Source organism: Streptomyces sp. JLBG701 (assembly GCF_058544905.1).
The window spans coordinates 1,583,071-1,696,828 of record NZ_CM178588.1 but is presented as its reverse complement, the minus strand read 5'-3'; the positions used below and the strand labels follow the sequence as shown (position 1 = coordinate 1,696,828).

Genomic DNA, 113,758 nt, shown 5'->3' with positions numbered 1-113,758 from the left:
CGGGCCGGTTGGGCCCCGGATCCACGCCCATGATCGGCCAGAAGAACACCATGCCGACGGCGAAGAAGTGCACCATCATCGCGATGTGCCCGGTCTTGGAGCCCATCAGGAAGTCGAAGATCGGCGTGAAGTACAGCGCGTACAGGCTCGCGATGAACAGCGGAATGGTGAACGCCGGATGCGTGACGATCTTCATGTACCGGCTGTGCAGGAACATCAACAGCAGCTCGCGCGGCCCCTTGCGCCCCTTGCCGGCGACCGGCAACGCGCGCAACGCCAGCGTGACCGGCGCCCCGAGCAGGATGAGAATCGGCGACAACATGCTGATCACCATGTGCTGCACCATGTGCACGCTGAACATGGCCATGCCGTAGTCGTTCAGCTTGGTGCACATCACCAGCGCGACGGTCAGCACACCGATCACGAACGCGATCGTCCGCCCCACGGACCACGAGTCCCCCCGCCGCCGCAGCCGCACGACCCCCCACCCATACAGGGCGAGCCCAAGCAGGCAGGCAACGAGAAAGAACGGGTCAGCCGACCACTCCAGCCCCCGCCCCAACGTGAACGGCGGCAGATCCATGGTCATGCCGTGCCCGCCGTGATCCATCGGACGGCTCCTGATTCGTGGGGGGTTGTGCAGTCTGTCCGCACCAGACTAGAACTGCCCCCGGTCACGACTACGACCGGGGGCGGCTGCAGCCCACCTAGGGGCGCGGGGAACTGCGCGACCAGCCACATCCGGCCCGCAGCCGACGAGCTACGTCAGAGCACGCACTCGGCCTCGGCGTAACGATCCGACGGCACAGTCTTGAGCGTCTCGACCGCTTCAGCCAACGACACCATCACGATGTCGGTCCCCTGAAGCGCGGTCATCTTCCCGAACTCCCCGCGATGCACAGCCTCCACCGCATGCCACCCGAACCGCGTGGCAAGAACCCGGTCGTACGCGGTAGGCGTCCCACCCCGCTGCACATGCCCGAGAATGACCGGCCGGGCTTCCTTGCCGAGCCGAGCCTCCAGCTCGATGGACAGCTGCCGGGCGATCCCCGCGAACCGCTCGTGACCGTAGACGTCCTTGCTGCCCTCGTCGTAGGCCATGGTGCCCTCGTGCGGCTTCGCACCCTCCGCCGCCACGACGATGGCGAACCTCTTGCCCGCGGAGAACCGCTCGCCGACCCGCGCCGCCAACTCCTCGATGTCGAAGGGTCGTTCCGGTACGACGATGGCGTGGGCGCCCGCCGCCATGCCGGAGTGCAGCGCGATCCAGCCGGTGTGGCGACCCATGACCTCCACGACCAGCACACGCTGGTGGGACTCGGCGGTGGTCTTCAGCCGGTCAAGCGCCTCGGTCGCGACGCCGACGGCCGTGTCGAAGCCGAAGGTCACGTCCGTGACGGCGATGTCGTTGTCGATGGTCTTGGGCACGCCCACGACGGGCAGTCCGCTGTCGGACATCAGCCGGGCCGCCTTCAGCGTGCCCTCGCCGCCGATCGGGATGATCGCGTCCAGGCCGAGCTCCTCGACATGGCCCCTGGCCCGCTCGACACCGTCCCGCAGATGGGAGGGCTGGACGCGCGAGGAGCCGAGGATGGTGCCGCCGCGAGCCAGGATGCCGCTCACCGCGTCGAGGTCGAGCTTGAGGTAGTCGCACTCCAGGAGGCCCTTCCAGCCGTCCCGGAAACCGATGACCTCGTCGCCGTGGTCGACGACGGCACGGTGCACGACGGACCGGATGACGGCGTTCAGGCCGGGGCAGTCGCCGCCGGACGTGAGGACACCAATGCGCATAGCCCGAAATACCTTCTCAACGTGGGCCGGGAACCGGACCACGCTGTCCGGCTGGACCCCGCCACCCTAACGGCAGGAGGGGGCGGGGCAGCACTGTGCGTCCGCCTGCTGGACGACCCCGCTCACCTGTGCGGATGGGCCGTCAGACGGGCTGGTTACAGCAGGTGGGACAAGAGGTGTACGACGGCTAGGCGGGCTGCTGCGCAGCCGCGATGCGCTCGTTGCGGAGCGCCTCGTACCACCTGTCGTCGATGGGCGGCAGCGCGTTCACGTCGAGGGCCAGCTTCAGCAGCAGGTCGGCGATCTGCGGGTTACGGGCCAGCACCGGCCCGTGCATGTACGTACCGAAGACGGTGTCGTTGTACGCGCCTTCGGTGCCGTCGCCCGTGCCGTTGCCCTTGCCGAGCCGTACGTTCGCGAACGGGCGGGCGGTGGGGCCGAGGTGGGTGACGCCCTGGTGGTTCTCGAAGCCGGTCAGCGGGGGCAGGCCGAGGCGCGGGTCGATGTCCGCGAGGACGTCACCGACGCACCGCTCGCCCTCGCCGCGCACCGATACCACGTCGAGCAGGCCGAGGCCGGGCTCGCGCTGGCCGAGGTCGTTGATGAACTCGTGGCCGAGGATCTGGTAGCCGGCGCACACCGAGAACACGATCGCGCCGTTGCCGACCGCACGATGCAGTCCGCCGTCACGGCGCAGCCGCTCGGCCGCGAGCCGCTGCGGCCGGTCCTCGCCGCCGCCGATGAGGTAGATGTCGCCGGACGTCGGGATCGGCTGGTCGCTGCGTACGTCGAGACGGGCCACGTCGAGACCGCGCTGCCGGGCCCGGCGCTCCACGACGAGCGCGTTGCCCTGGTCGCCGTAGGTGCTCAGCAGGTCAGGGTAGATCCACACCAGACGCAGGCTGTTGTCACTCATGGATGATCGTCGTCCTCTGCGGTCAGTTGCCGACACGGCGGCGCAGGTCCTGGAAGGCGGTGTAGTTGGCGATGACCTCGATACGGCCCGGCGGGGCCATCTGCACGGCCTGGTCGACGCTCTCGCAGACCTGGAAGTGCTGGTTCGCGACTTCGAGACGCACCGCGAGGTCCAGCTTGCGGTCGCCGATCACGAAGATCGGGTGGCCGGTCAGCCGCGTGTAGTCGACGTCCCACAGCCAGGAGGTGTCGGTGCCGTCGGCGCCGCGCGCGTTCACGGAGAGGATCACCGGAGTCGGCGGCGGATCGATCAGGCTGAACGTTTCGAGCCAGCCCGCCGGGTTCTTCGCGAGCAGCAGCCGCAGATCACGCTGCATGAACTGCACGACGTCATAACGCCCGGCCACGGCCTGCACCTGGTACATCCGCTCCAGGGCGACCTGCGGCGGCACCCCGAAGACGGCGGCGACGGCGGCGGAGGAGGCGGCGTTGGCCTTGTTGGCACGGCCCGGCAGCTGGAGGTGGATCGGCCAGGCGGACCCGTGCGGGTCGAGCACATGATCCCCGGACAGCGCCCAGCTCGGCGTAGGCCGACGGAACCCGCACTCACCGCAGAACCAGTCGTCACCGGGCCGCTGCATCACACCACCGCAGGACGGGCAGGACCAGGCGTCGTCCTTCCACATCTGCCCGGCGGCGACCCAGATGACGTTGGGGGAGGAGGAGGCGGCCCACACGACGAGCGGGTCGTCGGCGTTGGCGACGACGACGGCCTTGCTGCCTGCCAGCCCCTCGCGCCAGTTCTCGGCGAGCATGCGGGTCTCGGCGGCGCGGTCGAGCTGGTCGCGGGAGAGGTTGAGCAGCGCGATGCACTTCGGGTCGGTGTCCCGGGCGACGCCGGCGAGGTACTTCTCGTCGACCTCGATGACCCCGAACTTGGAGTCCGAACCGCCCGCGAGCGCCGAGGTGATGCCGGCGGGCATGTTGGCGCCGAGCGCGTTCGAGACGACGGGCCCTGCGGCCCCCAGCGCTTCCGCAATGAGCCGGGTGGTGGTCGTCTTCCCGTTGGTCGCGGAGACGAGGATCACGTCCAGGCTCTGCGCGAGCCGGGCGAGGAGGTCGGGGTCGAGTTTGAGTGCCACCCGGCCACCGATCACAGATCCGCTGCCGCGCCCAGCGGCACGCGATGCCGCCGCGACCGCCTTCCCCGCGGTCACGGCCAGCTTGGCCCGCGGCGTGAGCGGGTCCGAGTTGCCTGCCATCAGTTCTCGATCCTCCTTGCGTACGCGCCGCGCCTGAGCCATCCGGCAACGTGGTGTGGGCCTCAGCCTATCGAGATCCATTCACACTCCCGAACCGCGGCATGGTCCCGGCGCCCGTCCGCTCTTCACATATCTGCAAGGACCGTACCCTTGCCGCCATGCGAAACGCCCCGATCCCGGGCGCCCACGGGCGCGTCCGGCCCCTCACCCTGCTCGGCGACCCCCTCCTCCACACCCCCTGCGAGGAGATCACCGACTTCGGCCCCGAACTGGCCCGCCTGGTCGAGGACTTGTTCGCGACGATGTACGCCGCACAGGGAGTCGGCCTGGCCGCGAACCAGATCGGCAAGCCGCTCAGGGTCTTCGTCTACGACTGCCCCGACGACGAGGAACTCCGCCACGTAGGCCACGTGGTGAACCCCCGCCTGGTCGAGGCCGACGGGTTGGTGATGCGGGGCCCCGAGGGCTGCCTGTCCCTGCCGGGCCTGGAAGCGGGGACGGAGCGCTACGACCATGCGGTCGTCGAGGGTTTCACGGTGACGGGAGACCCGATCACCGTGCAGGGAACGGGTTTCTTCGCGAGGTGCCTGCAGCACGAGTGCGACCACGTGGAGGGCAGGGTCTACGCGGACCGGGTTCAGGGTTGGCGCCACAGCAGACTGATGCGACAGGCAAGGCGAGCGAATTGGCACAGGGCGACTGGTCCCACTTAGGGGCGCGGGGAACTGCGCGACCAGCCACAACGCACCCGCAGCCGCCCCACAACCTCAGAACCCAGGTCCGCCGACCTTGTCCCCCGCGGCAGCGAGCCGCCCCCACAAAAGGTCGGCGAGGCTACGCACCAACTCAGCCCGAGAACAGGGCCGTTCACCCAGCCACCAGTCCCCAGCGGCGTGCATCATCCCGACGATCCCATGCCCCCACACCCGAGCCAACTGCTGACTCCCGGGCCCGAGATCCAGCCGCTCCTCGATGACCTGAGCGAGCTCCTCACCCATCCGCCGAAGCAGCGGAGCAGAGTGCTTCCCGACATCGAAGCCCTCGCCGGCCTGACTCCCGTCCGCCGGATGCATCAGAAACCGATACACCTGAGGCCGAGCCTCAATCGCCGCGAGGTAGGTGTCCAGAGTGGCCTCAACCCGCTCCCGCCGCTCCGCAGGGGCGTCCAACGCGGCCCGCAGCGAAGCGAGCAACGCGTCCGTATGCCGCGTCGCAAGCGCCGCGTACAGTCCACTCTTGTCGCCGAAGTGGCGGTACAGAATCGGCTTGGTAATGCCCGCCTCGGCGGCGATCGCGTTCATCGACGCCTGCGGACCGTCCCGCAGCACCACTCTGTCCGCGGCCTCCAGCAATTCGCGCCGTCGGCGGTCGGCGGACCGCTGCTGCTCGGTCCGCTGCGTGGTGTCCATGAGCTCTCCCCACCCGTGCTGATTCGGTGACGCCTGCGCAAACTAACACCTGACAGCCCCCTGACATCGAACGGGCTGCCGAGGGGTCATCGGGAGTTGACTTTTCTTACCAGCGGGTAACAGACTGCGGTTACCGCTAGTAACATACAATTCCCGCCGCTGGAGGGGACATGGCCGAGTTCACCATGGAGCTCAACGACGAACAGAAGGAGGTCCGGGACTGGCTGCACGGCTTCGCCGCCGATGTGATCCGTCCCGCGGCCGCCGAATGGGACGAGCGTGAGGAGACTCCCTGGCCGGTCATCCAGGAGGCCGCCAAGGTCGGCATCTACTCCCTGGACTTCTATGCCCAGCAGTACTTCGACCCCACCGGCCTCGGCATACCCATGGCCATGGAGGAACTGTTCTGGGGCGACGCGGGCATAGCCCTCTCCATCGTCGGCACCGGCCTCGCCGCCGTGGGCGTCCTCGCCAACGGCACCGAGGAGCAGATCGGCACCTGGATCCCCCAGATGTACGGCGACGCCAATGACGTCAAGGTCGCGGCTTTCTGCTCGTCCGAGCCCGACGCCGGCTCCGACGTCGCCTCCATGCGCACGCGTGCCGTGTACGACGAGGCCAAGGACGAGTGGGTGATCAACGGTACGAAGACCTGGGCGACCAACGGCGGCATCGCCAACGTCCATGTCGTGGTCGCCGTGATCGACTCGGAGCTGGGCTCCAAGGGCCACGCGTCCTTCATCATCCCGCCGAACACGCCCGGCCTGTCCCAGGGCCAGAAGTTCAAGAAGCACGGCATCCGCGCCTCGCACACCGCCGAGGTCGTCCTGGAGAACGTGCGCGTTCCCGGCTCGTGCCTCCTCGGCGGCAAGGAGAAGCTCGACCAGCGTCTGGCGCGTGCGCGTGAGGCCTCCGGCGAGCGGGTCAGGAACGCGGCGATGGCGACGTTCGAGGCGAGCCGCCCCGCGGTGGGAGCCATGGCGGTGGGTACCGCTCGGGCCGCTTACGAGGTTGCCCTCGACTATGCGATGACGCGTGAGCAGTTCGGTCGGCCGATCATCGACAACCAGGGTGTGGCTTTCCAGCTCGCGGACATGCGTACGTCGATTGACGCGGCGCGGCTGCTGGTGTGGCGGGCGTCCTGGATGGCGGTCAACGGGAAGCCGTTCACTGCGGCCGAGGGGTCGATGTCGAAGCTGTTCGCCAGTGAGACGGCGAAGAAGGTCACCGGGCAGGCGATTCAGATACTCGGTGGGAATGGGTACACGCGGGAGTATCCGGTGGAGCGGATGCATCGGGATGCCGCGATTTACACGATCTTCGAGGGCACGAGTGAGATTCAGCGGTTGGTGATTGCTCGGACGCTGTCTGGGATGTCCATTCGGTAGTAGTCGGGCTGCGGGTTGTGGGGGCTGGTCGCGCAGTTCCCCGCGCCCCTAGGTGGGTGCAGTCACCGGTGTGCGAGAGGTGTGAGTTGGTCGATGTGGGAGCTCGCCTGGAAGAACGTCTTTGCACCCTGGCGGTACGACGATGACGGTGCCCGGGGTCGCGCGTACCACCCCGCGGGTGCTCACCACGTCACGGGCAGGGCCTCGGGCCCGCGGATCAACGCGCCCTTCCTGAAGGGGACTTCCTCCGGCGGTACGGCGAGCTTCAGTCCCGGCACCCCGTCCAGGAGCGCGTCGACCAGCAGCTGTGACTCCAGTCTGGCCAGCATCGCGCCCGGGCAGAAGTGCGAGCCGAAGCCGAAGGAGACGTGCGGGTTCGGGGTGCGGGAGAAGTCGATCGTCTCCGGGTACGGGAAGACGTCCGGGTCGCGGTTCGCGGCGAGGTACGACACGTAGATCGCATCGCCCTTCCGGATCCGTACGCCCTTGACGCCCACGTCCTCCATGGCGATCCGGGACAGGCCCACGGCGCTGCGGTGCGGGATGTAGCGCAGCAGCTCGTCGATGGCCTGGGGGCGGATCTCCGGCTCGGCGCGCAGGCGTTCGGTGAGGTCGGGGCGGGTCAGCAGCAGGTAGAACATCTGGCCGCTGTTGTTGGTGACCGCCTCGCCGCCGATCTGCAGGAGGACCGCGAGTCCGACGGCCTCCTCCAGCGTCACCTCGCCCCGGCCCACGGCCGCGCCGAGCAGTGATGTGACGTCCTCGCCCGTGCTGCCCTCGCGCATGCCGATGAGGTCGGCGAAGTACGCGCCCATCTCGTTCTTGGCCTTCTCGCTGACCTTGGCGCCGTGCGAGGAGGACAGGATCAGCTGGGTCCAGGTGTGCATGCCGTGCCGGTCGGCGGCCGGGACGCCCATCAGCTCGCAGATCACGGCGATGGGGAAGGGGCTCAGGACGGTCGCGGTGAGGTCGGCGGGCGGGCCGTCCTGGAGCATCTCGTCGACGAGTTCGGCGAGCATCAGCCGGGACCTCTCGCGGATCCGCTCCACACCGCGCGCCGTGAAGGCGGCGGCAACGGAACTCCGTAGCCGCGTGTGGTCGGGCGGGTCCAGGAAGCCGACCGCGCCTCGGGCCGGGATGAAGTGCGGGGCGAGCCGGGTGACCTGCCGGTCCATGACGGCCTCGCGGCTGAAACGGGGGTCGTTGGTCACCATGCGCACGTCGTCGTAGCGTGTGACCAGCCAGGCCCAGCCTTCGCCGTTGGGCAGCTGGATGCGGGTGACCGGGCCCTCGCGCATCAGCTCGGTCAGGACCGGGTCGAAGTCGACGCCCGTCAGGTCGAGCACCGGCCAGTGCCGGATCGGGGGCAGTATCTCGATGATCGTCTCTTCGGTCATGTCACGCCGTCTCGTCGTCCGTATGGTGCCAGCGGCCCAGGGCCATCTCGGCGGTGATGCCGGGCCCGAAGCCGGCGTCGAGTATTCGGGGGTCACCGGCGTGGACGATGTAGAAGTCCAGGTCCGTACATGATCCACTCTTCGGTCTTGGGGATCAGGTACGAGCCGTTGCGCTCCAGCTTGATGCCCTCGCCGCCCTTTCCTCGGACCACCGCGGCCGCGATCCCGTCGCCGAACAGTCCGTTGGACAGCAGGGAGCCGATGCCCAGGTCGGTGGGCTGGTAGCACAGCGAGCAGAACTCGCAGGCCACGATGAGCGCGTTGGCCTCCGGGTAGGCCGAGCCGTGCACGACACGTGGGTGATCAGGCGGGAGCGCGCCGGCTCCAGCGTCTCCTCCATCGCGATCACGTGCTCTGGAACGGACACCGAAGGTCTGCACAAAGTCGCCATGAACCGTGCCTGCTTTCGCCTCCCGGAAGGCGCGAGCCCCCCGGACAGAAGGTGGTTCACCCACGATCACCCGTGGGAGCGACGATCTCGCGCCGGACTACTCCAGATTGGGGACAGGGGGCGACTTTCAGGCGCGGGGCGAGGGCACCCACCCAAGGGGCGCGGGGAACTGCGCGACCAGCCACATCCGGCCCGCAGACGGCACAGAAACCGAACCCCTATCCGGTCTGCCCGCTACTGTGCGCAATGCACGCGACATCAATACGATCGGCCAGCTTCGCCAGCTCGATCGTCAACGCGGCCACGGTGTCCTCGTCCAGCCCGTCCTCCCCGGCCTCCACAAGGTGCAGCCACCGCCCACCCACCGTGCGCAACAGCTTGCTAACGTCCGCCGCAGCCACCTGCAAGGTCCCGCGGTCGTCGACGATCAGAGGCAGAGTCACTTCGCGGTTCACAGAGGGATCGTAGCCGCGGAAACCTCACGCTCCGTGCCATACGGTGGTGATGTTGCAGAACTCGCGGATTCCGTGCCCCGACAGTTCACGCCCGTACCCGGACCGCTTCACCCCACCGAACGGGAACGCCGGATGCGAGGCCGTCATCCCGTTGACGAACACCCCGCCCGCCTCCAAATCCCGTACGAAGCGGTCGACCTCGGCCCCGTCCCGCGTCCAGACGTTGGAACTCAGCCCGAACGGCGTGTCGTTGGCGATGAGCAGGGCCTCGTCCAGGTCGCCCGCGCGATACAGCGTGGCGACCGGCCCGAACGCCTCCTCGCGGTGGATGCGCATCTCGCGGGTGATGTCGGCGAGGACGGTCGGCGGGTAGTACCAGCCGGGCCCGTCTGGGCGGTCACCGCCGCACAGGACGCTCGCGCCGCTTTCCACCGCGTCGTCCACCAGCTCCTCCAGATCGGCGCGGCCCTGCTCGCTGGCCAGCGGTCCGACCTCGGTGTCCTCCGCCATGGGGTCGCCGATCTGCAGCGCCTTCATGCCCTCGGTGAACCGCTCGGCGAACGCGTCGAAGACGGCCTCGTGCACGATGAACCGCTTGGCGGCGATGCACGACTGCCCGTTGTTCTGCACACGCGCGGTCACCGCGATCTTCGCGGCGCGGTCGAGGTCGGCGGAGGGCATGACGATGTACGGGTCGCTGCCGCCGAGCTCCAGCACCGTCTTCTTGACCATCTCCCCGGCGACGGACGCGACCGCGCGCCCCGCGGGCTCACTCCCCGTGAGCGTGGCCGCCCTGACCCGCTCGTCGCGAAGGATCTCCTCCACCGCCCCGGAGCCGATGAGCAGCGTCTGGAAGCAGCCCTCCGGGAAGCCCGCCCGGTGGAACAGGTCCTCCAGGTAGAGGGCGGTCTGGGGGACGTTCGAGGCGTGCTTGAGCAGGCCCACGTTGCCCGCCATCAGCGCGGGCGCGGCGAAGCGGATCACCTGCCAGAGCGGGAAGTTCCACGGCATCACCGCGAGCACCGGACCCAGCGGCCGGTAGCGGACCAGCACGCGGGAGGCGCCGGAGTCCTTGACGTCGGACTCGGCGGGCTCCTCGTCGGCGAGCAGCTCCTCGGCGTGGTCGGCGTACCAGCGCATCGCCTTGGCGCACTTGGCGGCCTCCGCGCGGGCCTGCTTCACCGGCTTGCCCATCTCGGTGGTCATGACCCGGCCGATGTCCTGCTGATCCTCGTCGAGGAGGTCGGCGGCCCGGTGCAGCAGCCGGGCGCGCTCGACGAAGGCGCTCGTGCGGTACGTGCGGAACGTGGCCTCGGCGAGCTGGAGCCTGCGCTCGATCTCCTCCTCGCCCATCGCCTCGTACGTCTTCAACGTCTCGCCGTTCGCCGGGTTCACCGTCGCGATGGGCATGACCGACCTCCCTCAGAGCGGGCTGTGCTTCGACCTTCCCGCGCGCGGCAGGGGACCGCAACGTGTGGGCGGCCGTTCAGTCCGAGTGCTCCGCCAGCCGGTCGAGAAACGCGGCCTGTGCCTTGACGATCACGGTTCGTGCCCGGTCGAGGCCGAACCACTCGACGCGGTCCAGCTCGGGGAAGTCCTGGAGGTGTCCGGACTTCGGCGGCCACTCCATGCGGAAGGTGCCGGGGACGATCGTCGCCGGGTCGAGGTCGGCCTCGATCGCCCACGCCGTGACGATCTTTCCGTTCGACTGCCGGACCTCGCCCAGCGGGATCGCCTCGCCGTCCGGTGGCGCGAGCCCCAGCTCCTCCCGGAACTCGCGGCGGGCCGCGTCCCAGGCGGGTTCGTCGGGCTCGTACTCGCCCTTGGGCAGGCCCCACGCCCCGGCGTCGCGGTGGGCGAAGAACGGGCCGCCCATATGGCCGAGCAACACCTCCAGGCCATGGTCGGTGTGCCGGAACAACAGCAGGCCCGCGCTGCGCTTCTGCTCGGTCACGGCCTGACCTCCGGGTGCGCGGCCAGCAGCGTCTCGACGGTGTCCGCCTCCTCGGGGCGTTTGTCCTCGCGGTAGCGCACGACCCGGGCGAAGCGGAGGGTGACGCCGGCCGGGTATCGGGTGGACTTCTGGAGGCCGTCGTAGGCGATCTCGACGACGAGTTCGGGGCGTACGGCCACCACCCAGCCGTCGTCCTCGACGGCCAGCTCCTGGAGCCGTTCGGTCTGCCAGGTCAGCATCGCGTCGGTCATGCCCTTGAAGGTCTTGCCGAGCATGGCGAAGGATCCGTCCGCGTTGCGGGCCCCGAGGTGCAGGTTGGAGAGCTTGCCGGTGCGGCGTCCGTGGCCCCACTCGGCGGCCAGGACCACCAGGTCGAGCGTGTGCACGGGCTTGACCTTCAGCCAGGACGCGCCGCGTCTGCCCGCGCTGTAGGGGGCGTCCAGGGCCTTGAGTACGACGCCTTCGTGGCCGCGCCTCAGGGTCTCGGCCAGGAACGCCTCCGCCTCGGGGAGGTCGGCGGGGCCCTCGACGACGGTGCGGCGGACCCGCATCGGCTCGGGGACCAGCCGGGCCAGCTCGGCGTGCCGCTCGGCGAACGGCAGGTCGAGGAGGTCACGGTCGTCGACGGACAGCACGTCGAAGAAGACGGGGGAGACGGGGACCTGCTCGGCGGCCGTGGTCACGTCCGCCCGTGAGCCGACGCGGCCGGCCGTTTCCTGGAAGGAGCGGGGCCGGCCGTCCGCGTCGAACGCGATGACCTCGCCGTCCAGGATGAAGCGCTCACCCGCCAACTCCAGGGCGGCAGAGGTGAGTTCGGGCAGGCGGTCGGTGATGTCGTCGAGAGTGCGGGTGTAGAGGCGTACCTCGTCGCCGTCGCGGTGGACCTGGACGCGGATGCCGTCCAGCTTCTCCTCGACCGCGCAGACGCCCAGCTTCTCGACCCCCTCGGCCACCGAGGACGCGGTGTGCGCCAGCATCGGCAGGACCGGGCGGCCGACCGTGAGCCGGAAGCGGTCCAGCGACTCCGGCCCGTCCGCCAGCAGCGCCCGCGCCACCGGCTGCAGGGAGCCCGCGAGCATCACGGCCCGCCGTACGTCCGCCCCGGGCGCCCCGGTCGCCGCCGCCAGGCCCTCCACCGCGACCGCGTCCAGAGCGCCCTGCCGCACCTCACCGGTGATCAGCCCGAACAGGAACCGCTGCTCGTCCTGCGTGGCCGCGCCCATCAACTCGCCCACCAGACGGGCGCGTTCGGCCTGGGAGCCGGCGCCGGACACCTTGCCGAGCTCGGTGAGGCGGGCGTCCACCTCGCGCACGGTCAGGGTCGGCTCGGCGGCCGGTTCGACCGGGCGGCTCAGCACCTTCCAGCCGATACCGAGCCGCCCCTGCGGGAGCCTGCCCGCCAGATAGGGGATGACGATCGGCACGTCGTCCGCCTCCGTCTCCCGGAACAGCTCCGCGAGCAGAGCCGTCTTCCGGGACCGCGCCGAGGTGGCGGCGACCTCCTGGGACACACGGGCGAGCCGGGTCAGCAGCATGCAGCCATGTTGCAACGGAGGTGGCCGCTTTACACCCGGGCGGCGGCATCCAGGTCGGTCATCAGCAGCTCCCCGTTGATCGTGGCGCCGGCCCGGTAACCGCCCGCCGCCGCGTTCACGACCTGCTCGGCGAAGCCCATCGCGTTGCCCGCCGCCCAGACGCCGGGCACGGTCGTCAGACCCGTCTCGTCGACGACCGGATACGCGCCGAACGGGGTCTCGCGCAGCTCGGCGCCCAGCTTTTCCAGGAGGCCGGTCTGCGGGACCGCGCGGGGTGCGACGAACAGTGCCTCACGGGGGTGCGCGGTGCCGTCAGCTAGGCGGACACCGGTGAGCCGGTCGTCCTCGATCGCCAGCTCCGCGACTTCGCCGGGCACCACGGCCACCCCGGCGGCGGCCAGCCTGCGCAGGTCGTCGTCCGTCAGCTCGGTCTCGGTGACTGTGTGCAGGAACAGGGTCACGTCCTTCGACCACTGGGACACGATCAGCGCCTGGTGGACGCTCATCGGCGTCGTGGCGAGCACGCCGAAGGCCTGGTCGCGGACCTCCCAGCCGTGGCAGTACGGGCAGTGCAGCACATCCCGGCCGAAGCGCTCGGCGACTCCGGGCACCGCCGGCAGCTCGTCCTTCAGACCGGTGGCGATCACGAGCCGCCGTGCGTGCACGGTCTCCCCGCCTGCCAGGGCCACGGCGAAGTCCTCGCCCCTGGTGACGTCCACCGCCCGGTCCCGGACCAGCTCGACGCCGTAGCGCGCGATCTCCTCGCGGCCGGCGGCGAGGAACTCGGCGGGCGGCATGCCGTCCCGCGTCAGATAGCCGTGCATGTGCGCGGCGGGCGCGTTGCGCGGCTCGCCCGCGTCGACGACCAGGGTGCGGCGCCGGGCCCGGCCCAGGACGAGGGCGGCGGACAGGCCCGCCGCGCCACCACCGATCACGATCACTTCGTATGTCTCGGGTGTCTCGGTCATGCCGCCACGGTCGCCGGAGGGCGCGGGATTGACAAACATCTTTGCCGAAACTGCAATACGGCCATGAGCACCGAAGACGTTCTCGCCGATGTGGGCCCCCGGCTGCGGAGAATCCGCAAGGAGCGGGAGGTGACCCTCTCCGCGCTGTCCGAGGCGACCGGCATCTCCGTCAGCACCTTGTCGCGGCTGGAGTCCGGCCTGCGCAAGCCCAGCCTCGAACTGCTGCTGCCGATCGCCCAGGCCCACCAGGTGCCACTGGACGAGCTGGTCGGGACGCCGCCGGTGGGGGACCCGCGGGTACGGGCCAAGCCCTTGGTCCGGCACGGGCGCACCTACTGGCCGCTCACCCGCCAGCCCGGCGGTCTCCAGGCCTTCAAGGTGCTGGTTCCGCAGCGCCAGGAGGAGCCCGAACTGCGCACCCATGAGGGCTACGAGTGGTTGTACGTGCTGGCGGGGCGGCTGAGGGTCGTGCTGGGCGAGCACGACGTGGTGATGGCGGCCGGGGAGGCGGCCGAGTTCGACACCCGGGTGCCGCACTGGTTCGGGTCGACGGGGGAGGGTCCGGCGGAGTTCCTGAGCCTGTTCGGGCCGCAGGGGGAGCGGATGCACGTACGGGCGCGGCCCCTGCGGTCGTGACGCACGCTACTGTTCCCTGACCGGCAAGCGACCGCTTAGTATGCGGATGACCCCGGTCGGACGACGAAGTCGCGTGGAGGCACCGCATGCAGGCATGGCAAGTGCACGAGAACGGCGAACCGGGCGAGGTGATGCGCCTGGCGGACGTGGCGCGGCCCACGCCCGGTGACGGCCAGGTCCTGCTGAAGGTGCGTGCCGCGAACATCAACTTCCCGGACGTGCTGATGTGCCGGGGCCACTACCAGGTCCGCCCGCCGCTGCCGTTCACCCCCGGTGTCGAGATCTGCGGCGAGACCGAGGACGGGCGGCGCGTGATCGCCAACCCCGCGCTGCCGTACGGCGGTTTCGCCGAGTACGCCGTCGCGGACGCCGCCGCTCTCCTGCCCGCGCCCGACTCGCTGGACGACGCCGAGACCGCCGCCCTGCACATCGGCTACCAGACCGGCTGGTTCGGCCTGCACCGGCGGGCCCGGCTCGAAGCCGGCGAGACGCTGCTCGTGCACGCCGCCGCGGGAGGCGTCGGCAGTGCGGCCGTACAGCTCGGGAAGGCGGCCGGAGCCACCGTCATCGGTGTCGTCGGAGGCGCCGAAAAGGTCGCCGTCGCACGGGAGTTGGGCTGCGACGTGGTCATCGACCGGCGCGCCGAGGACGTCGTCGCCGCCGTGAAGGAGGCCACCGGCGGGCGAGGCGCCGACGTGATCTACGACCCGGTCGGCGGCGAGGCCTACACGCAGTCCACCAAGGTCGTCGCCTTCGAGGGCCGGATCGTGGTCGTCGGCTTCGCCAGCGGGGGCATCCCCAGCCCCGGGCTCAACCACGCCCTCGTGAAGAACTACGCGATCCTCGGCCTGCACTGGGGCCTGTACGCCACCAAGAACCCGAAGCTGATCCAGCACTGCCACGAGCAGCTCACCGAGATGGCCGCGCGCGGCGTCATCAAGCCGCTGGTGAGCGAGCGCGTTCCGCTGAGCGGCGCCGCGGCCGCCGTGCAGCGGGTCGCCGACGGTGTCACCACGGGCCGGGTCACCATCCTGCCCGCGCTGGAGAACGGAGCCGCCGCATGACCGACGCAGCCGAACTCACCCGCCTCACCCGGGAGTTGCTGGCCGTGCATCCGCCCGCCAGTACGGACCGCCTGGACTTCCTGAAGGCCCGCTTCGACGCCGGCCTCGCCTGGGTGCACTACCCCGAGGGTCTCGGCGGACTGGGCGCCCCGCGCTCCCTCCAGGCCGTCGTGGACGCCGAGTTGGCGGCCGCGGGTGCCCCCGACAACGACCCGCGGCGCATCGGCATCGGCCTCGGCATGGCCGCGCCGACGATCCTGAAGTACGGCACCGAGGAGCAGAAGCGGCGCTTCCTGCGGCCTCTGTGGGTGGGGGAGGAGGTCTGGTGCCAGCTCTTCAGCGAGCCGGGTGCCGGGTCCGACCTGGCCGCGCTCGGCACGCGCGCCGTCCGAGAAGGCGACGAGTGGGTCGTCAACGGGCAGAAGGTGTGGACGTCCAGCGCCCACCTCGCCCGCTGGGCCATCCTCATCGCCCGCACCGACCCGGACGTGCCCAAGCACGCGGGCATCACGTACTTCCTCTGCGACATGACCGACCCCGGCGTCGAGGTGCGGCCGCTGCGCCAGATCACCGGCGAGGCCGAGTTCAACGAGGTCTTCCTGACCGACGTCCGCATCCCCGACTCCCGCCGCCTGGGCGAGATCGGCGACGGCTGGCGGGTCGCGCAGACCACGCTGAACAACGAACGCGTCGCCATCGGCGGCATGCGACTGCCCCGCGAGGGCGGCATGATCGGACCGATCTCCAAGACCTGGCGCGAGCGCCCCGAACTGCGCACCCACGACCTGCACCAACGCCTGCTGAAGCTGTGGGTGGAGGCCGAGGTCGCCCGGCTCGCCGGCGAGCGTCTGCGCCAGCAGCTCGTCGCGGGCCAGCCCGGCCCCGAAGGCGCCGGCATGAAGCTCGCCTTCGCCCGCCTCAATCAGGAGATCAGCGGCCTGGAGGTCGAACTCCGCGGTGAGGAGGGCCTGTTGTACGACGACTGGACCGTGCGCCGGCCCGAACTGGTGGACTTCACCGGCCGGGACGCCGGCTACCGCTACCTCCGCTCCAAGGGCAACAGCATCGAGGGCGGGACCAGCGAGGTCCTGCTGAACATCGTCGCCGAACGCGTCCTGGGCCTCCCGTCCGAGCCGCGCACCGACAAGGACGTCGCATGGAAGGACCTCGCCCGATGAGCACTCAGCCCGATCTGCTGTACTCGGAGGAGGAAGAGGCCCTGCGGGCCGCCGTCCGCGACCTGCTCGCCGATCACTGCGACGCACCCGGTGTCATCGCGCGCACCGAGTCCGGCGCCCCGCACGACCTCGCGGCCTGGAAGGCCCTCACGGACGGCATGGGCCTCGCGGGCCTGCTGGTCCCCGAGGACCGGGGCGGCCAGGGCGCCACGCACCGCGAAGTCGCCGTCGTCCTGGAGGAGTTGGGGCGCGCGGTCGCCCCGGTGCCGTACCTCACCAGCGCCGTCGTCGCCACCGAGGCGCTGCTGGCCTGCGACACCGAGGACCTGCTCGCCGAGCTGGCGTCGGGGCGGAAGATCGGCGCCCTCGCCGTCGCGCTGAACGTCGCCGCGGGCGGCGCCTACAAGGTCGTACGCCATGAAGACGGTTCCCTGCACGGGGAGTTGACCGGCATCGCGGACGCGGCGGTCGCGGACGTGCTGCTGGTCCCCGTGGACGACGGCGGGCTGTACGCGGTGGACGCGGCTGCGGCGACCGTCACTCCGCAGGTTTCCCTGGACCTGACCCGGCCCCTGGCGACCGTGACCCTGAACGGCGCGCCCGGCCGTCTCCTGGGCGACGCCGAACCCGCCGTACGACGGGCCCTGCGGGCCGGCGCCGGGCTGCTCGCCTCCGAGCAACTCGGCGCCGCCGACTGGACGTTGACCGAGACGGTGCGCTACCTCAAGGAGCGCAAGCAGTTCAACCGGCCTGTCGGCGGGTTCCAGGCCCTCAAGCACCGGCTCGCGCAGTTGTGGCTGGAGGTCGTCAGCCTGCGGGCCGCGGCCCGTGCCGCGGCGGACGCGCTCGCCACCGGGAGCGACGACGCCGACGTGTCCGTCGCCGTGGCCCAGGCCTACGCGGGGCCCGTCGCCGTCCACGCCGCCGAGGAGGCGCTCCAACTGCACGCCGGTATCGGCATGACGTGGGAGCACCCGGTGCATCTGTATCTGAAGCGGGCCAAGGCCGACTCGATCGCGTACGGCACGGCGGGCGCGCACCGCACCCGGCTGGCCGAACTCGTCGACCTGCAAGCCCCCTGAGGTTCACCCGGTGAAGCCCGCCCCACCTGGGGCGGGCTTTTCGGTGCGCCCGCGCGGAAGGAGTGAACGGGCGGCGGCAGTCCAGCCAACTCCTGGCATGTACAGGTTCATTGGGGGTCGTACAGCCTCATACTCCCTGTGGTTCCAAACCGGTCCACAGGGAGGCAGAGCATGGCCCTCATCACTCGTCGCAGAGCCCTCACCACCGTCGGCGCCGCGGTCGCCGCGGTGCTCGCGCCGCCCGCCGGCAGCGCGTTCGCAGGCGGGGACAAGCATCGCCCCCGCCCGTTGTGGCGCGCCCACGCGCACAACGACTACGAGCACCCGCGCCCCCTCCTCGACGCCCTCGACCACCGTTTCGGCAGCGTCGAGGCCGACATCTACCTCGTCGGCGACCAACTCCTCGTCGCCCACGACGTGGTGGACCTCGACCCCACCCGCACCCTCGAATCCCTCTACCTCGACGCCCTCGCGGCCCGTGTGAAGGCCAACCACGGCTCCGTGTACCGGGGTTACCGCGGCTCCCTCCAGCTCCTGATCGACATCAAGACCGAGGGCTCCTCGACGTACCTCGAACTCGACCGCCATCTGCGGCGCTACAAGCACCTGTTCACGACGTACGCCCACGGCAAGGTCATCCCCGGCCCGGTCACCGCCGTGATCTCGGGCGACCGCGCGGCCCGCACGCCGATGGAGGCCCAGACCGTACGACGGGCCTTCTACGACGGTCGGCTCGCCGACCTCGGCACCTCGGCGCCCGCCTCCTTCGTCCCGCTGATCAGCGACAACTGGACGCTCAACTTCACCTGGCTGGGCGAGGGCGCCTTCCCGGACGCCGAACGGCAGAAGCTGCGCGGCATCATCCAGGAGGCGCACGCGCGCGGGCAGAAGGTGCGGTTCTGGGCCACCCCGGACCTGGCGGGCCCCGCCCGGGACGCGCTGTGGACCGAACTCCTCGCCGCCGACGTCGACTACTTCAACACCGACGACCTCGCCGGCCTGGAGTTGTTCCTGGACACGCACCAGTAGTCACAGGACAGACCTGACACCACTCGTTCGGAGGACAGGTCAGCCGCCCGGACGAACCCTCCGTTACGCCACACTTACGGCCGAACGCCGTGAACCAGACATGGCGGCGTGGCGGAGGAGGTTGACGATGGCCATTTCCATCTCAGTGGTGGTGCTGCTCCTGATCCTGGCGGTGATCTTCCTGCGCAACGGAGGCCTCAAGGTCTCCCACGCACTGGTCTGCGCGCTGCTCGGCTTCTACCTGGCGAGCACGAGCATCGCGCCGACCATTCACAGCGGTCTGACGGCGACGGCGGACATCGTCGGCAGTCTGCGGCCCTGACCGGCCTCATGCCGTCCAGAACACCCCGATGCCGTTCGGGACGGCACGCTCGGTGCCGCCGCTCGGGTGGTTGCGGACCGAGACGGTACTCGCGCCCGACGCCCGGGCGACCAGCGTCGTCGAACCGCCGCCGTCCAGGCTGAATGCGTCGACCGCGCCCAACGACCGCATGGTGTCGGCCAGTTCGGCGACGGTCATTCCGGTGTTGTACGCGGCGGCCCCGTCCAGGGCGAACAGCAGCAGGTTCCGTCCGCCGTTCGAGAGGCCCACGGCGGTGCGCACGGCCGACGCCGAGTCGTTGAGGCCCGCCAGCGGCACCCCGCCCTTGAGCACCGGGTAGCCGCCGAGGGCGAAGCGGTACGGGATCCAGGACTTGGACGCCACCAGCCGGTGCCGTACCGTCACCTGCTCGCCCGTGTAGAACTTCCGCAACTGCTGCGCACCGGCCTCCCGGCCGACCAGCACCGTGGTCCCCGCGGCGATGGCACCGCTGCCGGGGGTGTCGGACGCGGACACGACCTGACCGTTCTTGATGGTCACCTCATAGGTGTCCGCGCTACAGGCAGCGCCCCGGTTGGTGTCCGTCCCACATGTGGCCCGCACCCGGGAGACGCTGCCCCACTGTGTGGTGAACGCACCGATGGAGCCCACCGGCAGCGCGTACTGGTTGAGCCCGCCGAGCGCCAGCTGCCCTTCGGGCGTGGTGATCGACCCGTCGAGGGCAAGGCTGTCCAGCCGGGCCCGCCGGTCGACGCCCACGCCGATGACGTCCTTGGTGCTGGTGCCGGGCGGCAGCGAGGGGCCGAAGCGCTGGCCGTTCGGCACCGCCGCCTTGAGTGTCCGGCCGCTCGCGATCGCCGGTCCCACGCTCGCGCCAGTCGCGGTGACGCCCGGGTGCTGGGTCTCGGTGATGTTGAAGAAGTCCCCGTTGACGCCGGCGATGGCGCCCTGGGAGTTGGCCAGCTTGGACACGGTGGCACGGGCGGCCACCGACCCCGGATACAGCAGATCCAGACGTACGTGCGGATTGCGCAGGTTCACGCTCAGCACATGTGCGTGGGTCACACCGGCGGCCGCCTGGATGTCGAACTGTTTGTAGGTGACACCCGAGGCTATGGCGGTGACTCTCGCAGCGGCGCCGGCCGGTGCCGCCCCCGTCAGGGCTGCACCGGCCAGCGCACTGAGTGCCGTAAGAACCGTCAGTGCCGTTCTGCCCGTCCCGAACCGCTTTTGACGCAGTGTCACATTCTCCCCTGAGGTCTCGTCAACTGTCCCAGTTCTCAGAGGGATTGCACCAGACGGCGGTGATCCGCAGGACGGCTAGCCGTCGACCAGGCGGGAACGGATGAGGAAACGCACTCCTTCGGGTGCTTCGAGTGAGAAGCCGCTGCCCCGGCCCGCCACCACGTCCACGATCAGCCGGGTGTGGCTCCATGCCTCGTACTGGCTCCGCGACATCCAGAACGAAACCGGCTCGTCCACCCCCTCGACGTGCAGCTCCGCAAGGAGCACATCCGAGCCGCCGGTCCGGAACTCGCCGTCCGGATAACACATGGGCGCACTGCCGTCACAGCAGCCACCCGACTGATGGAACATCAGCGGACCGTGCGCGGCGCGCAGTTGGCGCAACAGATCGGCGGCCGCCGGGGTGAGCTCGACGCGCGGGGTCTCCTCATACATGCCGGGCAGCACAGCACACGCGAGGTTGCGAGAGGGTTGCAGCGGCTGTCGGTTAGCGTTGCCGTGAAGATCCGAAGGGTTCGCGGCGGGGAGGCGGCTGGTGGGTACGACGGTTGACAGTGGAGCGTGGATACGGTGCTACCACCCGGCCTCGCCCGGTGCGCCCCGTCTGGTGTGCTTCCCGCATGCCGGAGGCTCGGCCACTTTCTACTTCCCGCTGGCCAAGGGACTGAGCCCCGACGTCGAGGTGCTGGCCGTGCAGTACCCGGGCCGGCAGGAACGTCTGCACGAACCGGCGATCCCCGACATCGGGGAGCTCGCCGACCGCGTGGTGGAAGCCCTGGCGCCCTGGCGCGACGAGCCCCTTCATCTGTTCGGGCACAGCATGGGCGCGACTGTCGCCCATGAGGTGGCCCTCCGCCTCAAGGAATCGGCCGGCCCTCCTCCCGCGGCGCTGTTCGTGTCCGGCCGCAGGGCCCCGTCGACCCACCGCATCGAGTCGGCGCACCTGCTGGACGACGAGGACCTCGTCAGGGAGCTCAGGACGCTGAACGGAACGGACGCGTCCCTGCTCGCGCAGGAGGAGTTCCTCAGCCTGATCCTTCCGGCCCTGCGCGCCGACTACCGGGCGATCGGAACCTACGCACCCGGCGACCTCCCCGCACTCTCCTGCCCCGTGACCGTCCTGGTCGGCGACACCGACCCGAGGGTGACCCTCGCCGAAGCCGAGGCCTGGGAGCCGTACACCACCGGAGACTTCGACCTGCGGACGTATCAGGGCGGCCACTTCTACCTGACCGCCCACCAGGCCGAGATCCTGGCCCTGTTGCGCGAACGGCTCCGGGGCTGAAGCCACGTCACCGGGCGGTCCAGCCCCCGTCCACGGTGAGGGTGGTGCCGGTGACGAAGCGGGAGGCGTCCGAGGCGAGGAACACCGCGGCGCCGCCGAGCTCCTCGACGCTGCCCACCCGGCCCAGGGGGGTGCCCTGTACGATCCGCTCACCCCAGCGGCTGGCCAGCAGGCCCGAGCTGAGGTCCGTATGGAAGTAGCCGGGCGCGAGGGCGTTGACGCGCACCCCGCGGTCGGCCCATTCGACGGCGAGGGACTTGGTGAGGGCTTCGACGCCGCCCTTGCTGGCGGCGTACGCGGCGATCCGTTCGAAGCCGGTGCGGGCGTGCACCGACGAGACGTTGACGATCGAGCCGGTGCGCTGCTCCAGCATGACCTTGCCGGCCTCACGGCAGCAGTAGAAGGTGCCTTGGAGGTTGACGTCGAGGACCTGCTGCCAGTCGGCGTCGGTGACCTTCTCGCTGCGGGTGAAGTGGGGGCTCGTACCGGCGCAGTTGACCGCCACGTCCAGCCGGCCCGTCCACCGGGTGATCCGCTCGACCATGGTGCCCACGGCGTCCGAGTCGGCCACGGACCCGGGCAGCACCAGCACCTTGCCGCCGTGCCCGGCGAGTTCGGCTTCGAGGCTCTCCAGGTCCGAGTCCGTGCGCGCCGTCACCGCCACACTCGCACCGGCCTGCGAGAGGGCCACCGCGATCGCACGGCCGAGGCCCTTGCCGGCCCCCGTCACCCACGCGGTCTTCTCGTCCAGGCGCAGGTCGCTGTTCACGTCGGTCATGACCGGCTCTCCGTGGGGACGTCGCGCAGGGTCCGCTTGAGGACCTTTCCCGAAGGCGTACGGGGCAGCTCGTCGACGATGTCGAAGCGGGCCGGCACCTTGAACTTGGCCAGGCGTGCCTGGCAGAACTCCCGCAGCTCGTCCGCCCCGGCGCTGATGCCCGGCCTGAACACCACGAAGGCGCGCGGGACTTCGCCCCAGCGCGGATGCGTCAGGCCGACCACGGCGGCCTCCAGCACGGCGGGGTGCTCGTACAGAACCCGTTCGACCTCGGGGGTGGCGATGTTCTCGCCGCCGGAGACGATCATGTCCTTCTTGCGGTCGTCGATGTACAGGAAGCCGTCCTCGTCGACGTGCCCGATGTCGCCGGTGTGGAACCAGCCGTCCCTGAGGGCCGCGGCCGTGGCCTTCTCGTCGCGCCAGTAGCCGGCGAACACCTTCGGGCCGCGCAGCGTGATCTCGCCGAGCTCGCCGGCCGGCACCTCCTTGCCCGTGTCGTCGACGATCCTGACCCGGGTGTGCGGCACGGGGCGGCCGACCGAGCCCAGTTTGGACAGCGCGTGCTCGCGGTCGAGGAACGTGTCGCCCGAGACCGTCTCGGTGAGTCCGTAGGCGTCGGCGAACCAGGCGTTCGGGAACGCGGCCATGATGCGCCGCAGCACCGGCTCGGGAGTCTTCTCGCCGCCGCCGAGGATGAAACGCACCGAACTGGTGTCGTACTCCTCGCGGTCGGGCACCTCCAGGACCGCGTTGACCATGGCGGGCGCCAGCCACACGTTGGTGACGCGCTGCTTCTCGATCGCCCGCAGCACGCCGGGCGCGTCGAACTTGCGCTGGAGGACCACGCCGCCGCCCGCGTACAGGGTCGCCAGCGCCGGCATGTCCAGGCCGCCCACGTGGTAGAGGGGGCCGCAGACCAGCGTGGTGTCCGCCGAGGTCAGGCCGAAGTGGACGATGTGGGCCGTGTTCTTGGCCTGCAGGTTTCCATAGGTGATGCGCACGCCCTTGGGGCGTGAGGTAGTGCCGGAGGTGTACATCAGCCGCTGGAGGTCGTCGAGGGCGACCTCCACGGGCTCGATGCGGGCTCCCTCGTGGCGGGCCAGCAGCTCCTCATAGCCGGTCCACGGGTCCGAGGGGGTGTCGTCGCCGACGAGGATCCGGTGCTCCAGGTCGGGCAGCCCCTTGGCCAGCCGGTCCACCGCCGGCTCGAACTCCGATTCGGTGACGACTGCCTTGGCCCGGGCGTGGCCCAGGATGTACTGCCATTCCTCCTCGGACAGGCGGTAGTTCAGCGGCAGGAAGACCGCGCCCAGCCGGTTCGCCGCGTAGACCAGCTCCAGGAATTCGGGCTGGTTGTAGAGCAGCAGACCGACCACGTCGCCGCGCCCGATGCCCAGTTCGGACAGGCCGGCGGCCAGCTTGTTCACCCGGTCGTGCAGTTCACGCACCGTCAGGTGCCGCCCCTCCTGAGTGACGGCCACCGCGTCGGGCCGCTGGGTCAGGTGGTAATCGAGGATGCTCGCGAAATTGTGCAAGGCGACTCTTCCGGCTCGGCGGTCGGGAATGTCCCGACCGGTCGGTTGCCCACTCACAAGATTTAGTGTACCCATTGGTCTATAAAACCTAGCGGCACTTTACGACGGAGCGAGGTCATCGACAATCCTTCGCGCACCACGATGTCGCTTTTCCCGACGAGGAGGGCCCCTGTGCCACGCATCCGTGTCGACACCGACGGACCCGTCGTCACGATCCGCCTCGACCACCCGCCGATGAACGCCTTCGACACCGAGCTGCGCAGAGACCTCAGCACGTGCGCGCGCGAGCTGGCCGACGCCCGCGACATACGTGCCGTGGTGCTCTACGGCGGCGAGCGGCTCTTCGCCGCCGGAGCCGACATCGAGGCCCTCTCCGTGATGGGCCCCGAGGAGGTACGGGCCTGGAACCGCGCTCTGCAGCGGACCTTCGACGAGGTGGCCCGGCTGCCCATGCCGGTCGTCGCGGCGGTCACGGGATACGCGCTGGGCGGGGGACTGGAGCTAGCTCTGTGCGCCGACTACCGGGTGGCGGCCTCCGACGCGCTCCTGGGCCAGCCGGAGGTGCAGCTGGGCATCATGCCGGGCTCCGGCGGCACCCAGCGACTCACCCGCCTGATCGGCCCGTCACGGGCGAAGAACCTGCTGATGACGGGTCGACGGGTGGGCGCCGAGGAAGCGCTGCGACTAGGGCTTGTGGACGAGGTGGCCTCCCCGGACGAGACCTACAAGGCCGCCCTGCGCTACGCCCGTCTCCTCGCCGAGGGCCCGCCGGCGGCCTTGGAGGCGATCAAGGAAGCCGTGGACCACGGAGCCGACATCGGCTTGCCCGCCGGCCTGGCCCTGGAGCGGTCCCTGTTCACGGGCGTGTTCGGCACGACGGACGCGGAGAAGGGCATCACCTCTTTCTTGGAGAAGGGCCCGGGCAAAGCAAGGTTCAGCGACCCCACCTAAGGGGCGCGGGGCTGTATCGATTTGCGGCTCCGCCGCGTGGGCGCGACCAGCCCCCACGAACCCGCGGACGAAACACGACATGAAAGGGGCGGAAGAGCATGGAGGCACTCGTCTGGCACGGTGCACAGGATCTGCGTTTCGAAGAGGTGGCCGAGCCCCCTGACCCGAGCCCGCACGAGGCAGTCGTAGAAGTGGCGTGGTGCGGAGTCTGCGGAACGGACCTGCACGAGTTCCTGGAAGGCCCCCACATGATCCGCGAGGGCCCGCACCCACTCACCGGCACCAAGCCCCCACTCGCCCTCGGCCACGAACTAAGCGGCACAGTCGTGGCGTTGGGTGCGGACGCGCCCGGCATCACCGTCGGCGACCGCGTCACCGCGGACCCCGTCTGGCGCTGCGGCGTCTGCTTCTGGTGCACGCGAGGCGAGTACCACATCTGCCCCAAGAGCGGTTCCGTAGGCCTCGCTTCACCCGGCGGCTTCGCGGAACGCGTCACCGTACCGCTGGCCGGCCTGACCCGCCTCCCGGACAACGTCAGCGATGAAATGGCCGCCGTGGCCGAGCCGTTGGCGGTCGGGCTGCACGCCGTGACCCGGGCCGGAGTGAAACCGGGCGACAACGTCCTCGTCGTCGGCGGCGGCCCGATCGGCGTCGCCGTGGTCCTCGCAGCGCGAATCGCGGGCGCCGCAGGCCTGTTCGTGAGCGAACCCCTCGCCGGACGCCGCGAGATGCTGCTCGGCATCGGCGTCACAGAGGCCTTCGACCCGCGCGAAACAGACGTACGGCGAGAGGTGTTCATTCGAACCGGCCGCATCGGCCCGGACGTCGTCATCGACGCGACCGGCGTGCCGGCCCTCGCCGGGCAGGCCGTCTCGACCGTCCGGCGCGGCGGACGCGTCGTGCTCGCCGGCGTCGGGCACGGCAGCGTCGAGTTCGACATGGGCCAACTCGTCTTCTACGAGCGGTCGGTGGTCGGCACGCTCGGCTACAACTTCGACATCCCGCGCGTGATCGATCTGATGAGCACCGGACGCCTGGACGCCTCCGCCCTGATAACCGGCCGTTTTCCGCTCTCGGGAGGAGCCGGTGTCTTCGAGGACCTGGCCGCCGACCGGGCCCGGCACCTCAAGGTGCTGTTGACCCCGAAGGGACTGTGACATGGACTTCGACCTGCCCGAGGAGACCCTCGCGCTCCAGGACATGGTCCGCGAGTTCGCGGCCAACGAGATCACGCCCCACGCGGCCCAGTGGTCCGAGAACGAGATCTTCCCCACCAAGATCTTCACCAAGCTGGGCGAACTCGGCCTGATGGGCATGCTCGTGCCGGAGGAGTACGGCGGCGCCGGCTCCGACACCGTCACCTATGTCGCGGTCATGGAAGAACTCGGCGCCGCCGACCAGTCGGTGGCCTCCTCCTGGAACGCCCACTCGACCATCGCCACGCTGCCGCTGCTCGCCTACGGCACCGAGGAGCAGAAGCACCGCTGGCTGACCCCGCTGGCCAAGGGCGAGGCGATCGGCGCGTTCGGGCTGACCGAGCCGGACGCCGGCTCCGACGCGGCCGGCATCGCCACCACCGCACGCCGGGCGGACGGCGGCTGGGTGATCAACGGCACGAAGATGTTCATCACCAACGCCGGCACCGACATCAGCCAGGGCGTCACCCTGCTGGCCACGACCGGCAAGAGCGACAACGGACGCAAGCGGTACGCCACCTTCTACGTCCCGACGGGCACCCCCGGCTACACCGTCGGCGCCAAGCTGAAGAAGCTCGGCTGGCACGCCATGGACACCCGGGAACTGGTCTTCACCGACTGCTGGATCCCCGACGACCATTTGATCGGCGAGGAGGGCAACGGTCTGCGGCAGTTCCTGTCCGTTCTCGACGGAGGCCGGATCAGCGTGGCGGCCCTGGGCCTTTCGCTGGCCAAGGCGGCATTGACGCTCGCCGTCAAACACGCCAAGGAGCGGCACCAGTTCGGGCGTCCGCTGTCGGACTTCCAGGCGATCGCCCACAAGATCGCCGACATGGGCACGGAGTATCAGGCCGCCCGCTGGATGGTCTACCGCGCCGCGTGGCTCGCCGACCAGGGCCGCCCGCACAGCACGGAGGCCGCCATGGCCAAGCTCTACGCCTCCGAGGTCGCCAACCGCGCGGCCTCCCAGGCGGTGCAGATCCACGGCGGCTACGGCTATGTACGGGAGTCGGAGATCTCCCGTTTCTACGCCGACGCCAAGATCCTCGAAATCGGCGAGGGCACGAACGAGATCCAGCGCAATGTCATCGCCAGGGCGCTGGTCCAGCAGGCCTGAGCCGGATTCCGCGGTGCGCCCTGGGCCGACAGGGCCTGGCGCACCGCGGAACCGATCAGTCCGATCAGCCGGCCACGGTGACCGGCTGCCACTCGGCCTCGGGGTCGAGCGGCAGCTCGGGCCGGTCGCGTTTGAACGCCGCGGCCTGTTCCTCGACCTCCGGCAGGGCGCTCTCGGCCGCACCGAAGCCGCGGAAGAGGGTCGCGCAGTACTCGCGGGACAGGAACGCCGCGTCCCACTGCCCCTCCGGGCGCACCCATTGATAGGTGTGGTTGTGCAGGTTGAGGAACTGCAGGGTCGCCAGGCGCGGTTGGAACGCGCGGAAGACGCCCTGGTCGACGGCCTCGGTGAGCAGGCCGGTGACCAGGTGCTCGAAGTCCGCGCGCTGCCGCAGCAGGGTCTGGAGCTCGTCGCCGCTGAGGCTGCGGTAGTCGTGCTCGTAGACCCAGATGTGGTCGAGCCTGCGGAAGATGATCGTCAGCAGCGACTCCGACAGCAGCCGGAGCCGCAGCAGCGGATCGAGGTCGAGCTCCGCGATCTGCCGGGCGCGCGACAGCAGCGGGCGCATCACCCGGCCCTGGATCTCGATGAGCAGGTTCTCCTTGGAGCCGATGTAGTAGTACAGCGCTCCCTTGGCGAGCCCGACCGCGCGGCCCAAGTCGTTGACGGAGGTGGCCGCGTAGCCCTGGCGGGCGAACAACTCGGCGGCCGTGTCGATGATCTTCTGGCGTCTGACCTCGAAATCCGGTCCATGGCCCGGTGGTCGTGGCATCCGTTTCTCTCCCCTGGTGCGACGACGGGGTCGTGTGGACCCGGTCCCGGCTCTGCTCAAGGCCGCCGTTTCGGTGCGCCTGGGGGAAAAGCGGACTCCGGGACATCGTCGCGTTGTTGTCTCTCCAGTTTGCTAGACCAAACGGTACATTAAAAGATGGCCGCAGGTGGCGCGCGGGTGCGCCGCCCGCGCGAGCATAGCGAGGACGCGCATGACTCAGGCATCGCAGCACATCGGCACCGGCTCCGCGCACGCGGACCAGCTCCTGGAGATGTACCGCAGGATGCGCCGCATCCGGCGGTTCGAGGAGCGGGCGTCCGAGCTGTACAAGGCGACCGAGATACCCGGATTCCTCCATCTGTCGATCGGCCAGGAGGCGAGCGCCGTCGGCGCCTGCTGGCCCCTCGCCGAACGGGACGGCATCACCTCCACCCACCGCGGCCACGGCCATGTCCTGGCCAAGGGCCTCGACTCCGCGTCGATGATGGCCGAGCTGATGGGCAAGGAGGCCGGGACCTGCCACGGCCGCGGCGGCTCCATGCACATCGCCGACCCGGGCCTGGGCATCTACGGCGCCAACGGCATCGTCGGCGCCGGACTGCCCATCGCCGCCGGGGTCGCGACCGCGGCCAAGCTGCGCGACGCGGGCGACGTGGTGGTGGCGTTCTTCGGTGACGGCGCGGTCGCGCAGGGCATGTTCCACGAGGCCGTCAACCTGGCCGCCGTATGGGATCTGCCCGTCGTCTTCCTCTGCGAGAACAACCACTACTCCGAGTTCTCGCCCGAGGCCGACCAGCACCGCGCCCCGCTCTCCGCCCGCGCCGCCGGATACGGCATCGACTACGCGCACGTCGACGGCAACGACGTCCTCGCGGTGGCCGGGATCATGTCGGACGTGGTGGAGCGGCTGCGCGCGGGCGGCGGGCCGGTCCTGCTGGAGGCCGAGACCTACCGCTGGCACGGCCACTACGAGGGCGACCCCGAGCGCTACCGGGCCCCCGAGGAGGTCGCCGCCGCCAAGGAGCGCGACCCGCTGCTCGTGGCCCGCCGGCATCTGGCCGCGGCCGGGGTGCCCGACGCGCTGCCCGACGCCGTCGACGAGGAGATCGACAAGGAGATCGAGGCGGCTGTCGAGTGGGCCAGAAGCCTGCCCGAGCCCGCCCCCGAGACCCTGTACGACTACGTCTCGGCGCCGCGTCCCGTCATCCCCGAGCCCGCCCCGCTCCCGGCCGACGCCGAGATCTTCCGCTCCATGGACGCCGTACGCCTCGCCCTGGAGCATGAACTCACCGCCGATCCCGCCGTGTTCGTCGCCGGCATCGACGTCGGCGCGGGCGGGAACGTCTTCGGTCTCACCCGGGGCCTGGCGCAGGCATTTCCGGGGCGGGTCCGGGACACCCCGATCAGCGAGAGCGCGATCATCGGCAGTGCGGTCGGTGCGGCCATGGCCGGGATGAAGCCCGTCGTGGAGATCATGTACATGGACTTCATCGGCGTCTGCCTCGACATGCTGCTCAATCAGGCCGCCAAGCTGCGCTTCATGACCGGCGGCCGGGCCTCGATGCCGCTCGTGGTGCGCACCCAGTTCGGCGCCGGACGGTCCTCGGGCAGCCAGCACTCGCAGAGCCTGGAGGCGCTGCTGGCCCACATCCCCGGGCTGACGGTGGTGATGCCGTCCAACCCGGCCGACACCTACGGCCTGCTGCGCGCCGCCATCCAGGACCCCAACCCGGTGGTCTTCGTGGAGAACCGGCTCCAGTACGGCCTCAAGGGCCCCCGCCCGCCGGCCGATCACCTGATCCCGCTGGGCAAGGCGAAGGTGATCCGCGAGGGCACCGACATCACCCTCGTCTCCTGGTCGCGGATGGTCCAGGACGGCCTGGCCGCCGCCGAGTTGCTCGCCGCGGAGGGAATCAGCGTCGAGGTGATCGACCTGCGGACCATCGCCCCGCTGGACCGCGAGACGGTCCTCGCCTCCCTCGCGAAGACCAACCGTCTGGTCATCGCCCACGAGGCGGTACGGGACTTCGGCGTCGGTGCCGAACTGGCGGCCCTCGCCGTCGACGAGGGGTTCTGGCACCTGGACGCCCCCGTCACCCGGGTCGCGCCGCCGCCGGTGCCGGCCCCGTACGCCCCTTCCCTGGAACGGACTTGGCTGCCCTCGCGCGACACCATCGCCGACACCCTGCGCCGGATCGCGGCGGTCTGAGCAGGCGCACGAGAAGGCCCCCGGGTCAGATCCCGGGGGCCTTCTCGCGGATCGCGAGCCGTCAGACGGTCGCGACCGGTGTCAGCGGACTGCCCTGGGTGCCGGGCAGGTTGAGCGGGGGAGCCGTCAGCAGGAAGCGGCTGCGGTCGTGCTCGCGCAGCCAGGCCGCCAGCTTCTCCAGGTACCACAGCTCGCCGAGCGGGACACCGAGCTTGAAGAGGCAGAGGTTGTGGATCGGGAGCAGCGAGTGCGGGGTGTTGTCCTCGGGCCCGACCCCGACGCCCTCGACCGCGTAGTTGTCCGCCACCAGCGCCGAGATCTGCGAGTCGGCGATCCACTCCAGAAGCGCCGGGTCGTGCGCGTCGAGGTAGGAGGCCGTGGTGTGGATCCCCACGGGGTCAGGGTTCTTGCCCCAGGCCATCACCGCGGTGTCGAAACCGGTGTGCAGGAGGAGCATGTCACCGGGTTCGACGACGATGTTGTCCGCCGCCATGATCTCCTGGAGGGTCTTCAGGTTGACCGCCTGCCAGGTGTTGCCCAGGTGATGGGCCAGGTCGATCAGGACGCCGCGGCCCTGGACCCCGTGCTCCGCCATGTGCTCCAGGCCGAGGTGGCGCGCGAAGCCGAGGCTGCCGCTGCCGTCCCCCTTGGCGTCCTCCTGGGGTCCGACGATGTCGGTGTCGGCCCGGTACCCGTTGTAGTAGACCGCCTCGGCGACCCCGTCACCGTCGGCGTCGAACTCCTGGCCCTGGTGGGCGAGTGCGTCCCACTGCGTCGAGTACTGCAGCCAGAGGGTCACCACGTCGTCGGACCACACATCCGTGAGGTACGGCGAGAAGTGCTCCCGCGCCTTGATGTTGTAGAAGACGTCCTGCTTGTGCTCCAGGTCCTCCGTGGGCCGCAGGATCGGGGGGTACCGCCGCTGGTTCAACGAGCTCCCGCCGGGATAGTCGAGTGGCAGGCTCAGACTGAAGCTGACCCCGGCCTCGACCTCGCGGACCCCCTGGAGGACCTTCTCCGAGGTGAGCAGATTGATCCGGCCCAGCTCGTCGTCGTCGCCCCAGTCACCCCACGTGGAACCCGGTGGACGCTGCTTCCAACGCTTCGTCACGATCACGCCTCCTTGAGCGACAGTCCCCGTTGACGGCCGTTCGCATGTTATTGGCATTGTACCAATCGGTCAACTAAGAATAGACTGACTGGTCGAAACTGGCGTAGGGAGAGGTAAATGAGCGAATCCACACTGGCGTGGGTGGCGGCGGGCGTGCGTGCGGTGATCGGCGCCCACACTCAGGCGCAGGATGCCGGCCGCACCGACGACGTCGTCGCGCTCTACACGTCCGACGGCGTGCTGGAGCTGCCCGGCATGGCAGCCATCGAAGGACACGACGCGCTCCGCGAGACCTTCAAGGGCTGGGCGCCCACACAGCCCCAGCTGCACATGGTGACCAACACCGTCGTCACACCGACCGCCGAGGACGAGGCGACGGCCGTGAGCGACGTGGCCTTTCTCCAGCGGGGCGAGGCCGGTTGGGCCGTCCAGGTCGTCGGGCGCTACGACGACACGCTGCGCCGGGAGGACGGCACATGGCGCCTGAAGCGCAGGAGCACGACCTACCAGGCGTAGGAGATCCAGCAGAGCCGAGCCCGATGCACCCCAACCCGCAGACACTTGGAGAGAGATGAGCACTTCCACCGAGGAATCGGTCCTGGCCGGCGTACAGGCCGCCATCGCCGCCTACGCGCACGCCCTGGACGCCGGACGCACCGACGAGATCGCGGAGCTGTTCACGCCGGAGGGCGTCGCCGAGATAGCCGGCATCGCCACCTTCGAAGGCCGTGACGCGATCCGGGAGGGCTACAAGGGCTTCGCGCCCAAGGAGCCGCAGCTGCACATGGTCGCCAACACCGTCGTCACGTCATGGACCGACGACGAGGCGACAGCCGTCAGCAACCTGGCCTTCTTCCAGCGGGGCGAGGCGGGTTGGGCGGTGCAGATCGTCGGACGCTACGACGACACACTGCGCCGGCACGACGGGGCGTGGCTGTTCCAGCGCCGGGTGACGACCTTCCTGGCCTAGCCACGCAGGAACACGAAGGCCCGTGCCGTCCCCCAGGAGCGGCACGGGCCTCCGTGTGTCAGTGGGCCGCCTTCTCCGCCTTGGAGAAGGCGAACGGCGCGTACTCGGCCTGCTTGACGGCGTTGATCGCCTCCTGGAGCGCCCATCGGCCCGTCGGGTTGAGCAGCTGCTTGACCGGCTTGCCGGGGATGTTGCCCCCGTAGAAGTAGCTGCTCTCCAGGAAGGAGGACATCTTGCTGTTGTTCATGCTGTCCGTCCACTCCTGCTCGGCGGCCTCGGTCACCTCGATGACGTCGTAGCCGTTGTCCCGCGCGTGGACGATGGCGTCGGTGATGATCTCCACCTGGTCGCCGGCGTACCGCGGGTTGTTGCCCGTCGCACCGTGCGGGCCGCCGGGGAAGAAGAAGTTGGGGAAGCCGGCCGTCGCGACCCCGAGGTAGGTGCGCGGGCCGTCCGCCCAGTACTCCTTCAGCGGGAGGCCCGAACGACCCTGTACGCCAAGCCTGTTGAGGGCGCCGGTGCCGAAGTCGTAGCCGGTCGCCCAGATGATGATGTCGAACTCCTCGACGCCTGCGGCGGTTTCGATTCCGTCCTCGGTGATGCGGGTGATCGGCGTCTCGTTGATGTCGACGAGCGAGACGTTCGGCTTGTTGTACGTCTCGTAGTAGCCGGTCCCGAAGGGGGGCCGCCGTCCGCCGTAGCCGTGACCCTTGGGGATCAGTTTGTCCGCCGTCGCCGGGTCCTTGACGATGGCGCGGATCTTGTCGGCCATGAACGCGCACCACTCCGCGTTCACGGTCTCGTTCGACAGCATGTCCATGTAGTGCTCGGTCAGCTTGGTGAACCCCGGGCCGTTCCACCGCTCCTCGTAGAACGCCTGGCGGTCCTCCGGGCTGTCGTCGAGGCCCGAACGCATGACGATCTGGTGGAGGAACCCGCTCGGCGAGGTGTTCAGCGTGTCGCGGATGGACTCGAAGTTCGCCTTGAGTTCCGCCTGCTCCTCGGGCGTGATCGGCCCGTTGTTGAGCGGCGTGAGCCAGTCGGCGTCCTTCTGGAAGACCGTCAGCTGGGCCACGTCGTCCGCGATCGCGGAGATGATTTGCACGCCGCTGGATCCGGTGCCGATCTGGGCCACCCGCTTGCCGGTGAAGTCGACGGGGACCTTCGGCCAGCGGGCGGTGTGGTGCTGCTCGCCGCGGAAGTCCTCGCGTCCCGGGATGCCCGGGATGAACGGCACCGAGAGGTTGCCGGTCGCCGCGACGACGTAGCGCGCCCGGACCTCGGTGCCGTCACTGCCCCGCACGGTCCAGGTGCCGGACGGTTCGTCCCAGACCGCCGAGGTCACCTTGACGCCGGTCCGGATGTCCCGCCGCAGGTCGAAGCGGTCGACGACGTGGTTGAAGTAGCGCTCGATCTCGGGCTGGCCCGCGAACCGCTCCGACCACTCCCACTCCTCCCACAGCTCCTTCGAGAAGAGGTAGCCGTAGGTGTAGCTCTCGGAGTCGAAGCGCGCCTCGGGATAGCGGTTCCAGTACCAGGTGCCGCCGACGCCGTTGCCCGCCTCGATCAGCCTGGCCGAGAAGCCCGCCTCGCGGGCCTGGTGCAGCTGGTAAATGCCGGTGACGCCGGCCCCGATGACCAGCACGTCGACCTTCGTGGCTTCGCTCATGTGCCCTCCAGCTTGTCGGGGACGCTGCTCCAGAGCTCCCGAGTGAGCTTGAATCATAGTTCGACCGCTCGGTCGAATAATCAGACCGAGCGTAGATGAGGGGGTGGATCCGATCAATGGCGATGACGCGAAGAACGGTTTATCGGCCCTCGGGGATTGATTGTACCGACCGTTTGATCTAACTTTCGAGGAGCCAGCAACGCAATGACGCGCGACGGGAGACCGCCATGACGGCCAAAGACGTCAATGGATCCACTACCGATCTTCGGGAAGCGGGTCTCAAGGCCATGCGCGACGCGCTCCCGGGCGTGTTCCCCGAGGGTGACCTCGACCTGCGCGACGGTCAGCTCGGTGAGGATCTCGTCGAGATCGGCCTGACCAGCGTGTGGGGCGCCCTGTGGGCCCGCCCTGGACTCGCCCCCCGGGACCGCAGCCTGGTCACGCTCGGCATCCTGATCGCCCTCGGCGCCGAGACCGAGCTCAAGACCCACGTCCGGATCGCCCTGACCAACGGGCTGACCAAGGATGAGATCGCCGAGGTCATCTACCACGCCACCGGCTACACCGGCTTCCCCCGGGCCGTGGCCGCCCGCACGGCTGCCCGTGAGGCCCTGGCCGGTTAGGCGACCGGCTTCGCTGCCCGACTTCACCAGGCCCGCCCGGCACATCGATGCCGGTGTCGAGGGCGCATGAGCAAGGAGTGAACATGTCACTTGAAGGAAAGGTGGCCGTCGTCACCGGCGGCGGTCGGGGGATCGGGCAGGCGATCGCCACCGTGCTCGCGGCGCGGGGCGCCTCGGTCGCGGTCTGGGACCTCAACGCCGAGGGCGCCGAGGAGACCGCGGCCACGATCCAGAAGGCGGGCGGCACGGCGATCGCGGTCGCCGGCGACGCGGCGGAGGCCGGCGCCGTGGCCGCGGCGGCCGCCCGCACCCGGGAGGAACTCGGCCCGGTGACGATCCTCGTCAACAACGCCGGCATCACCGCCTACGAGCCGTTCACCAGCATCTCCGAGGCGTCCTGGGACCGCATGGTCGGGATCAACCTCAAGGGACCCTTCCTGGTCACCAAGGAACTGGTGCCCGACATGGTCGAGGCGGGGTGGGGCCGGATCGTCAACATCTCCTCGTCCTCCGCGCAGACCGGGGCCCCCGCCATGGCCCACTACGCGGCCTCCAAGGGCGGCGTCATCGGCCTCACCCGGGCGCTCGCGATCGAGTACATCGAGCAGGGCATCACCGTGAACCACGTCCCGCCCGGCTTCATCGACACCCCTCTGGTCCGCCAGGGCCCCGTCGACGTGGACGCGGTCGCCGCCATGATGCCGATGAAGCGGGCCGGCCAGCCGGAGGACGTCGCCTACGCCGTGGCGTATCTCGTCTCCGAGGAGGCGTCCTATGTCACCGGTCAGACCCTCAGTGCCAACGGTGGGCGCTATCTGGTGTGAGCCGCCGTCCGGGGCGTTCGCAGCCGCCCTTTCATTGATTGTACCGACCGAGTGGTCTATTTTTCATTCACGTACAACTCTCCCCCGTAGCAACGGAGTTACGCATGAAGAGCACGACCCCGGCCCACGTGTTGGTGGTGGGCGCGTCAGCGTCCGGGCTGACCACGGTGGAGGCGCTTCGGCGCAAGGGGTACGCGGGACGCATCACCGTGCTCGGCGACGAACCGCACGCACCCTACGACCGGCCGCCGCTGTCCAAGCAGGTCCTGTCGGGAGCGTGGGAGCCGGAGCGGGCCGCACTACGGGGGACGGATGATCTGTCCGCCCTGGACGCCGAGTTCGTGCTGGGGGACGCGGCGGTGGCGCTGGACACGGCGACGCGGACCGTACGGACACGGTCCGGGCGCGAACTGTCGGCGGACGCGATCGTGATCGCCACCGGGGTCCGGCCGCGCACCCTGCCCGGGCAGGCGGACCTGGGCGGTGTGCACGTACTGCGCACCCTCGACGACTCGCTCGCCCTGCGCCAGGACCTGCTGGCCTGTTCGCGGCTGGTCGTCGTCGGTGAGGGCGTCCTCGGCGCCGAGATCGCGGCCACCGCACGCATGCTGGGCCTGGACGTGACCATCGCCGGACCGCTGTCCGCGCCGCTGGCGCTGCAGGTCGGCCCGCTGGTGGCAGGCCTGTTGGGTGAACTGCACACCGAGCGGGGCGTACGGCTGAGACTGGGCACCGGCGTCGCCGGGTTCACCGGCGCGGGCGGCCGCGTCACCGGAGTCGAGCTGACCGGCGGCGAGGTGCTGCCGGCCGACGCCGTCGTGGTCGCGATCGGCGCCTCCCCGGCGACGGACTGGCTCACGGACAGCGGACTGACCCTCGACAACGGCGTGGTGTGCGACTCCCGTTGCCGCGCCGCCGAGGGCGTCTACGCGGTCGGTGACGTGGCCCGCTGGCAGCACGAACGACTCGGCCGCACGGTCCGCCTGGAGAACCGGACCAACGCCACCGAGCAGGCCATGGCGGTCGCCGCGGTGATCCTCGGCGAGGACCGCCCCTACCTGCCGGTGCCGTACTTCTGGACCGACCAGTACGACGCGAAGCTCCAGGTCCACGGCTTCCTGCCGGCCGACGCCGAAGTGGACGTCGTCGAGGGCGACTTGGCGGCCCGGCGCTTCGTCGTCCGCTATCGCAGCGAGGGCCGGGTCACCGGCGTCCTCGGCTGGAACATGCCCAAGCAGACCCGGCTGCGCCGCCAGGAGGTCGTAGAAGCCCTCCAGGCCGCTCCCGCTCCCACCCACTGAACATCCAGGAGAAACCCATGAAGGTCGTCGTCGACGAGGAGAAGTGCGTCGCCGCCGGACAGTGCGTGTCCGCCGCCATGGACGTGTTCGACCAGCGCGAGGAGGACGGCATCGTCGTCGTCCTCGACGAGAACCCGCCGCCGGCCCTTGCCGACGACGTCCGCACCGCGGCGGCGGTGTGCCCCGCGATGGCGATCCGCATCGAGGAATAGCCGCTCCCTCAAGGAACTGGCGCTCCTTCGAGGAACAGCCGCTTCCTTGAGGAGCAGCAGTCCCGTCCCCGAACTTCCCCCGTTCCCCCCACACGACTGGAGGAAAGACCATGGCCGAGGCAGACACCGAACTGGCCCCCGACGAGCACGTCTACGTCTACCAGGACGACCGGGACGCCAAGTGCCCCTTCGCCCCGCCGCCCGGGCTGCTCGCTCTGAACGAGAAGGCTCCCGTGACCCGGGGCCGGATCTGGGACGGCAGCACCCCGTGGCTGGTCACCGGCCACGCCGCGCAGCGCGCGATCCTGTCCGACCCCCGGGTCAGCTCGGACGACAAGCAGCCCGGGTTCCCGTATCCGAACCGGGTCATGGCGGAGACCGCGCACCACCACCCGCTCACGATCTTCAACGCGGACGGCGCCGACCACTCGCGCATCCGGCGCATGATGACCCGCCCGTTCACGCGCCCCCGGATGGAGGCGCTGCGGCCGAAGATCCAGGAGTTCACCGACGAGCTGATCGACCAGATGCTGGCCGGCCCGAAGCCGGTCGACCTGGTGACCGCGCTGTCGCTGCCGCTGCCCTCGCTGATGATCTGCGCGCTGCTCGGTGTGCCGTACTCGGACCACGACTTCTTCCAGGAGCACGCGTCCTTCGCCACCAGGAGCGACAAGACGACCGAGCAGCAAGAGGCGGCGAACAGGGCGCTCGGCGGGTACCTGGCCGGACTGCTCCAGAAGAAGATCGAGGAGCCGGGCGAGGACGTCCTCTCGGACTTCGCCGCGCGGGTCAAGGACGGCGACCTCACTCTTCCCGAAGCCGTCCTCCTGTCCATGATCCTGCTGATCGCCGGTCATGAGACCAGCTCCAGCATGATCACGCTGGGCACCGCGCTGCTGCTGGAGAACCCCGAGCAGCTGGCGGGCCTGCGCGAGATCGACGACACGAAGGCCGTGGCGAACGCGGTCGACGAGCTGCTGCGCTATCTGACCGTCCCGCAGCTCGGGCAGCGCCGGATCGCCGCCGAGGACTTCGAGTTCGAGGGGGTGGAGATCAAGGCGGGCGACGGAATCGTCGTCCCGCTGCCCGCCGGGAACTGGGACCCGGAAGCCTTCCCCGACCCGGAGAAGCTCGACCTCACCCGCAAGGCGAACCACCATGTCGCCTTCGGCTGGGGCATCCACCAGTGCCTCGGCCAGCAACTCGCCCGGATCGAGCTCCAGGTCGTCTACGGCACGCTCTTCCGGCGCATCCCGACCCTGCGCCTCGCCGTCGACCGCGACGAGCTCGACTTCCGTCCGGCCGACGCGCTCGCCTTCGGCATCCGTGAGCTGCCGGTCACCTGGTAACCGGTCACCTGATCCACAGGGCACCCGCACCCGCACTTCAACAGGAGTCACTCATGAGCGAGTTCACCTTCGACGGACGCGTCGCGGTCGTCACCGGCGCCGGTCGCGGTATCGGCAGGGCGCATGCCCGTCTCCTGGCGGCGCGCGGAGCGAAGGTCGTCGTCAACGACCTCGGCGGGTCGATGGAGGGCGAGGGCACCGACACCGGCCCCGCGCAGAAGGTCGTCGACGAGATCACCGCCGCCGGCGGCACGGCCGTGGCCGACACCCACGACGTGTCCACCCCGGCGGGCGGTGAGGCCATCATCGGCACCGCGCTCGAAAACTTCGGCCGTATCGACGTCCTCGTCAACAACGCCGGGATCATCCGCTGGGCCGGGCTGCCCGAGGTCGACGCGGACAACCTCGAACGTCACCTCGCCGTGCACCTGATGGGCTCCTTCAACACGATGCGCGCCGCCTGGCCGCACTTCGTCGAGCAGCAGTACGGGCGGGTCGTGCTGACCACCTCCAGCGGCATGTTCGGCCTCGACAACAACCTGTCGTACGCGGCGGCCAAGGCGGGCACGGTCGGACTGGCCCGCAGCGCCAAGCTGGCCGGCGAACCGCACGGGATCAAGGTCAACCTGATCGCCCCGGCGGCGATGACCCGGATGGGCGGCGGCCCCGAGGAGGAGCCCACCGAGCCCGTCGCCGGTATGCCGTACATGCCGTCGGACGCGGTGGCCCCGATGGTCGCCTACCTCGCGCACGAGAGCTGCCCGGTCAACGGCGAGATCTACACGGCCGGCGCCGGCCGCTTCGCGCGGATCTTCCTCGCCTCGACCGAGGGCTACACGCACGACGAGGGGCTCGCCTCCGTCGAGGACATCGCCAAGAACTGGGAGACGATCAACGACGAGAAGGGCTACTACGTGCCCTCCGACCTGATGGCGTGGTCGGGCTCGTTCCTGAAGCACCAGTTCTGAGAGCACCGGTTCTGAGAAACACACGGGAAACCGGCGCTTCCTAGACTCCGGCCGATGCACCTGACGATCCTGGACGCCCCCACCGAGTGGAGCCGATTCGCCGAGGGTTCCATCGAGCGCCGCATGCTGCTGGCGCTCGGTGAACGCCTCGGCACCCGGCTGCGCCCGAAGCCGCTCATGCTGCCGGAGGGCAGCCGCGTCGAGGTCGAGGGGATCGACGCCGAGGGCCGGATACTCGTCCAACTGGTCGGCAACCAGGGCGCTTACAAGCCCGCCTACCGCAACAAGGTCATGGCGGACATGTTCAAGCTGCTCTGGCTGCGGGACTCGGTCCCCAGCGCCGAGCGCACGGTGCTCCTCGTCACCGAGCTGATCGTCCAGGCGCTCGGCGGCTGGGTGGCGCGCGCCGCGGCGGACCTCGGGATCGAGATCTACGTGTTCGACGGCAGCCAGGCCGTCCCCCTGCGACACCCCTCGACCCAGCGCCAGACGTAAAACGCGCGTAACCGGCAACCGTGTTGTGCCGAAACACAATCTCCCTACGGTCGGGGGCACCTAAGCGGATTTCCGCGTGGCAGTCACTCACACTCGCTACGCACGCTCTCCGACTTCCAGGGTCGGGCACTCGTGCCCGCGACATGGATGGGAGCGTGAAGGTGACGGGCACACCAGCACTCGAACTGCGGTCGGTGCGAAGGGTCTACGGGTTCGGGTCGTCCGCGACGACAGCCCTCGACGACGTTCACCTGACGGTGCCGTCGGGCCGTTTCGTCAGTCTCATCGGCCCCAGCGGCTGCGGAAAATCGACCCTGTTGCGTCTGGTCGCCGGCCTCGAACAGCCCGACCGCGGCGAGGTGTTCGTGCACGGTGTCCCGCCGGCGGAGGCATGCGCGGCCAAGCTGATCGGACTCGTGCCGCAGAGCCCCGCGTTGCTGCCGTGGCTGTCCGTCCTGCGCAACGTCACGCTGCCCCAGAAGATCAACCGGGGTGCCGCCGGACGCCGCGAACGCATCGCCGACTTCGCCGAGCGGCAGACGGCTCCCGACATGAAGGAACTTCTCGTCAGGGCCGGTCTGGGCGATGCCCTGCACAAGCTCCCGGCCCAGCTGTCCGGCGGCATGCGGCAACGCGCCGCGATCGTACGCGCGTTCGGCCTGCAACCCGACGTGCTCGTCATGGACGAACCCTTCTCGGCGCTCGACGAGTTCACCCGCGAAAGCCTTCAGGACCAACTCCTGGACCTGTGGGAAGAGTTGAGGACGACCGTCCTGTTCGTCACCCACTCCGTGTCCGAGGCAGTACGGCTCTCCGACACCGTCGTCGTCATGGCGCCGAACCCGGGTCGCATCGTCGAGAGCATCGACGTCGACCTGCCCCGGCCGCGCGGCGAACGCCTCTTCGGGGAGCGCCGGTTCCACGAGTACGAGGACCTGGTGAGAGAACGGCTGCGGCGCGCCTGGCACAGCGAAGCCGCGTGAGTGGGAGGCGCGAGGACATGACCGTAGCCGACGAACGCGCGACCGTCCCGGCGGTTGAGGCGGGGGCGCTCGCTGAACCGTCCCGCTTCAGCCTGAAGCACCCGAGGTCCCGGATCGCGTGGATCCGGCCGGCCGTATGGCTGCCCCTTGTTGTGATGCTGGCGATCCTCGCCGGGCTGTGGCAGTGGGGGGCCGCGAAACTTCCGTATCTGCTGCCTGCCTTGTCGGACGTCGGCAGTTCGCTCGGCAGCGATCTTGGGTACTACGTCGACAACGCCCTTGTCACCCTTGGCGAGGCGACGGCGGGCCTTGCGATGGGGTTCGTCGCCGCGTTCGTCCTAGCGGTGCTGACCAGTGAACTTCCGTTGGTGCGGCGGGCGGTGATGCCGATCGCGGTCGTGCTGAACGTCACGCCGCTGGTGGCGATCGCGCCGGCGCTGGTTGTGGCTTTTGGGTTCGGGCCCATGCCCAAGCTCGTCATCACCGGGCTGATCTGCTTCTTCCCGATTCTCATCAACACCGCGACCGGGCTGCGGTCCGTGCCGCAGCAGGTGTTGCAGGTCTATCGGACGATGGACGCGAGTCGGGTCGAGCTGCTGTGGCATGTGCGGATTCCGAACGCGCTGCCGTTTCTTTTCGCCGCGCTGCGTATCGTCTTTCCGCTGTCGATCATCGGTGCGGTGGTGGCCGAGATGTCCGCGTCGGGGTCGACCAGGGGGCTCGGGACCGCGATCAGTGTGGCCTCGTCGATGAATCAACTTCCGGTTGTCTACGCCTCGATCTTCGTCCTTGCGGTGATGGGCGTGTTGTTGCTGCTCGTTGTCACCGTGGTTGAGCGTCGCGTGCTGCATTGGCATGACAGCGACTAGCTCCGCTGGTAGGGCCGTTTTGAACCTGCGGGCCGGTGGGGGCTGGTCGCGCAGTTCCCCGCGCCCCTTAGCGGCGTCGGTTTGAACCCATTTCCGTCGACTTCCCGGCATCACCGCCAGTTTGGAGTCACCCATGTATCACCATCGGCTCATTAGATCCGGACTTGCCTCCCTGGCAGCCGCCTCACTTGCTGTCGGCGTCGCCGGATGCGGCTCGGACGACAGTGCCTCCGCCGGCTCTGCGGGGTCCGCGATCTCCGCCGACCGTTGCGCCGAGAACAAGGCCGCCGGGAAGATCACCTATCTCTCCGGCTACCAGTTCCAGTCGTCGGTCTCGATCCTCGAATACGTCGCCGCCGCCAAGCTCGGCTACTTCAAGGACCTGTGCCTCAACGTCGACCTCAAGCCCGGCACCGGCGACACCGCACAGAACACCAAGCTGCTGGCCAGTGGGCAGGCGACCGTGTCCGCGATCTCCGAGCAGGACATCATCCAGGCGCGGGCCAACGGGATCGACATCACCGGCATCTCCTCGTACTCGAACGCCGGCCTCGACATCCTGATGACCAACAAGGACATCACCGACCTGACCCAGCTCGACGGGAAGGTCGTCGGACACAAGGGCTACGTCCCCGCCGCCGTCCAGGCGATGATGGTCAAGGCCGGTGTCGACTGGGACTCGCTCAAGCTGGTCAAGGAGGGCTACGACCCTTCCGTACTGCCCCGCAAGCAGGGCGGCCTCGAAGCGCTCACCGGGTTCGTCTCCAACGAGCCCAACCAGCTCAAGGCCGCCGGCAAGGACGTCACCGTGTGGAAGCCGGTCGACTACGACATCCCGAGCTCGATCGGCGCCATGGCGGTGAACCCGGCGTTCGCCAAGGCCCACCCGCACGCCGTCGAGGACGTGTTGCGGGCCGCGCTGCACGCGTACGACTACTGCTCCGCCAGTGAGGCGCACATCGGCGAATGCGTCGGATACGCGGCCGACCTGTCCGGTCCGACCTACGACAAGAAACTCAACGCGACCATCTGGAAGACCGAGACGCAGGTCGTCAAGGAGAACCCGACGCCCGGGCAGCCGCTGGGCGGGGTCGACCCCGACAACGTCGCCCAACTCGTCGACATGCTGCACCAGTTCGAGATCGTGCCGAGCAGTGTCACCGCAGCCAAGGCCAAGGGGTGGTTCGACACCTCCTTCGTCGGCAACGTCTACGCCGACGACAAGCTCGTCTGGCCCGCACCGTAGCACCGTAGAAAGGCCCGCAACGTGCCTGCGAAAGAGTACGGAATCTTCCTCCCCATCGGGAACGGCGGCTGGATGCTGTCCACCACCGCGCCGCATCCCGAGGCGACCTACGCCTACAACAGGCGCGCCGCCCTGCGCGCGGAGAGCATCGGCCTCGACTTCGTCATGTCGATGGCGAAGTGGCGTGGTTTCGGCGGGAGTACGGACCACTGGGGCCGCTCGCTGGAGTCGATGACGATGATGTCGGCGCTCGCCGAGGCGACCAGCCGGGTCAAGATCTGGACGACCCTGCACGCGAACATCCACAATCCCGCGATCGCGGCGAAGATGCTCACCACCCTCCAGGACATCTCCGGCGGTCGCGCCGGCCTGAACATCGTCAACGGCTCCTATGCGGGGGAGTTCGAGCAATTCGGGGACTGGGACCCGGAGTTGAGCCACGAGGACCGGTACCGGATGACCGAACTGTGGACGGAGGCGGTCACCCGGCTGTGGACCGAGCACTCGGTCACCATGCGCACCCCGTACTTCGACCTCGTCGACTGCGAGTCCCGCCCGCACCCGGCCACCCGGCCGACCCTCATCAGCGCGGGCCGGTCCGAGGACGCGCGTCGCTTCCAGGCCCGGTATGCCGACGGCGCCTTCCTCGCCGCCGACAGCCTCGACGACATGCGGGCGCTCTCTGCGGACGTCCACGCGCGGGCGAAGGCCAATGGCCGTGTCTGTAAGACGTATTCGATGCTGACCGTCGTCCAGGACGACACCGACGAGCTGGCCGTCAAGAAGGTGAGGGAGTGGGGCGCGGGCGTCGACCGTGAGGCGCTCGCCCATATGCGGCACACCTGGGGCGTGCCCGAGGACCAGGCCCGTGCGTGGGCCGCCGGCGCCGACGGGGAGGCCGCCTTCCAGACCCCGTACGTCGCCGGTTCGGCCCGTACCGTCACCGAGCACATCGAGTACATCGTGCGGGAGGCCGACCTGGACGGACTCATGCTGATCTTCCCGGAGTACGACGAGGACATGCTGCTGTTCGGCGAGACCGTGCTGCCCGCGCTGCGCGCCCGCGACGAGGTGGCGGCCTGATGTCCGACCTGCGGGACAGACAACTCGCCCACCTCACCCGGCCCGACAGCAGGCCCGCGCTCGTCGTGGTCGACGTACAGCGGGACTTCGCCGATCCGGACCGGCTGGAGGGATACGGCCTGACCGACGCCGCGCTGGCCACGCTCGACCGGGTTGTCACGCGGATCGGCGAGCTCATCGATGCCGCGCGTGCGGCCGAAGTACCCGTCGTGTGGGTCGAGTTGGGCAGCGATCCGGCCCGGCCGTGGCGGTCGAGCAACTGGCTGCGTGGCGGTGACTACGACGGGCCCACGAGCCCGGACGAGCCGTGCCTCATCGGTACGCCCGGCGCCGAGTGGTACCAAATGCAGCCCGCCGAGGGCGAGTTGCGGGTGGTCAAGCGCGGTTACAGCGGCTTCCTCGGTACCGATCTCGACGCACAGCTGCGCGCGTCCGGGTGTGACTGGCTCACCGTCGTGGGCCTGACGAGCGAGTGCTGCGTGTACGCGACCGCCCAGGACGCCGCGCAACTGGACTGGCCCGTCGTCGTCCCCCAGGACACCACGGCCGCCTACGACCACCACGTCAACGCCGCCGCCCTGTTCCAGCTGGGACTCAACGTGGCCGTGCTCAGCGACGCCGACGAGGTCGTCGAGCTCTGGAAGAAGGTCGCGCGGTGACCGGCATACACATCGGCTACGACCTCTCCTTCACGCACACCGAGGGCGCCTGGGCGCGGCAGGGATCGTGGGTCGGGCGGGACTTCCCGGACGTCCGTATGTTCATGGAGCTGGCGCAGACCGCCGAACGGGCGGGCGTGGGCCTGCTGTTCTTCGGGGACGGCAGCGGTGTCCCCAGCACCTGGCGGGGGAGCATCGCGCCGGCCGTGGAGTGGGGCATCCAGTGGCCGCGCCACGACATGTCGCCGGTGATCGCGGCGATGTCCACGGTGACGGAGAGGATCGGCTTCGGGCTGACGTACTCCTCGACCTTCATGCATCCCTTCTATGTGGCAAGGCTGTTGAACTCGCTCGACCATGTGACCGGGGGCCGTATCGCCTTCAACGTGGTCGCCTCGACGCGCGGCGCGGACGCGGCGAACTACGGGTTCGCCGAGCTGATGGACCACGATCTGCGCTACGAGCGGATGGAGGAGTTCATCGCGGTCTGCCGGGCGCTGTGGGACTCGGTGGCGCCGGACGCCATCGTCCGCGATCGGAGCACGGGGCGGTTCGCCGACCCCGCGAAGGTGCGGCCCATCGACCACCACGGGCGGTTCTTCACCGTCAAGGGTCCGCTCGCGTCCGTACCCGGTCCGCAGTACCACCCGCCGATCGTCCAGGCGGGCAACTCGCTCCGGGGCATTGCCGCTTCGGCCCGGTTCGCCGATCTCGTCTTCGGATTCGGCGGCAATCTGGCCGGCCAGCAGCGCCATCGCAAGCTGCTCGACGAGGCGCTCCTCGCCGAGGGGCGGGACCCGGCGGGCGTGGGCATCCTCTGGGCGACGCAGGTGATCGTCGGCCGTACGAAGGCCGAGGCGCTGGCGTGTAGCGAATCGGTGCTCGACTTCTGGAACGAGGAGGCCGTCGCCACCTACCTGTCGCACAACGCGGGTTACGACCTCTCGACGCTGCCGGAGTCCTTCCGGCTGGGCGAGCTGCGCGACGAGCTCGCCGCGGCCAACGCGAGTCCCGCGGGGCTCGTCGGCTCACTCATCGAGGAGTTCGGCGAGGAACACACCATGAGCCGCGGGGAGTTCTTCGCGCACGGCCGCAGGCGGGCCACGGGCCTGGACCACAGCATCGTCGGCGACCCCGTGACCGTCGCGGACGCGCTGGAGGAGAACTTCGCCGCGACCGGATCACGCGGCGGCTTCATGTTCTCCAGCCCACTGGCCATGCCCTCCGGCTTCGCCGGGATCAGCGAACTGCTGCTGCCCGAACTGCGCCGCCGCGGCGCGCTCGCACCGACGTACCCCGGCACCACACTGCGCGAGAACCTGGCGGTGTGAGATGAACGTCGTGAGCGGACGGCGCCCCTGGCTCGCCCTCGGCAGCCTGTGCCTGGGCTTCTTCATGCTGCTCCTCGACAGCACCGTCACCTCGGTCGCGCTGCCCGCTCTGATCACCGGCCTGCACACCACCGAGACCCTCGCGATCTGGGTGAACAGCGGCTACCTCATCGCCTACGCCGTCCCCCTGATCGTCGCCGGACGCCTCGGCGACCGCTACGGCCACCGGCGCGTCCATCTCGTTGGGCTCGTGGCCTTCACGCTCGGTTCCCTGCTGTGCGCGCTGGCGCCGACCGTCGAGGCGCTCATCGGTTGGCGGGTGGCGCAGGGGGTCGGGGCGGCGCTGATGACACCGCAGTGCCTCACCCTCATCAAGGCGCTGTTCCAGCCGCCGCGCCTCGCCGGCGCCCTCGGCATCTGGGGCGCGGTCGGCGGCGCCGCGGTCGCCGCCGGTCCACTGCTCGGCGGGCTGTTGGTCGCCGGGGGCGGATGGCCCGCGGTGTTCTGGGTGAACGTCCCCGTCGGCGTCGCCGCGATGCTCGCCGTGTACGCCTTCGTGCCGGTCCTCCCACTCCAGGGCGCGGACATCCCGGTGTGGGCGATCTGCGCGAACGCGACCGGCGTCTGCGCCCTCGTGCTCGGCATCCAGGGCACGGACGCGACGAGCGCCGACGTGTGGGGCGTACCCCGATGGCTGCCCGCTGTTGCCGGCGCGCTCCTCGTCGCGGCCGTCGTGTGGCTGCAACGCCGGGACGGGCTACGGGCGTTGGTGCCGGTCGAGCTGTTGCGCAGCCGGGGGTTCGTCACCGCCGCCTGGGGTGCGGCCGCGGCGGCGTTCTGCTCCGGGTCGGCCATGATTCCGCTGATGCTCTACCTCCAGCGGGAGCGCGGGCTCGATGCCGGCGCGGCGGCGCTCACCCTCGTACCGATGGGCGTCGTGTGCCTGCTCGGGGCGCCGGTCTCGGCCCGGCTCAACAACGGGATCGGGCCGCGTGCGGTCGCCGCCGTCGGCTCGCTCGCGCTCGTCGTCTCCATCGGGGCGTCGGCGGTCCTCGTCGCGACGGACGCGCCCGTGGGTGCGCTGACCGGGGCCTTCGCGCTGTACGGAGTGGCCAACTCTTTCCTCTGGTCGCCCCTTTCGATCGCGGCGGTGACCGCCGTCGCTCCGGACACCGTCGGAGCGGCGTCCGGGGCCTTCAACGCCGTGAAGCAGCTGGGCGCCGTGCTCGGCAGCGCGGTGTGCGCGGTCGTGCTCGCCGGATTCGGCTACGCGGCCACGCTCGGCGGCCTCGCGGCGGTCGGCTTGGTCTGCGTCCTTGCGGCCGCGCTGCTCCGCGTCGATCATCACGGGGCCGGAACTCCCGCCACGCCACAGGTACTTACAGGAGTCGCATGATGAAGGCCGTCGCCGTCGTCGGTAACCCCAAAGCCGCCTCGCGCACCCGCGACGCCGCCGAGCGCCTCGCCGCCGCCCTCGATCTCGACTGCGAGGTCGTCGAAGTCGTCGAGCTGGGGGCCGGCCTGCTCGGCTGGGGCGACGCGGGCGTCGCCGCGGCCGTCGAGCGGGTGCGGGCCGCCGAGGTGGTGATCGCTGCGTCCCCCACCTACAAGGGCACCTACACCGGTCTGATCAAGGTCTTCCTCGACCAGTTCCCGACGGCGACCGGGCTCGCGGGCCAGGTGGCGCTGCCGCTCATGCTCGGTGGCGGACCCACGCACGCGCTCGCACCGGAGCTCACCCTCAAGCCCGTACTCGTCGAGCTCGGGGCGACCTGCCCCGCGCAGGGCCTCTACCAGCTCGACTCCACCTACACGACCGACGACTCGCTCGCCCGGTGGGTCGAGCGGTGGGGCTCGATCGTGCTCGACGCGGCGAGGGCACCGAAGGAGAGGAACGCCGGATGACGTCGGCGCAGGACTTCACCTCCGATCCCGACGACATGAAGAGAGCGTTCTCCGGGTTCCCGTCGGGCGTCGCGGCCCTCGCCGCCCTCGTCGACGGCGACCCGACCGTCATGATCGTCTCGTCGTTCGCCGTCGGCGTCTCCTACGACCCCCCGATGGTCTCCTTCGCCGTCCAGCACGGCTCGACCACCTGGCCGGTGCTGTCCGGCGCGCCCGCCATCGGCGTCTCCGTCCTGGGGGAGGAGCACACCGGCAAGGCCCGGCAGCTCGCCTCCCGCAGCAAGGAGAACCGGTTCGCCGGACTCGCCACGGCGGAAGCGGCATCCGGCGCGATCTTCCTGGAGGGGGCGCCGGTGTGGCTGGAATGCACCGTCGAGCACAGCTACCCGGCCGGCGACCACGCCATCATCCTGCTGCGCGTGCTGGCCATGAAGTCGGACGACGAGCGGAACCCGGTGGTCTGGCACCGGCAGACGCTCAGAATGCTGGGGCCCTGAGGGAGCGAAAACCGGACGGGTTAGCATATGAGCGCCGCCTAGCTCGAAAGATAAATCTGTGACTGTCAACGAGGACTCGTTCACCAACTGGAAGAACCGTGAGGAGATCGCGGAGTCGATGATCCCGATCATCGGGAAGCTGCACCGGGAGCAGGACGTCACGGTCCTCCTCCACAGCCGCTCCCTGGTGAACAAGTCGGTCGTCAGCATCCTCAAGACCCACCGGTTCGCCCGACAGATCGCCGGTGAGGAGCTCTCGGTCACCGAGACGTTTCCCTTCCTGCAGGCTCTGACCAGGCTCGACCTCGGCCCCGCCCAGATCGACATCGGCATGCTCGCCGCGACCTACCGGGCCGACGACCGCGGTCTCACCGTGGAGGCGTTCACCGCCGAGGCCGTCGCCGGCGCCACGGGTGCCAACAAGATCGAGCGCCGCGAGCCGCGCGACGTCGTCCTCTACGGCTTCGGCCGCATCGGCCGCCTCGTCGCCCGCCTCCTCATCGAGAAGTCCGGCTCAGGCAACGGCCTGCGGCTGCGCGCCATCGTCGTACGCCAGGGCGGCGACCAGGACATCGTCAAGCGCGCCTCGCTGCTGCGCCGCGACTCGATCCACGGCCAGTTCCAGGGCACGATCACCGTCGACGAGGCGACGAACACGATCACCGCCAACGGCAACGAGATCCAGGTCATCTACGCCGGCGACCCGTCGGAGATCGACTACACGGCGTACGGCATCAGCGACGCCATCCTCATCGACAACACCGGCAAGTGGCGCGACCGCGAGGGCCTCTCGCAGCACCTGCGCCCCGGCATCGACAAGGTCGTCCTGACCGCGCCCGGCAAGGGCGACGTCCCCAACATCGTGCACGGCGTCAACCACGACACCATCAAGCCGGACGAGCAGATCCTGTCCTGCGCCTCCTGCACCACCAACGCGATCGTCCCGCCGCTGAAGGCGATGGCCGACGAGTACGGCGTGCAGCGCGGCCATGTGGAGACCGTCCACTCGTTCACCAACGACCAGAACCTGCTGGACAATTACCACAAGGCCGACCGTCGCGGCCGCTCCGCTCCGCTCAACATGGTCATCACCGAGACCGGCGCCGCCTCCGCCGTCGCCAAGGCCCTGCCCGACCTCAAGGCGCCGATCACCGGCAGCTCGATCCGCGTCCCCGTGCCGGACGTCTCGATCGCGATCCTCAGCCTGCGGCTCGGCCGCGAGACGACCCGCGAGGAAGTCCTCGACTACCTCCGCAACGTCTCCCTGACGTCCCCGCTCAAGCGCCAGATCGACTTCACCACGGCCCCCGACGCGGTCTCCAGCGACTTCATCGGCTCCCGCCACGCCTCGATCGTCGACGCCGGCGCCACCAAGGTCGACGGCGACAACGCGATCCTCTACCTCTGGTACGACAACGAGTTCGGCTACTCCTGCCAGGTGATCCGGGTCGTCCAGCACGTCTCCGGGGTCGAGTACCCGACCTTCCCGGCTCCGGTCGCCTGATTCCGGCGCGCACGACGGGCTCCCGGTGTCCCGGGAGCCCGTCCGGTGCTTCCCCGCTTACCTATTCGGCGGTTCCGGTCAACCGGATGTCCCGCGACGAGGATCCGACGTACACCGCACGGCGCCCGCGCGGCAGCACCCAACTCCCGCTCCCGGTATCCCAGTACGACAGCTGCCGCTCCTCGACGCGCAGGCTGACCCGGCGCGACTCGCCGGGCCTCAACTCGACCCGCCGGAACGCGGCCAGCGTCCGGACCGCCATCTCGACCGGCGCGCCCTGGGGAGCACCGGCGTAGACCTGAGCCACCTCGGCCCCGGTGCGACGGCCGCGGTTGGTGACGGTGAACGACACCGTGAGGCCCCGCCCATGGCGGCCGACGGACAGCCGGGAGTAGCCGAACTCCGCGTAGGACAGGCCGTGTCCGAAGGGGAAGAGTGGTTCGATGCCGTACTTGTCGAAGTGCCGGTAGCCGGTGAAAATGCCCTCGCTGTACGTCACCGTCCCGTCGACTCCGTAGTAGCGCTCGGGGTGGGCCGGGTCGAGCACGGGGTGGTCGGCCTCCTCCTTCGGGTATGTCATCGTCAGCTTGCCGCCGGGGTTGGCGCGGCCGAGCAGCAGGTCGGCGGTGGACCAGCCGCCCTCCTGGCCGACGTATCCGGCGAGCAGGATCGTGCCCACCCGCTCCCGCCACGGCATGGTTACCGGGTCGCCGACGTTCAGCACGACGACGGTGCGGGGGTTGGCGGCGGCGACCGCCTCGATCAACTCGTCCTGGTGCAGCGGCATGGCGAGGGTGGTGCGGTCGCCGGAGCCGCCGGTGGTGCCGCCGGAGCCGTTGAAGGCGAACACCACCGGGGTGTGCACCTTCCGGGCGAGCCGCGCGGCGGCCGCGATGTCGGCGGCGCGCTGCTCCGGAGTGACCCAGGCGAACCGGACTTGGACCGGCACCCGGTCGTGCACCGTCTCCGCCCAGCCGGTGGCGGTGACCTTGACGGAATAGGCCTGGCCTGCGGTGAGTTGGGCCGTGGCCATGCCGTTGTCGAGTCCGTCGGTGGTGGGCACGATGCTCGACCACTTGCGTACGAAGTTGTCCCGCGAGGAGCTCGCGGAGGCGATCTGGGTGCCGTCGAGGGTGAGGGTGACGGCGCCGCCCCAGCCCTGGATCTTCAACGCGTACTCGCCGGTGGTGGGCGGGGTGAGGGTGCCGGTCCAGGTATAGGTGGAGCCGATCGGGAGGGCGCCCGCGCCGGTACGGTCGACGGTCGCGTCCGGTACGCCTGAGTCCGGGGTGAGGACGGTGGCCGGGACGGTGGTCCCGGTGAGGTCGACGCCGACCGAGAAGCGGATGCCGGCCCCCGAGGTCCGTCTCAGCGCGTCGAGCGGACCGATCATGCGGTCCTCGAAGCCGTACGCCCGCTCGCCGGCCACCGACACCGCCACCTGCGCGGCCGTCGGGCCGATCAGGGCGAGGGAGCCCAACGCCCGCCGGGACAGGGGCAGTCCGCCGTCGTTGGCGAGCAGCACCGCGCCCTGTGTGGCGACCTCACGGGCGACGCGGGCACCGGACGCGATGTCGACGGTCTCGGGGGCCGGCTCGCGGCTGCCGTCGAGCAGGCCGAAGCGGTCGTACTGGCCGAGGATCCGGCCCACCGCCGTGTCCAGCGCGGACCCGGGGATCGTGCCCGCCTGGATCGCCGCCTTCAACGGATCCCCGAAGAAGGACCCGTTGGGCATCTGCATGTCGAGCCCGGCCTCGATCGAGATGCTGTGGGTGGCGCCCCAGTCGGAGGTGACGAAGCCCTCGAAGCCGAGTTCACCGCGCAGGATGTCGGTCAGGGTCGGCTTGTGCTCGGCGTTCCACTCGCCGTTGATGTGGTTGTACGCCGCCATCACCGACGAGACCCCGGCGCGTACCACCGCCTCCCAGACGGGCAGGTAGATCTCGTGCAGGGTGCGGTCGTCGACCCGGAAGTCGTAGCTGTTCGCCGGGGTCGCGCGGTCGAACTCGTGCAGGCGCTGGTTGTTGGCGAGGTAGTGCTTGGCCTGGGCGAGCAGCCCCTGGGCCTGCACCCCCTCGATCTGCGCGACGGCGAGGGACGCGTTGAGGAACGGATCCTCGCCGGTCTGGTCCTTGTTGCGGCTGAAGTACGGGGCCCGGGACAGCTCGATCTGCGGACCGAGCAGGACGTCCATGCCCAGCGCCCTGCCCTCACGGCCCATCACTTCGCCGTAGTCGCGGGCGAGTTGGGAGTTGAAGGAGGCGGCCAGGGTGGACACCGGCGGCAGGCCCGTCGCCGACGCGGCCACGTTGATGCCGGCCGGACCGTCGGACAGGCGCAGTTCGGGTATGCCCAGGCGTGCGACACCGGGGACGTATCCGGCCTGGCCGAGTCTCTGGGGATCGGTGGCTCCGTGGACCAGGGAGATCTTCTCGTCGAGGGTGAGCTGGGTGAGCAGGCCTCTTACGCGCTTCGATGTCGCGACGATCGCCGCGTTCGCAGCGGTGGCCAGCGCGAGCGGGCCCACGGCGGCCAGGAACGCGAACGCGGCAGCCGAACCGCCCAGTCGCTGGATCAGTTCACGGCGGCTCGTGCCCTCAAGGGCGCTGTCGGAACACGCGGAAAACTCAGAAGACGCGGAAAACTCGGCAAACGAGGTCATGGCGAACGGCCCTCCAGAGGTGATGTCCGGGTCCCGCAACCTGGACAGGTGCTGAAGTGATCACTCGTGTCAGTTCCGTGATGTGTGCGCCGAGTGTCAATCGGTTGAAGCGTGAGGGTCAAGATGAGCGACGGAGGTTGGGGCGAACTCAGTTTGTGAATACAGAAGTTGAAGACATCGGCGCTCTGCCCGGCTCGGGGCGGTGGACGCCCCGGGGGCGGTAGCCGAGCTCGTCGGAGCGACCCAGCAGGTCGGCGAGATACCAGATGATGGCCAGCCACATCTCGGTGCCCTGGAGGCCGGGTTCCGTGCCGGGACCGAAGCCGAAGCCCCGTCCGTCCTGCCAGCGCGGCAGGGCCCAGGCCAGCTGCCGTTCGGCCCACGCGCGGATCTCGGCCGACCGGTAGCCGTCACCGCCCGCGCCCGACCCGAGCTGCCGAGTGCACAGCCACAAGGGGTGGGCGACATCCAGCACGTTGCAGGCGTTCTCCTGCCCGGCGCCGAAGTGGCGGGCGTCGCGGGAGTGGTCCAGCACCGCGTCCACGACCCGCTCCGGATACGGCACAGGCAGCCCGAACTGGGCGAACGAGCCGCGCGTCAGCCGGTAGTAGCCGTTGACGACCTGCAACCGCCCTGACTCGGGCGACGGGCTGCCCCACATGCCGGTCCAGGGGTCGGCCCGGGACAGCAGCCAGCCGAAGAGTGCTTCCGGGGCGCCGCTGCCCTCCTCGCCGTGCTCACCCTGCTCACCGTGTCCCAGGTTCCAGTGGGCGGCGGTGGCCCACGCGTCGATCCAGGCGCCGGCGCCCCATGCGTTCTCCCGCCAGGGCAGGGCCTCCAGCCGAGCGATGAGTTGACGTGCCGTCATCTCCCGTACGCCGCACACCTCATGAGGGAAGCGGGCGCCCAGCAGATCGAGCGCGTAGCCGACTGACAGGACGTGATAGACGGCGGCGCCCTCGCCCACGAAGCCGTCGTCCTCCGCCAACGGCAGCGGCTCACCGAACTCGGGCACGAGTCCGCTGTCCGGGTCCTGGAGCCCGCCCAGTCGCCCTATGTGCTCGTCGGCGTCCAGCTGCTCGGGTGCCGCGCCCAGCAGCAGATCGGCGATCTCCACGGCGTCGCAGTGCGCCCGCACGGTGGGTGTCGTTCCGGGGCGGTCGACGTAGTGGTCGCCGTCCCAGCAGCGTGCGAGGAGGTCGGGGGCCTGTGCGCGTGCGGTGTCGTAGAACCTGGCCAGGGGACTTCGGGGCGCCGGTGGGGTCGCGGTGTTCCGGCGGTCGCGCAGGGGCCGCGCCGGGTTCCCGGCGGCCACCGTCCACGCCGGGAGGTCCTTGGTGACGACCGCTCCGGCGCCGATCACACAGTGGTCGCCGATGGTCACGCCGTCCACCACGACCACGTGGGAGCCGATCCACACGTCGTCCCCGACCCTGATGCCCCGGCTGCTGAGCGGTTGTTGGTAGACCGGACGGTCGGGGGTCATGGAGTGGTTGAAGCCGAGCAGCGAGGTGTGCGCGCCGATCCGCACGCCGTCGCCCAGGACGACCGTGCCCCGTACCGTGGTGAACGGGTTCAGTGAGCAGTTGGTGCCGGTGGTCAACTCACCGGTGACGTAGGCGTGAGCGGCGATGTACGAGTCGTCCCCGAGGCGCAGCCGGTCCGGGAACACCGCGGCGGACTCGGCGACGTAGCACCGCTCGCCGATCTCGCGGTCTCCGCCGATCGTCTGCTGTCGCTCGTGCTGGGCGTGCTGCTGCTCCTCGGTCGGGGAGTCAGCGAACAGCCAGGGGCAGTGGTCGAAGTGCCGTACGGACGCCTGCTGTTGAAGATCCATGAGCCCCACGCTAGGCATCCCGAAAGGCGAGCGGGAAGGGACGGGCACGTGGTTCAGTCGCGGCCCACCCGCGTCTCCATCACCTCCACCAACCGGATCAGCCCCCTGAGCACCCACTCCCGGTCCTCTCCGAGACCTGCCAACAGGTCCACCTCGGCGGCGAGTTGGCGGGGGAAGAGCTCGTCCACCGCCTGGGCGCCGGCCGGGGTGATGGTGACCAGGACGGCGCGGCGGTCGGCGGGGTTGGGGGTGCGGGCGATGAAGTCGCGTCGTTCCAGCTTGGCGAGGGTTTTGCTGACGCCTGCCCGGGACAGGCCGAGCCGTTGGGCGAGGCTGCGGGCGATCAGGGGTTCCTTGGCGTGCCGCAGGGGGATGAGCATGTCGGCCTCCGGGGCGGTGAGCGGGGCGCCCGCGTAGAGGGGCTCGACCGCCCGGCCGAGGAGGGCGGTGGCGTGCTTGAGCAGGCCCACCAGTTCCATGGGGGAGGTGTCGAGGTCGGGGTTGTGCTCGGCCCACTGGGCGCGGACGTCGGTGGGGGAGGGGTGCATGCGGCTCGCCTTCTCACTCTCCGGACGGCTATTTGTTAACCGGTGAACCATCGGTTACCGTCTTGCTCATGGTATCGCCGTCCCCCTCGCGTTCCGCTGCCCTGCACACCGTCGGCGCGGGCGGTCCTCCGGCCGCTCCCGAACGCTCCGCCGTCGCCCTGGTCGCCGTCCTCGCCGCCTTGACCGCGGTCGCTCCGCTCGCCACCGACATGTACGTGCCCGGCTTCCCCGCCATGGGAGACGCGCTCGGCGCGAGCAGCTCGGCCGTGCAGCTGACCATGACCGCGTTCCTGGCCGGACTCGTCGTCGGACAACTGCTGATAGGGCCGCTCAGCGACGGGCTGGGGCGACGCCGCCTGCTCATCTCCGGCGCGACCGGCTTCGTCGTCCTCTCCCTCGCGTGCGCCATCGCCCCGAACGTCGGCACCCTGACCGCCGCCCGTTTCCTGCAGGGCGTGGCCGGCGCGGCGGGCATGGTGCTGGCCCGGGCCGTGCTCACCGACCGCTTCCACGGCGCCGAACTGCCGCGCTACTTCGCGGTGCTCTCCCAGATCATGGGGGTGGCGCCGATCGTCGCGCCGGTGCTCGGCGGGGCCGTCCTGGCCGTGTCCACCTGGCGCGCGGTGTTCGTCGTACTGACCTTGCTGGGCGCCCTGCTCCTGCTGGCCGTGGTGCGGGCCGTACCGGAGTCACTGCCGCCCGAGCGGCGGCACGGCGGCGGCGTCGCGAGCACCTTCCGCGCCATGGGCACGCTGCTCGCCCACCGCACGTTCATGGGGTACGTCCTCGTCCTCGCCTTCGTCTCGGCGGCGCTGTTCACCTACATCAGCGGCTCCAGCTTCGTCTTCGAGAACCTCCACGGGGTCTCCTCGACGATGTACTCCCTCATCTTCGCGACCAACGCCGTCGCCATGCTGATAGCCGGCGCGCTCTTCTCCCGGCTCGCCGGGCGCGTACGGCTGAACACGCTGCTCACGGCCGGGGTCGGCGTCGCCGTGCTGGGCGCGCTGGCGCAGGTCGTGCTCGTGGCCACGGTGGGGGAGACCCTCGCGGGTACCTGGGCCACGCTGTGGGTGACCGCCGGTGGCATCGGCCTGGTCTTCCCGGCGTCCATGAGCATCGGCCAGACTCTCGGCCGCATCGCCCCGGGCGCCGCCTCCGCGCTGCTCGGCGGCCTGCAGTTCCTGTTCGGCGCCCTCGCTTCTCCACTGGTCGGGCTCTTCGGGGAGGACAGCTCCATGCCGATGGCAGTCATCATGCTGATCGCCGTGGCCGCGGCGGGAGTCGCGCTTGTGGGACTGGCCCGGCCGTGGCTGGGACACGGCGAACCGGACGACGGTTCGTGAGCGTGGGTCCTCCTATGAGACTTCCTGCTACCAGGCTTCCTGCGTCGCGAAGTACCGCTTCCAGGCATGTTCGTGGAGCCCGCGCCGGCGGACTGGCCGCCCACGGTGACGTGGTGCGGATCCCCGCCGAACTCGGCGATGTTGCGGCGGACCCACTTCAGGGCCGCGATCTGGTCGAGCAGACCGTAGTTGCCGGAGACGCCCTGGCCGGACTCCGCGGCCAGTTCGGGTGTGGCGAGGAAACCACCGCGCCCAGGCGGTAGTTGAAGGTCACCGCTACCCCTCCACGGTGGGAACACATCCTCGAACCAGATGTCACGTCTGGCTCAGGATCGCTTAGCTAATCAGAGACGCTTGTGGGAGTGACGGTGCGTACGAGAACGTAACCGGGCGGCAATATTGTGAGCAATGTGCGTGACGAAAGTTCCTACAACTCTTGAAGCGGCTCGGGGTGCAGGTGGGCGTCGATCCTTCAGCCGTCGACGTGTGACGCCCGGAGACGGAGAGATTCGCTCGATGAGCAACGACTTGAGAACCGGGATGCCGTCCCGTAGAACGCTGTTGGGAGCCATGGCGGCGTCGGCGGTGGCGGGAGTGCCGCTGTTATCCGCTGCGCCGGCCGAGGCCGCGCCGAGCGGGGCGCCTGATCTCCTCCACGTCGGCAGCTGGACCCTCGGCCAGGTGAACGCGCTTCGGTTCGACCCCTCCGACGCGACTCTGACGTTGGTCGGGCCCGTGGCGCTGACCGGCTCGAACTGGATGGTCGCCCACCCGAGGAAGGCGGTCCTGTACGCCACCGGCGGTGAATCCGGCGGGATCGTCCGCGCCTTCCGCGTCGACAAGGCCTCCGGCGCGCTTGAGCAGTTCGGCGAGATCGCGACACAGACGACACCGGTCAACGGCGGACTGTCGTACATCGGAGTCGACGTCCGGTCGAGGACGCTTCTGGCCGCGGACTTCGCGGCCGGCACCGTCGTCTCCGTGCCGATCGGCACGGACGGCGGCCTCGGCGACGTGGTGTCCCGGGTGCAGGACACCGGTTCCGGCCCTCACCCGCGGCAGACGGGGCCGCACGCCCACCACGTGGTCATCGACCCGAGCGGCAGGTTCGCGCTGGTCCCGGACCTCGGCGCCGACCGGGTATTCGTCTACGGCTTCGACCGGGCCACGCAAACCCTGTCCGACGGCCCGAGCGCCTACGCGACGGCGCCGGGGTCGGGGCCACGGCGCGTGGTCTTCCACCCGAGCGGCAGGATCGTCTACCTCTTGAACGAACTGACCGCCGACATCCAGGCCTTGGGATGGAGCCACGAAGACGGCGTCCTGACCCATCTCCAGAGCCTGTCGACCAACGCACCCGAACACACCGGCACCACGAGCGCCGCCGAACTGGCCATCAGCCGCGACGGCCGCTTCGTCTACACCTCCAACCGCGGCGAGAACACCTTGGTCGTCTTCGCGGCGGACCGAAGGACGGGCCTGCTCACCCTGGTGCAGCGCATCCCCTGCGCGGGACTCACACCGTGGAGCTTCTCCCTCCACCCCAGCGGGAAATGGCTGTTCGTCGCGAACCAGGCGAGCAGCACGGTGAACCTCTTCGCCGTCGACCCTCGGTCGGGGCAACTCACGGACACCGGCACGTCCGTACCCGTACCGAGGCCCGCCTGCATCACTTTCAGTCACCACGGGCAACGGTGAACGGACCCTGCGCTGTCAACCGCACGGGACGCAACTTGAGGGTGCGCTGCGGAAGCTGTGAGTCCATGTGACACCGGTTGTTTCACTTCTTGAAGCGACCACAGGATGAGGCGACTCAACCGAAGGCGGGACGGACGCCCAGCCGCCGTGCGTCTGGAGCGTCCGTTCCGTCATTCCGACAGGGAGCCCCTGTGACCTTGCGAGAAGTCACTCACCCCGACCACGACATCGAGGGCATCGGCCGACGCCGTTTACTCGGGAGAGCCGCCGGCGCCGCGGCCGGTGCCACGTTGCTGGGCGGTCTGACGGCCGGGCCCGCGTCGGCGGCCTCCCGCGCCGCCGCCGACCGGCCGGTGCGCACGCGATCCGGACTGGTGACCGGTGCCCCGGCCGCCCTGGACGGGATCACCGTCTACAAGGGCATCCCCTACGCCGCCTCGACCGCCGGTGAGAACCGCTGGCGCGCGCCGCGGCCCGCGCCGTCCTGGAAGGGCGTACGCGCGGCCGACACCTGGGGCGCCGCCTGCCCCCAGCCGGTCACCGGCATCGCCGCCGACAAGGTGCCGCCGCTCAGCGAGGACTGCCTGAACCTCAACATCTGGACGGGCGCGGCCGGTTCGCGTGAGCGCCGCCCGGTGTTCGTGTGGATCTACGGCGGCCGCAACTCCGCGATGTGGGCCTCCCAGCCGGTCTACGACGGCGCCAACCTGGCCGCCAAGGGCGCGGTGGTCGTCACCTACAACCACCGCGTCGGCGCCTTCGGCAACCTCGCCCACCCCGAACTGAGCGCCGAGGGCGGGCACGGCGGCTCCGGCAACTGGGGTGTGCTGGACACGGTGGCGGCGCTGAGGTGGATCCGGGACAACATCGCCGCGTTCGGCGGTGACCCGGACCGGGTGACCATCGCCGGCTGGTCCCACGGCTCGTCGTTCGTGAACATCCTGATGATCTCGAAGCTGGCCCGGGGCCTGTACCATCGGGCGCTGCTGGCGGCCGGCGTGCAGTACACCAAGGATCCGGCGCTCGGTCATGTGGCGGGCGGCTACGACACGTTGGGCGTCGCGGAGGCCAACGGCACCGCGTTCGCCGACTACATGGGCACATCCTCGCTGGCCGGCCTGCGGGCGCTGACGGCGGACCAGATCGTGACGAAGGTCTACGCGCCCGGCGCGCCGGCCGTCGGCACCGACTTCGGCAACGTCCTGGACGGCTATGTCCTGCCGACCAGCTACACCGCCGCCATGGAGTCCGGCGCGGAGGTCGACGTACCGGTCTTCACCGGCAACAACAAAGACGAGAACGGCGCCTCGGTGAACCTGGCGATGACCGTCGCCCAGTACCAGGCGTTCGCCTCGACGACCTTCGGCGACAAGGCGGCCAACTTCCTCGCGCTCTACCCCGCCACCACCGACACGGAGGCGGCCGCACAGTACAACAACTACGCGCGCGACGAGGAACGCGTCTCCACCTTCCTGTGGGGCGCCCAGTTCCGGAACACAGCCGGGAACCGCAGCCCGATCTACAACTACTGGTGGACCCACGCCCCTCCCGGCACCGACCCCACCAACCCGATCGAGCCCGCGAACGGCGCCGGCGCCTACCACGGCGCGGAGAAGTACTACCTCTTCGGCAACCTCTACGGTACCGACCGCCCCTGGACCGACGCCGACCACGCGATCGCCGACACCACGTCCTCGTACGTCGCGAACTTCGTGGCCACCGGCAACCCCAACGGCCGCTCCCTGCCCGCCTGGCCCGCCCTGCGCACGACGAAGCCGCTCGCCATGGAACTCGGCGACCACTTCGCCACCCTCCCGGCGGCCGACAGCGACGCCAAGTACGCCTTCCTGAAGGACTATCTGGAGTCCCAGGCGACGGCGTACTGATCCCGACCCGCACGCTTCACCCGGCCGGCGCGGTCACGTGGAAGGCTGGGTGAAGTGGCGGGCGCCGGCCAGGAGAAGAACCGCAAGGATGGCCGGTGCCGCGTAGGCGAGACGGAACTCGCCGGTGGAGCCGAGGAGTCCGCTCACTGCGCCGCCGGTGACGACGCCCGCGTAGTTGAAGAGGTTCAGCCGGGCCAGGATCACCTCCGAGGCGGCGGGCCGCAGCCGTGCGGCGGAGGCCAGACACAGCGGGGCCAGGACGGACGCCCCCAGCCCCACCGCCCCGGCCGCGAGAACGGCGAACAGCCAGCTCGGCGCGGCGGCCATGCCCGCCAGGGCGCCCGCGCCCAACAGGGCGGCGGTGCGGACGACGGCGACCGCACCGAACCTCCGCACGAGCCGGTCGGTGGCGGCACGGCCGACGACGGTGCCGGCCTGGTAGGCCGCGTACGCCATCGGCGCCACCGTGAGGGACGCGGCGAGGGTCTGGCGCAGATAGACCGCCGACCAGGCCGACACGGTGGAGTCGACGACGTAGACGACGAGAAGCACCAGGCCGAAGGGGAGGAGCCGGATCCACACGCGGCGCCCCAGCGGCGGCTGCGCCTCAGTGGCCGCCGGCTCTTCGGCGGAGGAGGGGAGGGTGTGCGTGCGTATGCAGGCGGCGACGATCAGGAGGATGCCTGCCTGCACGCTCAGGCCGACGGCCACGGGCCAGTCCAGTCGGGCCGCCCCGGCGGTGAGCAGGGCCGCGACGACGCCGCCCACGCTCCACGCCGTGTAGAAGGAGCCGAAGATGCTGCGGCCGTAGGCGCGCTCGATCGCGGCCGCGCGGGTGTTGACTCCGACGTCGAGGGCACCGATGGCGACCCCGAAGAGGACGTACGCGCAGATGGCGGTCGCCTTGCCGGGGGCCCACCCGATCAGCATCAACGCGACCACGGCCGTCAGCAGGGCCCCGCGCATCGTGGAGACCGGACCGGCGATGTGGATCGCCGCCAGGCCCAGGAAGCTGCCTGCCCCTGCCATCAGCGCCACCGCGACCATCAGGGTGGTCGTCAGGAGCGGAGTCAGGTTCAGCTGTTCGGTGATCGCGGGGACGGTCGTGTACACGGCGGCGACGGACAGACCCTGTGCGGCGAACGCGATGGCCGCGGCCTTCCGGGCGCCGGCCTTGGCGGCGGGGCGCCCGGTCTCCGCCTGGCGTGGAGTACTGACGGACATGCGCACACCGTGTCAGGCGCGGGCAGGCCGAACGCAGGACGCGGGGGGCCGTAGAGGGGACTTCGGGGGCCACCGTAGGCGTCCGGTGATGCCCGGATGCTTACGGTGGTCGCCCACGAGAAGGTGAGCGCGATGTCCACTGTCCCCGCCCCGCCGGATCCTCCCGGGACCAGCCGCAGCACGTCGGCGACGATCCAGCCGAACATCCTGCGCTATCTCGTCATGGTCGCCGATGAGCGCGGCATCGATCTACGGCCCCTGCTGGGACAGGTGGGCCTGGACGAGACCGTCATGCGCTCCGCCGCGCTGAGGGTGTCCTACCGGCAGGGAAGTGCGGTGATCCGGCGCGCGCTGGAGCTCACCGGGGACGAGCGGCTGGGGCTGAGGGTCGGCGCGGCGCAGCACCTGACCGCGTGGGGCCTGCTCGGCTTCGCCCTGCTGGCCGACGACACGCTGAGACACGCCATCGAGACCGGCGTGAAGTACCAGAACCTGTCCGGGGCGATGACGGTGTGGTCGACCGGCATGGGTGAGGACGGCGCCTTCGAACTGCGCGCCGACCTCCCCGATCCCGCCATCGACCCGGGCGTGGCTTCGTTCCTGATCGAGGAGGGGCTCGCCTCGGTGGTCACCCTGTCCCGGCTGGCCGTCGGGTCGGCCTTCGCGCCGAGAGTGGTGGAGTTCTCCGGGCCGGCGCCTCGCCAACGCGAGCTGTACGGCGCCCTGTTCGGCTGCCCGGTCCGCTTCGGCGCCCCGGCCGACCGCATCGTCATCGACCCCGTCTGGGCCGGCGCCCGGATGCCCGGCCGGGATCCGGTGACGTACGCGTCGATCCTGGAGATGCTCGACGCGCAGCTGGCTTCCCGCCACGACCAGCAGGACCTGCTGGAGGTGCTGGAGGTCTCCGTCGCGCAGAGCCTCCCGGTGATTCCGTCGTTCGGCGAGCAGGCCCGGCGGCATGCGACGAGCGAGCGGACGCTGCGCCGCCGGCTGGCCGACTGTGGCACGACGTACGAGGCACTCGCCGAGGGAGTACGTCGGGAACGCGTCGAACAGCTGCTGCTCCGCCCGGAGTTGACCCTGCGCGACATCGCCCGCCGGGCGGGATTCTCCGACGAACGGGCGCTGCGCCGCGCGGTACGCCGCTGGCACGGCACCTCCCCGGTCCAGCTGCGGGAGCGGATGCTCAGGGGGACTGGCCAGGTGGAGTGACCGGTTCAGCGGGTGCGGATCCAGACCGTCTTCTCCTGGGTCCACTGGCCGAAGGCGTCGGTGGACTTCTCCGCGCCGCCGAATCCGGACTGCTTCCAGCCGCCGAAGGGGGTTGTGATGTCGCCCTCGCTGTAGGCGTTGACCGATATCACGCCCGCCTCGATACCCCGTGCCAGTCTCAGCGCGGTGTCGAGGTCGTGGGTCCAGACCGAGGCGGCGAGTCCGTACTCGGTGGCGTTGGCCCGGCGTATCGCCTCGTCCTCCGAGGTGAAGGTCTCGACGGTGACCACGGGACCGAACAACTCCCTGGTGAGGACGTCGCTTTCGGCGGGGGCGCGGGTGATCACGGTGGGCGGGTAGTAGGCGCCGTGTGCGGGCAGCCCGTGGGGAAGTCCTCCGGTGTGGATCTGGGCTCCGCCTGCCCGGGCGGCCTCCACCGCGCCCGCGACCCGGTCGAAGGCGGCGCGGTTGATGAGTGGCCCCATCCGGGTACGTGGGTCGGCCGGATCCCCGATGACGAGCTCGGCCGCCGCGGCCGTGAACCGCTCCACGACCTCCTCGGCGATGCCGCGGTGCACCAACACCCGTGAGCCGGCCGTGCAGTTCTGCCCCATCGTCAGGAACGCGGCCTCGATCATGTGGGCGATGAGCTCGTCGCCGTAGGAGAGCGCGTCGGCCATCAGCACCTGGGGGCTCTTGCCGCCCATCTCCAGTGAGACACGCTTGAAGTTGCTGTCGGCGGCGTCCTTGAGGATGCGGCGGCCGGTCGCGGTGGACCCGGTGAAGGAGAGCGCCTGTACGAGGGGGTCGCGGGCGAGGGCCGAACCGGCTTCCCGGCCGTACCCGGGGAGCACCGTGAGGACCCCGTCGGGCAGGCCGGCCTCGGTGGCGAGCGCGGCCAGGTGCAGGGCCGAGCGCGGGGTCGCCTCGGCCGGCTTGACCAGGAGACAGTTGCCCGCGGCCAGGGCGGGGCCGACCTTCCAGGCGGTCATCGCGAGGGGGTAGTTCCACGGGAGGATCGCCGCGCCGACCCCGACCGGCTCGCGGGTCATGAGGCCGAGGGCGTCGGGCCCGCTCGGCGCGACCCGGCCGAAGACCTTGTCGGCGGCCTCGGCGAACCAGCGGATCGACTCGATCGCGCCCGGCACGTCTCCCGTACGGCACTCGGTGATCGGCTTGCCCGCGTCCTCGCTGTCCAGGCGGGCGAGGATCTCGGCGTCGCGTTCCATCAGGTCGGCCAGGCGCAGCAACACCGCGCTCCGCTCGCGGACCGGCAGCCGCGACCACCCCCCGGAGTCGTGGACCTGCCGGGCCCGCTCGGCGGCCTTGGTGATGTCGTCGGCGCTCGCGGCGGGGAGGGTGGTGATCGGCTCCCCGGTGGCGGGGTTGACGACACTCAACTCATCGTTCTTGGTCATGCTTCCTCCACCAACTCCCAGCGTCCATCGGTCTGTCGGGCCAGTCCGCGGCGGCGGAGTTCCTCCAGATAGCGGGCCATGCCGCGATCGCCGCGTTTGCGGAACAGGGGGAAGAACCTGGGCAGCAGGTTCGGCACGAGCATCGCGAACCGCACAAGACGGGACTCACCGGCCCGGGGATAGGCCTCCAGGCGGGGCCTGTCCAGCAGGCTCACCACGGCCGCGACGACGTCGGCGGGCTGCTGCGGCGAGTCCTGGAACTGCATGGAGTTGCCGCCGTCCACGGCCTCCTGGCGCAGCATCCGGGTGTCGGTCGCCGACGGCAGCACCGACCCGGCCAGGATGCCCTTGCCCCGCAGGTCGAGCCCGATGGCGAGCATCGCCCCCCGCAGCCCGAACTTGGACGCCGTGTAGATCGGGGTCTCGCCCAGCGGGAAGATCCCGCCGAGGGAGACCGTGGTGACCACGCGGGCGTCCCGAGAGGCCTTCAGCAGGGGGATCGCGATGCGGGTCGCGACCAGCGGGGAGGTCAGGTTGAGGGTGATCTCCCGCTCGATGCTCTCGACGCTGCGTACGTCGAAACGCTCCGAGTTCGTCATACCCACGTTGTTCACCAGCACGTCGAGACGGCCGTGGACGTCGGCGATCCGCTCGAACAGCCGCTCCACCTGGGCGCGTTGCATCAGATCGCAGCCGATGCCCGTGTGCCCGGCGCCGGGCAGCTCCGCGGCCACCTTCTCGGCGCGGATCCCGTCGATGTCCACGACGACGCAGTGGGCTCCGTCGGAGGCGAAGCGGTGGCACAGCGCACTGCCGATGCCACCGGCGCCACCGGTCACCAGCATGACCTTGTCGGTGAAGTCGAACCCGCTCACGCCGCCGCCTCCACGCGTCGCGGGGACCGCACCGGCGGCGGCTGCCCCTCGGTACGCCAACCCATCCGGCCCGCGACCTTGGCGAGGTACTTCACATACGCCCCGCTGTCGACGTAGCCGGTGTGGCGGGGCGAGGCGACGAACTTCAGTCCGCCGGACAGATCCGGGCGGTCGGCGCGGATCATCCGGGCGAACCGCTCCGCGTTCGGCAGCCGGTGCCGTGCGTCGTGCACATACCCGGCGATCAACTGCGCCTGCGCGTCGAAGAGTTGGTACGCGCCGGAGTTCGTCTCGATGAACCCGATGCCGAACAGGCCCTCGTGCTCACGTGAGAACGACGACAGGTACAGGTCGGGGTGCTGCTCGTCGCCGAAGTACCACTGCGCGACCGGCACTTTGTGGACGTAGCCGGTGGCCAACAGAACGAGATCGAAGTCGTCGCTCGTGCCGTCGGTGAAGTGCACGGTCCTGCCCTCGGCGCGGGCTATCCCGGGCCTGGCGGTGATGTCGCCGTGCTGGAGGTGGTGGATCAGCATCGAGTTGATGGCCGGATGGGTCTCGAACAGCCTGTGGTCCGGCTTCTGCAGCCCCAGACGAGTCGGATCGCCGTTGATGATCCGCAGCAGGGCCCCGAACACCCGCTGAGCCAGCCACATCGGCAGATGCGGCCCACTGTTGGCGATGGTGTCCACCGGCCGCCCGAACAGGTGCTTGGGAATGAACCAGTACCCGCGCCGCATGCTGATCACCGCGTGGTCGGCGGCCCGGGCAGCGTCGCACGCGATGTCGCAGCCGGAGTTCCCCGCGCCCACGACCAGCACCCGCCTGCCCCGCAGCTCCTCCGCGCTGCGATAGTCGGCGGTGTGCCGGACCTCCCCACCGAACTCCCCAGGAAAGTCAGGGATGTTGGGGTGCCACTGCGCGCCCGTGCACACCACGACCTGCCCGTGCACGCTCGCCCGCCCGTCGGCCCGGGTGACCGTCCAGGTGCCGTCCGCGTTCTTCTCGACGTCCGCGACCTCGACGCCGAACTCGATCCGGTCCGTCAGCCCGTAGGCGTCGGTGAAGGAGCGCAGGTACGACAGGATCTGCCGGTGCGGCGGGTAGTCCGCGAAGTGGTCGGGCATCGGGAAACCGCCGAAGCCCGACAGGGTCCTGCTGGAGATGAAATGGGCCGACTCGTACATCGGGCTGCCCGGATTCTCGATGTCCCAGATACCGCCGGGCCCGCTGTGCCGCTCCAGATGCGTGTACGGCAGTTTTCGTTCCGCCAGGGCCCTGGCGACCGCCAGCCCGGCAGGTCCCGCCCCGATCACACACGTATCCAACTGGCTTTCTTCCTTCACGAGCCTGCCTCCTCGTTCGTCCCGTCTCACGGGTGGTGGAGGAAACGTATGCACCCGCCGCTCGCTGGGAACTGACCTGCGCGGCCACGGACCGGACCTCAGCGGCCGCGCCGGCCTGCGTCGAACGCACTGCTGTGAGTGACGGTCATCGATCTTGACTCCCCTGAGCCGCGGACGCACACTGCGGCGGTGTGGGTATCGAGCAGGTAGACGCAGCATGACCGGCGCCGTCAGGATTCCCCGAGCGCGTCGCTTCGCCACCGCGCAGATCGAGACGGACCGCCAGGTGGAGCTCTGGGAGCGGCACAACGCGGACTCCTTGATCGCCCTGGACTGCCGGCCGCCGGCCGCCCGGCCGTTCGAGGCTGTGGAGGTGAACCTCCAGCTGGAGCGGGTCCACCTCGCCTGGGTCCGTGGGACTCGACACCTGGTCGAGCGCTCCGCCGCTCTGGTCGAGGCCAGACCCACCGAGGCGATCGCCGTCTATGTGACGATCATGGGTGAGGCGTTCTTCGAGCAGGGCGGACAGCGTCGCGTGCTGCGGCCCGGGCAGCTCCTCGTCTGCGATGCCGACCGTCCCTTCCGCCGTGGATTCGGCTGGGGCCTGGACGAACTGGCCGTGAAGGTTCCCCGTTCGGAGTTCTCCTCGCTCACCGGCCTGGTGACCGTACCCACGCCCGTCGTCGTCGACGTGGGACCCGGCGAGAACCCGCACGGCCGGGCCCTGGCCCGGCTCATAGGACGGGCGGTCCGGCGGGAGTGCCCCGTGCCGGCGGACGAGCAGGCAGTCCTCGAACTCGTCTCGGTGCTCGCCACCCACGGCCACGTCGGTCTGCCCGTGGCGCACAGAGCGGCGGCTCGGACGTTCATCGAGGAGCACTTCACCGATCCGACGCTCCGTGCGGCCGACATCGCGTCCGGCACGGGTATCAGCGAGCGACACCTGTCGCGTCTGTTCGCGAACGCCGGCACGAGTGTGCCCCGACACATCCTCTCGCGCCGGCTGGACGCGGCGTACAGCATGCTGTCCGCCGATCCGACCAAGGGCCTGCGAACGTCGGATGTGGCAGCCCGATGCGGCTTCACCTCGGTCGCGTACTTCTCGCACACCTTCCACAAGCGGTTCGGCATCACCGCCGGCGAGGTTCGGCCGGGGCCGCCCGGCTGAACTGTGGGGTTCCGCGATCCTCATTTCCGCCATCCCGGCCCGGATCGCCGGATCGGCCCGGGCGTGTCCACCGACACTCGTACGCACCAGCCCGGTGTCCTTGTCCGGGACGAGGAAAGGTGTGGAACATGCCCGTGTTCGGCGACGGTCAAGCCGAGACCCAACTGCCCGCGTCGTCGGTGGTCGAGACCGACGTCCTCATCGTCGGCTCCGGACCGGCCGGCGCGTCGGCGGCGCTGTTCCTGTCGACGCTGGGCGTCGACAACATCGTGATCACGAAGTACCGGTGGACCGCGAACACACCACGGGCTCACATCACCAACCAGCGGGCGATGGAGATCTTCCGCGACATGGGCATCGAGGAGCAGGTCCTGGCCGATGCCACGCCGCACCACCTGGTCGGAGACACCGTCTTCTGTACGTCGATCGCCGGTGAGGAGATCGGGCGCATCCGCACCTGGGGGACCCACCCGACGCGCGAGGCCGACTACCAACTGGCGTCGCCGTGCCTCGTGGTGGACATCCCGCAGACCTATCTCGAACCGATCCTGGTCAAGAGCGCGACCGTGCGGGGCACGCAGACGCGATTCTCCACGGAGTACGTCTCGCACACGCAGGACGCGGACGGCGTCGACGTCCTGGCCCGGGACCGGTTGACCGGGGCGGAGTACACCATCCGGGCCAAGTACCTGATCGGCGCCGACGGCGCCCGGTCCAAGGTCGCCGCAGACATCGACCTGCCGTACGAAGGCGCGATGGACATCGCCGGGTCGATGAACATCACGTTCAAGGCCGACATCGCGGCGTACGTCGGACACCGCCCCTCGGTCCTCTATTGGGTGATCCAGCCGGGGGCGAACGTCGGAGGCATCGGAGCCGGCCTGGTGCGCATGGTGCGCCCGTGGAACGAGTGGCTGATCGTCTGGGGCTACGACATCGACGACGAGCCGCCCGTCGTCGACGATGTGTCCGCGACCCAGATCGTGCGCGATCTCCTCGGCATGCCCGACATCGACGTCGAGATCACCGGCACCAGCCTGTGGGGCAACAACGAGATGTTCGCACAGCACCTTCAGAAGGGCCGGGTGTTCTGTGCCGGGGACGCGATCCACCGGCACCCGCCGAGCAACGGGCTGGGCTCCAACACCTCGATCCAGGACTCCTACAACCTGGCCTGGAAGCTCGCCCTCGTGCTGCGCGGTCAGGCCGACGAGAGCCTGCTCGACACCTACTCGGCCGAGCGGGCGCCGGTCGCCGAACGCATCGTCCGACGGGCGAACCGGTCCAGCCGCGAGTTCGTGCAGTTCTTCGAGGTGCTCGGACTGCTCGGCGCCACGACGGAGGAGGAGATGGTCGTGGCCATCGAGGAACGGAAGGCCAACACGCCTGAGGGCGCGGCCAAGCGGGCCGCCCTGGTCGAGGCGATGGACCTGAAGAACTACGAGTTCAACGCCCACGGGGTGGACCTCGGGCAGCACTACCGGTCGGCCGCGGTCGTCTCCGACGGATCGTCGCTGCCCGTACCCACCTGTGACCCCGACCTGTACTACGAGATGTCCACCGTGCCCGGCGCGCACCTGCCGCACGCCTGGGTCGGTGACACCATGAGCAGGACGGCGATGATGGACCTCGCCCCCTACGACCGTTTCACCCTGGTCACCGGCATCGCCGGCGAAGCGTGGGCCGCGGTGGCCGACAAGGTCGCGCACGAGCTCGGAATCCCGCTCCAGGCCGTCGTCATCGGGCCGGGTCAGGAGGTCACCGACCTCTACTACGACTGGGCGAAGCTGCGCGAGGTCGATGAGAGCGGCGTCGTACTGGTGCGACCCGACAAGCACATCGCCTGGCGCTCGATGACGATGCCCGACGACCCCGAGGGCGCTCTGCGTACGGCGATGCGCCAGATCCTGGGGAAGGCGTGAACGACATGCGGTTCGACCACGACACACTCGCGCAGCGCGTGCGGTTCGCCTCCGGCGCGGCAGCGGAGAACCTGGTGGCGGAGATCAAGGAGCTCGGCGCGTCACGGGTCATGGTGATCGCCGGGCAGTCCGAACGCGAACTCGCCCAACGGGTCGCCGGGCAGCTGCCTGTGGCGCACTGGCACCACGAGGTGGCCATGCACGTGCCGGTCGAGGTGGCCGCGAGGGCCAGAGAACAGGCCGCCGCCCACCGGGCCGACGCGCTCGTCTGCATCGGCGGCGGCTCGACGACCGGCCTGGCCAAGGCGGTGGCGCTCACCACCGGTCTGCCCATCGTCGCGGTACCCACCACGTACGCGGGCTCGGAGGCCACCAACGTCTGGGGCCTCACCGAACACGCCCGGAAGACCACCGGCACCGACTCCCGGGTGCTCCCGCGAACGATCGTGTACGACGCGACGCTCATGCTCACCCTGCCGGTCGGCCTGAGCGTGGCATCCGGCCTCAACGCCCTTGCGCACTGCGTCGATTCGATGTGGGCCCCACGCGCCGACCCGATCGACCGGGCACTGGCCGGCGAGGGTATCCGGGCCCTGCGCATCGGACTGCCACTGGTCGCCGCCGACCCCGGCGGCCTCGACGGACGTGAACACGCCCTGTACGGCGCCTACCTCTCCGCGGTGGCCTTCGCCTCGGCGGGATCGGGACTCCACCACAAGATCTGTCACGTACTCGGCGGCATGTTCGACCTCCCGCACGCCCAGACCCACGCCGTCGTCCTTCCCCACGTACTCGCCTTCAACGCGTCGGCGGCGCCGGACGCGGAACGCCGTATCGCCGCCGCCTTCGACGCCGAATCCGCGACCGGCGGACTCGCCCGACTGCGCGCTCAGCTCGACGCGCCCCGGGCACTACGCGACTACGGCATGCCGGAGTCCGGCATCGCCCCGGCGGCGGAAGCGATCCTCGCGTCCGTCCCGCCGGGCAATCCGACCCCCGTGACCCCCGACAACATCACCGGGCTGCTGCGCGCGGCCTGGGAAGGAGCGGAGCCCCGATGACCGACACCGTCTCCGCCGAACAGGAACGTCGCGAGGCGGACCTGGTCGAGCGCGTCGTCCGTTCGCTCGGCGACTGCACCGACCCGCGGCTCAAGCAACTGATGACCTCGCTCGTGCACCATCTGCACGCCTTCGTCCGCGAGGTCCGCCTGACCGAGGACGAGTGGGCCAAGGGCATCGACTTCCTCACCGCCGCCGGGCACATCACGGACGACAAACGCCAGGAATTCATCCTGCTCTCCGACGTCCTCGGCGTCTCCATGCAGACCATCGCCATCAACAACGAGGCGTACGGCGACGCGACCGAGGCCACCGTCTTCGGCCCGTTCTTCGTCGAGAACAGCCCCGAGGTCCCCATCGGCGGCGACATCTCCGGCGGCGCGGCCGGGGAACCCTGCTGGGTCGAGGGCACGGTCTCCGACAGCAAGGGACACCCGGTCGCGGGCGCTCGCATCGAGGTCTGGGAGGCCGACGCGGACGGCCTCTACGACGTCCAGCACGACGACGACAGAATCGCCGCCCGTGCCCACCTGTTCACCGACACCGAGGGCCGCTACTCGTTCTGGGGCGTCACCCCGACGCCGTACCCCATTCCCCACGACGGTCCCGTGGGCAAGATGCTCGCGGCCGTCGGCCGATCTCCCATGCGCGCCTCGCATCTGCACTTCATGGTCAGCGCCGAAGGACAACGCACGTTGGTCACCCACATCTTCGTCCGGGGCGACCAACTGCTCGACACGGACACGGTGTTCGGGGTCAAGCAGTCCCTGGTGAAGGAGTTCGAGCGCCAGGTCCCGGGCTCCCCGACGCCGGACGGCCACGCGGTGGACGGCGCATGGTCACGGGTCACCTTCGACATCGTGCTGGCGCCGGCCGGTGCGTGATCGTTCGGAGTCGCAAACCCTGAAGTCAGATGATGAAAGTGGGCTGTTCGGTGATGCCGAGCAGGCTGCGGCCGTAGATCTCCCGGCCGAGATCGGGGTTGACGACGCCGTGGCGTGAGGCGGTGCCCAGGTCGCGCCAGATCCGCTGGAGCGGGTTGGTCAGGGCGAAGGCGCTCGCGCCGGACACGGAGACCAGGCGGTCGACCGCCTCGCGGCTGCGGGTCGCGGCGACCGCGGTGTCCATGCGGATCCGGGCGCGTTCCGCGACCGTGAGCTGTCGGGCCTCGGCGGCGGCGTGGTCGAGGTCGTCGGCAGCCCGGTAGGCGTGCAACTGAGCGGTGTCGACAAGGGAAGCGGCGTCGGCGACGGCGAGCTGGACGCTCGGCGAGTCGGCGAGGCGCTCGTAGACCGTCAGGGACATGGGCTTGCGGGCCGCGGTCGCGAGGGTCAGGTCCAGGGCGGCCCGGGCCATGCCCAGCATGGGGGCGACGACGGTGAGGGCGAGCATCGAGGCGACCGCGACGGCATTCCGGGTCTCGCCCTCGTGCCGGGTGGCGTACGCGCCGGCCAGGACGCCGCCCATGTCGAGCGTCCGATGGGCCGGTACGGTCACCCGGTCGGCGACGACGGTGTTGCTGCCGGTGCCGGCCATGCCCGCCACATGCCAGGTGTCCTCGACCGTCACGTCCTCGACCGGCACCAGGGCGATCGACGGCGGCCGGTCCGCGGCGCTCGGAGCGATCGCCAGGGCCACCCATCGCGCGTGATGGATACCCGACGCCCAGCCCCACCGGCCCGAAATGTCGAGATCGCCGCCCTCGGCGTCGACCGCGGAGCCCGACGGGGTGAGCGACGCGGCGACCGCGGCGTCGCGGTCCTGGCCCCAGACCTCGGCACGGGCCCGGTCGCCCATCATCGAGGCGATGAGACCGCCCCCGGTGTAGATATTCGCGATCCAGCCGGCGGAGGCGTCGCCACGGGCCAGTTCGGCCGTCACCTCCATCGTGGTGCGTACCCCGGCTCCGAAGCCGCCGAAGGCGCGCGGGGTGCCGAGGCGGAGCATCCCCGACTCGCGCAGGGCACGGGCCGCGTCGTCCGACACGCGGCGCAGCCGCTCGCCCTCCTCGGCCTGCCCGGCGAGGATGGGTACGAGCTTCGCGGCCGCTTCCGTCAACTCGGCGCGGACGCCGGCCTCATCGGCCGACGAGGGGGCGAACGGGGACAGGCTCACGGCAGGGCTCCACTCTGGTGCGAGGATCGGTGACGGACACGATGCCGTGGGCGGCCGGCAACGGCCGAGAAAGGCTCATCGTGTCGGCAGCAGAATAGGAAGTAAGGGCGAGGCGCCGAAAGGAACATCGGCGCCACGACGGGGGGACACGCGTGACACAGACGCAGGCGATCGACGCGGCCGTGTGGCGGCAGCGGGCGTCCATCGACGTCCCGCTGCGTCATCCCCACCGGCAGGACCTCCTGCACGAGCAGTGGCGGCGCCGTTTCGGTCACCTCGCCCATGTACGGCAGCTGCGCCTGCCCGCCGAACTCACACGCGGCGTCCACCGCACCCGTGTGGAAAGCCGGTTGGTCGGCGAGGTCGCCGTCAGCCGGCAGTTCAGCGACCCCATCGAGGGCACCTCGGGCAGTGGGGACACCGACGGCCGGGCCGACCTCGTCGTCGTCCACATCATCAGGAGCGGAAGCCTGCGCATCGAGGGCACCGGCCGGCGCGCCGACCTCGGCCCCGGCACCCTCTGCATCCGCGACCTGCACACCTCCTGGCAGTTCGCGTACACGGCACCGACCGATTGCCGAGTGCTCGTCCTGCCCAGGGCCGGTCTGCTCGACCAGCTGCGCCGAACCCGGTTGCCGGCCCTGACCGTCGCCCCCGCCACGGCCCCGGAGTCCCGGCTGGTGCTCGCCCATCTCGACGCCGCCTGGTCCCTCGCGGAGCAGCTCGGCCCGGAGGCGACGCATGCGGCCGGCGAGGCGATGGCCATGCTGTTGACCGGGCTCATCCGGACACACGCACCCGTCGCGGTCCCAGCACAGTCACTGAGGGCCGCGGCCACGGCATACGCCGACACCCGGCTGCGGGACCCTGACCTGGCCCCGGCCACCATCGCCCGGGCGCTGAACGTCTCCGTCCGCACTCTCCATCGTGCTTTCGCCGACGGCGAGACCGTCATGGCCTATGTACGACGCCGCCGCCTCGAAGGCGCCCGCCGCGAACTCGACCGTCCAGGCGGCCCGTACACCGTCGCCGAGGTCGCGGCACGCTGGCAGTTCGCCGACCCCGGCCACTTCCGCCGCGCCCACCGCGACACGTACGGACAGTCCCCACGTCGACAGGGTGACCGAAGCGCCTGACACCTCCTTAGAACGGGGTCGGCCGGGCGTGACCTATTCCTGAGCGTTGGGGTTGCCGTCGGCGGCCGGATCCTGCTGGAGGAATGCTGTGAGCCACTTCTCGGTATGGGCCACGTGGGCCGAGGCCGCGCCCGCGGCGGCGACGGGGTCGCGGTTGGCGAGGGCCGTGGCGATCGCGCGGTGGTCCTCGTCGCTGGCGCGCTTGATGTGCGGGCCGTCGGGAAGGGTGAACACCTGATAGGCGCGGGACCGGGCACGGAACACCCCGAGCAGCGAGCCGAGCGTGGGGTTGCCGCCGACGCGGGCGATCTCCGCGTGGAAGCTCTGGTCGAGGGCGGAGACCCGCTCCGGGTCCTCGGTCGCCTCCATCGCCTCGATGTGCTCGAAGATCGACTTCAGTGTCTCGGGGGTCATACGGGCCGCCGCCTGCGCCGCGGCATGGGACTCCAGGATCCGCCTGATCTCGTACATCTCCAGCAGTCCGGCGAGCGGCAGGAGGTCGACGGTGAGAGACAGGCTGCCCACGATGTCCTCCGGCCGCAGCTGTGAGACATAGGTGCCCGAGCCGTGCCGGGGCTCGATGACCCGCAGGGCCGCGAGCATCCGTACAGCCTCGCGCAAGGAGCCCCGGGAGACACCCAGTTCCTCGCACAGCTCGCCCTCGGGCGGAATGCGCTGCCCGGCTACCAGGCGGCCGGTGGAGATCATGTGCCGTAGCCCGTGGAACGCCTGGTCAACTGCGGACATTCTGCCCCTCCTGAGGACTCGGCCAATTCGCTCGGCCTCCAGCAGCCTACAGAGTCATCTGATGAGTTACGGCATCTCCCCTCAAGTCATCCAATGACTTATTTCGAGGACGTAATCGACCGGTCACGACACCGTCAAGTTGCGGGGGAGTCTCACAAGCTGCGCCACAGGCCTCATTTCTTGGCGTATTTGCAGCTAGAAGGCCACTTTCTGAAGGGATTACAGCGGCGGGTCGCTCCTGTGTGTCGCGTGACCGTCTGATGTCGGCGCCTCGGGACCCTTGCCCGCCTCGGGGCGTCGTGCCACGATGCGCCGCAAGTCATCAGATCTATTTTGGTGGCCGTCCGATGTGTGGGCCTGTCGTTCTTGGGGCCAGGGAGATCGTGAGTCATACGTGAGCGAGCTCGACGTCAGCACCGCCACCACCGCGCCGAGCCCCTTGCTGCTCGCCGATGGAAGACCGGCGGCCGAGGCGTGGTCGCTGGACCCCGCGCACAAGCACATCAATCACGGGTCGTTCGGGGCCGTTCCGCTCGCAGTGCAGCACGAGCAGAACCGGCTGCGCGCAGAGATGGACCGCTCGCCGGGCGTGTGGTTCCCCGGACTGCCGGCCCGGGTCGCGGCCGCCCGGGCCGAGGTCGCCGCGTTCCTGCGGGTCGACGTGGACGACCTCGCCCTGGTGCCGAACGCCAGCGGCGGTGCGAGCGTCGTCTACGCGAACGTACCGGCCAGGCCGGGCGGCGAAGTCCTCGTGACGGACCACGGCTACGGCGCGGTGACCATGGGAGCCCAACGTCTGGCCCGGCGTTGGGGCGGCACCGTCCGCACCGCGCACGTTCCGCTCGACGCGGACGAGGACCGGGCGTACGAGGCCGTGCTCGCCGGGATCACCGACGCGACGGGCCTGATCGTCCTGGACCACATCACCTCGGCGACCGCCCGCTGGATGCCCGTGGAGCGGATCGCACGCGTCGCGCGTGAACGCGGCGTCCCGCTGCTGGTGGACGGCGCACACGTCCCCGGCCTGGCCGAGGACCCGCTCGCGGGCCTTGACTGCGACGTGTGGGTCGGCAACCTCCACAAGTTCGGCTGCGCGCCCCGCGGCACGGCGGCCTTGGTCGCCCGCGGCCCGCTCCGCGACGACCTCCACCCTTTGATCGACTCGTGGGGCGCCCCGGAGCCGTACCCCGCCCGCTTCGACACCCAGGGCACCGTCGACGTCACGAGCTACCTCGCCGCACCCGCCTCTCTCGACTTCGTCGAGCACACCTGGGGCTGGGACACGGCACGCGCCTACATGAGGACGCTGGCCGACTACGCGGAACGGATCGTCGGCGACGCCTTCGCCGAACTCACCGGCGAGAACAGTGCCGTTGACGTCGGCATGCCGGTCAACGCGCTGCGCCTGGTCCGGCTCCCCGACGGTCTCGGCACCACCCATGCCGCCGCCGACGCCCTGCGCGACCGCGTCGCCGCGGAGTTGGGCGTCGAGGCCGCCTTCACCAGCTTCGGAGGCGTCGGATACCTCCGGCTGTCGACGCACGCGTACAACACGGCCGCCGACTTCGAGTACTTCGCCGAGCACTGCGTTCCGGTGCTCGGCGCTTGGGCCCGCACCCAGCACGTCGCACACCTCGCATCGCAGTGATCCATCACAGAACCCCCGGAACTGGGAGAGCACAGTGTTGAGCAGGAGAAAGGCAGCGGTCGCCCTCGGGCTCGCCACCGCGTTGACAGTGTCGGGCTGTGCCGTCGGCGGCGGCAGTGGCGCGAGTGACGGAACCGTCACGCTTCACATGGTCGAGAGTCTCACCAACCCGGTCCGTACGGCCGTACTGAAGACCCTCATAGGCCAGTTCGAGAAGCAGAACCCCAAGATCAAGGTGGATCTGATCTCACCGCCCACCGAACAGGCGGACCAGAAGATCCAGCAGATGCTCCAGTCCGGCAGCGGCATCGACACCATGGAGGTCCGCGACATCACTGCCGGGCCCTGGTCGACCAACGGCTGGCTCTACGACATGAGCAAGGACCTCAAGGGCTGGAGCGGCTGGGACGCGTTGACCGACAACGCTGTCAAGTACTCCAAGGACGCCAAGGACCGGACGTACTACATCCCGTACGGCTTCTACGGCCTCAGCCTCTACTACCGCACCGACCTGGTCTCCGAGGCCGGCTTCAGCGCCCCGCCCGCGAGCTGGGACGACCTGCTGAAGCAGGCCACCGCCATCCAGGACCCCGACAAGCGCCGGTACGGCTACGCCTTCCGCGGTGGAACGAACGCCAACAGCAACGCTGTTGCCGTCATCGAGGCGTACGTCGCCGACAAGATCGACCGGGACAACGGCTTCAAGCTGACCGACGGCAAGACGATCTTCTCGGCACCGGAGGCGCTCACCGCTCTGGAGACGTACTTCAAGCTCTTCAAGAAGGCGTCGCCGCCGTCGTCCGTCGCCTGGGGCTACCCGGAGATGGTCGAGGGATTCTCCAACGGTTCGACGGCCTTCCTCCTCCAGGACCCCGAAGTGATCGCCACGGTGGGGGAGTCGAAGTCGATCACCAAGAAGCAGTGGACCACGGCCCCGCTGCTGACCGGCCCCAGCGGCAAGGCCGTTCAGCCGGTGGCGACCGCGGGCTGGGGCATCGCGTCCGCCAGCAAGCACAAGGCGGAGGCCGAAAAGCTGATCAAGTTCCTCTCCGAGGGCGACGCGGCCACCACCTTCGACAAGAAGAACAGCCTGGTGCCCATCCTCAAGAGCTCCGCCGACGACACGTTCTACAAGACGGGCGCCTGGGCGAGTTACGTGACGATGACCGAGAGCCCGGACACGTACATCACGGTCACCCAGCCGCGTAACTCCTCCTGGTGGACCGAGTGGATCCAGAAGTCCGACTCGGAGATCCAGAAGGTGCTGCTGGGCAAGATGACGCCCAAGGAGCTCCTGGCCGGCTGGGACACCTACTGGACCGAGAAGTGGAAGAGCCAGTAGGGCTGGCGGGAAGGCCGGACGTGAATCCCACAACGACTGACGCGGGGCCCCAGCAGGTCGCACCGCCACCCGCGAAGACCTCGGCGCCCGCGCGCCCGCGCCCGCGCAGGCCGGTCTTCACCGGCCGCCGGGGCCTGAGCATCGCGGCGTTCATGGCCCCGGCCGCCGTGTTCGTCGCGATCTTCGTCTACTACCCGATGATCGCGGGCGGCCAGATGGCCTTCCGCAACTGGAACCTCAACGACCTCACCGACACCTCCTGGGTCGGCCTCAAGAACTTCCGAGGGATCCTGGACGACCCGGTCTTCTACACCGTCCTCGACAACACCGCGGTCTGGGTGGTCGGTTCGATCGTGCCGCAGTTCGTCATCGGGTTCGCCATCGCGCTGTGGCTGCGCCGCCGCTTCCGCTTCCGCGGGCTCTACCAGGCGTTGATCTTCTTCCCGTGGGCGATCTCCGGATTCCTCATCGGCATCCTGTTCCGCTGGATGTTCAACAGCGAGTTCGGCGTCGTCAACGACCTGCTGGAGAAAGCCCACTTGATCGACACACCGATCCCGTGGCTGGCCGACCCGAAGACCGCGATGACCGCCGTCGTCATCGCCAACGTCTGGTACGGGGTCACCTTCTTCACCATCATGATCCTGGCCGCCCTGCAGTCGATCCCCGACGAGATCTACGAGGCGGCCGCGCTCGACGGCGCAGGAAAGGTCCGTACGCTCTTCCAGATCACCATCCCCTCCATCCGCGGGACGCTGGCGCTGACGGTCCTGCTCCGGGTCATCTGGATCTTCAACTTCCCCGACATCATCTTCGGCATGACCGGCGGCGGTCCGTCCAACGAGACGCACATCGTCACCACGTGGATGATCTCCATCACCCAGCAGGGCGACTACGGGAAAGCCTCGGCGGTCGGTCTGATCGTCGTCGCCATGCTGATGGTCTTCTCGGTCTTCTACCTCACGGCCACCCGGGAGCGGAACGGAAAGACGTCATGATCAACAAAGAGTCCACCGCCGGCCGCGCCGTACGCATCACGTTCCTGACGGGCTGGCTGATCGTCACGGTCTTCCCGCTCTACTGGATCACCATCACCTCGCTCAAGAGCCCCGGGACGATCTTCAGCCCCTCGATCGCCTACTGGCCCGAGCACTTCTCGCTCGCCAACTACACCGGCCTGTTCAGCAAGGCACAGTTCGGCGTCTACCTCACCAACAGCCTCGTCATCGCGACGGTCGCCGGCGCGGTGGCGACCGTCATCTCACTCCTGTCGGCGTACGTGCTGGCCCGCTTCGAGTTCCGGAGCAAGACCGCGCTCCTGATGGCGGCCCTGGTCACCCAGATGATCCCGTCCTTCATCGCGCTCGGACCGCTGTACATGCTGATGACGGAACTCCAACTCGTCGACAACCGGCTCGGGTTGACCCTCGTCTACATCGCGGTCTGCATCCCCTTCTGCACGGTGATGCTCCGCGGGTTCTTCGAGAACGTGCCGGACGCGCTGGAGGAGGCCGCCATGATCGACGGCTGCTCACGGCTCGGGGCACTCTTCCGGGTGCTGCTGCCGGTCATGCAGCCCGGCATCATCGCCGCGTTCATCTTCAACTTCGTCAACTGCTGGAACGAGCTGTTCCTTTCGGTCACCCTGATGAACAGCGACGCCAACAAGACAGTCCCCACGGCGCTGAACGGCTTCATCTCCAGCTTCAACATCGACTGGGGCTCGATGTCGGCGGCCGCGGTCCTCACGATCGCACCCACCATGGTTCTCTTCGCGTTCGCCAGCCGTTACATCGTTCAGGGACTCACCTCTGGAGCGGTGAAGGGGTGACGAGGGGCGGTGGAGTCCACGCCCGGGGTCGTCTCCTCGCGGACCACGGCCGCGCCGGTCCGGCGGCACTCGTCCAGGGCTTGCCGCGGGCACCCTGGCTGTGGGGGAACGCGGCTTCTGCTGAGGTGACTCCGGTCAGTTGTGGGGCCTGACCAGCCCGGCGTCGTACGCCGTGATCACGGCCTGGATGCGTCGCGCGCGCCGATCTTGGCGAGAACCTTGCTGACGTGTTTCTTGACCGTGGACTCCGTGAGGACCAGCCGCTCTGCGATCTCGGCGTTCGTCCATCCTCGGCCGATGGCGACCAGGACCTCGTGCTCGCGCTCGCTCAGCGTCCGCAGCCTGGGGTCGGTGCGCGGCTCGGCGGCGCTGGTGGGGGAGAGCACCTGATGGGCGTAGGCGTCCAGCAGGCGTCGGGTCAGGCTGGGTGCGACGACCGCGTCGCCGGTCGCCACCGCCCGGATGCCGGCGAGGAGTTCCTCGGGCCGGGAGTCCTTGAGCAGGAAACCGCTGGCTCCGGCGCGCAGCCCCGCGTACGCGTACTCGTCCAGGTCGAAGGTGGTGAGGATCAGTACGCGGGTGCGGCCGCCGTCGGCGACGATTCGGCGGGTGGCCTCGATGCCGTCCATGCCGGGCATGCGTACGTCCATCAGGACGACGTCGGGGCGCAGTTCGGCGGCCATGAGGACGGCCTCGGCGCCGTGTTCGGCCTCGCCGACGGCAGTCATGTCGGGGGTCCCTTGGAGCAGCATGCGGAAGCCGAGGCGTTGCACTGGCACGAGAGCTGGGCATCAGGAAGCCCGCCGTCGCCATGGACGCGGAGGGCTGATCCCGGAGGCACTGGCAGAGGCAGGCGTGTCCGGTACGGCCCCGCGGGCGCCGTACCGCATGCCCACCGCCCACAACCCGCCCGCCATCACCCTCTCCCCGTGGCGACGGCAGGCGATCGTCGGCATCGCCCCCGCCATGACCTGCTGATCATCGAGGACGACGTCTGCGGACCGCTGCTCCCCGACGCGGGCACCGACATCACCCCGCCGGCCGCCCTGGCACCCGAATGCGCCCTCTTCCTCGCCAGCCTGTCGAAGACCCTCGGCGCCGGGCCTGCGCTGCGGAATCCTCGCCGGACCGCCGGACCGCCGGACCGCCGGACCGCCGGACCGCCGGACCGCCGGAGCCGGCCGCCTGGGCGCCCTCATCCGCGCGACCGTCTTCAACCCCTCCCCGCTCCACACCGCCGTCGCCATGCGCTGGCTCGACGACGGCACCGCGGTTAGAAGAAGCCGAGCTTCTTCGGCGAGTACGACACCCTGGCTTCGCCGAGAGGTCGGTGCGCCGCATCGGGGTCCGCTCTGAGAGTAGCGCCCGGAAGGCGGCTCTGACCTCGGCGAATGGAACGCGTTCCGCGCACAAAGATGCGTCAGCTCGTCGTTGACCGGCGGTCCGCGGCAGCGTCAGGGTGGTGGGGCCGGAGCGGACTCCGATCGCCCGTTTCCGGCCACCGAACCGCGTGCAGGAGGCCGTGATGTTCCAGACAGACATCCTTGACGACACCGGACTCCGGGACGGCCACGAAGCGGCTGCCTCCGCCACCGCCACGACCGCCACCCCGGACGAACGGGTGGACTGCGGCGAGCTGTTCTTCCAGCGCTGCCTCTGGTGCGGCACCCCGGCCCACCGCCGTTCGTTCTGCCGCGCCTGCGGGTCCATGGCCTTCAAACGGGAGCGCAGCGAGGGCTTCGGGGTCGTTGTGCGCCGGCACGGCCATGTTCCGCACAACACGTGGATCGTCGCGATGAACGAGGGCTTCCACCTGGTCTGCCAGGCCACCGGCACGGCACCGGTCGCCATCGGGTCGAGGGTGAGTGTCGTACAGGCTGCCGTTCCCCGCGGTAGGGGACTCCCCGTCGTCGAACCCACCCGACCGCCGACCGCGGGGCGCTGGTGGTGACGGAAACGGCCGGGACGAAGCCGTACGTGCGAAGGCCGGACGGCGAGAGAGGAGGGTGCGTGAGCACTCAGCACAGCGCGCCGGACGGATGGTCCGGCGTGGTCGAGGGAACCGGACCCAGCGCGCTGCAGGGGCTCCGTATCGCCGACTTCTCCCGGGTTCTCGCGGGACCCTATGCCACGATGCTCCTCGCCGACCTCGGCGCCGACGTGGTCAAGGTCGAGCGGCCGGGCATCGGGGACGACACCCGGGCCTGGCACCCTCCGGCGGACCACGACGGCACGTCGACGTACTACCTGAGCGTGAACCGCAACAAGAGGTCCGTCGTCCTGGACCTCACGACCGACGCCGGCCATGAACAGGCGCGCGAACTGGTCGCCGAGTCCGACGTGCTGGTGGAGAACTTCCGTCCCGGCACCATGGACCGACTGGGGCTCGGCCAACGCGAACTCCGCGCGCGCCACCCGGAGTTGATCTACTGCTCGATCAGCGGTTTCGGCAGCGGTGAGGGCGCGGCGATCCCAGGATACGACCTGCTCGTGCAGGCCGTCGGTGGCCTGATGAGCGTGACGGGGGAGACGGACGGCGAGCCGGTGAAGTCGGGCGTGGCCCTGGTGGACGTCATCACCGGACTGCACGCCTCGCTCGGCATCCTCGCTGCCCTCCGGCACCGGGACGCCACCGGCGAGGGGCAGCACGTGGAGGTCAACCTCCTCAGCTCGCTGCTGTCGGCCATGGTCAACCAGGCGTCGGCGTACGCCGTCGCCGGTGTGGTGCCGGGACGTATGGGCAATGCGCACCCGAGCATCGCCCCGTACGAGACCTTCGCCACGGCTGACCGTCCGCTCGCCCTCGCGGTGGGCAACGACCGGCAGTTCGCGGCGCTGGCCGACCTCGTCGGGGAGCCCGGTCTCGCTCTCGACGACCGCTTCCGCACCAACGCCGACCGGGTCGCCCACCGTGCCGAACTGCGGGACATCCTGACCAAGCGGCTCAGCACCGCCGGCTCCGACCACTGGTCGGCCGTCCTGCTGGCCGTCGGAGTACCCGCCGGACCGGTCAACTCCCTTGACGAGGCATTCGACTTCGCCCGGAAGCTCGGCCTTCCCGGCATCGTCGACGTCCCTGCGGATACGGCGGACGGCAGGCCCTCGCGCCAGGTCGCACACCCCATCGCGCTGAGTGGGACACCCGCGCGGTACCGCATGCCGCCACCCTGCCTGGGCCGGCACACCGCGGATTTCCTCTCCGGCCCCTCGGCCTGAACCGACCACCCGATATCCCACCCCTGACGACAAGGAGCCCCACATGAGCCGCAAGCCGCTGAACGACCCCTTGGACCTGATCGACCTCTCCTCCACCCTCACCGAGGAGGAGCGCGAGATCCAGGCCACCGTCGCCAGGTTCCTCGCCGACCGGGTGCGCCCGCACATCGGCGAGTGGTTCGAGAACGCCCACTTCGCCCGCGAACTCGCGCCCGAGCTGGGCAAGTTGGGCGTGCTCGGTATGCACCTGGAGGGTTACGGCTGCGCCGGCACGAACGCCGTCAGCTACGGCCTGGCCTGCCTGGAACTGGAGGCGGCGGACTCGGGCTTCCGCAGCTTCGTCTCCGTCCAGGGCTCGCTGTCCATGTTCTCCATCTGGAAGTGGGGCTCGGAGGAGCAGAAGCAGGAGTGGCTGCCCCGGCTCGCCGCCGGTGAGGCGATCGGCTGCTTCGGCCTGACCGAGCCGGACTTCGGCAGCAACCCCTCCGGGATGCGCACGCGCGCCGTCCGCGACGGCGGGGGAGACTGGATCCTCAACGGCTCCAAGATGTGGATCACCAACGGCGGCATCGCCGACGTGGCCACCGTCTGGGCGCAGACCGAGGACGGCATCCGCGGCTTCCTCGTCCCCCGCGGCACCCCCGGCTTCACCACCCAGGACATCAAGCAGAAGATGTCCCTGCGCGCCTCCATCACCTCGGAGCTGTCCTTCGACGACGTACGGCTGCCCGACGCGGCGCGCCTGCCGCACGCGCAGGGCCTGCGCGGCCCGCTGTCCTGCCTGAACGAGGCCCGCTTCGGCATCCTGTTCGGCGCGGTCGGCGCGGCCCGCGACTGCATCCAGGCGGGCATCGGGTACGCCGACTCCCGCGTCCAGTTCGACAAGCCCATCAGCGCCTTCCAGCTCACCCAGAAGAAGCTCGCCGACATGAGCGTGTCCGTGGGCAACGCCGCGCTGCTCGCCGTGCACCTGGGCCGGCTCAAGGACCAGCACCGCATCCGCCCCGAACAGATCAGCGTCGGCAAGCTCAACAACGTCCGCGAGGCCATCGCCATCGCCCGCGAGTGCCGCACGATCCTCGGCGCCAACGGCATCTCCCTGGAGTACTCACCCCTGCGCCACGCCAACAACCTGGAGTCCGTCCTGACCTACGAAGGCACCAGCGAGATGCACACCCTGGTCGTCGGCCAGGCCCTCACCGGTCAGGCGGCGTTCCGCTGAGCACCGCAGGCCGAGGACGACACCCGTGAACATCGTCGTACTCGTCCGACAGGTCCCGGACTCCGGTGCCGAAGTCACCGTCGTTTCGATGGGACCGGACTCCGCGCTCGACGTCATCCGCAAGGTCCTGGCGATGGGCGTCGACCGGAGGGCCACATCTGCGGCGACCGGCCGCACGGCGCCGACCTGCTCACCACGGTGAGGGTCCTGGCAGCCGCCGTGCGGACCATGGCGGACGTCGATCTGGATCTCGCGGGCGACGGGACCACGGACGGCCGGGCGCGAGACCGAGAACGGCCGGGCGACGCTGTGAGCCCGGGGCGGACGGCTTCCAGGTGGTGGAGCGACTGGCCGACGCCCTGGGAGGCGCGGTGGGCGCCTCGCGCCGCAGTCGACGCCGGCTATCACCCCGCCGACTACGGCGGGGTGGGTGACCTGTTCGCGGTGGCTCCCCAGCCCACGCGGGAAGTGGCTGCCCGCCGAGTTCACCGCGGCTGACCAGCTCCACGACGGCGAACCCATCGGTCCCCGAAGTCGGCACCGTCGCCCGCAGCGCCATACCGGAGGGGGCGTTCAGCGCCCTCTCCGGACGCCTTCGACCCGACGGGCCCACGCCGTCAGGCGTCCCCGTAGCTGAAGAACCCCTGTCCCGACTTACGGCCCAGCAGCCCCGACTCGATCATGCGGCGCAGCAGCGGGGGAGGGGCGTACAGCGGTTCCCGGTACTCCTCGTACAGGGCCTCTCCTATCGCCGCCACAGTGTCCAGGCCGATCAGGTCGGCGAGGCGCAAGGGGCCCATCGGGTGGGCGCAGCCGGCGGTCATCCCCGTGTCGATGTCCTCCGCCGTCGCCGTGCCGGAGCCGACCATCCGTACCGCTGCCAACAGGTAGGGAACCAGGAGGGAGTTGACCACGAAGCCCGCGCGGTCCTCGGCCACGACCGTCTTCTTGCCCAGGGTCTCGCCCGCGAACGCGCGCACGCGCAGCTCCGTGGCCTTCGAGGTCTGCAGTGAGGGGATCACCTCGACCAGCGGCATGACCGGGACCGGGTTGAAGAAGTGCAGCCCCACCACAGACTCCGGCCGCCGGGTGGCGGAGGCGAGCCGGGCGATGGGGATCGAGGAGGTGTTGCTGGCCAGTACGGCGGTCGGGTCGGTGAGCACCTCGTCCAACTGCCGGAACAGGGCCGTCTTGGCCTGCTCGTCCTCGACGGCGGCCTCGATGACCAGATCCGCGCCGGACAGGAGGGCGAGGTCCACGGTGACCGAGACGCCGGCCAGGGCACGGGCGCGCTCGTCCGAGGTGATGGTGCCGCGCTTCTCCGCCTTGAGCAGGGAGTCCGCCACGCCCGCCAGTCCCGCACGGGCTCGGTCCTCGGTCACGTCGCACAACGTGACGTGCAGCCCGGCCCGGGCGCAGACCTCGGTGATGCCGCGGCCCATCTGCCCGGCGCCGACGACTCCCACGTGCTTGATCGATGTCATGCGTTCCTCCGCGTGTCACTGCGCCCGGGGCGGTCGTTCGACGCCGCCCGGTCTGTGGTGCCGTGTTGAGCCTAGGCCGGGTGCAACCCATCTGACCTGCGCAGACAGTGCGTTTTCCGCGCACAAACATGCGCCGGTTCGGTGTGTCGGGGCGCCGCGGCCTCAGCTGTCGGCGGTCGTGGCGGCAGCCGCCTCCCGCAGCCGGCGGATCACGCCGCGCACCGCGGGCGAGGTCTCGCCCCTGCGGTAGGCGCCCACCAGCCGGGTGGTCAGCGGTACGTCCGCCAGCGGGCGGTAGGCGACACCCGGTATCCGCACACGGCGCAGCGAGTCCGGTACCAGCGCCACGGCGAGACCGCCGCCCACCAGAGTGAGAGCGGCGATGAAGTCCCGCACCGGAGGCCCGCATCGCGGGCTGAATCCCCCTTGCTCGGCCACCTCCAGGATCTGGTCGCGGCAGCCGTACTCCTCGTCGAAGTGCGGTGCCACGAACTGCTCGTGGCGCAACTCCGCCGTCGGCACCGCCTCGTGCGCCGCCAGCGGCGCCCCTTCCGGCAGCGCCAGGACGACGTCCTCGGTGAGCAGACAGGTGGCCTGGACCCCGTCCGGATACTCCGGCCGCCAGCGCAGGAAGCCGACGTCGATGTCCCCGCAGGACAGTGCTTCCAGCTGGGCCGGTGTCTCCAACTCGCGTACCTGCACGGTGAGATGGGTGTCGAGGGCCGCGCACCGGGTGAGGACGTCGGTCAGCACACCGGAGAACGCGGCGGAGGCGACGTAGGCGATCTCGGCGTGCCCGAGTTCCCCGCGCCCGGCGCGCCGGCCCACCGCCTCGGCGCGGGCGGCCTGCGCGAGGGTCAGCCGTGCCTCTTCGAGGAACAGCCGCCCGGCGCTTGTGAGTGCCGGGCGGGTGCGTCGTCCGCGGTCGATCAGACGCACTCCCAGATGCGACTCCAGCGCTCTGACCTGGGCGCTGAGCGCCGAAGGAGCCAGATGCAGTCGGTCCGCCGCGCGCGCGAAGTGCAGCTCGTCCGCGACGACGACGAACGATTCCAGCCAGCGCAGTTCCATCGGCTCCTCCGTTCTGTGCGTAGGCGGTGTCAGGGGATGACGACGTAGTTGCTGAATCCGCCGTCGCGGTTGGTGAGTCCCGAGATCGCCTCGTTGACTCTGGCCAGCGGGAACGGCTTGGCCTGTAGGTAGGACAGGTCCAGGGCGCCGGTGGCGACCATGTCGGCGAGCTCCTGCCCCTGCGCGGTACTGAACCAGTTGGAGCCGATCAGATGGACCTGCTCGTCCATGAGCCATTTCATGTCCAGGGGCAGCCGGTCGGCCACGCCGCCGACGTTGACCACCTTGCCGCCCCGCCGGACGCCCTGCATGGAGTCGAGCATGGTCTCGACCGGGGCCTTGGCGCCGAGGGCACTGATCACGTAGTCCGCGCCCTCGCCGCCGGTCCGCTCCTTCGCCCATTCCCCGGTGGAGCCGTCTCCCAGCCGGAAGACCTCGACACGGTCCGGGGCGAGTTCCTTGACGCGCTTGAGGAGTTGCTCGTTGCGGCCGGTCCCGAGGACCCTGGAGGCTCCGGAGGCGAGCGCGAGTACGGTCGACGCGACACCGAGGGTTCCCGTGATCCCGTCGATGAGCGCGACCTGGCCGGGGCTTGCCGCCGCGTTCTTGAGGGCACCATAGGACGTGCCGATGTAGCCGAGCTTGCCGGCCTGTTCGAACGTCATGTTGTCCGGGATGTTGACGATCGACTGCTGCGGGGCGGTCATGTACTGCGCGAAACCGCCGTAGGGGTAGAGGTCAAAGATCCGCTGCCCGTCCCGGGAGGTGCTGAAGTAGCCGTTCAGGGTGAAGTAGCGGCATCGGCTCAGTTCACCGCCCCGGCACACCTGGCAACTCCCGCATCCGCGCAGGGGGTTGACGTACACCCGGTCCCCGGGCCTGGTGTGCAGCACCGCCTCGCCGACGGCTTCGACCACCCCGGCCGCGTCCAGGCCGAAGACGGCAGGGAACTTCGGCAGCGGCTGATGCGGAAACCACGTGGGCCAGTTGTTGATCACGTTGGCCATGTTCGGCACGATTCCGCATGCCTTGACCCGCACCAGCACGTCGGTCGGCCTGGGGGTGGGCACGTCGATCGTGTCCACCGACATCGGCTCACCCAGCGCGTGCAACCGTGCAGCGAGCATTTTCGCCATTGAAATACTCCTTGTAATTCCCTGCGGAAGTACGCAGGACCATTCAGTAGGTTCAGAAGGGGTTTGCGTAACCGCTCTCGAGGTCGATATCCAGCAGCCCCATGATGCGGACGCCGGAGTTGTACCAGGCGATGGACAACGACAGTTCGACCATCTGCCGGTCCGTCAGGTGGCCGGCGGCGGCACGCCACGTCTCCTCCGAGACGTCGACCTGGAGCGTGGACTCCTCGGCGAGACGCATCACCGCCTTCTCCGTCGCGTCGAACAGGTCGGACGCCTCGAAGTCGGCCACCGCGGCCAGCTGTTCCTCGGTGAGTCCGGCCTTGAGTCCGTGAGACTGGTGGTGCGCGACCTCGTACGCCGACCGGGTCGCGTACCCCACGGTCAGGATCGCCAGTTCCCGCAGCTTCGGGCTGAGGTCGGCGGCCCGCAGTGAGTTGGCGTAGGTCAGGAAGGCGTTCAGCTGGGTCGGCGCGCCCGCCAGGGCGAGGAAGATGTTCGCCGTCGGCACCTTGCGCTCGGCTTCCAGCCGGTCGTACAGGGGCTTCTGCGACTCGTCCGCGTCCTCGCGGCGTAGATAGGGGACTCGTGCCATGGTCACTCCTGGAGGTACGGAAGGTCAGCGCGCGGACTGTTCGAGCAGGAACCGCTCGAGCGACATCGGCTTCGGCAGCTCGGTCGGCGGGATCTGCGGCACGCCGACGAACGGCGACGCCTCGAAGTACCACTTCTCCAGGGCCGGGAGGCCCCAGCGTGCGTTGGTGCTCAGCGATCCCGCGTCCCAGCGCACCGGCTCGATCTCGGTGTCGATCGTCTGGTAGTGGCTGTTGAAGACCTCCACCCGGTGCCCGTCGGGGTCGCGGAGGTAGACGAAGAGCATCCCGCCCGGACCGTGCCGTCCCGGGCCCCGCTCCACACCGTCGCCGTAGCCCTGGATGCCCGCCCAGTCGCAGGCGGTGAAGATGTCGTGGCTCTCGGAGACGGTGTAGGCGAAGTGGTGCAGGGCGGGCCCGGTGTTCTCGATGATCGCGAGGTCGAGGCAGGTGCCCTTGCGGTACATGAACGCACCCAGCAGTTTGTCGCCGTGCTCCAGGTACTCCGAGTTGCGGAAGCCGAGTTCGCCGTAGAACGCGCACAGTTCGTAGGTGTCGGGCGCGAAGATCTGGTAGTGGTCGAGCCGTTGGGCGTGGGCGCCCTTGTACCGCTCGAAGTCGATGTGCAGCCTCGGCCGTGTCTCCATGTGGGCGCAGAGTTCGAGCGGTGTGCCGATCGGGTCGCTGACGTGCAGAGTACGTCCCTGGTACGGGAGATCGACCCACTCGGCGGGCAGTCCCCGCTCACGGAACCAGTCGAAGGCGAGGTCCAGGTCCTCGTCGAAGAACACCCGGAAGCCGACCCTCCTGCTCATGCCCGCGCCCTCTTTGTCCAGCTCCAGGACGAGGCTGTGATGGCAGGCCTCGGCCAGGCCGCGCAGGTAGCAGGTGCGCTCGTCCTCGTCGCTGACGACGAGCCCCAGCACGTTCACGTAGAAGTCCCGGCTCACGGCGAGATCGGTGACCGTGAGACGCACATGGCTGGAGCGGGTGATGTTGAAACTCGGGCGCAGATTGACGGGTGGCAGCATGCTGGCCTCCGTGCTCGGATCGGCTCTGGATTTCGATGAATCTAATGCGTCGAGGACGCTTTACGAATCGGTCGTCGAGGAATCGACCGCGGCGAATGTGAATGCGGACCATCCGCTGAATTCCGCGGATTCACCGAGGGACTCCTCGATACGCAGAACCTCGTTCCACTTCGCCATACGCTCGGAGCGCGTGAACGAGCCCACCTTGAGCTGGCCCGCGTCCCAGCCGACGCTCAGATGGGCGATGGTGATGTCCTCGGTCTCCCCGGAGCGCGCCGAGACGATCGTGCCGAAGCCGGCTTCCTTCCCGGCCCGCAGGGCCTGGAACGCCTCGGTGACCGTACCGGCCTGGTTCGGCTTGACGAGGACGGCGTTCGCCGTGCCGCTCGTGGCCGCCGCCTCCACCCGCTTGGCGTTCGTGACCAGGTAGTCGTCGCCGATCACCTGGCAGCGGTGTCCGTAGCGCCGGGTGAACTCCAGCATGCCCTCGTGGTCGTCCTCGCCCACCGGGTCCTCGACGGACAGGATCGGATACTGCTCGATCCAGCCGCCCAGCATGTCGATCAGCGCGGCGGTGTCCAGGGTGCGGTCGTCCAGGGCCAGCGTGTACCGACCGCCGCTGCCGAACTGCGAGGCCGCGACGTCCAGCGAGATGCCCACCTGGGCCGAGGGCACGAAGCCCGCGCTCTCGATCGCCCGGGTCAGCGTCTCCAGCGCCTCCTCGTTGGAGTCGAACGACGGCCAGAAGCCGCCTTCGTCGGCGACCCCCTGCGCCTTGCCCGCCTTGCGCATCAGAGCGCCGGCGGCGCGGTAGATCTCCGCCGTCCAGTCCAGCGCCTCGGAGAAGCTCCGCGCCGCGGGGCACATCACCATGAAGTCCTGGACGTCGACGCGGCGGTCCGCGTGGGCGCCGCCGCCGAAGATCTGGATCTCCGGCAGCGGGATGCGCACCGGCCGCCCGCCCGCCAGGTGCTGCCACAGCGGGACGCCCGCCGACGCGGCGGTGGCGTGCAGGATCGCCATGGACGTGGCCACGATCGCGTTGCCGCCGAGACGACTGCGGTCGGGCGTGCCGTCGAGGTCCACCAGCAACCGGTCGACGGCTTCCTGATCGGTCGTGTCGAGGCCAAGGAAGGCGGGCGCGATCTCCTGGTTCACCGACCCCACCGCGAGCCGGACGTCGAGCCCACCGAAGCGGCTGCCGCCGTCGCGCAGGTCCAGCGCCTCGCCCCGGCCCGTCGAGGCCCCCGCCGGTGCGATGGCCCGCCCGATCGCGCCGTCCGCGAGATGGACCTCGACCTCGACGGTCGGCCTGCCGCGTGAGTCCCACACCCTGCGGCCGTGGAGCTTGGCGATCCGCGCGTCTGTCATGGCGGTGCGACCTTTCGGAGTTCGGACGATCCGGGGCGAGGAGCCGGTGCCCGTGCCCGTGATCGGGGGACGGACTTCCCTGCGGCCGGGGAGGGCATACAGGAAAGTCCTCGCCGGCGGACGGGCGGGGGCGGCCCGGCGGGGTGGCACCTGAATCGGTGCGGCGGCGCTGGGAGCGGGCGAGAAGGATGGGGGTTTGCTCGTCCCCGGCGGCTCTGGGGAATGCTATCGATAGCGCAATCGTGCAAAGTGGAGGCGGCTGTGTCAAGGGGGTGGCGGCACTCTGGTGCCGTGGCCTCGCGGTTTGTTTGCCCCCTCTTGGCTCGCAGGAGCCGTAGTGCTATCGTTCGCACAGCCCTTGGTGCTCCGGCAGGAACTCCGGTGGACCCGCGTCCTCCTGGACGGACGGACAGCACAGGTGGCGTGGGTCCGCCGGGCCGGATGCCGGCCGACAGGAAGGCGAGCACGACATGACCCCCCAGCCCTCAGCGGCGCCCATGACCCTCACCACCGTCGTGGCCAGTACCCGCCCCGGACGTGTGGGCAGATCCGTCGCGGACTGGTTCACACTCCGTGCCGCGGAGCGTGCCCAGTTCGAGTCGCACATCGTCGACCTGAGGGAACTCGCACTGCCCTTCTACGATGAGCCGCATCCGCCCGCCCAGCGGCGGTACACCAAGAGCCACACCCGCACATGGAGCCGGATCGTCGACGCGTCGGACGCGTTCGTGTTCGTCACCCCGGAGTACAACGGCGGCTTCCCGGCTCCGTTGAAGAATGCGTGGGACTACCTCGTCGTGGAGTGGCAGCACAAGCCGGCCGCGTTCGTGAGCTACGGAGGCGTCTCGGCGGGCACCAGGGCGGTGCAGATGGGCAAGCAGGTCGTGTCGAACCTCAGGATGCTGCCGATCGGTCCGACCGTCAGCATCCCTTTCGTCCATGAACTCGTCGGCGACGGAGACTTCAGGCCCGGCAAGGTGCATGAGGCCGCCGTCGAGCAGGTGCTCGACGAACTCGCACGCACCGCCTGCGTCATGCGGCGGCTGCGGACTGAGACGTACTGACCTGGTGCCGAGTGCACGAAGGCGCCCGGAGTGGGAACTCCGGGCGCCTTCTCCTGCGTACGCCGGTGGGGTCGCCCCCGGTTCAAGCGGACCTGGACGGAGCCTTTCCGGCAGGAGGTGCCGTGCTGCCCCGCAGCACCAGCGAGCCGGGGGAGACCGACGTGTAGGGGCCGTCGTTGCCCGGCTTGGTCTTGAGCCGGCGCATCAGCCACAGCGCGCAGCCGGTGGCCATCTCCTGGATCGGCAGACCGACGGTGGTGAGGCCGGGACCCCACCAGGAAAACCCCGGCTCGTCCCCGAAACCGACCACGGACAGCTCCCCGGGCACCTTCACACCCTGCGCGGACAACTCCTCGAGGACCCCCAGGGTGAGCTGGATCGATCCGAGGACGAGAGCGGTGGGCGCGTCCGGTCCCTTCAGCAGCCGGCGCACCGCCTGGCGCCCGTGGTCCACCGACGACGGCGGGCCCAGCTCCGTACGCCCGGCCTCGTCCGGCAGGCCGCCTTCGCTCAGGGCGCTGCGGAAGCCGCGCAGACGTTCGGCACCCGTGGGCAGCTCCTCGGGGCCGCCCAGATAGGCGACGCGGGTGTGGCCCAGTGCCACGAGGTGGGCCGTGGCCTGGCGCAGTGCCTCGTGGTCGTCCACGCCGAACCACTGGGAACCGAGCGACGGGTGGCGGCGCAGCAACTGGAGGTGGGGGACCGCCTTGAGCAGCTTGACCGACTCGGCGTGGGGGCGTGCGGTGGGCACGATGATGACGCCGGCCACCCGGTTGGCGGACAGCTCGCGCAGGTGGCGCAGTTCCACCATCCGGTCGTCGTCGGTCTCCGAGAGCATCAGCTGGAAGCCCTCGGCCTCCATGTTCGTGGACAGCTCGTGCGCGATCGTCGAGTAGAAGCTGTTGCGGATGTCGGGGATGACCAGTGCGACCACATTGCTGGACGCTCCGCGCATCATCCGGGCCGCACGGTTGCCGACGTAGCCCATCTCGGAAGCGGTCTGGCGGACCCGGAACTTGGTCTCCTCGCTGATGCGGGGATCGTCGGAGAGCGCCCGGCCGACCGTCGAGACGGAGATTCCGAGGCGTTCGGCGATGTCCCTGGTCGTGATCACGTAAGGCCCCCTCGAGCTGACTGATCCCGTGTCGTCACTTTCTGTATGCCAACGATAGCATTCTCGTCGCGCTCCGTGGCCGGAGAGGTATGGGCATCGGGGTGATCGTCACTTGCATGCTAACGTTAGCACTGCTCTGGATGGGCCGCAGTCGCCTACGGCTGCCTAGCTGCGGAGGTATTCCGTGCGGATCGTCAGGTATGCCGTCGACGGCATGCGTCACTATGGCCAACTGGACGCCGGTGACGCCGGAATCACGAGATTCCAGGGTGATCCCTTCACCGAACTCACCCCGACCGGGCACGTCGACGAAGTCGGCGACGCGGTCATTCTTTCGCCGCTCGAGCGGCCTCGGATCTTCGGCTTCGCCTACAACTACGCCTCGCACATCGACGAGACCGACCGTGAGGTTCCGGAAGTTCCCGTGTGCTTCATGAAGCCGAGCACCGCGGTGATCGGACCTGGCGACGCCATTGTCTATCCGACGGACGGTGAACTCATCCATTTCGAAGGTGAGTTGGTCGTCGTCATCGGAAAGGAGGCCCGGCATGTGAAGCCCTCCGAAGCCCATGACTACATCCTCGGCTATACCTGCGGGAATGACGTCAGTGACCGCATCGTGCAGCGCAGGGAAAGCGCGTTCGGAACGCTGCTCATCGGCAAGGGGCAGGACACGTTCGCTCCCCTCGGACCGGTCGTCGCGACGGAACTCGACCCGTCGGCACTGTCGCTGACGACCCGTGTGAACGGCACTGTCATGCAGTCGGCGAGCACCGCCGACCTGCTGCTCGGTGTTCCCGACCTCGTCAGCTATCTCAGCCGCTACCTGACACTGCTGCCCGGAGACGCGATCATGACCGGCACGCCTGCCGGCGTCGGGCCGATCCGCCCCGGAGACGAGGTCGAGGTGGAGATCGAGGGCATCGGCGTTCTGCGCAATCCGGTGGTGGCCGAGAGCCGCTGACCGCGGACGTCCGCCGGACCGCCTCGCACCGGGGCCTGCCCACCGCTCGGCGGTGGGCAGGCCCCGGTGGCGTGTCGGCGTCGGCCCGCTAGCGGACCGCGTTGTTGAACAGAGAGGGTCGCACGAAGCCCAGCGCCAGGGCGCTCACCAGCGGCAGCACCGTGACCTGCAGCAGCCCGGCCCGGTCCCAGCCGAAGGAGTCCACCAGGGCGGCGAAGAGCAGACCCGAGAACGCCGCCGGACCGTAGTAGCTGGTGACGAAGAGGCCGGAAGCGCGTCCTATCTGTCCGGGACGGACGGCCCGCTGCATCGCGCTGTTGGTGTTGGGGTAGACGAAGCCCAGGCCGAAGGCGCCCATGAGGAAGGCGAACACGCACTGCGTGCCGACGTCGGCACGCGTGTTGTAGATGCACACACCGATGACGGAGACGGCCAGCATGCTCAGGATCAGCAGGTTGCGCTGGTTGAAGCGATCGCCGAGCCAGCCGCCGAAGACGGCTGTCATGCCGCCGAAACCGAGGAAGCTCATGGCCAGTGCGGCCTGCCCGGAGCTGTAGTGCAACGAGGTGATGAGGAATGTCGGGTAGAGGCCGAGGAACCCGTAGATCGCCACACCGCCGATGACCGAATGAACGGCCAGCGCAACGGTGTTGCGGTTGTAGGCGGAGGCCGGCATGTGCGCCCAGCTCCCGGTCGAGACGGTCTTCTCGGCGGAGTGCTCGGTCAGGCCGGACTTCAGGAGGAACAGGGAGGCGGCGGCGATCAGCAGCCCGGCCGTGCCGAAGAGATAGAACGGTGAGTGCCAGGTGCCGTGCATGCTCATGAGCTCGACGCCGATGAGCGGGGCGATGAACACGCCGATGGAATAGCCCATGCCGATGATGCCGAAGGCGAGGCCGCGCCGCTGGGCGAAGAAGGCGCCGAGCGCCGCGAAGATGGCGGCGGACTGCATGCCCTCCCCGAAACCGGAGACGACCCGGTACAGGGTCATGTCCGCGAACCCGGTCGCCAGGGGAGTGGCCATCGTGCCCAGGGAGTAGATCACGATGCTGACCAGCAGCACGGTCTTGCGGCGGAAGCGGTCCAGGAGATAGCCCGCGGGCAGACCGGCCAGGGCCATGCCGAGGGTGAAGTTGGTCGCCAGCAGCCCGCCTTGTTCCAGGGAGAACCCGTACTCCGCGCGGATGTTGGGCAGCAGTGGAGGAAAGACCTGGCGGTCCATGGCGTTGACCATGTAGGAGAGGACCACCAGCAGGAAGCCGACCCCGATCATGGGACGGGACAGGGGGGCGCGGCTGCCTTCCCGCGTTTCGCTCGCGGGTACCGCGCTGGTGTCGACTTGCGCTGCGTGAGTCATAGCGGCTCCTGAGGGGAATGGGCCACGGCAGGCCGCGGCGGATTCATGGCCCGTACAAAGACGTACGGGCGATGACGGGAAGCGGTGAGCTGAACACGGACTCGAGTCGGCGACGGAAATGCCGTCGCGACTTGCGGAATGCGGGCGACGGGCTGCCGAGCGGTCGGACACCGCACGCGGAATTCAGCCGTATATCGCCCGTCGGGGACGTCCGTGGCTATGACGTCGTCGACAGCCGGACCCCGTGCGGACACTTGTCGGTCACACGGGCGGCGCTGGCAGAAACCATGAGGGGGAAGTCTCCGGCGCGTCAAGATGCGAACACCGGATTTCTTCGGCGTGCCGCCGTTTCCCGTGATGACAGAGTTCCTGGCTCTTGCCGGACCTTGTCGCAGGGGCGCCGGCGATCGGGTGTGCACCGCGCTCTTGACGTGGCGAAGAGGCTCAGTGCTATCGTTAGCACCACGTGGCTGTGACAAAGTGATGCGACGTGCCCCGGCATCTCGTGACCCGTTCCCGGGACGCACCGCGGCGCCCGCACCGACCACAAATCGGCGAGCGCCGGCCCACACCCGACCCGAACCCAGCGACCCCCTCCACCCCGCCCATGGCGGCCGACGGCCCCTACGGACAAGCCGACGGCCGCCCTTGCCGGGTGGCGATCAGACCCGTTCACCGGACGCGACCGGGCGTGAGCCCCGGCCGTCCGCCGCGGCCGCACGATTCTGCGAGGACGACCTGCCATGAACCCATCGAGCCGCCCCGGCACCGTGCTGCTCACCGACTACGCCTGGCCCGACGACTCCGTCGAGCGATCGGTCATCGAGAAGGCGGGCCACACCCTGGTCACCGGCCCCGCCGACCCCGCCTCCGCCGAGACGATCGAGGAACTGGTGGCCGATCACCGGCCTGACGGGATCCTGACCTGCTGGGCCCCCGTCTCCGCCACCGCGATCGGCGCCTCGCCGGACCTGCGGATCGTCGCCAGGCTCGGGGTCGGGCTCGACAACATCGCCGTGGACGCGGCGACCGAGCGCGGTGTGTGGGTCACCAACGTGCCGGACTACTGCGTCGATGAGGTGTCCGACCACGCCGTCGGCATGGTGCTGGCCTGGACGCGGGGCCTGGCTGCCGCCGACCGGGAGGTCCGCGCGGGCCATTGGGATCCCGCCGGCGCCCGGTTGCGCCGGCTGTCGACGCTGACCTGCGGTGTCGTCGGATACGGCCGCATCGGACGCGCCACCGTGCGCAAGCTCGGCGCGTTCGGCTGCCGGATCCTGGCCCACGACCCGCATCCACCGAAGGATGCCCCCGGAGTGGAGATGGTGGGCCTGGAGGACCTGCTGCGGCGCAGCGACGTCGTGATCCTCCACGTACCGCTCACGCCCGGCACGCATCACATCATCGGCGCCGAGCAGTTGGCGCTGATGCCACCGGGAGGCCTGCTGGTCAACGTCAGCCGGGGTGGCCTGGTGGACACCGACGCGGTCGTCGAGGCGCTGGACAGCGGGCACCTGGACGGAGCCGCCTTCGACGTACTGGAGAGCGAACCGCACGTCCCCGCAGGGTTGTTGAAGCAGCCGGGAGCTCTCCTCACCCCGCACATCGCCTTCTCCTCCGACGCCTCGGTCACGGAACTGCGCCGCCGCGCCGCGGAAGAGGTCGTACGGATCCTGGCGGGCGAGGCACCGGCCCACGCCTGCAACACACCTGCTCTGCCCATCGGTTCGGGGAACCGGCGATGAGCCGGCCCGGCGCGCAGGCGAGCCCGGAACCCGCGCTGACCAACTTCCTGACCGCCCACCAACTTGCCGCACCCGGCGAAGCCGCTCGCTGGACACCGCTGGCCGGCGGCGTCTCGTCCGACCTGTGGAGAGTGGACCTGCCGGGACGCTCCCTCTGCGTCAAACGCGCCCTGGCCAAGTTGAAGGTCGCCGCCGACTGGCAGGCACCGGTGTCGCGCAACGCCTACGAATGGGCGTGGATGCGGTTCGCGTCCCGGTACCGCCCGGACAGCGTGCCCGAGTTGCTGGCTCACGACCCCGAAGCCGGCCTCTTCGCGATGGCGTACCTGCCGCCCGAGCAGTACCCCGTGTGGAAGGCGCAGTTGCTGAACGGCGAGGTACGGGTGGCGACCGCGGCGGCCGTCGGGGAGCTGCTCGGCACCCTGCACGCGGCGAGCGCGGACGACGCCGCACTCGCCGCGGAGTTCGCCACCGACGACAACTTCCACGCGCTGCGCATCGAGCCGTACCTGCTGGCCACCGCTGCCGCGCACCCCGCCCTGCACGGCATCCTCCAGGGCCTCGCCGACCGCACCGTCACGACCCACCTGGCCCTGGTGCACGGTGACGTGAGTCCCAAGAACATCCTCGTCGGCCCGGCGGGACCCGTGTTGCTGGACGCAGAGTGCGCCTGGTACGGCGACCCTGCCTTCGACCTCGCCTTCTGCGTCAACCACCTGCTCCTCAAGAGCCTGGTGGTGCCCGAGCGGCGCCCCGATCTCCTGCGGTCCGCCCGGGTGCTGAGCGAGGAGTACGTCCGGTGCGTCGACTGGGAACCGCGGTCGGCCCTCGAAGGGCGGGCCGCATCGCTGCTGCCGGCACTGCTGCTCGCGCGCGTGGACGGCAAGTCCCCGGTCGAGTACCTCACGGACGACCGGCACAGGCTTTTCATCCGCAGGGTGGCATCGGCTCTGCTCCGGGCGCCCGCCCCCACTGTGACGGACGTGCTGGACGCCTGGGCGACCGCGCTCGGGCCCACGACTGAACTCGGTATCTGCAAGCCCGCCTGACCCGACCCAGGAGAGACGTATGCGCAGAGTCGTCACCGGACATGACGAGAACGGCAGGTCGGTTGTCGTCAGCGACGGACCCGTCCCGCGCAGCCGTGAGTTCTCCAGCCTGCCGGGCTGGGTGTCCCGACTGCCGTGGGCCACCGAACCCGGCGAACCGGTCGGCCGTACCGGGGAAGATCCCACGCCGAAGGTCACCGGCCTGCTCCCGGCGCCAGGCGGCACCCGGTTCATCGTGCTGACCTTCTCACCGGACGCCGCGATGGCCGACCCGACGTTCGACCCCGTCGCCTTCGACCGCGAGCAGCGTGCCGACTCGCCCGGCATAGCGGAGCTCATCGAGCCCGACGGCATGCACACGACGCCCACGGTGGACTACGGCATCGTGCTCCAGGGCGAGATCGTCCTCGAACTCGACGACGGCCACTCAACCCGCCTCTCGGCGGGGGACATCGTCATCCAGAACGGCACCCGCCACGCCTGGCGCAACCGCAGCGACCATCCCGTCACGATGGCCTTCGTCCTGGTCGGCGCGGAACGCGACGGCTGAAGCGACGGTCGATACTGCTCCGACTGGTCGTGACGCTCGTGTGACCGGCTCAGCGGCGCGATCCCGTCGGTGGGGCGAGGCGGTGGGCCGGCAAGGTGGCAGTGGGCATCGGGAGGCTGTCGTGTGCGGTGCGGCGGAGGTGTCGCACAAACTGCTCCCGCGGTACGAGAATGCCGCCCTGGTCGCGGACGTGCGGACTGTCCCGCTGCGCGTCGAGCAGCTCGCCGCCGGCCTGTGCGAAGCGCGCCGCGAGGTCGGCCACCGCGACCTTCGAAGCACCGGGACGGTGGAAGAACATCGAGTCCATGCTGAAGACCGATCCGACCCGCAGACCGAAGACGCCGCCGACCAGATCGTCGCCCTCCCACACCTCGACGCTGTGAGCATGACCCATCTCGTGCAGGCGGACCAGGCTTGCGATCAGCTCGTCGGTGAGCCACAGGGGGACGCGGCCGGCACGGCATTCGCGGACGACCGCCTCGAACCGCCGGTCCAGGCTGGTCGACCACGGCAGCCGGTTGCGAAGCCGCCTGGCGAGGTGCCGGCTGAGGTGCGTGGCCGAGACGGGCAGCACCGGCCTGGGGTCGGGTGACCACCAGGAGACGGCGTAGGGATCGGCCGATTCCTCGCCCATCAGCCGGATGCGGCCCTCCTGGACCTGATCGGCGAAGACCACCTCGTTGAGGGCGCGGGTGTACTCGTCGGATGCCGGGAACGGATAGACCCCGGCGCGGTACGCCGCCAGGAGGCCGGCGGGACTGAGGTCGGCGCCGAAGGCCACCGGACCGTCGAGTGGCCCTTCCAGCACGTCCAGCGCCTCCCAGCAAGCGCATCGGCTCACCACCGCGTCGCCCCTTGCCCTTGGTCCTTCATCGGCCGGACACCGTCGGCCTGTTGGAGGAAGTCGATGTGACGGTCCATCATCTCCGCGTCCACCGGCGGAATGTCGATCCCGGCGTCCACCAGCGCCCGTTCCGCGTTGCCGCGGGTGAACGCCGGGAAAACGTCCTGGAAGTACATCTCGCTCACGGTGATGTCGGCGCGGGCGCACTGGTCGACGAAGAGCGGGACGAACGGGGTGATCGGGTCGGTGGGGTGCCCGGCCGCGTACCTCACCAGAGAGGCGATCCATTCGCCGTACGGGATCTCCCGGACCGGGTAACCCCGTCGGCGCAGGCGCTCGGCGAGCGAATTCAGCAGCGTGGGACGGGGGTTGGTGAGATGGTAGATCTCACCGTGAGCGGGATGGCGGGTGGAGATGTGTCCGATAGCGCGGGCGAGGTGGTCGGCGGGCAGGAAGTCCAGTGCCAGCCGGACCTTGGGGCACAGCCCGGTCCGCGCGACGAAGTCGAAGAGGGCGGCAAGCTCGCTGCTGGTGTTCATCACGCCGGTCCCGCTGCGGCCCGTGATGTCCATGAGGCGGTAGACGGCGACCGGCAGGCCCGCGTCGGACGCCTTCTTCAGCAGTGCCTCGGCGACCCATTTGGTTTCCACGTAGCCCACGGACAGATAATCGGGGAAGCGCAGCGGCGTGTTCTCCGTCACCTTGCGCACCCCGGCCGGCCCGAATCCCGCGAGCACCGCCATGCTGGAGGTGAAGTGGATGGGGACGGCCCGGCCGGCGGCGAGGCGGATGATCTCGTATGTTCCGCCGACGTTGGCCGCGCGCAACTCGTGGTACGGGTAGATGAAGTTGACCTGGCCGCCGAAGTGGTAGATGGCGTCGATGGTCGATCCCAGCTCCTCGAACCGGCTTGGGGACAGCCCCAGTTCGGGCTTGCCCAGGTCGCCGACGACCGGCTGGACGCGCCCGCTGGGCAGATCGCTGAGGACGTACCGCTGGTGGCTCGCGCGGATCCGCTCCATGCCGTGCTGGTCGTCGGAGGCCCTGACCAGGCAGAGTATCCGCCCCGTCGTCCTGCACAGCAGCTCGTCGATCATGTGCGCGCCGCAGAACCCCGTCGCCCCGGTGAGGAGGACATCGCCGGGACGACGGATATCTGGAGCCGGCGCGTCTGCGCCCACTGCCGGAACGCGCCGATCGGTCTCGGCGGCGAAGTCGACGCTCCCGCCGTCCGGGTGGGCCAGTGTGCCCGCACGTGCCTGGCGTACGGACTCGGCGAACGCGGCGAGCGTCGGATACCGCAGCAGCGAACGGGTCAGATCACGGATCTGCGTGATGCCGATGCCGAACACGACGCGGGTCCGGGCGAGCATCTCCATGGCCAGCAGCGAGTTGCCGCCCAGCTCGAAGAAGTCGTCGTGCGGACGGACGTAGTCCACATCCAGGATCTGGCCCCACAACTGGGCCATCCCCTGCGGCACCGGACGGTCGTCGGCGCCGGTGGTCGTCGGCGCCGCGGTCACGGGTTCCGGCAGGGCCCTGCGGTCGACCTTTCCGCCGGGCGTGACGGGCAGCCGCTCCACCGCGTGGAAGGCTGCCGGGATCATGTGGCCCGGCAGGACCTCGGCGAGTGCCGACCGCAGCCGTGCGTGCAGCACCGCCTCGCCGTCGGTCGGCGGCGAGGTCGGAGTGAAGTACGCGACGAGGTCCCGGTCGCCGCCGGCGCGCGTCCGGGCCACCACCATCGCCTGGCCGATCTGCGGGTGGGAGGCGAGCGCGGCCTCGACCTCGGCCGGGTCGACCCGGAACCCGCGGATCTTCATCTGGTCGTCGGCCCGGCCCAGGACCTCCAGGTTGCCGTCCGAGCGCCGGCGGCCCAGATCCCCGGTGCGATACATCCGGTCCCCCGGCGCCGAGCCGTGCGGGTCGGGCAGGAACTGCAGTGCGGTCAGGGCGGGTTGCCGCCAGATACCGCGCGCCAGCCCCGGGCCGCCGATGTAGATCTCGCCGCGCTCGCCCGGCGGCACAGGGTGCAGTTCGGCGTCGAGCACGTGGAGGTGATTCCCCTCCAGGGGTCTGCCGATCGGGGCGACGGCGGTGTCCGGCGCGGCGAGCACTTCCTCGTTCAGGTCGCCGAGCGTGGAGGTGATGGTGGTCTCGGTGAGCCCGTACGCGTTGACGAGTCGCGCGCCGGGGATGCGGTGCAGAATGGCGCGGCAGTTCTTCGCGGTGACGATCTCGCCGCCGACGATGACGAGCCTCAGCGACGTGAGGCTCTCGTCGCGGTCCGGGGCGGAGACGATCCGATGCCAGTAGGCGGGGGTCAGGTCGGCGACGGTGATCCCGTGCTCCGGGAGGCGGTGCAGCAGGTCGGTGGGCGCCCAGGTATGTGTTCCCGCGAGGACGAGTGTCGCGCCGCTGATCAGCGTGGCGAAGATCTGCTCCAGTGAGGTGTCGAAGCCGAGCGCCGCGGCGTGCAGCACCCGGTCGCCGGGCCCCAGTTCGTATGCCCGGGCCACCGCGGTGAGGGAGTGGGCCAGCGACCGGTGGGTGATCATCACTCCCTTGGGAGGTCCGGTGGATCCGGAGGTGTAGATCACGTAGGCGAGGTCGTCCGGCCGGGGGCCGGGGGCCGGCTGTGTCGGCCGGGAGCCCTCCGGCGGCGCCTGCGTGGCCGGTTCCCCCGCGTGGACGATCCGCGCCTCGCACCCGGCGAACATCGGGGCGTGCTCGCGGCTCGAGACGATGAGGCGTGAACCGCTCTCCCCGACCAGTCCGGCCATCCGTTGCCTTGGAGTCGCCGGATCGAGGGGCAGGAACGCGCCGCCGGAGCCCAGCACCGCCAGCAGCGCGACGACCAGCTCGGGCACGCGGTCGAGGCACACGGTGACGACGGACTCCGCGTCGACACCCGACTCCCGCAGCCGGTGGGCAAGCCGGTCCGCGCGGCCGGTCAGCTCGGCGTAGCTGAGCCTGCCCTCGTCCGAGAGCACCGCGAGAGCGGACGGTTCACGCCGCGCCCGCTCCCGGACCAGCTCGGGCACGGTGCCCCGCCCAGGTCCCGGGGGCCGCCCTTCGGCGCGGGCACTCGCGGGCCGCATGTCGGTCCACAGGCGGTCGACCAGGCTCCCGCACCACCCGGTGGACGCCGGTCCGCCGATCCGACGCCACCCGGCCGGAATCCGGCGGTCGGCGGGCCAGATCGCGTACTGCTCCTCGTCGTTGCGCAGCACGACGCACGGCGCAGCCGACTCTGCCGACGGGTGATCACGTTCCGTCACCTCGGGCCTCCTGCCTCGCGCGGCGTCCTGCGGAGCACGATCTGTGCCCCTCGCGAGAGAGGGCCGCCGCCATCACCCCTCCCCTTCCGCGGGCGTCACAGGCAATCCGGCCAGGTGGCCGAGCGGTGGCGCGAGGACGAGCTGCTCCGCCTCCTCGGCGCTGACCGGCTCGGCGAAGAGGTACCCCTGGCCGAGCGGGCAGCCCATGGAGACCAGCAGCTCCTGCTGTCTCACGTCCTCCACTCCTTCGGCGATCACCGTGAGGCCGAGCGAGTCCGCGAGATGCGTGATGCCCTCGACCAGGGCGTACTGTTCGGACGAGCGCCCGAGTTCGTCGACGAACGACTTGTCGATCTTGAGTATCGAGATGGGGAACTCGCGCAGATAGCTCAGTGACGAGTAGCCCGTTCCGAAATCGTCGATCGCGATACGGATACCGAGGTCGGTGAGCGAACTCATCTCGGCCAGGATACGTTCGTCGTTGTACAGCAGCACGCTCTCGGTCAGTTCCAGTACGAGAGACGACGGTTGGATGCCGGAGAGTTCCAGGGCACGCCGGACCACGTTGTAGAACTCCTCGTCCCGGAACTGACGCGGTGACACGTTCACGCTGATGTAAGGCGCGTTGCGGTCGGCCGACCCGCCGCGCAGCACGGAGTCCTCCCACCGGACAGCTTCGGCTGCGGCCTGGTCAAGCACCCAGGCGCCGAGCGGGACGATCTGCCCGCTCTCCTCGGCCAGCGTGATGAACTGCTCCGGCGGCACCATGCCGCGCGTGGCGTGGGGCCAGCGAAGGAGCGCCTCGAAGCCGGCGATCCGCCCGCTGGTCAGCTCCACGATGGGCTGGTAAAGCACCATGAACGACGTCTCGATCGACGAACTGTCCAGGCCCTCCTGCAACTTGGCACGCTCGGCCATTCCGCTCTGCAGTTCCGGGTGGTAGCGGCGCCACTGGCGCTTGCCCGCCGTCTTCGCCGCGTACAGCGCGAGATCGGCGTGTGTCAGCAGTTCGACCGAGTCGATGCTGTCGTCCGTGGTCGCGACGCCGACGCTGGCGTATGTGCTGATCGGTCCCACACTGAGCCGGAACGGTTCACTGAACACGGTCATCACGTGTTCGGTGAACCTCTCCACGCCCGCCGGCGTGACGGAGCCCTCCACCAGCAGTGCGAACTCGTCTCCGCCGATGCGCGCGGCGGTGTCGGAGGCACGGACGGTGGTCTGCAGCCGGAGTGACAGCGCGACCAGGAGCTCGTCGCCCACACTGTGGCCGTGTATGTCGTTGACGACCTTGAAGTCGTCCACGTCGACGAAGAGCACGCCGACCACCGTGCCCTCTCGCTGAGCCTGCACCAGGGCGTGGTTGACCCGCTCCTGGAAGAGCACGCGGTTGGCCAGGCCGGTGAGCGAGTCGTGGAACGCCTGGTGGGTGAGTTCGCGTTCGAGCTTGCGCTGTTCGGTCACGTCCCGCAGGGTGAGCACCACCCCGCCGACGGTCGCCTCCTCGCGCAGGTCGCTCCACCTCACCTCGACCTCGATGGTCGCCCGGTCGGTGCGGACCATGCGCCAGTGCTCGCGCCTGGTCTGGTACTCGTGGCTCCGTATCCGGCCGAGCGTCTCGACCACCGCCCGGCTGTCCTGCGGCGGCACCAGATTGATGAGGTGGGTGCCCTCCAGGTTCGGAACGCCCAGCACCTGGTCGGCGGAGGGGCTGGCATAACGGACCCGGTCGTCCTCGTCGAGGATCAGGATGACGTCGGAGGCGTTCTGCACCAGCGTGCGGAAGTACATCTCGCTGTTGCGCCGGTTGACCTCCTCGGCGAGGGTGACCCGCGCCGCGGCAAGTGCCGTCTGCGCGGCGAGAGTCGCCAGCGTGTCGCGGAGCATGAGCAGGTCGTGCTCGTTCCCGGCCACGATCAGCGCCCCGACCAGCAGGTCGCCCGAAGGGTGATCCTGCGAGGTGAGCGGACAGACCAGCGCGTGGACGGTGCGGGTCGGCTCCGCGTCCGAGCCCGTGAGGTGGGCGGCAAGATCGAGCCCCACACCGTCGAGGGTCACCAGGCGGTTCTCGCCGGACGCGATCAGTTCCCGTACGGCTGCGGTCGCCCGCGCGGACAGGGGCCCGCGTACGCCGCCGTGCGCCCCGTTCACCCAGAGCGTGTTGTCCGGCAGGGTGAGCAGCGCGGAACGCGGCGGGCCGTGCGACATCAGCTCCGTCACCGCGGCGTGGACGGCGGCGGCCACATCCCGCAGATCGCCCGCTCCGCCCAGCGACGACACCGTGTTGCGCAGCACCTTCTCCCGGCCGACCGCCCGCCGGTGGGTCGCCACCACGCCCGCCAGGCGGTAGAGCACGAGGAGGAAGAGCACCGCGGAGAACACCCCGATGACGCCGACGTTGGACCTCACGCCGCGCACCGCCTCCGTCAGGAGGATGCCCGGTGCGATCAGCGACGCCAGGGTGAGCAGGCTCAGTCGGCCGGTGCCGGTCTCGGCGCGCCATGGCACCGGCTGCGTCAGCGACCGCATGGACGGATGGAGCGCGGCGGCCGCCCAGGCGCCGTACAGGAGGGCCCAGCCGAGTTCGACCGCGCTACCCGTGCGCCACGTCCCGTTCAGTTGGATCAGGCCGTAGAGCACGTCGGCGGTGAGCAGGCCGACGGTGCCCGCGGTGAGCAGCATGAGCGAGATGCTCTTGCCGCCACGGCCGGCGAGCAGGCGCAGCAGCATCGCCAGGACGAGGATGTCGCCGAGCGGATAGGCGATGGCGAACGCCTTCTGCACCCAGGTGAGGCCCTCGACGCGGGCGTACGGATCGATGAGGAAGAGCCACGACAGCAGCGCCAGGCCGACTGTCAGCGTCAGCGCGTCGACGAGGCTCGCCCGGTCGCGCCAACTCGTGCGCCAGTGGACGAAACCCAGCAGCCCGGCCGCGTAGAGCGGATATGCCGCGAGATAGAAGCCGTCGGCGATCGATGGGAACGGGACTTCTTCGTCGAGTAACTGGATAAGGACGATCTGGGTGGCCTGCCCCGCGGCGAAGGCGAAGTTTCCCGCGGCGAGCAACAGCCAGGGGAGTCGATGCGCGGGGCGGTTGAGACGGATACCCAGGACAATACCGACGACACCGGTCGCTCCAATGGCGACGAAGATCATCCGCTGTTCCGGGAATATGTAGTAGAACGCGGTCAGCACGACGACGCATGTGCTGACGATTGCCATCGCGGCCTGGCTTCGCAGTCGCGCGTTCATCCCAACTAACCTCCTGGGAGGGGCACTTGCCGGGGGACCGAGCTGGGCGAACGGCACCGGGCGACGGCGGGTCGCCGGAATGCGGGCTTCTTCTCGCCGAGACATCGACGTGTCTTCCCTAAAGCTAACTCGGCTCGCCATTTCCCGCACGTGCAGGGAGAGATGACGCGTCACGGGACGCGTCGCGGGACACCCCGCCATGCGGGAAAATGGAGGACGTGGAATTGGAGGACGTGGAATTGGAGGACGCGGAAACCGGACCGGATCCGCCCAGCGACGATCGGCTCCTGACGGAGCGTGGAGTCCCATGCTCTCCGATTACCGCCGGATCTTCTCCCCTGCAGGCAGTCTGCTCTTCTCCACCGCGGGCTTCATTTCGCGCCTTCCGCAGTCGATGATCGGCGTCGGCATCGTCACCATGGTGTCGCAGCTCGGTGGTGAGTACTGGCTCGCGGGCTCGGTCTCCGCCACGCAGGCGCTCGCCGGCGCGGCGGTCGGACCGCAGATCTCCCGGCTGGTCGACCGCCATGGCCAGCGCCGGGTCGTTCTCCCGGCGACAGCCGTGACGGTCGCCGCCATCTGTGCGCTGCTGCTGTGCGTCCGGTACGGCGCCCCGGACTGGACGCTGTACGTCGCGGCGGCGGTGGCGGGCTGCATGCCCAGCATGGGCGCGCTCGTCAGGTCCCGCTGGTCGGAGCTCCATCGGAGGTCACCACGGCTGCTGCACACCGCGTACGCACTGGAGTCGGTGCTCGACGAGGTGGTCTACGTCGTCGGCCCGGTCCTGGCGATCACACTGTCGACCAGCGTTTTCGCCGAGGCAGGACCGCTGACGGCCGCGGTCCTGCTCGCCGGCGGCGTCCTGCTGTTCGCCGCCCAGCGGCGTACGGAACCGCCGGTGCGCCCTGCGCCGCAACGCGCCGGGGGCTCCGCGCTGCGCATCCCGGGACTGGGCCTGTTGGTTCTGACGCTGACGTCGGTGGGCGCGTCCTACGGCTCGGTGGAGGTCGCGACGGTGGGGTACGCCGGCGCACACGACCACAAGGCGCTCTCCGGTCTGCTGCTGGGCGTGTACGCGCTCGGCTCGGGCCTGGCGGGCGCGGTCTTCGGCGCGATGAGGCCGCGGGGGGCGATCACGCGGCGATTGCTGGTCAGCGTCTGGGCGATGGCGGTGACGACGGCACCGCTGTTGTTCGCGCCGAGTCTCGCGGTGCTGGCGGTGGTGCTCTTCGTGGCCGGCATGTTCGTCGCGCCGACCCTGATCACCACGATGGGGCTGGTGGCCCACCTGGCGCCGGCCGCCCAGCTCACCGAGAGCATCACCTGGGTCGTCTCGGGCCTCTCCGTCGGGGTGGCGCTGGGTTATGCCACGTCCGGGTGGTTGATCGACGCGGCGGGGGCCGCGGCGGGCTACTGGGCGCCGTGCGCGGCGGCCCTCCTCGCCGCCTCGACGGTCTCCCTGGCCCTGCCACGGCTGACCCGCGCGGACGCGCCGTGAGTCACCGGCGCGCATCCCGCGGAGGCGGACCTGTGGCGGACCCGGCCGCCATGGCCCGCTCAGCCCTGGACGTCCCTGGTGGGCGGCTCGTCAGGGCCGGTCCTCGTCTGCCGGGGTTCCCGCTCCGCATGCGCACGGATGAAACGGTCGAGCAGCGCGTCGAGACCGGCGGCCAGACCCTCCGGGCCGCCCTGCTCGGCGAGGGTGATGGCGGCTTCTCGGAGCCTGGGCAGTTCCTGGGGCGGCATACGGTGCAGTCCGAGGCGGAACGAGGGATCCGGTTCCTCGGGGTTGTCCACCATGGCCTGCAGTTCGACGGACACATAGCCGAGGACCCAGCCGGTGAAGGCGCGGAAGACGGCGGAGGAACGGGCCTCGTCGAGCCCGGCGCCCTGGAGCAGGGCGAGCACCCGCTCGTGATGCCTCAGGACAGCGAGCGGCCGCCGGGCCAGCGGGACCGCCAGCATGCGTGTGGAGAGAAGCGGCATCACCTGGGGGTGGGCCAGACAGACGTCGTACGTCGCCCGCGCGATCCGGTGGAGTTCGGCGCGCCATGCGGGAGCGTGCGCCTGGGCCTCGGCCCCGGCCGCCGTCGTGCCGGGACCTGCCGTCAGATGTTCCTCCAGTTCGAGGTACAGGGCTTCGACCAGACCGTCCAGCAGCGCGTCCTTGCTCGCCGCGTACCGGTAGAGCGCCATCGCTTCCACGCCGAGCTCGGCGCCCAGCCGGCGCATGCTCAGTGCCGAGAGGCCCTCGCGGTCCACCAGCTCCAGAGCGCTGGTCAGCACGCGCTCCCGGCTCAGTCGGCCGTAGTGGCCGCGGTCGCTGGCACGCCGCGCGGGGCGGGCCCCGGGGCCCTCGTCCTTCTCCTGCGCCTGGTCCTTGGCCATGCTTCGCCTCCGGCTGGTCGGCCCACGTCGTGTCCCGCTCGTGTTGACTCTATGCGCCTCCGGGGGGAAAGTGTACGTATACGACGTAAATATACGCCTAATCGTGTGCTCCCGCTCGCACGCTCGGCCGTGCCGTTGTACACGGAGGCGTCGTCATTCCGTCGGAGAGAGACAAGACATTCCCCCGGAGAGACAAGAAGGGGGGAGCAGCAAATGACAGTCCACCGGCTTCGACTCCTGCCCCGACCCGACCAAGCCGATCGCGTCCGGCCGGCCCTGAACGGTGTGCCACTCGCCGACGCCCTCACCACGGAGCGCGAGGGGGAGCCGGAACTGGCCGTTCGGATCCGGCGCGCGAGGCTCCACGGAATGTCCGCCGACGCCCGGCGACGGAACCTGCCGGACGGCGGCTGGCGGTACACCGTCGAGGAGGCGGGCCTCAAAGCCAACATGCGTGGCCGTCACCTGTACGTGGTGCGGGTGCTGGAGGAGGAGTACGGGATGGGCCGCGACGAACTGATCGAACAGCTGGGGGAGCGCGGCATCGGCACCTCCGTCCACTTCATCCCCCTGCACCACATGCCGTACGTCCGACGCGCGGCGATCACTCCGCCCGGTGGCCTGCCGGGAGCCGACACGCTCTTCCCCGAACTGCTGTCCTTGCCCCTGCACCCCTTCCTCACCGAGCGGGAGGTCGACCGGATCTGCGGAGAGCCGGCCCGGATCACGCCGCGGCGGCCCGCGGAACGGGGCACCCTCCTGAGCCGCACGGCTCGGCCACGTGCCGCATGGGCCCGCCGGTACTCGGGGGGCCTGTGATGTCCGCGCGGTGGCCCCGGTGGACGCCGAGGCAGGCTCTCGGGACGGACACCCGGCCACGCCGCCGGTGGCTGCGGCGCCTGTTGATATGCCTGGTCGTCGTCGTGCTCGGTCTGGTCGGGCTCGGCGTCGGGGGTGTCTGGTGGGCCACCGACCATTACGGCGACCAGGTCACCCGGATACCTGACGCCTTCCCGGACGGCCCGCGGCCGCCCCAGACCGGTGACGGCATCACTTTTCTCCTGGCCGGAGTCGACAGCCGCTCCCCGAGGCCGACCACGGGTGACGACGCCGAAGCCGACTTGTGGAAGTTCGGCGCCCAGCGCAGCGACACGCTCATGCTGGTGCACCTCGGCCCCGGCGAGCGCGAGTCGTACACCGTGTCGATACCGAGGGACAGCTGGGTGCCCATCCCCGGGCACGGATCCGCGAAGATCAACGCCGCGTTCTCCTGGGGCGGCCCTCCTCTCCTCATCCAGACGGTCGAGCAGCTCACCGCAGTCAGGGTCGATCATTTCGCCGTCGTCGACTGGCACGGCTTCAGATCCCTCACCGACAGGGTCGGTGGCGTCCCGATCACCGTGCACGCAGACTCCTACGACCCGCAGCAGCAGCGGCACTTCAAGGCCGGGACCCACACCATGAACGGCGAGGAGGCGCTCTCCTACGTCCGCCAGCGCCACGGTCTGCCCGGCGGCGAGCTGGACCGGATCAAACGGCAGCAGCAGTTCCTCAAGGCTCTCGTCGGCGAGATCCGCAACGACGTGAGTGTCACCAACCCGCTGAAGGTCGACCGGATGCTCGACGCGATCACCAGCACCGTGAGCGTGGACGACCACATGTCCAACAGCGATCTGCGTGATCTGACGTTCGGTCTGCGCCACCTGGGCTCCGCGGACACCTACTTCACGACCGCACCCATTGTCCGTTCGGCCATGATCGACGGCCAATACGCCCTGATCCTCGACCGGGACGGCCTGCGGACGCTGTGCCACGGGATCGAGACCGGACACCCGCCCGGCAACGGGAAGTGAGGCACTCACGTGCTCCTCCGCCGCCATGTCAAGCGATACCCCGGCTCGCCGACCACCCCGCACCACGACGGACAGGCGGGACCGGCAGACACGCGCGCCACCGTGTCCGTCACCCCGGCCCGGGCTCTCTTCTCCGGCATGGGCTTCAGCGCCCTGGCACAGATCGCGCCCCTGCTCACCAATCTGGCGCTGACGCCCTACCTGATGGGTCGACTGGGACTCGATCGGTTCGGTGTCTGGGCGCTGATTTTGACCTTCCTGGCCACCCTCACCGTGCTGGACGGGGGAGTCGGCGCGTCACTCGCACGTTTCTACGCCTATCACGGCGCCCGCGGCGACCGGGACGGCACGGGGCGACTGGTCGTCGGGTCGGTGGCGGTCTTCCTCGCGCTGGGCGCGCTCGTCACCGGGCTCAGTGTGCTGGTCGGACCCGCCGTCGTGTCCGCACTGGACGTTCCACCGGGACTGACCGCGGAAGCCGAGCAACTGCTGCTGGCCCTCGGCCCACTCCTCACCCTTGCCCTGGTCTCCAACTCCGCCATCGCGCTGCTGCAGGCGAACGCCCGCTTCCGCAGGCTCGCGGCCGTCAGCGGAGGGTCGTGTCTGACGTACGCCATAGCCGTGGTGGTGCTCATCGACAGTGGGCAGGACCTGCCGCTGCTCGCAGTGCTGACCACGGTCAGATACATGCTGGTGACGGTCGGCGGATTCTGTGCGGGCGTACGGCACATCCGCATCCGGCGACCGCTGCTGCCGCTGCCGGCCGAGCGACGCGAGTTCGTCGGCTATGCCTCCCGCATGCAGTTGTCGGGCTTTACCGTCTTCCTCAACGGAGAGATCGACGCCCTCGTGATCGCCGCGCTGCTGCCCGTGCGGTACGTGGGCATCTACGCCGCCGGGTACCAGGCGGCGACCGCCCTGCGCAGCCTGCCGCTCTACGCCTTCCCTCCGATCCTCACCCGGATGACGCACGTCTACGCCGAGCACAGCCTCACCGGAGCAGTGCGGGAGTTCCACGTCCTGCAGTCCCGCTGGCTGCCGGTGGTCCTCACCTACGGGGCGGTCACGACGGTGGCGGTGGGGCCGGCGGTCCTGGTGTGGCTGGGCGCCGGGCTGGCCCTCAGCGGAGCGGTGGCCGCCGTCCTTGTGGCCGGATACATGGTGCAGGTGGCGTTCACCGGCATGCGTACTTGCTTCGTCCGAGCGGTCGGCCGCCCCGGGCTCGAGACCCGCTACTCCTGGTGCTCGACAGCGGTGAACCTGGCTCTCACGGTGCCGCTGACCATGCTGTTCGGAGTCGTCGGCGTCGTTCTGGCGACCTCGATCGGCATCATGACCGGCTCCCTGTACTACATCGTCCTGTGCCGGCGGCTGGCGGATCTTCGGGAGCAGCCCTTGCCGAAGCGATGGGTGCCGGCGACCGTGCTGGCCGTGCTCACGGCCGGCATCGGGGAGATCCTGGTGCTGAGGCTGGGGTGGCACGGCGCGCTGCCCCTGCTGCTGGCCGGTCTGCCCGTGCTCGCCGGTCTCGGGGTCGCATGGTCACTCATGGCCCGCGACCTCACACGTGGTCCCCGTACGCCGACGCGCGTGCCCGTGAAGGAGGAGACAGCATGGCTCCAACGACACCGGAAGAGCTCGGCAGCGGACGGCCCAAGCGCGTCCTGATCGTGGCTCAGCTCGACGGGTTCGCGAACAGTGTCAAGCCCCTGGCCATCGAACGGTACCTGCGGGAACACGGTCACGACGTCCATTTGGTGGACACTTACTGCATGGCGCGGGCCTCCAGCGCACGTGGCTCCCTCGGGCGGATGCTCCCGGGCTCCCTGCGTCCCGGCAGACTGGCTCTCTACATGAACGATGTCGCATCCAAGCTCCTCACCCGCAGATGGGGATTCGGACGACGTCACCTCTCGTACCACGTGCTGATGACGGATCACCGCCTGCGGCGGCGTCTCCTCGAAACCGACCTGGCACTCGACGACTTCGACCTCGTCATCTGCGAGACCCCGTACGACGCCGGTGTGCTGACGACGGGTACCTCGGCCAAGACGTTGTACGACTGCCCCAACCCGTGGGCCGACGAGGTGCTCGCCGAAGGCAGGCTCACCCGACGCCAGCACAGCAGGTTCCGCCGCTGGGAGAAGCATTTCCTCGAGGGCATGGAACACCTGTCGTTCTCCTGGGAGAGCTACGGCCGGTACGCCCAGGCACAGTATGGGATCAGCGGGCGCAACTTCGTTCAGCTCAACTGGGGTTGCACACCGTCTGCCACCCGGGCGCGGTTCGCCGATCCGCCACGAGTGGTCTACATGGGCTCGCTCAGCGGGAAGTTCATCAACCTTCCCCTGCTGTCGGGGCTGAGCCGGCAGTACCCGCACATCGACGTCTACGGCGGGCCGCCGCCGGATCCGTCTCTCGGGCTGCACTACCGCGGCTATGCCCCTCCCGACACGCTCAAGGACTACCAGTTCGGGTTGATCACATGCACTCAGGACCTCATCCGCCAAGAGGGCTTCTCGGCCAAGCACCTGCAGTACCTGGCGTACGGGCTGCCTGTCCTGGTCCCCGATTGGCGGCGCCATCTGGACCTTCTGCGCGGGTCCGTGCCGTACAGCGAGCATGACTTCGCCGCCGTCATCGGCGCACTGAGTCACGAGGCGGAGTGGCGGACGGTCGCCGACGAAGCTTACGAACAGGCACGTCGACTGGACTGGAACCGGACCCTGGAGCCATTGGAGCGGCTGCTGGACGGAACGCTCCAGGAAGAGGCACGGCTCCCGGCCGCAGGACGGACCCGACACCGGTAACCGGCAACCGACGGGTGAGAGAGTCCTGTCAGAGAATACACGCGATCTGGTCGTGATCACGAAATTTCCCGAACGATCGGCGATGTCTGCCTCGTCCAGTTATCAATCTGTCCCCGTTGTATTCCGATGACTTCCTCGGCGGCGATTTCTGAGCTGCCGCAGTACAGAAGCCATATATTTTGTGTACCACCATGCCGCAGCGGCGACGGCGCCGACTTCACGCCGCCTTCCTCTGCTGAGTGCCAGCGCGATCCGGACCGGTATTTCGATCGCAAGTGTGATTCCTACGAGTGTCAGAGTCTGCCAGTGCGGCCAGTGCATACGGGCAAAATCAGTCCGGCTGCGCAGAACGTAGAAGAGCCGTCGTCCCAGTATTTGAGAGGAGCTGACGCCACCTTTATGGATCACTCTGGCATCTGCGAGGAAATAGCTGTAAAAACCGGCTTGTCGGACCCGATATGCGAGTTCGACCTCCTCATAGTAGAGAAAGAAGCGTTCGTCGAAACCTCCCAGGTCCTCGAACAGTGGCCGCCGCATGAGGAAGAAGGCGCCGATCACTTGATCCACGGGTTGGCTGCCGCTGATCTCACCGACCGATATCCACTGTCTTGGAAAGAGTGACGGAAACAGTTGAGCGAGGCCGGTGGCCTTGGCCAGGAACATGGGCAGTCGCGGGAACCGGGCACATGAGTTCATGAGCGTTCCGTCGTCGCTCATCATCTGGGCACCGCAGATGCCGACGCGCGCTGCCTCGGGCAGGGCCAGGAAAGTGAGGGCCTGGTCGAGCGTCTCGGGAAACAGCACGGTGTCCGGGTTGAGGAACAGGACGAAGGGAGCGAAGCCCTCGCGCGCACCTTGGTTGCAGGCGGTGGCGAATCCGTCATTCTCCGCGTTGTGGATGACACGCAGCGGCAGTGGTAGGTCGTCGAGATGGTCGGCCGATCCATCGCTGGACGCGTTGTCCACCACGACCACCGAGTCGAGCGTGTAGGCGCTGCGCCGGGCGGCCGCAATGGAGGCAAGGCAGTTCCGCAGATACCGGCCCGTGTTCCAGTTGACCACCACGATGTCGAGGCCCGGCGGTGCGCCCTCTGTCCCTGCCGACGGTGCGGGGCCGGGCTCGGTGCGGTTCCTCGACAGCGTCTGGTTCGCCATGCCCGAGCCCTCCTCGGTGCTGCCCTCCGCAACTGTCCCGACCCACTTGACCTCGTGCGATGATGAGAGCATATTGATGTTTACGACGTAAATGTACGATATCAGCTTATAGCGAGGGATGTGAAGCCATGGGACGGCTCGTGGATCACCGCCCGATCACTCCGGAGTACTGGGAAGGACGGGCCGTTCCCGCACGGAGGCGGTCACCGTGAGGGCGCTCGTCACCGGCGGCGCCGGTTTCATCGGCTCGCATCTGGTCGAGCACTTGCTCGTCCTGGGCCATGACGTAGTGGTGCTCGACGACTTCAGCACCGGTTCGGCGGTGAACCTCGCGCAGGTGGCCGACAAGGTCACGCCCGTCGAGGGCTCGATCCTCGACGAGGGGGTGGTGGAGAAGGCGACGGACGGCTGCGAGGCCGTCTTCCACCTCGCCGCCGCCGTCGGGGTGCACACCATCGTGAACCGGCCGCTGGAGTCCCTGCACATGAACCTGCGGGGCACCGAGACCGTGCTGGAGGCCGCCCAGCGCCATGGGGCGCGGCTGCTGCTCGCCTCCACGTCCGAGGTGTACGGCAAGAACGCCAAGGACAGCCTCAACGAGGACGACGACCGTGTCCTCGGCTCACCGCTCAAGAGCCGCTGGTCGTACGCCGCGGCCAAGGG

At 69.7% G+C, this 113,758-nt stretch carries 101 protein-coding genes and 3 pseudogenes (2 of these 104 running past the window's edge); 61 read left to right on the top strand and 43 right to left on the bottom strand.

Annotated elements, in window-relative coordinates; all coding sequences use genetic code 11:
• The 4 genes from AC5DRG_RS07755 to AC5DRG_RS07740 all read right to left on the bottom strand — a co-directional run.
• On the bottom strand, positions 1–610 hold the 5' portion of the coding sequence (locus AC5DRG_RS07755; RefSeq protein ID WP_491809123.1) for a cytochrome c oxidase assembly protein. The gene continues 341 nt to the left of window position 1, outside the view; only the first 610 of its 951 coding nucleotides appear in the window; its start codon is at positions 608–610; the stop codon falls past the left edge of the window.
• A gap of 155 nt (positions 611–765) precedes the next feature.
• A complete protein-coding gene (locus tag AC5DRG_RS07750) occupies positions 766–1,791 on the bottom strand; it encodes a 6-phosphofructokinase (protein ID WP_491809121.1) in 1,026 nt (341 codons plus the stop codon).
• A gap of 187 nt (positions 1,792–1,978) precedes the next feature.
• Positions 1,979–2,707 (bottom strand): type 1 glutamine amidotransferase, encoded by a 729-nt coding sequence (locus tag AC5DRG_RS07745; RefSeq protein WP_491809120.1) that lies wholly within the window; start codon positions 2,705–2,707, stop codon positions 1,979–1,981.
• A 22-nt stretch (positions 2,708–2,729) separates the two neighbouring features.
• Positions 2,730–3,968, bottom strand: a complete 1,239-nt coding sequence (locus tag AC5DRG_RS07740; RefSeq protein ID WP_491809118.1) for a Mur ligase family protein — start codon at positions 3,966–3,968, stop codon at positions 2,730–2,732.
• Between the two features lie 158 nt (positions 3,969–4,126).
• Between AC5DRG_RS07740 and def the strand changes: the two genes are divergently transcribed.
• On the top strand, positions 4,127–4,681 hold the full coding sequence (def, locus tag AC5DRG_RS07735; protein ID WP_491809116.1) for a peptide deformylase: 555 nt from the start codon (positions 4,127–4,129) through the stop codon (positions 4,679–4,681).
• Positions 4,682–4,735: 54 nt separating this feature from the next.
• On the opposite strand, the gene AC5DRG_RS07730 is transcribed toward def, so the two are convergent.
• Positions 4,736–5,377 carry a TetR/AcrR family transcriptional regulator gene (locus tag AC5DRG_RS07730; protein WP_491809115.1) on the bottom strand — a complete coding sequence of 214 codons (642 nt, stop codon included), beginning with the start codon at positions 5,375–5,377 and terminating at the stop codon, positions 4,736–4,738.
• A gap of 170 nt (positions 5,378–5,547) precedes the next feature.
• Between AC5DRG_RS07730 and AC5DRG_RS07725 the strand changes: the two genes are divergently transcribed.
• Positions 5,548–6,765: an acyl-CoA dehydrogenase family protein gene (locus AC5DRG_RS07725; protein WP_491809113.1), complete on the top strand. Its 1,218-nt coding sequence runs from the start codon at positions 5,548–5,550 to the stop codon at positions 6,763–6,765.
• 182 nt (positions 6,766–6,947) lie between these two features.
• Here AC5DRG_RS07725 and AC5DRG_RS07720 read toward each other — a convergent pair whose 3' ends face one another.
• The 7 genes and pseudogenes from AC5DRG_RS07720 to AC5DRG_RS07690 form a co-directional block, all read right to left on the bottom strand.
• A complete protein-coding gene (locus AC5DRG_RS07720; RefSeq protein ID WP_491809111.1) occupies positions 6,948–8,162 on the bottom strand; it encodes a cytochrome P450 in 1,215 nt (404 codons plus the stop codon).
• A 1-nt stretch (position 8,163) separates the two neighbouring features.
• Positions 8,164–8,503: pseudogene (locus AC5DRG_RS07715) on the bottom strand (type III polyketide synthase); the annotation flags it as partial.
• 328 nt (positions 8,504–8,831) lie between these two features.
• The gene (locus tag AC5DRG_RS07710; RefSeq protein WP_053751099.1) at positions 8,832–9,068 is read right to left on the bottom strand and encodes a DUF6213 family protein; all 237 of its coding nucleotides are present in this window, start codon (positions 9,066–9,068) and stop codon (positions 8,832–8,834) included.
• A 24-nt stretch (positions 9,069–9,092) separates the two neighbouring features.
• A complete protein-coding gene (locus AC5DRG_RS07705; RefSeq protein WP_491809109.1) occupies positions 9,093–10,478 on the bottom strand; it encodes an NADP-dependent succinic semialdehyde dehydrogenase in 1,386 nt (461 codons plus the stop codon).
• A 76-nt stretch (positions 10,479–10,554) separates the two neighbouring features.
• Positions 10,555–11,022 carry an NUDIX hydrolase gene (locus AC5DRG_RS07700; protein WP_491809107.1) on the bottom strand — a complete coding sequence of 156 codons (468 nt, stop codon included), beginning with the start codon at positions 11,020–11,022 and terminating at the stop codon, positions 10,555–10,557.
• Positions 11,019–12,557, bottom strand: coding sequence for an ATP-dependent DNA ligase (locus tag AC5DRG_RS07695; RefSeq protein ID WP_491809106.1), 1,539 nt, complete (start codon positions 12,555–12,557; stop codon positions 11,019–11,021). Before AC5DRG_RS07695 ends, AC5DRG_RS07700 begins: the two co-directional genes overlap by 4 nt.
• Before the next feature lie 29 nt (positions 12,558–12,586).
• Positions 12,587–13,525 (bottom strand): NAD(P)/FAD-dependent oxidoreductase, encoded by a 939-nt coding sequence (locus AC5DRG_RS07690; protein WP_491809105.1) that lies wholly within the window; start codon positions 13,523–13,525, stop codon positions 12,587–12,589.
• 63 nt (positions 13,526–13,588) lie between these two features.
• Here AC5DRG_RS07690 and AC5DRG_RS07685 point away from each other — a divergent pair, with 63 nt between their 5' ends.
• The 6 genes from AC5DRG_RS07685 (at position 13,589) to AC5DRG_RS07660 (ending at position 18,836) form a co-directional block, all read left to right on the top strand.
• Positions 13,589–14,161, top strand: coding sequence for a helix-turn-helix domain-containing protein (locus AC5DRG_RS07685; RefSeq protein ID WP_491809103.1), 573 nt, complete (start codon positions 13,589–13,591; stop codon positions 14,159–14,161).
• Between the two features lie 86 nt (positions 14,162–14,247).
• Positions 14,248–15,225 carry an NADPH:quinone oxidoreductase family protein gene (locus AC5DRG_RS07680; RefSeq protein ID WP_491809101.1) on the top strand — a complete coding sequence of 326 codons (978 nt, stop codon included), beginning with the start codon at positions 14,248–14,250 and terminating at the stop codon, positions 15,223–15,225.
• Positions 15,222–16,403, top strand: a complete 1,182-nt coding sequence (locus AC5DRG_RS07675) for an acyl-CoA dehydrogenase family protein (protein WP_491809099.1) — start codon at positions 15,222–15,224, stop codon at positions 16,401–16,403. The genes AC5DRG_RS07680 and AC5DRG_RS07675 overlap by 4 nt, the downstream gene beginning before the upstream one ends.
• A complete protein-coding gene (locus AC5DRG_RS07670; RefSeq protein ID WP_491809097.1) occupies positions 16,400–17,485 on the top strand; it encodes an acyl-CoA dehydrogenase family protein in 1,086 nt (361 codons plus the stop codon). The genes AC5DRG_RS07675 and AC5DRG_RS07670 overlap by 4 nt, the downstream gene beginning before the upstream one ends.
• 171 nt (positions 17,486–17,656) lie before the next feature.
• On the top strand, positions 17,657–18,514 hold the full coding sequence (locus AC5DRG_RS07665) for a phosphatidylinositol-specific phospholipase C/glycerophosphodiester phosphodiesterase family protein (RefSeq protein WP_491809095.1): 858 nt from the start codon (positions 17,657–17,659) through the stop codon (positions 18,512–18,514).
• 127 nt (positions 18,515–18,641) lie between these two features.
• Positions 18,642–18,836 carry a hypothetical protein gene (locus AC5DRG_RS07660; RefSeq protein ID WP_491809093.1) on the top strand — a complete coding sequence of 65 codons (195 nt, stop codon included), beginning with the start codon at positions 18,642–18,644 and terminating at the stop codon, positions 18,834–18,836.
• 6 nt (positions 18,837–18,842) lie between these two features.
• Here AC5DRG_RS07660 and AC5DRG_RS07655 read toward each other — a convergent pair whose 3' ends face one another.
• Positions 18,843–20,081, bottom strand: coding sequence for a phosphodiester glycosidase family protein (locus tag AC5DRG_RS07655; protein WP_491809092.1), 1,239 nt, complete (start codon positions 20,079–20,081; stop codon positions 18,843–18,845).
• Between the two features lie 75 nt (positions 20,082–20,156).
• A complete protein-coding gene (locus tag AC5DRG_RS07650; RefSeq protein WP_491809090.1) occupies positions 20,157–20,516 on the bottom strand; it encodes a DUF779 domain-containing protein in 360 nt (119 codons plus the stop codon).
• Between the two features lie 97 nt (positions 20,517–20,613).
• Here AC5DRG_RS07650 and AC5DRG_RS07645 point away from each other — a divergent pair, with 97 nt between their 5' ends.
• A complete protein-coding gene (locus AC5DRG_RS07645; RefSeq protein ID WP_491812989.1) occupies positions 20,614–21,366 on the top strand; it encodes a thioesterase II family protein in 753 nt (250 codons plus the stop codon).
• A 7-nt stretch (positions 21,367–21,373) separates the two neighbouring features.
• Here the strand turns inward: AC5DRG_RS07645 and AC5DRG_RS07640 are convergent, their stop codons facing one another.
• Positions 21,374–22,144 carry an SDR family NAD(P)-dependent oxidoreductase gene (locus tag AC5DRG_RS07640; protein WP_491809088.1) on the bottom strand — a complete coding sequence of 257 codons (771 nt, stop codon included), beginning with the start codon at positions 22,142–22,144 and terminating at the stop codon, positions 21,374–21,376.
• Positions 22,141–23,679, bottom strand: a complete 1,539-nt coding sequence (locus AC5DRG_RS07635) for an acyl-CoA synthetase (protein WP_491809086.1) — start codon at positions 23,677–23,679, stop codon at positions 22,141–22,143. The genes AC5DRG_RS07640 and AC5DRG_RS07635 overlap by 4 nt, the downstream gene beginning before the upstream one ends.
• Positions 23,680–23,850: 171 nt before the next feature.
• Here AC5DRG_RS07635 and AC5DRG_RS07630 point away from each other — a divergent pair, with 171 nt between their 5' ends.
• The 3 genes from AC5DRG_RS07630 to AC5DRG_RS07620 all read left to right on the top strand — a co-directional run bounded on the left by AC5DRG_RS07630 (position 23,851) and on the right by AC5DRG_RS07620 (position 26,943).
• The gene (locus AC5DRG_RS07630) at positions 23,851–24,630 is read left to right on the top strand and encodes an enoyl-CoA hydratase/isomerase family protein (protein WP_491809084.1); all 780 of its coding nucleotides are present in this window, start codon (positions 23,851–23,853) and stop codon (positions 24,628–24,630) included.
• A 98-nt stretch (positions 24,631–24,728) separates the two neighbouring features.
• A complete protein-coding gene (locus AC5DRG_RS07625; RefSeq protein WP_491809082.1) occupies positions 24,729–25,787 on the top strand; it encodes a 2,3-butanediol dehydrogenase in 1,059 nt (352 codons plus the stop codon).
• 1 nt (position 25,788) lies between these two features.
• Complete coding sequence (locus AC5DRG_RS07620; RefSeq protein WP_491809080.1) at positions 25,789–26,943, top strand: acyl-CoA dehydrogenase family protein; 1,155 nt, start codon at positions 25,789–25,791, stop codon at positions 26,941–26,943.
• Positions 26,944–27,007: 64 nt separating this feature from the next.
• Here the strand turns inward: AC5DRG_RS07620 and AC5DRG_RS07615 are convergent, their stop codons facing one another.
• On the bottom strand, positions 27,008–27,715 hold the full coding sequence (locus AC5DRG_RS07615; RefSeq protein ID WP_491809078.1) for a TetR/AcrR family transcriptional regulator: 708 nt from the start codon (positions 27,713–27,715) through the stop codon (positions 27,008–27,010).
• Between the two features lie 211 nt (positions 27,716–27,926).
• On the opposite strand from AC5DRG_RS07615, the gene AC5DRG_RS07610 reads away from it, so the two are divergent.
• On the top strand, positions 27,927–29,924 hold the full coding sequence (locus AC5DRG_RS07610) for an alpha-ketoacid dehydrogenase subunit alpha/beta (RefSeq protein ID WP_491809076.1): 1,998 nt from the start codon (positions 27,927–27,929) through the stop codon (positions 29,922–29,924).
• A 61-nt stretch (positions 29,925–29,985) separates the two neighbouring features.
• On the opposite strand, the gene AC5DRG_RS07605 is transcribed toward AC5DRG_RS07610, so the two are convergent.
• Positions 29,986–31,035 (bottom strand): cyclase family protein, encoded by a 1,050-nt coding sequence (locus tag AC5DRG_RS07605; RefSeq protein WP_491809074.1) that lies wholly within the window; start codon positions 31,033–31,035, stop codon positions 29,986–29,988.
• A gap of 117 nt (positions 31,036–31,152) precedes the next feature.
• Here AC5DRG_RS07605 and AC5DRG_RS07600 point away from each other — a divergent pair, with 117 nt between their 5' ends.
• Positions 31,153–31,551 carry a nuclear transport factor 2 family protein gene (locus AC5DRG_RS07600; protein ID WP_491809072.1) on the top strand — a complete coding sequence of 133 codons (399 nt, stop codon included), beginning with the start codon at positions 31,153–31,155 and terminating at the stop codon, positions 31,549–31,551.
• 55 nt (positions 31,552–31,606) lie between these two features.
• Positions 31,607–32,005, top strand: coding sequence for a nuclear transport factor 2 family protein (locus tag AC5DRG_RS07595; RefSeq protein WP_491809070.1), 399 nt, complete (start codon positions 31,607–31,609; stop codon positions 32,003–32,005).
• A 58-nt stretch (positions 32,006–32,063) separates the two neighbouring features.
• Here AC5DRG_RS07595 and AC5DRG_RS07590 read toward each other — a convergent pair whose 3' ends face one another.
• Entirely contained in the window at positions 32,064–33,674 is a 1,611-nt protein-coding gene (locus AC5DRG_RS07590; RefSeq protein WP_491809068.1) for a flavin-containing monooxygenase, read from the bottom strand.
• A 227-nt stretch (positions 33,675–33,901) separates the two neighbouring features.
• On the opposite strand from AC5DRG_RS07590, the gene AC5DRG_RS07585 reads away from it, so the two are divergent.
• The 17 genes from AC5DRG_RS07585 to AC5DRG_RS07505 all read left to right on the top strand — a co-directional run bounded on the left by AC5DRG_RS07585 (position 33,902) and on the right by AC5DRG_RS07505 (position 49,523).
• Positions 33,902–34,297: a carboxymuconolactone decarboxylase family protein gene (locus tag AC5DRG_RS07585; protein ID WP_491809066.1), complete on the top strand. Its 396-nt coding sequence runs from the start codon at positions 33,902–33,904 to the stop codon at positions 34,295–34,297.
• Positions 34,298–34,380: 83 nt separating this feature from the next.
• Complete coding sequence (locus tag AC5DRG_RS07580) at positions 34,381–35,121, top strand: SDR family NAD(P)-dependent oxidoreductase (protein ID WP_491809064.1); 741 nt, start codon at positions 34,381–34,383, stop codon at positions 35,119–35,121.
• Between the two features lie 104 nt (positions 35,122–35,225).
• Positions 35,226–36,422: an NAD(P)/FAD-dependent oxidoreductase gene (locus AC5DRG_RS07575; protein WP_491809062.1), complete on the top strand. Its 1,197-nt coding sequence runs from the start codon at positions 35,226–35,228 to the stop codon at positions 36,420–36,422.
• Positions 36,423–36,439: 17 nt separating this feature from the next.
• The gene (locus AC5DRG_RS07570) at positions 36,440–36,634 is read left to right on the top strand and encodes a ferredoxin (RefSeq protein ID WP_491809060.1); all 195 of its coding nucleotides are present in this window, start codon (positions 36,440–36,442) and stop codon (positions 36,632–36,634) included.
• A 110-nt stretch (positions 36,635–36,744) separates the two neighbouring features.
• On the top strand, positions 36,745–37,983 hold the full coding sequence (locus AC5DRG_RS07565; RefSeq protein ID WP_491809058.1) for a cytochrome P450: 1,239 nt from the start codon (positions 36,745–36,747) through the stop codon (positions 37,981–37,983).
• A gap of 53 nt (positions 37,984–38,036) precedes the next feature.
• A complete protein-coding gene (locus tag AC5DRG_RS07560; RefSeq protein ID WP_491809056.1) occupies positions 38,037–38,951 on the top strand; it encodes an SDR family NAD(P)-dependent oxidoreductase in 915 nt (304 codons plus the stop codon).
• Between the two features lie 54 nt (positions 38,952–39,005).
• The gene (locus AC5DRG_RS07555; protein WP_491809055.1) at positions 39,006–39,446 is read left to right on the top strand and encodes a hypothetical protein; all 441 of its coding nucleotides are present in this window, start codon (positions 39,006–39,008) and stop codon (positions 39,444–39,446) included.
• A 161-nt stretch (positions 39,447–39,607) separates the two neighbouring features.
• Positions 39,608–40,429 (top strand): ABC transporter ATP-binding protein, encoded by an 822-nt coding sequence (locus tag AC5DRG_RS07550; RefSeq protein WP_491809053.1) that lies wholly within the window; start codon positions 39,608–39,610, stop codon positions 40,427–40,429.
• Positions 40,430–40,446: 17 nt separating this feature from the next.
• Positions 40,447–41,298, top strand: coding sequence for an ABC transporter permease (locus tag AC5DRG_RS07545; RefSeq protein ID WP_491809051.1), 852 nt, complete (start codon positions 40,447–40,449; stop codon positions 41,296–41,298).
• A gap of 133 nt (positions 41,299–41,431) precedes the next feature.
• Positions 41,432–42,544, top strand: a complete 1,113-nt coding sequence (locus AC5DRG_RS07540; RefSeq protein ID WP_491809050.1) for an ABC transporter substrate-binding protein — start codon at positions 41,432–41,434, stop codon at positions 42,542–42,544.
• Between the two features lie 21 nt (positions 42,545–42,565).
• Positions 42,566–43,627 (top strand): LLM class flavin-dependent oxidoreductase, encoded by a 1,062-nt coding sequence (locus tag AC5DRG_RS07535; protein ID WP_491809048.1) that lies wholly within the window; start codon positions 42,566–42,568, stop codon positions 43,625–43,627.
• Positions 43,627–44,286 carry a cysteine hydrolase family protein gene (locus tag AC5DRG_RS07530; RefSeq protein WP_491809046.1) on the top strand — a complete coding sequence of 220 codons (660 nt, stop codon included), beginning with the start codon at positions 43,627–43,629 and terminating at the stop codon, positions 44,284–44,286. Before AC5DRG_RS07535 ends, AC5DRG_RS07530 begins: the two co-directional genes overlap by 1 nt.
• On the top strand, positions 44,283–45,617 hold the full coding sequence (locus tag AC5DRG_RS07525) for an NtaA/DmoA family FMN-dependent monooxygenase (protein WP_491809044.1): 1,335 nt from the start codon (positions 44,283–44,285) through the stop codon (positions 45,615–45,617). The genes AC5DRG_RS07530 and AC5DRG_RS07525 overlap by 4 nt, the downstream gene beginning before the upstream one ends.
• Before the next feature lies 1 nt (position 45,618).
• Positions 45,619–47,013 carry an MFS transporter gene (locus tag AC5DRG_RS07520; RefSeq protein ID WP_491809043.1) on the top strand — a complete coding sequence of 465 codons (1,395 nt, stop codon included), beginning with the start codon at positions 45,619–45,621 and terminating at the stop codon, positions 47,011–47,013.
• Positions 47,010–47,522 (top strand): NAD(P)H-dependent oxidoreductase, encoded by a 513-nt coding sequence (locus AC5DRG_RS07515; protein ID WP_491809041.1) that lies wholly within the window; start codon positions 47,010–47,012, stop codon positions 47,520–47,522. Before AC5DRG_RS07520 ends, AC5DRG_RS07515 begins: the two co-directional genes overlap by 4 nt.
• A complete protein-coding gene (locus AC5DRG_RS07510) occupies positions 47,519–48,019 on the top strand; it encodes a flavin reductase family protein (RefSeq protein ID WP_491809039.1) in 501 nt (166 codons plus the stop codon). Before AC5DRG_RS07515 ends, AC5DRG_RS07510 begins: the two co-directional genes overlap by 4 nt.
• 58 nt (positions 48,020–48,077) lie before the next feature.
• Positions 48,078–49,523: a glyceraldehyde-3-phosphate dehydrogenase gene (locus AC5DRG_RS07505; RefSeq protein ID WP_491809037.1), complete on the top strand. Its 1,446-nt coding sequence runs from the start codon at positions 48,078–48,080 to the stop codon at positions 49,521–49,523.
• 61 nt (positions 49,524–49,584) lie between these two features.
• Here AC5DRG_RS07505 and AC5DRG_RS07500 read toward each other — a convergent pair whose 3' ends face one another.
• The 3 genes from AC5DRG_RS07500 to AC5DRG_RS07490 form a co-directional block, all read right to left on the bottom strand.
• A complete protein-coding gene (locus AC5DRG_RS07500) occupies positions 49,585–52,185 on the bottom strand; it encodes a beta-glucosidase family protein (protein ID WP_491809035.1) in 2,601 nt (866 codons plus the stop codon).
• A gap of 148 nt (positions 52,186–52,333) precedes the next feature.
• Positions 52,334–54,022 (bottom strand): acyltransferase, encoded by a 1,689-nt coding sequence (locus AC5DRG_RS07495; protein WP_491809033.1) that lies wholly within the window; start codon positions 54,020–54,022, stop codon positions 52,334–52,336.
• 53 nt (positions 54,023–54,075) lie between these two features.
• Positions 54,076–54,570 (bottom strand): MarR family winged helix-turn-helix transcriptional regulator, encoded by a 495-nt coding sequence (locus AC5DRG_RS07490; protein WP_491809032.1) that lies wholly within the window; start codon positions 54,568–54,570, stop codon positions 54,076–54,078.
• Positions 54,571–54,638: 68 nt separating this feature from the next.
• Between AC5DRG_RS07490 and AC5DRG_RS07485 the strand changes: the two genes are divergently transcribed.
• The gene (locus AC5DRG_RS07485) at positions 54,639–55,916 is read left to right on the top strand and encodes a multidrug effflux MFS transporter (protein ID WP_491809031.1); all 1,278 of its coding nucleotides are present in this window, start codon (positions 54,639–54,641) and stop codon (positions 55,914–55,916) included.
• Positions 55,917–56,044: 128 nt separating this feature from the next.
• On the opposite strand, the pseudogene AC5DRG_RS07480 reads toward AC5DRG_RS07485, so the two are convergent.
• A pseudogene (locus AC5DRG_RS07480) lies at positions 56,045–56,215 on the bottom strand (carboxylesterase family protein); the annotation flags it as partial.
• A gap of 217 nt (positions 56,216–56,432) precedes the next feature.
• Here AC5DRG_RS07480 and AC5DRG_RS07475 point away from each other — a divergent pair.
• Together AC5DRG_RS07475 and AC5DRG_RS07470 are read left to right on the top strand one after the other, a co-directional pair.
• The gene (locus AC5DRG_RS07475) at positions 56,433–57,614 is read left to right on the top strand and encodes a lactonase family protein (protein ID WP_491809030.1); all 1,182 of its coding nucleotides are present in this window, start codon (positions 56,433–56,435) and stop codon (positions 57,612–57,614) included.
• A 290-nt stretch (positions 57,615–57,904) separates the two neighbouring features.
• A complete protein-coding gene (locus AC5DRG_RS07470) occupies positions 57,905–59,500 on the top strand; it encodes a carboxylesterase/lipase family protein (protein WP_491809029.1) in 1,596 nt (531 codons plus the stop codon).
• 33 nt (positions 59,501–59,533) lie between these two features.
• On the opposite strand, the gene AC5DRG_RS07465 is transcribed toward AC5DRG_RS07470, so the two are convergent.
• Entirely contained in the window at positions 59,534–60,724 is a 1,191-nt protein-coding gene (locus AC5DRG_RS07465; protein WP_491809027.1) for an MFS transporter, read from the bottom strand.
• A gap of 132 nt (positions 60,725–60,856) precedes the next feature.
• Between AC5DRG_RS07465 and AC5DRG_RS07460 the strand changes: the two genes are divergently transcribed.
• Positions 60,857–61,936: an AraC family transcriptional regulator gene (locus tag AC5DRG_RS07460; protein ID WP_491809025.1), complete on the top strand. Its 1,080-nt coding sequence runs from the start codon at positions 60,857–60,859 to the stop codon at positions 61,934–61,936.
• A gap of 5 nt (positions 61,937–61,941) precedes the next feature.
• Here the strand turns inward: AC5DRG_RS07460 and AC5DRG_RS07455 are convergent, their stop codons facing one another.
• Genes AC5DRG_RS07455 through AC5DRG_RS07445 form a run of 3 tightly spaced genes read right to left on the bottom strand, consistent with a single transcriptional unit; the run spans position 61,942 to position 65,545 of the window.
• Positions 61,942–63,354, bottom strand: a complete 1,413-nt coding sequence (locus tag AC5DRG_RS07455; RefSeq protein WP_491809023.1) for an aldehyde dehydrogenase family protein — start codon at positions 63,352–63,354, stop codon at positions 61,942–61,944.
• Positions 63,351–64,229, bottom strand: a complete 879-nt coding sequence (locus AC5DRG_RS07450) for an SDR family NAD(P)-dependent oxidoreductase (protein ID WP_491809022.1) — start codon at positions 64,227–64,229, stop codon at positions 63,351–63,353. The genes AC5DRG_RS07455 and AC5DRG_RS07450 overlap by 4 nt, the downstream gene beginning before the upstream one ends.
• On the bottom strand, positions 64,226–65,545 hold the full coding sequence (locus AC5DRG_RS07445; protein ID WP_491812988.1) for a flavin-containing monooxygenase: 1,320 nt from the start codon (positions 65,543–65,545) through the stop codon (positions 64,226–64,228). The genes AC5DRG_RS07450 and AC5DRG_RS07445 overlap by 4 nt, the downstream gene beginning before the upstream one ends.
• A 247-nt stretch (positions 65,546–65,792) precedes the next feature.
• Between AC5DRG_RS07445 and AC5DRG_RS07440 the strand changes: the two genes are divergently transcribed.
• From AC5DRG_RS07440 to AC5DRG_RS07425, 4 genes are all read left to right on the top strand, one after another.
• Positions 65,793–66,743 carry a helix-turn-helix domain-containing protein gene (locus tag AC5DRG_RS07440; RefSeq protein ID WP_491809021.1) on the top strand — a complete coding sequence of 317 codons (951 nt, stop codon included), beginning with the start codon at positions 65,793–65,795 and terminating at the stop codon, positions 66,741–66,743.
• A 128-nt stretch (positions 66,744–66,871) separates the two neighbouring features.
• Positions 66,872–68,665, top strand: coding sequence for an FAD-dependent oxidoreductase (locus AC5DRG_RS07435; RefSeq protein ID WP_491809020.1), 1,794 nt, complete (start codon positions 66,872–66,874; stop codon positions 68,663–68,665).
• Positions 68,666–68,670: 5 nt separating this feature from the next.
• Positions 68,671–69,726, top strand: a complete 1,056-nt coding sequence (locus tag AC5DRG_RS07430; RefSeq protein WP_491809019.1) for a maleylacetate reductase — start codon at positions 68,671–68,673, stop codon at positions 69,724–69,726.
• The gene (locus tag AC5DRG_RS07425) at positions 69,723–70,610 is read left to right on the top strand and encodes an intradiol ring-cleavage dioxygenase (RefSeq protein WP_491809018.1); all 888 of its coding nucleotides are present in this window, start codon (positions 69,723–69,725) and stop codon (positions 70,608–70,610) included. Before AC5DRG_RS07430 ends, AC5DRG_RS07425 begins: the two co-directional genes overlap by 4 nt.
• Positions 70,611–70,635: 25 nt before the next feature.
• Here the strand turns inward: AC5DRG_RS07425 and AC5DRG_RS07420 are convergent, their stop codons facing one another.
• On the bottom strand, positions 70,636–71,841 hold the full coding sequence (locus tag AC5DRG_RS07420) for an acyl-CoA dehydrogenase family protein (protein WP_491809017.1): 1,206 nt from the start codon (positions 71,839–71,841) through the stop codon (positions 70,636–70,638).
• A 152-nt stretch (positions 71,842–71,993) separates the two neighbouring features.
• Here AC5DRG_RS07420 and AC5DRG_RS07415 point away from each other — a divergent pair, with 152 nt between their 5' ends.
• Positions 71,994–72,977: a helix-turn-helix domain-containing protein gene (locus AC5DRG_RS07415; RefSeq protein WP_491809016.1), complete on the top strand. Its 984-nt coding sequence runs from the start codon at positions 71,994–71,996 to the stop codon at positions 72,975–72,977.
• A 33-nt stretch (positions 72,978–73,010) separates the two neighbouring features.
• Here the strand turns inward: AC5DRG_RS07415 and AC5DRG_RS07410 are convergent, their stop codons facing one another.
• Positions 73,011–73,724 (bottom strand): FadR/GntR family transcriptional regulator, encoded by a 714-nt coding sequence (locus tag AC5DRG_RS07410; RefSeq protein WP_491809015.1) that lies wholly within the window; start codon positions 73,722–73,724, stop codon positions 73,011–73,013.
• Positions 73,725–74,118: 394 nt separating this feature from the next.
• Here AC5DRG_RS07410 and AC5DRG_RS07405 point away from each other — a divergent pair, with 394 nt between their 5' ends.
• The 4 genes from AC5DRG_RS07405 to AC5DRG_RS07390 are packed head-to-tail and all read left to right on the top strand — an operon-like array spanning position 74,119 to position 78,545.
• Positions 74,119–75,372, top strand: a complete 1,254-nt coding sequence (locus AC5DRG_RS07405) for an aminotransferase class V-fold PLP-dependent enzyme (protein ID WP_491809014.1) — start codon at positions 74,119–74,121, stop codon at positions 75,370–75,372.
• Between the two features lie 37 nt (positions 75,373–75,409).
• Positions 75,410–76,714 (top strand): ABC transporter substrate-binding protein, encoded by a 1,305-nt coding sequence (locus AC5DRG_RS07400; RefSeq protein ID WP_491809013.1) that lies wholly within the window; start codon positions 75,410–75,412, stop codon positions 76,712–76,714.
• A 20-nt stretch (positions 76,715–76,734) separates the two neighbouring features.
• Positions 76,735–77,712: a carbohydrate ABC transporter permease gene (locus AC5DRG_RS07395; protein WP_491809012.1), complete on the top strand. Its 978-nt coding sequence runs from the start codon at positions 76,735–76,737 to the stop codon at positions 77,710–77,712.
• Positions 77,709–78,545, top strand: coding sequence for a carbohydrate ABC transporter permease (locus AC5DRG_RS07390; RefSeq protein WP_030618223.1), 837 nt, complete (start codon positions 77,709–77,711; stop codon positions 78,543–78,545). The genes AC5DRG_RS07395 and AC5DRG_RS07390 overlap by 4 nt, the downstream gene beginning before the upstream one ends.
• Before the next feature lie 135 nt (positions 78,546–78,680).
• On the opposite strand, the pseudogene AC5DRG_RS07385 reads toward AC5DRG_RS07390, so the two are convergent.
• Positions 78,681–79,297, bottom strand: a pseudogene (locus AC5DRG_RS07385) (response regulator).
• 103 nt (positions 79,298–79,400) lie between these two features.
• Here AC5DRG_RS07385 and AC5DRG_RS07380 point away from each other — a divergent pair.
• The 5 genes from AC5DRG_RS07380 (at position 79,401) to AC5DRG_RS07360 (ending at position 83,185) form a co-directional block, all read left to right on the top strand.
• Positions 79,401–79,523, top strand: coding sequence for a hypothetical protein (locus AC5DRG_RS07380; RefSeq protein WP_491809009.1), 123 nt, complete (start codon positions 79,401–79,403; stop codon positions 79,521–79,523).
• A gap of 547 nt (positions 79,524–80,070) precedes the next feature.
• Positions 80,071–80,496, top strand: a complete 426-nt coding sequence (locus AC5DRG_RS07375) for a PhlB family protein (protein WP_491809007.1) — start codon at positions 80,071–80,073, stop codon at positions 80,494–80,496.
• A 98-nt stretch (positions 80,497–80,594) separates the two neighbouring features.
• Entirely contained in the window at positions 80,595–81,761 is a 1,167-nt protein-coding gene (locus AC5DRG_RS07370; protein WP_491812987.1) for a CaiB/BaiF CoA transferase family protein, read from the top strand.
• A gap of 43 nt (positions 81,762–81,804) precedes the next feature.
• Entirely contained in the window at positions 81,805–82,983 is a 1,179-nt protein-coding gene (locus AC5DRG_RS07365) for an acyl-CoA dehydrogenase family protein (protein WP_491809005.1), read from the top strand.
• Positions 82,984–83,008: 25 nt separating this feature from the next.
• Positions 83,009–83,185 (top strand): hypothetical protein, encoded by a 177-nt coding sequence (locus tag AC5DRG_RS07360; RefSeq protein WP_491809003.1) that lies wholly within the window; start codon positions 83,009–83,011, stop codon positions 83,183–83,185.
• 415 nt (positions 83,186–83,600) lie between these two features.
• Here the strand turns inward: AC5DRG_RS07360 and AC5DRG_RS07355 are convergent, their stop codons facing one another.
• The 6 genes from AC5DRG_RS07355 to eno form a co-directional block, all read right to left on the bottom strand.
• A complete protein-coding gene (locus tag AC5DRG_RS07355; protein WP_491809001.1) occupies positions 83,601–84,467 on the bottom strand; it encodes a 3-hydroxybutyryl-CoA dehydrogenase in 867 nt (288 codons plus the stop codon).
• Positions 84,468–84,629: 162 nt separating this feature from the next.
• Positions 84,630–85,538, bottom strand: coding sequence for a LysR substrate-binding domain-containing protein (locus AC5DRG_RS07350; RefSeq protein ID WP_491808999.1), 909 nt, complete (start codon positions 85,536–85,538; stop codon positions 84,630–84,632).
• 29 nt (positions 85,539–85,567) lie between these two features.
• Positions 85,568–86,674 carry an alcohol dehydrogenase catalytic domain-containing protein gene (locus AC5DRG_RS07345; RefSeq protein ID WP_491808997.1) on the bottom strand — a complete coding sequence of 369 codons (1,107 nt, stop codon included), beginning with the start codon at positions 86,672–86,674 and terminating at the stop codon, positions 85,568–85,570.
• 52 nt (positions 86,675–86,726) lie between these two features.
• Positions 86,727–87,269: a carboxymuconolactone decarboxylase family protein gene (locus AC5DRG_RS07340; RefSeq protein ID WP_491808995.1), complete on the bottom strand. Its 543-nt coding sequence runs from the start codon at positions 87,267–87,269 to the stop codon at positions 86,727–86,729.
• A gap of 24 nt (positions 87,270–87,293) precedes the next feature.
• Positions 87,294–88,298 carry a VOC family protein gene (locus AC5DRG_RS07335; RefSeq protein WP_491808993.1) on the bottom strand — a complete coding sequence of 335 codons (1,005 nt, stop codon included), beginning with the start codon at positions 88,296–88,298 and terminating at the stop codon, positions 87,294–87,296.
• Between the two features lie 60 nt (positions 88,299–88,358).
• Positions 88,359–89,669, bottom strand: coding sequence for a phosphopyruvate hydratase (eno, locus tag AC5DRG_RS07330; RefSeq protein WP_491808991.1), 1,311 nt, complete (start codon positions 89,667–89,669; stop codon positions 88,359–88,361).
• Between the two features lie 470 nt (positions 89,670–90,139).
• Between eno and AC5DRG_RS07325 the strand changes: the two genes are divergently transcribed.
• The gene (locus AC5DRG_RS07325; protein ID WP_491808989.1) at positions 90,140–90,733 is read left to right on the top strand and encodes an NADPH-dependent FMN reductase; all 594 of its coding nucleotides are present in this window, start codon (positions 90,140–90,142) and stop codon (positions 90,731–90,733) included.
• An 82-nt stretch (positions 90,734–90,815) separates the two neighbouring features.
• On the opposite strand, the gene AC5DRG_RS07320 is transcribed toward AC5DRG_RS07325, so the two are convergent.
• Entirely contained in the window at positions 90,816–91,847 is a 1,032-nt protein-coding gene (locus AC5DRG_RS07320; protein WP_491808987.1) for a LacI family DNA-binding transcriptional regulator, read from the bottom strand.
• A 184-nt stretch (positions 91,848–92,031) separates the two neighbouring features.
• Here AC5DRG_RS07320 and AC5DRG_RS07315 point away from each other — a divergent pair, with 184 nt between their 5' ends.
• The gene (locus AC5DRG_RS07315; protein ID WP_491808985.1) at positions 92,032–92,811 is read left to right on the top strand and encodes a fumarylacetoacetate hydrolase family protein; all 780 of its coding nucleotides are present in this window, start codon (positions 92,032–92,034) and stop codon (positions 92,809–92,811) included.
• An 88-nt stretch (positions 92,812–92,899) separates the two neighbouring features.
• Here AC5DRG_RS07315 and AC5DRG_RS07310 read toward each other — a convergent pair whose 3' ends face one another.
• Positions 92,900–94,168, bottom strand: coding sequence for an MFS transporter (locus tag AC5DRG_RS07310; protein ID WP_491808983.1), 1,269 nt, complete (start codon positions 94,166–94,168; stop codon positions 92,900–92,902).
• Between the two features lie 743 nt (positions 94,169–94,911).
• Here AC5DRG_RS07310 and AC5DRG_RS07305 point away from each other — a divergent pair.
• From AC5DRG_RS07305 to AC5DRG_RS07295, 3 genes are read left to right on the top strand one after another with little or no spacing between them, the layout of a single operon-like run.
• Entirely contained in the window at positions 94,912–95,913 is a 1,002-nt protein-coding gene (locus tag AC5DRG_RS07305) for a C-terminal binding protein (RefSeq protein ID WP_491808981.1), read from the top strand.
• A complete protein-coding gene (locus tag AC5DRG_RS07300; protein WP_491808979.1) occupies positions 95,910–96,962 on the top strand; it encodes a phosphotransferase family protein in 1,053 nt (350 codons plus the stop codon). The genes AC5DRG_RS07305 and AC5DRG_RS07300 overlap by 4 nt, the downstream gene beginning before the upstream one ends.
• Positions 96,963–96,981: 19 nt before the next feature.
• Positions 96,982–97,512, top strand: coding sequence for a cupin domain-containing protein (locus tag AC5DRG_RS07295; RefSeq protein ID WP_491808977.1), 531 nt, complete (start codon positions 96,982–96,984; stop codon positions 97,510–97,512).
• Between the two features lie 49 nt (positions 97,513–97,561).
• Here AC5DRG_RS07295 and AC5DRG_RS07290 read toward each other — a convergent pair whose 3' ends face one another.
• From AC5DRG_RS07290 to AC5DRG_RS07280, 3 genes are all read right to left on the bottom strand, one after another.
• On the bottom strand, positions 97,562–98,353 hold the full coding sequence (locus tag AC5DRG_RS07290) for a leucyl/phenylalanyl-tRNA--protein transferase (RefSeq protein WP_491808975.1): 792 nt from the start codon (positions 98,351–98,353) through the stop codon (positions 97,562–97,564).
• Positions 98,350–101,637 carry an amino acid adenylation domain-containing protein gene (locus AC5DRG_RS07285; RefSeq protein WP_491808973.1) on the bottom strand — a complete coding sequence of 1,096 codons (3,288 nt, stop codon included), beginning with the start codon at positions 101,635–101,637 and terminating at the stop codon, positions 98,350–98,352. Before AC5DRG_RS07285 ends, AC5DRG_RS07290 begins: the two co-directional genes overlap by 4 nt.
• A gap of 72 nt (positions 101,638–101,709) precedes the next feature.
• Positions 101,710–104,889, bottom strand: a complete 3,180-nt coding sequence (locus tag AC5DRG_RS07280; RefSeq protein WP_491808971.1) for a putative bifunctional diguanylate cyclase/phosphodiesterase — start codon at positions 104,887–104,889, stop codon at positions 101,710–101,712.
• A gap of 307 nt (positions 104,890–105,196) precedes the next feature.
• On the opposite strand from AC5DRG_RS07280, the gene AC5DRG_RS07275 reads away from it, so the two are divergent.
• On the top strand, positions 105,197–106,387 hold the full coding sequence (locus tag AC5DRG_RS07275; RefSeq protein ID WP_491808969.1) for an MFS transporter: 1,191 nt from the start codon (positions 105,197–105,199) through the stop codon (positions 106,385–106,387).
• 59 nt (positions 106,388–106,446) lie between these two features.
• On the opposite strand, the gene AC5DRG_RS07270 is transcribed toward AC5DRG_RS07275, so the two are convergent.
• A complete protein-coding gene (locus AC5DRG_RS07270; protein ID WP_491808967.1) occupies positions 106,447–107,277 on the bottom strand; it encodes a TetR/AcrR family transcriptional regulator in 831 nt (276 codons plus the stop codon).
• 213 nt (positions 107,278–107,490) lie between these two features.
• Between AC5DRG_RS07270 and AC5DRG_RS07265 the strand changes: the two genes are divergently transcribed.
• Genes AC5DRG_RS07265 through AC5DRG_RS07250 form a run of 4 tightly spaced genes read left to right on the top strand, consistent with a single transcriptional unit; the run spans position 107,491 to position 111,940 of the window.
• Positions 107,491–108,096 (top strand): DegT/DnrJ/EryC1/StrS family aminotransferase, encoded by a 606-nt coding sequence (locus tag AC5DRG_RS07265; protein WP_491808965.1) that lies wholly within the window; start codon positions 107,491–107,493, stop codon positions 108,094–108,096.
• Complete coding sequence (locus AC5DRG_RS07260) at positions 108,096–109,130, top strand: LCP family protein (protein WP_491808963.1); 1,035 nt, start codon at positions 108,096–108,098, stop codon at positions 109,128–109,130. The genes AC5DRG_RS07265 and AC5DRG_RS07260 overlap by 1 nt, the downstream gene beginning before the upstream one ends.
• A 9-nt stretch (positions 109,131–109,139) precedes the next feature.
• Complete coding sequence (locus AC5DRG_RS07255; RefSeq protein WP_491808961.1) at positions 109,140–110,798, top strand: lipopolysaccharide biosynthesis protein; 1,659 nt, start codon at positions 109,140–109,142, stop codon at positions 110,796–110,798.
• On the top strand, positions 110,744–111,940 hold the full coding sequence (locus tag AC5DRG_RS07250) for a glycosyltransferase family protein (RefSeq protein WP_491808959.1): 1,197 nt from the start codon (positions 110,744–110,746) through the stop codon (positions 111,938–111,940). The genes AC5DRG_RS07255 and AC5DRG_RS07250 overlap by 55 nt, the downstream gene beginning before the upstream one ends.
• A 102-nt stretch (positions 111,941–112,042) precedes the next feature.
• On the opposite strand, the gene AC5DRG_RS07245 is transcribed toward AC5DRG_RS07250, so the two are convergent.
• Positions 112,043–113,095 carry a glycosyltransferase family 2 protein gene (locus AC5DRG_RS07245; protein ID WP_491808957.1) on the bottom strand — a complete coding sequence of 351 codons (1,053 nt, stop codon included), beginning with the start codon at positions 113,093–113,095 and terminating at the stop codon, positions 112,043–112,045.
• 208 nt (positions 113,096–113,303) lie between these two features.
• Here AC5DRG_RS07245 and AC5DRG_RS07240 point away from each other — a divergent pair, with 208 nt between their 5' ends.
• A protein-coding gene (locus AC5DRG_RS07240) for an NAD-dependent epimerase/dehydratase family protein (RefSeq protein ID WP_491808955.1) crosses the window boundary here: on the top strand, positions 113,304–113,758 show its beginning. Its footprint extends 541 nt past the window's final position; only the first 455 of its 996 coding nucleotides appear in the window; it begins with the start codon at positions 113,304–113,306; the stop codon falls past the right edge of the window.

Bases quoted from the DNA above. Each gene is read 5' to 3' on its own strand.
- def (WP_491809116.1), top strand. From the start codon at position 4,127: ATGCGAAACGCCCCGATCCCGGGCGCCCACGGGCGCGTCCGGCCCCTC.
- AC5DRG_RS07280 (WP_491808971.1), bottom strand. From the start codon at position 104,889: ATGAACGCGCGACTGCGAAGCCAGGCCGCGATGGCAATCGTCAGCACA.
- AC5DRG_RS07295 (WP_491808977.1), top strand. From the start codon at position 96,982: ATGCGCAGAGTCGTCACCGGACATGACGAGAACGGCAGGTCGGTTGTC.
- AC5DRG_RS07520 (WP_491809043.1), top strand. From the start codon at position 45,619: ATGAACGTCGTGAGCGGACGGCGCCCCTGGCTCGCCCTCGGCAGCCTG.
- AC5DRG_RS07485 (WP_491809031.1), top strand. From the start codon at position 54,639: ATGGTATCGCCGTCCCCCTCGCGTTCCGCTGCCCTGCACACCGTCGGC.
- AC5DRG_RS07650 (WP_491809090.1), bottom strand. From the start codon at position 20,516: ATGTATGAGGAGACCCCGCGCGTCGAGCTCACCCCGGCGGCCGCCGAT.
- AC5DRG_RS07675 (WP_491809099.1), top strand. From the start codon at position 15,222: ATGACCGACGCAGCCGAACTCACCCGCCTCACCCGGGAGTTGCTGGCC.
- AC5DRG_RS07665 (WP_491809095.1), top strand. From the start codon at position 17,657: ATGGCCCTCATCACTCGTCGCAGAGCCCTCACCACCGTCGGCGCCGCG.
- AC5DRG_RS07660 (WP_491809093.1), top strand. From the start codon at position 18,642: ATGGCCATTTCCATCTCAGTGGTGGTGCTGCTCCTGATCCTGGCGGTG.
- AC5DRG_RS07335 (WP_491808993.1), bottom strand. From the start codon at position 88,298: ATGCTGCCACCCGTCAATCTGCGCCCGAGTTTCAACATCACCCGCTCC.
- AC5DRG_RS07740 (WP_491809118.1), bottom strand. From the start codon at position 3,968: ATGGCAGGCAACTCGGACCCGCTCACGCCGCGGGCCAAGCTGGCCGTG.
- AC5DRG_RS07640 (WP_491809088.1), bottom strand. From the start codon at position 22,144: ATGACCGACGTGAACAGCGACCTGCGCCTGGACGAGAAGACCGCGTGG.
- AC5DRG_RS07495 (WP_491809033.1), bottom strand. From the start codon at position 54,022: ATGGATCTTCAACAGCAGGCGTCCGTACGGCACTTCGACCACTGCCCC.
- AC5DRG_RS07720 (WP_491809111.1), bottom strand. From the start codon at position 8,162: ATGACCGAAGAGACGATCATCGAGATACTGCCCCCGATCCGGCACTGG.
- AC5DRG_RS07265 (WP_491808965.1), top strand. From the start codon at position 107,491: ATGACAGTCCACCGGCTTCGACTCCTGCCCCGACCCGACCAAGCCGAT.
- AC5DRG_RS07430 (WP_491809019.1), top strand. From the start codon at position 68,671: ATGCGGTTCGACCACGACACACTCGCGCAGCGCGTGCGGTTCGCCTCC.
- AC5DRG_RS07270 (WP_491808967.1), bottom strand. From the start codon at position 107,277: ATGGCCAAGGACCAGGCGCAGGAGAAGGACGAGGGCCCCGGGGCCCGC.
- AC5DRG_RS07565 (WP_491809058.1), top strand. From the start codon at position 36,745: ATGGCCGAGGCAGACACCGAACTGGCCCCCGACGAGCACGTCTACGTC.
- AC5DRG_RS07540 (WP_491809050.1), top strand. From the start codon at position 41,432: ATGTATCACCATCGGCTCATTAGATCCGGACTTGCCTCCCTGGCAGCC.
- AC5DRG_RS07530 (WP_491809046.1), top strand. From the start codon at position 43,627: ATGTCCGACCTGCGGGACAGACAACTCGCCCACCTCACCCGGCCCGAC.
- AC5DRG_RS07595 (WP_491809070.1), top strand. From the start codon at position 31,607: ATGAGCACTTCCACCGAGGAATCGGTCCTGGCCGGCGTACAGGCCGCC.
- AC5DRG_RS07275 (WP_491808969.1), top strand. From the start codon at position 105,197: ATGCTCTCCGATTACCGCCGGATCTTCTCCCCTGCAGGCAGTCTGCTC.
- AC5DRG_RS07590 (WP_491809068.1), bottom strand. From the start codon at position 33,674: ATGAGCGAAGCCACGAAGGTCGACGTGCTGGTCATCGGGGCCGGCGTC.
- AC5DRG_RS07440 (WP_491809021.1), top strand. From the start codon at position 65,793: ATGACCGGCGCCGTCAGGATTCCCCGAGCGCGTCGCTTCGCCACCGCG.
- AC5DRG_RS07325 (WP_491808989.1), top strand. From the start codon at position 90,140: ATGACCCCCCAGCCCTCAGCGGCGCCCATGACCCTCACCACCGTCGTG.
- AC5DRG_RS07745 (WP_491809120.1), bottom strand. From the start codon at position 2,707: ATGAGTGACAACAGCCTGCGTCTGGTGTGGATCTACCCTGACCTGCTG.
- AC5DRG_RS07305 (WP_491808981.1), top strand. From the start codon at position 94,912: ATGAACCCATCGAGCCGCCCCGGCACCGTGCTGCTCACCGACTACGCC.
- AC5DRG_RS07570 (WP_491809060.1), top strand. From the start codon at position 36,440: ATGAAGGTCGTCGTCGACGAGGAGAAGTGCGTCGCCGCCGGACAGTGC.
- AC5DRG_RS07355 (WP_491809001.1), bottom strand. From the start codon at position 84,467: ATGACATCGATCAAGCACGTGGGAGTCGTCGGCGCCGGGCAGATGGGC.
- AC5DRG_RS07300 (WP_491808979.1), top strand. From the start codon at position 95,910: ATGAGCCGGCCCGGCGCGCAGGCGAGCCCGGAACCCGCGCTGACCAAC.
- AC5DRG_RS07345 (WP_491808997.1), bottom strand. From the start codon at position 86,674: ATGGCGAAAATGCTCGCTGCACGGTTGCACGCGCTGGGTGAGCCGATG.
- AC5DRG_RS07435 (WP_491809020.1), top strand. From the start codon at position 66,872: ATGCCCGTGTTCGGCGACGGTCAAGCCGAGACCCAACTGCCCGCGTCG.
- AC5DRG_RS07245 (WP_491808957.1), bottom strand. From the start codon at position 113,095: ATGGCGAACCAGACGCTGTCGAGGAACCGCACCGAGCCCGGCCCCGCA.
- AC5DRG_RS07545 (WP_491809051.1), top strand. From the start codon at position 40,447: ATGACCGTAGCCGACGAACGCGCGACCGTCCCGGCGGTTGAGGCGGGG.
- AC5DRG_RS07250 (WP_491808959.1), top strand. From the start codon at position 110,744: ATGGCTCCAACGACACCGGAAGAGCTCGGCAGCGGACGGCCCAAGCGC.
- AC5DRG_RS07615 (WP_491809078.1), bottom strand. From the start codon at position 27,715: ATGCCACGACCACCGGGCCATGGACCGGATTTCGAGGTCAGACGCCAG.
- AC5DRG_RS07610 (WP_491809076.1), top strand. From the start codon at position 27,927: ATGACTCAGGCATCGCAGCACATCGGCACCGGCTCCGCGCACGCGGAC.
- AC5DRG_RS07375 (WP_491809007.1), top strand. From the start codon at position 80,071: ATGTTCCAGACAGACATCCTTGACGACACCGGACTCCGGGACGGCCAC.
- AC5DRG_RS07560 (WP_491809056.1), top strand. From the start codon at position 38,037: ATGAGCGAGTTCACCTTCGACGGACGCGTCGCGGTCGTCACCGGCGCC.
- AC5DRG_RS07310 (WP_491808983.1), bottom strand. From the start codon at position 94,168: ATGACTCACGCAGCGCAAGTCGACACCAGCGCGGTACCCGCGAGCGAA.
- AC5DRG_RS07465 (WP_491809027.1), bottom strand. From the start codon at position 60,724: ATGTCCGTCAGTACTCCACGCCAGGCGGAGACCGGGCGCCCCGCCGCC.
- AC5DRG_RS07390 (WP_030618223.1), top strand. From the start codon at position 77,709: ATGATCAACAAAGAGTCCACCGCCGGCCGCGCCGTACGCATCACGTTC.
- AC5DRG_RS07705 (WP_491809109.1), bottom strand. From the start codon at position 10,478: ATGCCCATCGCGACGGTGAACCCGGCGAACGGCGAGACGTTGAAGACG.
- AC5DRG_RS07625 (WP_491809082.1), top strand. From the start codon at position 24,729: ATGGAGGCACTCGTCTGGCACGGTGCACAGGATCTGCGTTTCGAAGAG.
- AC5DRG_RS07750 (WP_491809121.1), bottom strand. From the start codon at position 1,791: ATGCGCATTGGTGTCCTCACGTCCGGCGGCGACTGCCCCGGCCTGAAC.
- AC5DRG_RS07680 (WP_491809101.1), top strand. From the start codon at position 14,248: ATGCAGGCATGGCAAGTGCACGAGAACGGCGAACCGGGCGAGGTGATG.
- AC5DRG_RS07260 (WP_491808963.1), top strand. From the start codon at position 108,096: ATGTCCGCGCGGTGGCCCCGGTGGACGCCGAGGCAGGCTCTCGGGACG.
- AC5DRG_RS07475 (WP_491809030.1), top strand. From the start codon at position 56,433: ATGAGCAACGACTTGAGAACCGGGATGCCGTCCCGTAGAACGCTGTTG.
- AC5DRG_RS07500 (WP_491809035.1), bottom strand. From the start codon at position 52,185: ATGACCTCGTTTGCCGAGTTTTCCGCGTCTTCTGAGTTTTCCGCGTGT.
- AC5DRG_RS07460 (WP_491809025.1), top strand. From the start codon at position 60,857: ATGTCCACTGTCCCCGCCCCGCCGGATCCTCCCGGGACCAGCCGCAGC.
- AC5DRG_RS07620 (WP_491809080.1), top strand. From the start codon at position 25,789: ATGGACTTCGACCTGCCCGAGGAGACCCTCGCGCTCCAGGACATGGTC.
- AC5DRG_RS07695 (WP_491809106.1), bottom strand. From the start codon at position 12,557: ATGCTGCTGACCCGGCTCGCCCGTGTGTCCCAGGAGGTCGCCGCCACC.
- AC5DRG_RS07490 (WP_491809032.1), bottom strand. From the start codon at position 54,570: ATGCACCCCTCCCCCACCGACGTCCGCGCCCAGTGGGCCGAGCACAAC.
- AC5DRG_RS07555 (WP_491809055.1), top strand. From the start codon at position 39,006: ATGCACCTGACGATCCTGGACGCCCCCACCGAGTGGAGCCGATTCGCC.
- AC5DRG_RS07515 (WP_491809041.1), top strand. From the start codon at position 47,010: ATGATGAAGGCCGTCGCCGTCGTCGGTAACCCCAAAGCCGCCTCGCGC.
- eno (WP_491808991.1), bottom strand. From the start codon at position 89,669: ATGACAGACGCGCGGATCGCCAAGCTCCACGGCCGCAGGGTGTGGGAC.
- AC5DRG_RS07670 (WP_491809097.1), top strand. From the start codon at position 16,400: ATGAGCACTCAGCCCGATCTGCTGTACTCGGAGGAGGAAGAGGCCCTG.
- AC5DRG_RS07410 (WP_491809015.1), bottom strand. From the start codon at position 73,724: ATGTCCGCAGTTGACCAGGCGTTCCACGGGCTACGGCACATGATCTCC.
- AC5DRG_RS07685 (WP_491809103.1), top strand. From the start codon at position 13,589: ATGAGCACCGAAGACGTTCTCGCCGATGTGGGCCCCCGGCTGCGGAGA.
- AC5DRG_RS07580 (WP_491809064.1), top strand. From the start codon at position 34,381: ATGTCACTTGAAGGAAAGGTGGCCGTCGTCACCGGCGGCGGTCGGGGG.
- AC5DRG_RS07425 (WP_491809018.1), top strand. From the start codon at position 69,723: ATGACCGACACCGTCTCCGCCGAACAGGAACGTCGCGAGGCGGACCTG.
- AC5DRG_RS07690 (WP_491809105.1), bottom strand. From the start codon at position 13,525: ATGACCGAGACACCCGAGACATACGAAGTGATCGTGATCGGTGGTGGC.
- AC5DRG_RS07730 (WP_491809115.1), bottom strand. From the start codon at position 5,377: ATGGACACCACGCAGCGGACCGAGCAGCAGCGGTCCGCCGACCGCCGA.
- AC5DRG_RS07350 (WP_491808999.1), bottom strand. From the start codon at position 85,538: ATGGAACTGCGCTGGCTGGAATCGTTCGTCGTCGTCGCGGACGAGCTG.
- AC5DRG_RS07365 (WP_491809005.1), top strand. From the start codon at position 81,805: ATGAGCCGCAAGCCGCTGAACGACCCCTTGGACCTGATCGACCTCTCC.
- AC5DRG_RS07585 (WP_491809066.1), top strand. From the start codon at position 33,902: ATGACGGCCAAAGACGTCAATGGATCCACTACCGATCTTCGGGAAGCG.
- AC5DRG_RS07510 (WP_491809039.1), top strand. From the start codon at position 47,519: ATGACGTCGGCGCAGGACTTCACCTCCGATCCCGACGACATGAAGAGA.
- AC5DRG_RS07575 (WP_491809062.1), top strand. From the start codon at position 35,226: ATGAAGAGCACGACCCCGGCCCACGTGTTGGTGGTGGGCGCGTCAGCG.
- AC5DRG_RS07455 (WP_491809023.1), bottom strand. From the start codon at position 63,354: ATGACCAAGAACGATGAGTTGAGTGTCGTCAACCCCGCCACCGGGGAG.
- AC5DRG_RS07600 (WP_491809072.1), top strand. From the start codon at position 31,153: ATGAGCGAATCCACACTGGCGTGGGTGGCGGCGGGCGTGCGTGCGGTG.
- AC5DRG_RS07725 (WP_491809113.1), top strand. From the start codon at position 5,548: ATGGCCGAGTTCACCATGGAGCTCAACGACGAACAGAAGGAGGTCCGG.
- AC5DRG_RS07340 (WP_491808995.1), bottom strand. From the start codon at position 87,269: ATGGCACGAGTCCCCTATCTACGCCGCGAGGACGCGGACGAGTCGCAG.